The organism is Catelliglobosispora koreensis DSM 44566 (genome assembly GCF_000379685.1).
GTDB classification, from domain to species: Bacteria; Actinomycetota; Actinomycetes; order Mycobacteriales; family Micromonosporaceae; genus Catelliglobosispora; species Catelliglobosispora koreensis.
This window is the reverse complement of record NZ_KB903250.1, coordinates 111,601-226,943: the sequence shown is the minus strand read 5'-3', so window position 1 is coordinate 226,943 and position 115,343 is coordinate 111,601. Positions and strand designations below refer to the sequence as shown.

Below are 115,343 nucleotides of genomic sequence, written 5' to 3'. Positions count from 1 at the left end.
GCGCTGACCGCGGGGCTGAAGTTCAGGCTCGACGTTCCGGTGAAGGTGCCGGAGTAGGCAGCCAGCCAGCCGTCGGCCTGGTGACCCGTCACGGTGATGTTCGCCTGGACCGCGACGAAGCCCGAGGTGGGCACGTTCAGGAACGGTGCGAAGTTGACCGTGAGGTCGGCCTGCCCGGCGTTGTAGCGGGGGAGCACCACGCCGTTGGCGCCAAAGCGGTCGTTGCCCTCAAGCACATAGGACCGGCCATAACCGGTCGAGCCGTTGTAGGTCCCGTTGGTGTGCGTGCCCCGGCTGTCCGCGATGCGGAACGGCGCTACGGGGATGACCATCGTGCCCCACGCCGGGCTGTAGCTCAGGGTCCGGAACTTGGTGCTGGACTGGTTCACCTGTCCGACGACGTTCACGTTGCCGTAGTCGTCGACGAACGTCGTGCCAGCCGGCAGCGAGCTCGCGTCAACGGCGGTGGTGCGGTCAACAGGAGCGAGCTCAAGAGACGGCGCGTTGTCCACATTGTTCGCCAGCCGCAACGCGGGGGCGGTCGCGGAACCACCGGTCAGCGTCGTCTTGCTGTTGCCCTGGTTGGCTGCGGATCCAATCACGACATTGGCACCGTCAGCGGCGCTTGCCGGGGTTCCGATAGCGGCGGTAGCGGCACCGGCCACGCCTACTCCTGCCGCCACTGTCGTGGCACGGCGAAGCAGGCCCCGGCGGCTAACCGAAGGCTTGGTCTCTTCCTGCATTAAGGGGTCCTCCCGTGAAGATTCTTGCGCTGCCTACAGCAGACCGCACGAGCCTTCCCGAGAGCGCGAGCCGTTGCCCATCGTCCTTTTGGGCATTTCAGCCTGTGAAAGCCTCAAACGACAGCACGGTGACCTTGATCTCCGCACCGGTCGGGGCGGTGTAGGTCACGGTCTGTCCGGTGCGAGCGCCCATAATCGCCTGGCCGAGCGCGGATTCCGGCGAGTAGACAGTCAGGTCTGTCGTGGCCGAGATCTCCCGCGATCCGAGCAGGAAGGTCTCCGTGTCGTCGGTGTCGTCGTCGAAGTGAATCGTCACGACAGTGCCCACGGAAACGACATCGCCACTGGGCGCCTCGCCGACCTTGGCTACCCGCAACAGCTCCTGGAGATAGCGAATGCGGGCTTCAGCTTTGCCCTGCTCCTCGCGGGCGGCGTGGTAACCGCCGTTCTCCTTCAGATCGCCTTCTTCGCGCCGGGCATTGATCTCAGCCGCCATGGCTGGCCGCTGCGCGATGTGCTCGTTGAGCTCGTTCTGAAGGCGGTCATACGCGTCCTGGGACAGCCAGGTGGCATCGTTCGTGGACACGGTTTTTCTCCTGAGGCTCTCGGGGACGAAGGTACTAATTTACCAGCGGATCAGATGGGACGGCAGCCCATAACTTCTCCGGTGACCGGGCGTGCCCGCGTGGGCAAGCGGTGGCTGGCGATAGTTCTGGCCGGGTCTGGCCCGGGACGCACGACGATCTCTTCGCGCCCGGTCTCGGCCCCGCTGATGTCGCGAGCGCGCAGAACACACCGCGCGGCTTCACCTTCCGGGAGACGAACCAAGATAGTGATCACGACATGGTCGTCGGCGACGGAAAATTCAGTTACCGCGGTGGAGTAGTCACCTTCACCATAGGCGCGGTAGAGGCTGACACCGACGAAACCCGCGGCGACGGCCATGGCGGCCGCGGCGAGAAACACGATCCAGCGTGGCGTCTGGCGTGCCTCGCGGCGGCGGCCGTAACGGCCGGGCGGGAAGACCGGGGCCGCGATCTGCGTTGTGGCGGGAGTCTCAGGCACCCATCGCGCCCTTCTGTCGGAGGTGTCGGGAAGACTGGGGTTGTCTTTAGTTTAGGGGAGTGGGTTTATGCAGCTTCGGCTGATGGCGGTGCACGCACATCCGGATGATGAGTCGTCCAAGGGCGCGGCGACGATGGCCCGTTATGTGCGCGAGGGCGTGTCGGTGCTGGTGGCGACGTGCACGGGTGGTGAGCGCGGCGACGTGCTGAACCCGAAGATGGACCGTCCCGAGGTCAAGGAAAACATCACCGAAATCCGGCGCGCTGAGATGAACGCCGCGCGGGAGATCCTCGGTGTGGACCAGGCTTGGCTAGGGTTCGTCGACTCCGGCTGGGTGGAAAACTACGACCCGGCCGATCCGGGCAGCCTGCCTGAGGACGCGTTCGCGCGGGTCCCGCTGGAGCAGGCCACCGAGCCGCTGGTGAAACTCATTCGCGAGTTCAAGCCGCACGTGATCATTACGTATGACGAAGAGGGCGGCTACCCGCACCCAGACCACATCATGACGCATTTGATCAGCATGGATGCGTGGGACGCCGCCGGTGATCCAGAGCGTTACCCCGACGCGGGTGAGCCCTGGCAGCCGCTCAAGCTCTACTACCACATGGGCTTCACGAAGGAGCGCGTGATCGCGCTGCATGAGGAGCTCCTGGCGATGGGCGAGGAGTCGCCCTACGGCGAGTGGCTGGAAAACTGGACCCGGCCTGACAAGACTTCGCGGGTTACCACGCGGGTCCCCTGCGGCGACTACTTCGAGCTGCGAGATGATGCCTTGCGGGCACACGCCACACAGATCGATCCCGATGGCTGGTGGTTCCGGGTGCCGCTCGATGTGCAGCGCAAGCGCTGGCCCACCGAGGACTATGAGCTGGTCAAGTCGATGGTTGGCGCCCAGCCGGGCGAAGACGACCTGTTTGCCGGTGTTCGCGAGCCGGCCGATGCTGAAGGATAAGGCCCATGTTGGAGTTTCTCGCCGATAACAATTTCGGCGATACGCGGTCGGGAGACGGCTTGGCCGGCCCGACCGCGCTGGTGCTGATTTTGTTGCTGGCAGCTGGAACTGTGTTGCTCATCCGTAACATGAGCGCCCGGCTCAAGCGTTTGCCTGACAAGTTTGAGGAGGAGTAGGGAGTTCCCTCTCCTGCGCTGAGTGTGTAGCGTTCCGGCCAGTTGGTGTCGTCCCCGCACGGGGTGAGTCACACGCCAGCCGCCGGGGCTGGGCATTTGACCGTGGCTGACAGACGTTCACCGATGTCAGAGAGGCTCAGTGTGGGCAGGCTGCTGCAGCGCTTAGCGGGACTGACCGGCGTCGCCGGCATGCCGCTGCGTGCGCTGCGCCTGGTTTGCCTGATGGCCTTTCTCGCCAGCGGCATCGCCCTGGCGGGCCCGGTCCTGAGTGGACCCGACGTCGCGATTCCCGGTGCCTTCTTCCCCGTGGCCGGCCTTTTCGTCATCGCGCACCTGCTCGGCACGAAGATGGTGCTCGGCTCGTCGACCATTCATGTCGCCTGGGGCGAAGCCGCGGTGATCATTGGCTTCACCGTGCTGCCCGTCGCCTGGATGCCGGCCGCGGTCGGCGTGGGTGTCTTCGCGGGCACCTCGCTGCTGAGTTACTGGAGCACCAAACGCCCGCCGATCGAGTGGGTGCGCGCGAGCGCGTCGCTGATCATCTCGGCGGGCATCGCGTCGGCCATCGTGGCTGGCAGCGGCATTGGCACCGGGTCGCTGACCGGGCCAGCCGTGGTTCTGACGCCCTATTCCGCCCTTGTGCTGGCCACGGCCGCCGTGGCCTATCTGCTCTCGACAGCGGTGTTAATGGGTGCGCACCTCGCCCTGCGGGATGGGCAGCCCTGGTTGCACACCGTCTGGAGTGCTCTGCGGGGCACGCCGGTGATGATCGTCGGAAACCTGGCGCTCGGTCTGCTGGCGGCATTGCTGTGGCAAAGCGGCGAAGATCCGGCGTTCGTGCTGGTTCTGCCACCGTTGCTGTGGTTGCTGCGCCAGCTTTACGCCCACCGCTTCCGCGAGGATGAAGACCGCAGCACGTGGCAGGCTTTCGCGTCGGCGAGCCGCGCACTGCACCGGCTCGACGAGGTGGCGGTCGCTCAGGAGGGTGTGCGCGCGGCACGCACCTTGTTCCTGGCACAGGGCGCCGAGTTGATCGTCTTCGGTTCTCGCACGATCTATAGGCTCGCGCCCGGATCGTCCACTGTGGAGATTTCACCGTGGAATGGCGATCTTCCCAACGATGACGGCCGCAGCGGCATGCGCCTGCTCGAGGTCGCGGGAGGACTCGTGGGCGCGCTGACGCTCACTCCGGCCAAGGGCATCCCGGGCCGCCCCGGCAACGACCAGCACCGCATGGCCGCCTTCGGCGACGCGCTCGCGGCGGCTCTTCATGACGCGGCTACGCACAGCGCGTTGCGTGATCTGCACGAGCGCACGACGTTTGAGTCATCACACGATCCGCTGACCCGCCTGATGAACCGGGATTCCTTGCTAGAGCAAGGTCACGTGCGGTTGCGCGAATGCGCCCGTGAACAGCCCGTCGCGCTGATCCTGCTGGATCTAGACAACTTCAAGGCTGTCAATGACACCCTCGGCCACTTGGCTGGCGATGAGTTGCTGCAGCTGACCGCCGCGCGGCTGGCCGCCGATGTGGACGGTGGCGAGCTGGTCGCCCGTCTCGGTGGCGACGAGTTCGCGATGCTGGTCGTGCACGGTTTGCCTGCCGATGACACGGAGACGCTGGAAGGCGCGACCGCGGTCGCTCTGCGCCGCGCACGTGCCTTGACGGCCAAACTCGCCGCCCCGGCTGACGTGTCGGGCGTGACGATCTCGGCCGAGGTGTCGGCCGGTGTCGTGGTCGCCACGGCTGGCCCGTTCGGGCTGATTGAGTTGCTGCGCCGGGCAGATATCGCGCTATATCAAGCCAAAGAGGCCGGCGTGCGCACGATGGCCTACCAAACGGGCCGCGATGACACGAGCACGGACCGTCTCGCGTTGGCCGCTGAGCTGCAGGGAGCGCTGGCTTCTGAGGATCAGCTCACGCTGGTGCTGCAGCCGACGGTTGATCTGCCCACCGGGCTGCCGATCGGCGTCGAAGCCTTGGTGCGCTGGCATCATCCGCGGCGTGGCCTGCTCACTCCGGTGCACTTCGTACGCGCGGTCGAGGCCAGTGATCTTTTAGGACAGTTCACGCGAGTCGTGCTCGACCGGGCGTTGCGGGTGGCGGCCAGGCTTGCCAAGGCCGGTCAAGAGCTGCCCGTCTCGGTGAATCTGTCGCCCCGGAGCCTCCTCGATCCGCAGCTGCCCGAAGATCTCGGTGAGATGCTGCGTGAGCACGGTGTGCCCGCGGAGCATCTGATCCTCGAGATCACGGAGACCGTGGTGATGAGCAAGCTGCCGGTCACCGATCACGTGCTGCGTTCCTTGCGGGCGCTCGGCGTGCGGTTCGCCGTCGATGACTTTGGCACCGGCTATTCCTCGCTGACCTTCCTCACCCGCATCGACGTCGACGAACTGAAAGTCGACCGCACGTTCGTGGCCAAGATGGCCAAGCAGCGGGAAATGGCTGCCATCGTGCGAGCCGTGGTGGACCTGGGCCGGCAACTCGGCATGCGTGTCGTGGCCGAAGGCGTGGAGACGGCCGAGCAACGGTCCGCCCTCATCAAGCTCGGATGCCATGCGGGCCAAGGGTTCCTGTTTGGTAAGTCCGTCCCTGAAGAAGAGATCGTTGACGAGATCGTCCGGCTGCGGTCGGTGGCACGCCCGCTGCGGGCGGTGCGCAATGAACAAGCCGGATAGCGGAGCATGACGATTCACAAGCCGAAGCGGCGCACCACGTTCGCCGTGATCCTCATAGCGCTTCTCATCGCGCCCTTCGCGACCTACGGACGGGAGCGGGACATCCCACGCGGGCTGGGCGCCCTGTTCGCCGCCGAGTTCGAGGGCAAAGCCGTGGCGGCCGCGCCCATCAGCTCGTTTCCCGTGCCACAGCACCCTTTTCTGGCCGCTGACGGCACCAACAGCATGCACAACGACGCCTATGCCACCGATGCCTACAAAGGCCCGGGACCCCTCGGCCGCGATCCGGTGGTGACGTCTTCCAGTGTGGGGCTGGAGGAATGCGCGACACTCGCGTTTGACCGATCCGGGCGCATGATAGGGCTCTGCGGCGACGCGCTCGGGCCGGAGCTCAAACAGATCGACCCTAAGACGCTGGAAATCCTTGCCACACATGAACTTCCAGGGCGCAAGCTGCGTTCGGACGCGGCTCCGTGGGAAGACCTCTGTGGCGGCGCCTACTTTTATATGGACCACGACGGCCGCGCGGTCGTCGCGACAACCGACCGCCAGATCCGAGTCATCGCGGTGTCGAAGGAAGAGTTGCGCCAAGAGCGGGTTTACGACTTAACTTCGGTGGTACCAAGTGAGGACTGCCTGATAGCCCTGATGCCCGACTGGATTGGCCGCGTCTGGTTCGTCACCTCCAACGGCAGAGTCGGCGCGGTCGACCCGGAAACCGGTGTGCCACAAGTGGTTACGCTGCCCGGCGAACGGATCGCCAACTCCGTGGCTACTGACGAAAGCGGTGGCCTGTTCGTCGTGTCAGACCACGCTCTGTATCGCTTCAGCGCGGAATCCGGTGCCCCGAAAGCGACGTGGCGCGTGGCCTATGACCGCGGCACGCGGCACAAGCCGGGGCAATTGTCGTGGGGTTCGGGCACGACACCGACGCTATTTGGCAACGGGATGGTCGCCATCACCGACAATGCCGAGCCCCGGATGAATGTCGTTGTCTACAACCGGCATAGTGGCTCTTTCGTTTGCCAGGAGCCGGTTTTCAAAAGCGGCGAAAGCGCGACGGACAATTCCCTGATCGCCATCGGCAACTCGCTGTTCGTCGAGAACAACTACGGCTATCGCAGTCCGTTCACGACACTGTTTGCTGGCACGACGACGCCCGGCGTGACCAGGGTCGAGGTGACGAAGGACGGCTGTGAGACGGTCTGGGAAAGCGAAGAGATAGCGCCCACGTGTGTGCCTAAGGCGTCGCTGGCGACCGGCTTGATTTACGTCTATGCCAAGTCGCCGGATTCCTTGCTGGGCGCCTGGTATTTCACGGCCATCGACGCGCGCACCGGAAAGACGATGTTCCGGGTGCTGACCGGCACCGGAATCGGCTGGAATAACCACTACGCCGCGATAACGTTAGGGCCTGATGGGACGGCATATATAGCAACGTTATTCGGCATTGTCAGGATTCAGGGATGAACGGGCTGGGCGGGCGGATCCGCGAGCTGCGCACCGAACGTGGCATCACGCAGCGTGAGCTGGCCGAGCCACGGTATAGCCGCGGGTTCCTTGCCGCCGTGGAGTCGGGTCACCGAGTACCAACTGATGAAGCTTTGTCCTATCTGGCCGGACGGCTGGGTGTGGACCCGGAGGATCTGCGGCATGGCCGTCCCGCCGGTGCGGCGGAAGCCTTGCGCGAGGAGCTGGCCGAAGCACGGCGCAAGCTCTCGCACGGCAACACTTCGGCGGCGGCCGAAATGATTGAGAGCGCACGGGCGCGGGCCGAGGCCTATGGACTGACGGAGGTCACGGGCCAGGCGCTGCTTGGGCTCGGCGACGTGCGGCTTCAGGAGGACGGGCCGGAGACAGCGGTTTCGCTCTACGAAACGGCGATGGCCCTTGAGCCGCAAGGCTCCTTGCGGGCCCGGCTGATCGCGCGCATCGGGCAGTGTGCCTACTTACACGGCGATAGCGCCAAGGCGATCGAGATTAGCGAGAAGGCGCTCTACGCCGAGCGTTTCAGCCCACCGGTTGAGCCAGAAGTCGAGCTGGTCCTGCTCGGTTCCCTGATCTACCCCTGCCTTGAGGTGGGTGCGGTCGAGCGGGCGAGGCGCGCCGTTGACGAGGGCTTGGCATTGCTGCCCCGAGTGGAGAACAAAGCCGCGATCGCGGACTTCTATGTGGTGGCGGCACAGTCCTGGCATGCCGACGGCAGACTGTCCGAAGTGGACGTCGCTTTGAACACAGCCCGCGAAATCTTTACCCGCCTCGATTGGGAGCGCGAGATCGGTCGCTGCCACTGGACGCGTGGTTACGTGCTGGTGCGCATGGACCGGCTGGCTGAGGCGAGCGACGAGCTCGAACTGGCGCGCGACATCCTGAGTCGCGTTGGCGCCAAGCACTTTCACGGTGGGGCGACAGCGGAGCTAGCCGAGGTGCGCCGCCGGCAGAGCCGCTTCGATGAGGCTGAAGCGCTCGCGCAGGAGGCGATGACCTACCTCGTCGCTTCCGGTTATGACGAGGGCATCGCTGAGATCGACCGTTTGCTCGGGCGAATCGCGATGGAACGCGGCGACCTCACACTGGCAGAAGAGCTTCTGAACCGTGCCGCGCAGCGTTATGCCGGCGCCGGGCTGAACAACGAGTTAATGCGCACCTGCCGGGAACTGGGCGGCCTGTTGATCGCGCAAGACCGTCTCGATGAGGCGCTCGCCGTCCTGCAACGCGGCGTGACCTGCGTCTAACCAAGGTCCACAAAGGAACCCTTGACACGGGGGCAGTGACGCACTTTAATCCGGTGTTACAAGAGGCATAACGAAAGTTAATGCCAAAGAAACACCTTCCGCTCCAATGTTCTAGCAGCTCACCCCGCTGGCTAGAGCATCTAAGTATTTGCACCTAGCAAAGGGAGGAGTGTGTGCGTGTGAAACCCAGAGCCTTGTTTGCTGCGGTCCCAGGGATAGCCATGATCGTGGCGATGGCAGTGGTTTCTCCCGTTGTGGCCGCCGAACCCGGCAACCAGGCAGCCCCCATGCGGGACCCCTTGTCGCTCGCTGTGTCGGCTGCTGACCGTGCCATAAGCAACGGGCTCGACGTGCTGCGCAAGGGAACCGAGGAAAAGTACGACCGTCGAGAGGCCGTTAGCGGTCCGGGCGGCATGTTCTACGTCTCCTACGAGCGCACCTACCGCGGCCTTCGGGTCGTCGGCGGCGACGCGGTCGTGGTGGCGGATGGCGCCGGCAACATTCGCAGCACCTACGCGGCGTCCGGGCCGACCCGGGGAGTGTCGGCAAGTCCTCGCCTAAGTGCTGACTCAGCCGCGGCCATCGCCAAGACCGCACTGTCGCGTGTGGACGATGCACGCGCACCGCAGCTCGTGGTGCTGGCGTGGGGCGCTTCGCCCCGGCTCGCCTGGGAAGCAACGGTTTCCGGCCTCGCCAACGGCAAGCCCAGCATCCAGAACGTCTACGTGGATGCGCTGACGGGTGCCATCGCCGACTCCGTCGAACTCGTCAGGGCCGGCTCCGGCAACGGGTTCTACAACGGCCAGGTCACCATCAGCACCAGCGGTTCCGGCTCGTCCTACTCCATGACGGACGGGACGCGCAGTGGGCTGCGCTGTGGCGGTCAAAACGGTTCGGCTTACACCGGAACCGATGACAGCTGGGGCAACGGCCAGGGCACCAACCTGGAAACGGCTTGTGTCGACGTGCTTTACGCGGCCCAGAAAGAGTGGGACATGCTGAGCGCGTGGCTCGGCCGCAACGGCATCAACGGCCAAGGGGGAGGGTTCCCGGCTCGTGTTGGACTCAACGAAGTCAACGCCTACTGGAACGGCAGCTACACCAACTTCGGGCACAACCAAGCCAACACCCAGCAGGCCACAGCGATCGATGTCGTGGCGCACGAATATGGACACGCCATCTTCCAGACCACCCCAGGAGGGGCGGGGTCAGGAAACGAGAACGGCGGCATCAACGAGAGCACGGGCGATATTTTTGGTGCCCTAACCGAGCACTACGCCAACAACTCCAACGATCCGCCGGACTATCTCGTCGGCGAGGAAATCAACCTCGTGGGCAGCGGCGAAATCCGCAACATGTACAACCCCTCGGCCGAGGGCGACCCGAACTGCTGGTCGACCTCGATTCCCAACACCGAAGTGCACGCGGCCGCAGGACCGTTGAACCACTGGTTCTATCTGCTGGCTGAGGGATCAAACCCGGGTGGCGGCAAGCCATCCAGCCCGATCTGTTCGGGCGGGCCGTCCTCGGTGGCCGGTATCGGCATCGAGAAGGCCGGCAAGATCTTCATGGGTGCCTTGATGCGCAAGACCTCCTCGTGGCGTTACGCCAACGTGCGGTCGGCGTCTCTGGCAGCGACGGTTGAGCTCTACGGTGCGGCGTCAGTCGAATGCGCCACTACCAAGGCAGCGTGGAACGCCGTTAGCGTGCCGGTGCAATCCGGGGAACCCACGTGCACGAATCCGGGCAACGACTTCTCCATGTCGCTGAACCCGGCGTCCGGATCTGTCCAAGCTGGACAGTCCGCGACCACGACCGTTGGCACGCAAACGACAAGCGGGAGCGCGCAAACGGTCAACTTGAGTGCCAGCGGGTTGCCGAGCGGCGCGACCGCATCGTTCAACCCCACGTCCGTGACGTCGGGCAACTCTTCCACCCTGACCATCGCCACGTCCTCCTCAACACCCAATGGGACGTACCAGGTGAGTGTCACCGGGACCGGAAGTGCGACCCACAGCGTCACCTACACGCTGACCGTCGGTGGCGGTGGCCCCGGACCGGGAACTCCGCCAGACATCAGTGTGGACAACGTAAAGGCGCACTTGCAGCAGTTCCAGACGATCGCCTCCAACAACGGTGGCAACCGCCGGTCAACGGGAGCGGGCTACACCGCCTCGGTGTCCTATGTGGAGCAAAAGCTGCAAGCCGCTGGGTACACCGTGGTGAGGCAGAACTGCACCTCCGGCTGCACGTCGGGATCGGGTCCCAACCTGATCGCTGACTGGCCGGGCGGGGACGCCAGCCAGGTTTACATGTTCGGCGCGCACCTTGACGGCGTGTCCTCCGGTCCCGGCATCAACGACAACGGCTCCGGATCGGCTGTGCTGCTTGAGGTCGCACTGAAGCTCGCTGAACTCAACCCGGCAGTGGCCAAGCACGTCCGCTTCGGGTGGTGGACCGACGAGGAGCAAGGGCTCAACGGCTCGGAGTTCTACGTCAACAACCTGACGACAGCGCAGCGCACCGCGATCAAGGGATATTTCAACTTCGACATGGTGGCCAGCACCAACGCCGGCTACTTCATCGACAGCATCGCCGGCTCACTGGCCGCGAACCTCAAGGGCTACTTCGATTCGATTGGCCTTGCGACCGAAGAGATGACGGAATGCTGCAGTGACGACGGGCCGTTCCGCAACGCGGGGATCGCGACGACGTTCCTGTCGACCGGTGCCGGCGCCACGAAGTCCTCGGCACAGGCCCAAAAATGGGGAGGAACAGCTGGCCAGGCGTTCGACCCGTGTTACCACGCGTCGTGCGACAGCTACCCCAGCAACATCAGCACCACAGCGCTCGACCGCAACGCCGACGCGACCGCGTGGGCACTGTGGAAGGTGGCGGTAGGCGATACTCCGCCGCCGACACGGGACTTCTCGATCTCGGCAAGCCCGGCATCGGGAACCGTCCAGGCAGGACAGTCCGTTAACAGCACGATCTCGACGGCGACAACGGCGGGAACGGCCCAGACGGTGAACTTGTCCGCCTCCGGTCTGCCTAGCGGCGCCACGGCTTCCTTTAGCCCGGCTTCCGTTACCTCAGGCAACTCTTCGGCGCTGACGATCGCGACAAGCGCGTCAACGCCGGCGGGCACCTACAGCGTGACCGTCACCGGAACGGGAGAGACGGTAACTCGAACCACGTCTTACTCCCTGACGGTGCAGTCCACGGGCGGCAACCGGACGTTTACCAACGGAACCAACTACAACATCCTTGACGGCGGCGTCGTCCAGAGCCCGATCGCTTCGACAGCTACGGGACCTGCCGTCTCACCGGTCACGGTGAACTTCACGATCGTGCACAGCTGCGCGCAAGACCTCGAGATCTGGCTCCGCGGCCCCAACGGGCAGTGGTACCTGATCAAGAACAGCAGCTATGGCGCGTGCACTCCCTGGTCCGGGGCAAGGTCCTACTCGGTGCCGGTAAGCCAGCAGGCCAGTGGCCAGTGGGTGCTCTACATCCGGGACAACTACGCCAACGACACGGGTTACCTGGATACGTGGAGCATCACCGTTTAGAGAACAGTCAGTCTTTACCCTCTCCGGTGAAAAAGGCCCCCGCCGACGCTTCGGCTTCGGCGGGGGCCTCACGCTCTAACCGCCGCTACAGTTACCCGGTGGACCTTGGGCAGCGCATCTACCGGCTACGGCTGGCGCGCGGCCTTACCCAGCGGGACCTGGCGGGAGACAGGTACACAGCGGCCTATGTCTCCTCTGTCGAGAGTGGACGGCGTTCCCCGTCGGGCGACGCCTTGCGCTTCTTCGCCGGCCGGCTGGGTGTCACCGAAGACGAGCTCGTCACCGGGCGTTCGGCCGATGTGGCGACAGCGCTCGAACTAGCCTTCACCACGGCACTGGCCGAAGGCACGGGCTTCGCCGAGGTCGCCGCGGAGGCGGCCGAGCTGGGCGAGGGACGCTGGCGGGCGTGGGCGCTGCTGGAACTCGATCCGGTGGATCACCTTGAGGAAGCGGGCAAGCTGCTCGAAGGTGAGCCGCCCCTGAATCGGATGCCGTTGGTGCTGGCCCAAGCGGCTGCAGCTGAGCCCAGGTATGCCGTCTATCTGCTGGAGCAAGCGCGCGACACTCTGCTCAGTCAGGGCTATCCCGATCCTGATGCCTGCTATGCGTTGCAAGCTCTATTGGCGGCAAGGTATTTGGAGCTCGGCGACGAGAGCCGGGCCGCCGTCGCCGCGACCGAGGCGCTGCGGCTAACGGGGCTCAGCGACGGCACCGGCTATCTGCAGACAGCCCGCAGCCTGCTGGCCAATCGCAGGCCCGGCGAAGCGACAGTCGCCATGGGCCAAGCCCGGGCCGCGTTCCGGCGGGCGGCGCTCATACCTGCGCTGGCGGCCTGTTACCGGGCTCGCGCTTGGCAGCGCCGCGACGCGGGAGACCTCGAAGCCGCCGCCGCCGATCTGAGCCGGGCGAGGGAACTTTACGGCGACTCCAGCACGGGGCTCGACACAGCCGTGGAGCTCGCCGAGGTCCAGCGCCGGCTTGGTTCGGCCTCCGCCGCGGCCGCGCTTCTTGATCTGGTACTCGGTGAGAGCTCCACTTTGGACCCATTGCCCCTGCGCGTCGCCCATGCCAAGCGTGAAAGTGGGCTGCTTGCCATCGAGTCCGGTGACGAGGAAGAAGCGGAACGGCACCTGCGCGCGGCCATCGCCCTTTACTGGCCGTTGGGCCCCCGTCGCGAACTCGCCCGAACCCTTGCCGTGCTGGGAAATCTGCTCAACAGCCAGGGCCGCGACGCCGAAGCGGCAGCGGTCTTGCACGATGGTCTGCTCCGGCTCGAAGATCTCATTCGCGGTTAACTATCCGGATGATGAGACGCGTGGGAGCGCTTCCGCGCCGATCGTGCTTACACTCCGGGCATGCGTCCCCTGCGCCCCCTCCTGCTGGCAACCGCCCTGCTTCTGGCCACCGCCGCGTCCTGTGACAGCACGCCGGAGACCAAAGTGGATGGACCGTTCCGGGATTCCAAACGTCCCGTGGCCGAACGCGTCGCGGATCTCCTGGCACGGATGAGTCTCGATGAGAAGATCGGGCAGATGACTCAGGCCGAGCGGGGCTCGATCTCGCCTGAGGAAGTGACCGAGTTCCGCGTCGGGTCCATCTTGTCCGGTGGAGGCTCGGTGCCCACGCCCAACAACCGTGGCGGCTGGGTGGCGATGGTTGACGCCTATCAGAAGGCCGCCCTGGCTACCCCACTCGGCATTCCGTTCATCTACGGCTCCGATGCCGTGCACGGACACAACAACGTCACCGGCGCGACGATCTTCCCGCACAACATCGGGCTCGGTGCGACACGTGATCCGCAACTGGCTGAAGCGATCGGGGCGGCGACCGCGACCGAGGTCGCCGAGACCGGTGTGCACTGGACTTTCGCGCCGTGCGTGTGTGTCGCCCGAGACGACCGCTGGGGCCGCACCTATGAGTCCTTCAGTGAAGACCCGGCCATCGTCGCGTCCATGTCCAGTGTCATCAAGGGTTTGCAGAGCCAGCAGGTCATGGCGACCGCGAAGCACTACCTTGGCGACGGCGGCACGACCGGAGGCAAGGATCAGGGCAACACCGAGCTGAGCATTGAAGAACTGCGCCGCCTCCACCTTCCGCCCTATGAAGCGGCGATCAAGCACAACGTCGCCTCCGTGATGGTGTCGTTTTCCAGCTGGAACGGCACGAAGGTGCACGGCAGCGAGTTCTTGATTACCAAGCTTTTGAAAGAGGAACTCAAGTTCGGGGGGTTCGTCGTGTCGGACTGGAACGGTGTGGACCAAATCGATGGCGCCCCGGGACTGTCCGCATCGGACGTTCGCACAGCCATCAACGCGGGCGTGGACATGGTTATGGCACCGGCGGTGTGGCGTGAGTTCATTCAGGTGCTCAAGGCAGAAGTGGAAGCCGGGCGGGTGCCCATGTCACGCATCGACGACGCGAACCGCCGCATCCTGGCGAAGAAATTCGAGTTCGGTCTCTTCGAGCGCACCAAGACCAACCGCAACACCGCCGCGTTTGGCAGCGCTCCACATCGGGCTCTGGCGCGGCAAGCTGTCGCCAAGTCCCAGGTGCTGCTCAAAAACTCAGGCGTGCTGCCACTAAAGGCCGGGACGGGACGGATCTTCGTGGCTGGCAAGAACGCCGACAACGTGGGCAACCAGAGCGGCGGCTGGACCCTGACCTGGCAGGGCAGCCCAGGAGAGGTTCCCGGCGGCACGAGCATCCTCAAGGGCATCCGTGAGGTCGCGGGCAGCGGGGCGACGATTACTTACGCGCAGGACGGGTCTGGCCTTGATAAGTCCTATGACGTCGCCGTTGTCGTGATCGGCGAAAAGCCCTACGCCGAATTTGAAGGCGACCGGATGGAGGGAACCGGGCTCGACGGGGAGGACAAGGCGGTTCTGGAGAAGGTGCGGGCTCTCGGAGTACCCACTGTGGTTGTGGTGGTTTCGGGAAGGCCGCTGGAAATCGGCTCGCACCTGGATGGCTGGAACGCGGCGCTCGCGGCTTGGCTGCCTGGAACGGAAGGTGCGGGTGTGGCTGATGTCCTCTTTGGACGGCAGGTGCCGTCGGGCAAGCTGCCGATGACTTGGCCTGCCGACGGCGGGCACCCAGCCAACGCGGGTGACGGAAAAGCCGCATTATTCCCGTTGGGTTTCGGGCTCACTTACTAGCGGTAAACTGGGCAAAAGTGGCCGAAGGAGGAAAGATGCTATCCAGACTGACGCCTGTTGCCACCCTTCCCGCTTCCGACCTGGCCCGGGCTCGCAAATTCTACGAGGGAACCCTTGGCCTGCAGCCTGAAGGCCCGGAACTGCGTGAGGGAGGGGGACTGTTCTACAAATGTGGCGAGGGCCAGCTATTCGTCTATCAGAGCGGGTTCGCCGGGACGAATAAAGCCACCGCCGTCACCTTCACGACCGACGATGCCCATTTCGACGAAGAGGTAAAGGCTCTGCGCGATAAGGGTGTTTCGTTCCTAACCTTCGAATACGAAGGCATGGAATGGGATGGCGACGTGATGGTCACCGAGGAGATGAAGGCCGTCTGGTTTACCGACACGGAGGGCAACATCCTGAACCTGGGCACGATGCCAAGAAAGTAGCGTGCAACCTTACGATCCTCCCCAGCGTGTGTAGCTCAGACACGCGCATGGGGAGGAACAATGAGGCGATTACTGCTGGCCACCGCGGGGATAGCGGTGCTGGTGAGCTTGGCTGCTTGCAATCCGAAGATGCAGGAGCCGATAGCGGCGGGCTCGGCGAGCCCGTCAGCTGAACCCATGCCAACGGCAGATCCGGAGCCGACAGCGTCACCAACACCGGAGCCCAGCGTCGTCGTCACGACGCCCCCGGCCGCCCCCAAGCCTGTCTGCAAGCAAGGCCCGCACCAGCTTGAAGTCGAGCAGGCGCTAAGCAAGCTGGGCGGATTTGGCAACATATCAGCCGATGGGACACAGTCCGATGACGACTGTGCCGCGATCAAGAAATTCCAGAAGCGGTTTGGCCTCAAGCCTGACGATGGTGTCGCTGGCCCGGCCACGCGGGGTGTCGCCAACCGGTTGCTCGCGAGCGACCCGGCCAAGTGTGGTGCCGGCCCGGAACTGACCGCCTGCATTGACTTGACCAACCAGACGACTTATCTCATGCGCGACGGCAAAGTCATCTACGGGCCGACCGTGACGCGCACCGGCTATGACCACCCCGACGGTCTCGGCGCGCCAACGCCGACGGGCAGTTACAAAATCACCCAGCGTCTGCAGAAGAACTGGACCGAGTCGTTCAAGACGTACCTCTACTACTGGCAACGGATCATGGGCAACAACGGATTCCATGCCACGACGTCTTACATTCACGACATGGCCGCTGGTTCGCACGGTTGTGTCAATTTGCTGCAAGCCGATGCCATCGCCTACTGGGAAAAGCTCAGTATCGGCACGACCGTGAAGGTATTCGGCCGCCGTCCTGGAACGTGACGCAACTTAACGCATGCCTGCGGCGTCTTGTAACTGTTTGGTCCACTAGGCAAAGGGGAACCTGTGCGCCGACGGCAACTGCTGACTTTGTGCCTGGGCACCGTCGTAACCTCCGTGGCCGGGGCGTGCAGCGCTTCTGAGCCATCGCCAGAGACCCCTGGTCTGCTGGCACGCGGGACGACGCTGACCACGGTCAAGCCCACACGGCAGAACATTGAAAACCGGTTGAGCCTCAACGGAAAGGTGACGCTGAACCCGGTCTTCGGCCTGGAAGCCCCGGCCGACGGTCAGGTGCGTTACGCCAACGTGCAGCCGCCAACGAGCACGCCGACGAAACCGACGCGGGTCGCCACGATCTATGCCGGAAGCCAACGGCACAACGTTGATGTCCCAGCGGGTTCGGGGTTCGCGGGCCGCTTAGTTGACGATCGTGCCACGGTGAAGGCCGGCATGCCGATCGTGTCGGCGAAGTACGCCGGTTATGGAATCGTGGCCGACATCGATGGAGCGCAGGCCTACAAGATCGCGGGAGCGCTCAGCTCGGTGAAGGCCCAAATCGCCGGCGGGCCAGGGCCTTTCGCCTGCACGGTGCTCGGCACGATCGCCGCTTTGCCCGAGGGGACTGTCCCCGAAGCGCCAGCTCCACCGACTCAGCCTGATCCCAACGGGTCTGTGCCCTCTGGGGGGTGGCGTCCAGATCCACAGCCCCAGGATCCGGGTTCGACCTCGACCGGGATGCGGCTGGTGTGCATCGCCCCAGGTGACATCAAGATGATTAACGGGGCGAGTGCGACGGTGGAGCTGGTCACCGCCAGCGCCGCCAACGCTTTGGTGCTTCCGGTCGAAGCCGTCGCCGGAGCTCAGGGCAAAGGCAAGGTCGACATCGTCAAACCCGATGGCAGCAAGGAAACCAGAGACGTCGTGCTCGGGCTGACCGACGGCAAGATGGTGGAAATCAAATCGGGGCTGACTGGCGAGGAGACCATCGCCGTGCCAGGGCCCAACTTGCCCCTCGCGCCCCCGGAAGGTGGCCGCGACCGGGGCATGCCGGTGATGAAATGACCCCGCTCATTCAGCTGACCGGGGTCACCAAAATCCTCAAGGGACAAAAGACTCCGCGAACCATCCTCGACGGCGTGGACCTGACTGTCCACAGTGGAGAAGGTGTCGCCGTGCTGGGCCGGTCCGGTTCTGGGAAAAGCACGCTGCTGAGTCTTGTCGGGCTGTTCGACCGGGCTGACGATGGCCAATACCTGCTGGGAGAACGGGATATCACCCGGCTCCCCGAGCGCAAAGCAGCCGCGTTGCGCAGTGCCGAGTTCGGCTTCGTGTTCCAGCGCTTCTTCCTGCTCAAGCATCTGACCGCCGCGCAGAACGTCGCGATGGCTCTGGTGAATGGGCAAGGCTGGCTGCCGCGCCGCAAACGCCGGGCCAAGGTGCTGTCCGCATTGGACCGCGTCGGGGTCGCCCACTTAGCCAAACACAAGCCGCCCAAGCTTTCTGGCGGCGAGCAACAACGGGTCGCCATCGCGCGTGCCCTCGTCCGCGAGCCCAAGATGCTGCTGGCCGACGAGCCCACGGGCGCCCTGGACACCGAAACGGGGAACCTCGTCATCGACGTGCTGCATTCGGCCACCAAAGACGGGTGCGGTCTCGTGCTCGTCACGCACGACTGGGAACACGCGAGCCGGATGGAACGCGTGCTACGCCTGGAAGACGGGCAGTTGCGGGAGGTCGCCGTATGATCCGGCTGTCCGGTCGACTGCGGTCGGCTCTCATCATTGGCGGGCAAGGGATGCGGGCCCGCAAACTGCGCACGTTTCTTTCCATCCTTAGCCTTTTCCTCGGCGTACTGGCCGTGGTCGTGGTGCAGGCGGGGGCGGAAACGGCACGCGCGGCCGCACTGTCCAATGTGGAACTCAGCATGGGCAAAGACGGAACGCTAGAGACCTTTCTGCCGGGCGGCTCCAAAACGATCGAGATCGCCCTGGATACCGTTAAGGACAGGCCCAATGTGGTGCTGTCCCTTGATATGCAGGCAACGGTCGGCGAGCCTGGAGTGACCACGCTCAATCCTGGCGGTGCGCCATTTGAGCACGCCGGCCGGGGTGGCGGTCCGCCCGCCGGCATCATTTGCGATTTCCAGGGCTGCTGGGAGGACCCCAACGCGGCGGCACGCCCGAAGCCGCAAGGCAAAGCTGTTGAGATGCGGGTCATGGCGATGTCTGCCGACGTGCGCCAGTTCCGGGAATTCCGGCTCATTAGCGGGGAGTGGCTCAACTTTTCCGGCAGCCCTGGTCTGTCACCCCGCATCGTGTTGAACAAGGATGCCGCCAAGTTTTTCAGTACGTACCAGATTCCTGCCGAAATGCAGATCAGCGGTGCCACCGCCAACCTCACACCCCGTATCGTCGGCGTCGTCGATGACGGCATGATGGAGCCGCGGGCCTACCTGCGTATGGACGAGCTTTTCAACTGGCTGCAGCCGGGCGCGCTGGCCAACGCTAGCGCCCAGATGCTGCTCGCTCCCGAGGCTGCCGACGTCATGCAGATCCTGAAGACGCGGCTTGTCGCGGCAGGCGACAAGCACGCCGAAGGGCTCAACGCCCATCCGGTGCAGTCGGCTGAGATGGTGGAGGACCAGCTTTCCTTGCTGCGCTGGGTGTTTCTGGGCATGGCCGGGCTCGTGCTGCTGATCGGCGTGGCCGGCATTTTGAACGTGGGCCTGGCTACGGTCGGCGAACGCATTGAGGAGTTCGCGTTGCGGCGTGCGGTCGGCACGCCTCGCACGTTGCTGGCCGGAATCGTGCTCGCCGAAACCCTGCTCACCGGCTTATTAACCGCAGCCGCCGCCATTGGCTGCGCCGCTTTGGGCCTGCGTTTCGCCCGTGGTTTCCTCGCCGGGCAATCCGCGTCTTTGGCCGACATTTCGTTCCCTTGGCAAGCAGGGGTCGCGGGAATCATCGCGGGCCTGATCGCCGGGCTGCTCGGTGGCCTCATCCCGGCGATCCGCGCGGCACGCATACCGATCGCCACGGTGATGCGCGCTTAGGGTGTACATAACAGGTTAAGCCGACATGAACCTGGGTAGTCCCCAACTATGACTGACCGGGCAAACAGCAAACACGGACCACGCTTGGACGAGCAATTGGCGCAGGAAGTCCGGGGCTACCTGCAAGGAAGCCCCGGCACCACGCGCTCTGAGTCATGGCGTGAGGCCGAACCACCGGCAGACGGCGAACCAGAGCCCACCCTGACTCCGCTAGGGCATCACGGTGTCGACACCGGCGATGACCGCGACCCTGATTACCGTGACGAACGTGCCCTGATCGGCAGCTACCTGCCTCGTTCGGCATTTCCCGCCGACCGCGAGGGCCTGCTCAACGCCGCTCGGTCGGGCAACGCCCCGGACACGGTGCTCACCATGCTCGGACGGCTGGGAAACGGCCAAACGTTCGAAAACGCGCACGAGTTGTGGGACGCGCTCGACCTTGCCTCAAGCCCGCGCTTCTAGCGCGCGGCGGCGAAGGAGGAACTCAACGAGGGCGAGGTTGACGATCCAGCTCAACGCTTGCCCGACCGGAATCATGTCCGCGGCCAGCTGATCTGGCGTGACGCCAGAGCGAAACGGCAGCTGCGCGAGCATGAACAAGGGCACCAGGATGCGCGCGGTCACGGCGAGAAACGTCAAGGCGTAGTTGCGCATCATCCACGCTCGGTGAGCGGCGAAGTCCCGCTGACGGGCCGCCCGGTAGGCGAGCCATCCGGTCACGAGCCACAACACGGCCGGAATGGCTAGTCCTATCTGGGTTAGCAACCGTCCAGATAGGAGGGCGACCGGAATGCCGGTTAGCCCCGCGGGCACCACACCGGCCAGCAGATAGGTGCGGCCGATGACGCGGTGAACCTTGCGGCGAGCGCGAACCGTTGGCATGAACTGCAACGGCCCCAACGCCAGCGCTATGAACGCCGTGAGCACGTGCGTCACTAGCAATCCGTAGTGCATGTCGCTCGATGTCTCGATGCGGCTGGTCTCCACGTCGAACAGCAGGTAGGGCAGGACGAGAACCGAGCCAACGATCACAGCGACGGTGGAAAGGAGCCAGATGCGGCGGGGTGTCTTGACCATGGCGCCTATCCTCACCGGCCCGGCGAGAGGACACATCCGTCTGCGGACGGCTCTGTTCCTACGCCTGGGAGCGTAGGGAGTTGAGGTAGGCCAGGACGGCGAGCACACGGCGGTTGTCGTCATCGGACACGGACAGATTGAGCTTGGTGAAGATACTGGCCGTGTGCTTGCCAACGGCTCCTTCGCTGACGAACAGGCGCTGAGATATAGCGGCGTTGGAGCGGCCTTCGGCCATCAGTGCCAAGACTTCACGTTCCCGCGCGGTCAGCTGATCGATCCGGCCTGCCGCAGGACGGTTCGCGAGGAGCTTCGCGATGACGTCAGGGTCCATGACAGTTCCGCCCGAGGCGACCCTGTTGACCGCATCGATGAACTGATCGGCGTTGAGCACGCGGTCCTTGAGCAGGTAACCCACGCCGCCGGAGCCGTCGGCCAGCAGTTCGCGGGCGTAGAGCTGCTCAACATGTTGCGACAGGACTAGGACGGGTAGTCCAGGCACCTGGCGCCGTGCCTCGATGGCGGCCCGCAAACCCTCGTCGGTGTAGGACGGCGGCAGCCGGACGTCCACGACAGCCACGTCTGGGCGGTGCTCAGCGAGCGCGGCGGACAGTTCCGGCCCCGACTCCACCGCCGCCGCGATCTCGAATCCGTGCGCGCGCAAGAGCTGCGACAGACCCTCCCTCAGGAGGTAGAGGTCCTCGGCAAGGACGACGCGCATGGGATCTCCATGGTCAGCTCGGTCGGGCCGCCAGGTGGGCTGGAAATGGCGACAGTCCCGTCGAAGATACCCAGGCGCCGGGCGAGGCCGCGCAACCCACTGCCCCGGCCGGGATCGGCGCCACCGTGGCCGTCGTCGCGTACCACGATGCGCAGCAGGTCATCGGTCTCGTCCAAGCTGATGTCCACGTTGGCCGCCTCAGCGTGCCGGGCCGCGTTGCCAAGCGCCTCCGCCACGGCGAAATAGGCCGCCGCCTCAATGGGATCCGGGAAGCGCCGGGTGACCGTCGTGCTCACGCGGGCCGTCACCGGGCTATCGAGCGCCAGCGCCCGGACCGCGTCGACGAGCCCGCGTTCGGCGAGCACAGGTGGATGAACGCCCCGCACGACTTCACGCAGTTCCCTAAGCGCTGTCGCCGCCGCCTCCCTCGTCTTGCCGATGAGTTCCTTGGCCGCGGGCGGATCGGTGTCCATCAAACGCTCTATCGCGGCGAGGCTCAGTCCCAGCGCGACCAGTCTGGCTTGCGTGCCATCGTGCAGATCGCGCTCAATGCGGCGCAGCTCGGCGGCGGAGGCGTTGGAGGCCTCCGCGCGGCTGACGGTCAGTTGCTCAACCCGTTGCGCCAGAACGGCATCCGTGTTCGCGCCGAGGAGCAGTTTGCTCCACTGCCCGTGCAGCTTCAAAGCCTTTGGTGCCAGGGCTATCCCCACCCAAGCCAGCAGCAACCCGACCGGGACCGCTGGCCAGGCTTGGCCAGCCACGTGGCCATACCAGGCTCCGCTGTGGCCGTCGAACAGCAGCTGGACCACGCGCGGCAGCGCGAATCCCCAGATGCCATATCCCACAAGGAGAACCGGTACGCCAGCGATCAGGCCGCCAATGATCGGGTCAGTGCCACGCCACAGCACCTCACGCCATGTCGCGGGATCTTTCGTTAGCCACAGGGCGCGCTGGGCGAACATCGCCCAGCGATGCGTCTTGTAGAGGTTCTTGCCCACCCGGTAGAGGCCGTCGTCGGAACGTGGCACTTCAGGGAAAGGCCTATACGGGCGGGGGATCGAGACTCCCGTCCACGGGGCCAGGCTGCTGCGCCGCCAGTCAGCGAGCCAGCGCAAGTCTTCAAGCACCATCGGCACCAGGAAGAACAAGCCCAAGCCGTAGCCAAGGACCAGTCCGGCGACCGTGGCGGCGAAGACGAGTACCCCCAAAATGCTTGTCAGAAACAGAACGGCGAGCTTCAACACGGGCACGAGAGCGCGGCCAAACCATTCCCGCATGGGATGCGCCACGGCCCGGGGATCGTCCACATCAGACCGCAGTAACGGGCCGCCCAGCATGCGCTTGTTGAAACGCGCGGTCACCCGCACGGCGTATGGAGCCGTGAAAAGTCCAATGAGGACAGTGAGGGCACCGGCCAGCAGGCCCGCCCACCGTTGGTCAAGCCAGAACGGCATGCTGATCCCGGCACCAATCAAGGCGGCCGGCAGCACGGCGATCAGACCGCCCGTAAACGGGGAAAGCAGCATCCAGGCCAAGTCACGCCACGTGGCGTTGTCGCCGAGCAGCCAGTCGAGGTTGGCCATCATCGAAGGCAGCCAGGGCTTGCGGTAAAGCTGACGATCCCGGCGGTACCAGCCGTCGGGCTGTCGCACCGGGGGCGGTGGCGCCGGGGTATAGGGAGTGGCGATCGACACGCCGGTCCAGGCGAGCGTGTAGCGCCGCGCGAGCCCGGCCGCTTTGCGGGCGAAAAGAATCGGCGCAGGCAGTAAAAACACCATGCCGAGCCCGAATCCAGGCGCGAACGAGGCGATGACGAGGACAGATCCGAGGAATCCGATCACGGCGAGCCCGAAGAGCCCGGCGCCCTTGGCGAGTGCTTTCACCCGACCAGTGTCGCCGGGACGGGCTGGAGTGCACAGTGCGCCTACGTCTAATCCGGGGGTGGGGCTAGGTCTACCCCAAGCGGAGAGGTAGACGGATACCGCGTCAGGGCAGGGATTTTTAGCGTTATCGGCATGACAGTCATCGAAGTCGCGAAGCTACAGAAGCGATATGGCGGGCACCAGGCGGTGCGGGAAGTCACGTTTGAGGTGCAGGCCGGCGAGATCTTCGGCATCATCGGCCGCAACGGCGCGGGCAAGACCACGACGGTCGAATGCATCAGCGGCCTGCGGACTCCCGACGCCGGAAGCATCCGCGTGCTGGGCCTCGACCCGCAGCGTGACCACGCCAAGGTGCGCCAGCACGTGGGGGTGCAGCTGCAGGAGTCCATGTTGCAGGACCGCATCACCGTCACCGAAGCCCTGAACCTGTTCGCCTCGTTCTACCCCAACCCGGCCAACGCGGCTCAGCTGCTCGACGACCTGGGGCTGGCCTCCTCGGCACGCAAGCCCTACGCGAAGCTTTCCGGTGGGCAGAAGCAGCGTTTGTCGATCGCGCTCGCCCTCATCGGCAATCCCAAGGTGGCCATCCTCGACGAGCTAACCACCGGGCTTGACCCGCAGGCCCGCCGCGAAACGTGGCAGCTCATCTCCGACGTGCGCGACCGCGGCGTGACCATCCTGCTGGTGACGCACTTCATGGATGAGGCGGAACGGTTGTGTGACCGCATCGCCGTCATCCACCAAGGGGAAGTCGCCGCGATCGACAGCCCGTCGGGGCTGACCGCACGCGTGGCGACCGGTCAGGTCCTGCGGTTTAGCACGGCCGCGCTGGCGGACACTGTGTCACTGCGAGCTTTGGCCTCAGTGTCCACAGTGGAGCAAACCGAAGGCGAACTTGTGATCACCGGAGACTCGAACACCCTCACCGAAGTCGTGACCGAACTGAGCCGGCAACAGCTCGGCCCCGTCAACCTGCGTGTCGCGCAGCCCAGCCTCGACGACGCCTTCATCATGCTCACCGGCGAATCGCTGACAGGAGAAGACAAATGAACGCGACCCTGATCCGCACCGAGTTCAAGCTCTACTTGCGTGACATCTCCAGCGTGTTCCTCGGCATCGTGATGAGCCCCATGATCCTGGCGATTCTGGGCAGCATTCCCTCGTTTCGTGCTCCCGATCCAGCGCTCGGCGGACGGTCCGTCATCGCGCTCTATGTGCCGATCCTGCTAGGTGTGACCATCACCATGGTGGGCCTCACGACGATGCCCATCCCGATCGCGACCTACCGGGAACGGGGCATCCTGAAGCGGTTCGCCACGACGCCAGCACGGCCTGGCGATGTGCTGATGTCGCAAGCACTTGTGCAGTTGGCGATCCTGTTCACCGGTTCACTACTGGTGCTGGGTATCGGACGGGCGGCCTTCGGGGTTTCGGTGCCACGCAACCTTGGTGCCTTCGTGGTCGCGTTCATCCTGTGCTGCGCGGCGTCCTTCGGCATCGGGCTGGTGCTCGCCAGCTTGCGCAGCAGCAAGGTGGCGCAAGGGATCGGGACGGTGCTGTTCTTCCCGCTGATGTTCTTCGGCGGGTTGTGGGTGCCACGCGAAGTGATGCCCGAGACCATCCGCGGCATCAGCGACTTCACCCCGCTGGGCGCTGGGGTGCAAGCGATGCAGGACGCTAGCGCTGGTTCGTGGCCGCAGTGGCTGCACCTCGGTGTGCTGGCCGGCTACGGCATCATCGCGTGGCTGGTGGCTAAGAAGCTGTTCCGCTGGACGTGATGCCACGCGGATAGCCGGCCTGAGCATCCTTGACCCGCAAGGCTTCTAGCTCATCGCGAGACAACTCCATAACCACGATGGCCGGTTCGGTTGCCGCTTGGCGCAACCGCCGGCCATCTGGGTGCCAGAAACCGCTGCCGCCACACGACACCCAGCCGGGGCCGGTTCCCGCGAAGTTGGCCACCGCCGCGTACATGCGGTGGTCCATGGCGCGGGAGGCGAAATGAAGGTCGATCCGGCGCGCTTCTTCCACGGAGTAGAGAGCCGATCCGGCATAGAGCTCGGCACCCATCGCGGCAACGGTTTGCGCGTGAACCGGAACGCCCGCGTCGTAGCAAATGGCGAGCGCGATCCGCCAGCCATCGATGGTTAGCAGACGGCTCGGGCCGCCAGGCTGGAAGAGTGCCCGCTCCCGGCCGTGCAAGTTTTGCTTGCCATGCACGTCGAGCGAGCCATCAGGACCGAGCACGAGTGCCGCGAGGAGCGGCTTGCCGTCCTCGTCGCGATAGGCGGCCCCGATGACAGCGGTCACGCCTGCGTCAATGGCGGCTTGCCGCAACGGGTCCAGCCGGGGATCGTTGGCACTGACCCAACTGTCTGGATCGGACAGACAATCCAAGTCATAACCAACTAGCGACATTTCTGGAAACACGACGAGTGGAGCTCCGGCAGCGCCGATGGCGGTCACTCCAGAGTGGACATTGGCTAAGACATCGCCAAAGCGGGGCGCCGTCTGCACCACGGCGACCGTGAGGGTTGGTGCGGCCATGAGGGCCATCCTAAGCGGCGATCGCCTTTCGCAGGCTCCGCAGGCACAGGCTAAGCGCCTGGTGCTTAGGGACGTTGTTCTCCCGGGTGTGCTGCCAGGCAGCGAAGAGCATCGCCCACATGACCTGCTGCACCCACAGGGGAGTGGCTTCCGGATCGATTGACTTGTCGCTGTGACCGCGTTCGACCAGCTTCAGCAGGGCGTGATCAGAGGGCGTCGGTTCTTTCCACTCCGGCCCGCCCATCACGTCAGGGTCGGCGAACATGAACATCATGATGTCGCCGAGCTCGAAGTATTCCTGGCACAGGCGCTCAAGTGCTTGCGGCACCGGACCTTCCGCCAGCACCGCGCGCACGGTCGCCGTTTCGATCCGTTCCAGCACATGCTTGCTGAGCGCCTTGGTCAACTCGGAGCGGTCGGCGAAGTAGCGATGCAGCGTGGTGCGCCCGACACCAGCGCACGAGGCGATGTCGCCCAGGGAAGCGCCGTGATTTTGCGACAACGTGAGCACGGCGGCGTCCAGGATCGCCCTGCGTGTGCGGGCTCGGACCATCGTCTCGTCGCTCATGGGCCATACCTTAAGACATCATCAGTGCGGTTAATCACTTGACCATAGTGGAACACCTCTGTTCCACTATGGGACATGAGTGTGGACTCCACAAGTGCCCGGTTCGGCCTCCTCTGGACATATGCCCGGCCCCACGTGCGGGTGCTCAGCCTGGGACTCGTGCTGGCGCTGCTCGGCTCAGCCATGGGACTAGCCACGCCGCTCGTGACCAAGTGGGTGCTCGACTCACTCGGCGGCTCAGGCTCGATCGCCGAGCCCGTCGCGGCTCTTGGCTTCCTCCTGATCATGGGGAGCGTTATCTGGTACGCCCAATGGAACTTGCTTGGCTCTTTGGGTGAACGGGTCGTCTTGGCGGCACGGGAATCGCTGCTGCGCCGCCTGTTTGGCGCGACGGTGCCGGAGGTGACGAAGAAGCCCCCGGGAGAACTGGTCGCACGGGTCACGTCGGACACCGTGCTCCTGCGCGAAGCCGCCTCTTCAAGCGTCGTTGGCCTGATCAACGGAACGGTCATGCTCGCCGGAACGCTTATCCTGATGGGCTTTCTGGATATGGTGCTGCTCGGCGCGACGATCGGGTCGGTGATTGTCGTCGGCATTCTGTTCGCCCTGTTGATGCCGGCGATCGCCAAAGCAAAGGAGAGCGCGCAGGATCATCTGGGCCTGCTCGGAGGGATGCTTGAGGGATCACTGCGAGCGATCCGCACCGTGAAGGTGAGCCTGGCCGAACGGCGGCAGGCCGACCGGATTATCAATGACGCCAAGGAATCCGCCCGCTACAGCATCCAGGCCGTACGCAAAGAGGCGCTCGCGTGGACGATTTCGTGGACCGGCATTCAGTTCGCCATCATCCTCATCCTCGGCATCGGTGCCTTTCGCGTGAGCGAAGGCCTGCTGGAGGTGTCGAGCCTGATCGCGTTTCTGCTCTACGCCTTTGGCTTGATGGGGCCGATTACGGAGATCAGCCAGAACGTCACGGCGATGCAGTCTGGAATCGCCGCGGCAGGACGCATCAGGGAGCTGGACTCACTGGAGCAGGAGATCCAGCCACTGTCCACAGTGGAGGCAGTAGTGCCGAACCCCAGCGCACCGGTGCTGGAGCTGCGTGGCGTCACGGCCGCCTATGGGCCGGGGATGGCACCCGCGGTTCATGACATCGACTTGACGATTCCCCGCCGCGGCCACGTGGCCATCGTGGGACCAACGGGCGCTGGAAAGACGACGCTCTTCTCGCTGATGCTGCGCTTCCTGGAGCCGGCACAAGGGGAGATGCGCCTGGAGGGCCAGCCCTACCGCGAACAGACGCACGCGGGCATCCGGCAACGACTGGCCTATGTGGAGCAAGAGACGCCGGTTGTGCCCGGAACCATCAGGGAGAACCTGCTTTACAGCTATCCCGGGGCCAGTGACGCTGAAGTCAGGCGAGTGCTGGAGGAGGTTCAGCTCACGGGACTGGCGGACCGGCTGGACAGTCCGCTATCGGCCACGTCAGTCTCCGGTGGAGAACGCCAGCGCATCGCTTTGGCCCGAGCCATCCTTCGCACCCCTGACGTGCTGCTCCTCGACGAGGCCACCGCGCAGGTCGACGCGCTCACGGAAGCGGCCATTCACGACTGCGTACGCCGGCGGGCAGCTCAAGGCGCCGTCGTGACGATCGCTCACCGGCTATCGACGGTCATTGACGCCGACACCATCATCGTGATGCAGGACGGCCGGATCAGAGCGCGCGGAACGCACGAAGAACTACTCATAGCGGACAGCCTGTACAGAGAGTTTATCGAGACATTACGGATAGCCTCCGACGCATACAACGCGGCGTGACGGGGTACCGTTTCGCAGGTGACAGAGCTTCTGGTCCCAGGGCCGTTCGTCAGTGGTGATCTCGACCACGTGCGATCCCAGGTGTCCAGCCACGCCACCACGTGGAAATTGCCTGATCATGCGTGCTTCGTGCTGGCTTTGATCGCCGACGAACTGATCACCAACGTGATCGTGCACGGAGGTGGCGCTGGGCGCCTGCGCCTGCTGCGCCGCGGCCGGCGGGTCTACTGCCAGGTGAGCGACTTCGGGCCGGGCCTCGTGCACCCTCATCGCGCGGGCTGGCAGCCACCGTCCGTGTCCGACCCGTGGGGCGGGCGTGGGCTGTGGACCGTGCGCATGTTCTGTGAACGGTTAACTATCGACTCCAGCCAGATCGGCACCACCATCACGGCGAGCCTCATCATTGACGGCTGATCTCGGCCCAGCTGCGCGCGTCGGCCCACACGGACGCCGGGTTGACGAACGCGCTGAGTAACCGGGTCAGGCTCGGATCACCGTGGCCGTTCAGTTCGTCAGTGGCGACCTTTCGCACCGCTCCGCCGATGACGTCGGTGATCTGAACGCGGATGTCCATTCCGGAATCGGCGAACGTCAGGCTGCCGAGGCGGCCGTTTAGCAGCTGTCTGATGAGTTCAATGCGCTCAGGCGTCAGGGTTTTCTGCCGGTCGTGCACGACGGTGACCGGCTGGGTGCCATCGTCCCAATACTGAACCGCGGCCACGATCGCTGGAATCAGCGGGTCAAGGGCCGCCTCAGGATCCGTGGGACGAACGCGTGCTAGCGCGCGCAATTCTTCGTTGGCGGCAATCAATGCGGCTTTGTCATGCGGCAGCGCTTCGGGGAATCGGCGGCGGATAAAGAACTCTTTGTCGATCAGATAGACACTCGCCTTGCCCTGCAACGGGCTCTGCGGCCCGAGCAGCCAGCGCAAGACTTCCCGGTGTTTTTCCCGCAGGATGTGGTTGGACTTGTATTGCGTTGCGGGAGAACGAATTCGGTCTCGCAGCTCCTGCATGCAGCTGGCCGCCTCAGCGTCCGTTATGCGGATGCTGCTGTGGGCGAAGACATCCGTGGTGGTGTCGATGAGCTTATCGCCCTCGTAGCCCGATTCGTCACAGATGATTTCCACGTTCCGACTCTAATGGGGCGGCTCGCGAGGAGCCGCCCCATTTTCTGCTCAGGTGCTTTACAGGATGACCAGGTTCACCGTCACGTTCACCGAGTCGGTGCCGACTAGGCCAGCCGAGTCGAACACCTCCAGGACCACGGTCCAGGTCGTGGTGGCCAAGTCGCCGTTGGCGAGGGTGAGCTGGCCGGTGAAGTTAGCGCAGTTCTTCGGGAACACGATGCCACCGTTGCCTGAGCCCGGGACATTGCTTCCCTCGCACAGGACCCGCGATTCACTGCCGCTGTGTGCGGTCCAGCGGTAGCGCGTGCCGGCGATCGCGCCGTCCTGCACGTCCGTGCCGCTGCCGGTGAACTGGACGCTCACGGGGTCGCCGTGCAGCGATTGCACCGTGATGTTCGTCGCGGGCTTGGTAATCGTCGCGGTGGGCGCGTTCTGGCCCGCCGGGACCGCCTTGATGGTGAAGGAGCGCTGAGCCGAAACCCCTGCCGCGGTGAACTTCGCCGTGTAGGAACCGGCAAGTGCCTTGCTCGCCGGAAGGTCAGCGTTGTGCCCGATGGCGGTGTGCACGATGACACCGTTGCGGCGAATCTCCCATGCGGTCTGGACGTTCGGGACGGGCGCGTTGGTGTCCGGGTCGAGCGTCTGTGCCGTCAGCGGGACAAGGGTTCCGGCGTAGGTGTTGAGACCCACCTGTGGTGAGATCAGCTGCACCTGAGCCGGGGTGTCAATCACCTTGATGGTAACGGTATCGGTGCCGACGCGCCCGGTGCTGTCCGTGGCGGTCGCGGTGATGAGGTGCGTGCCAGCCTCAAGACTGTCCGTGCCGGTCCACGTTCCGGTGCCGATGTTGCCGTCGAGGTTGCTCGTCCACTTGATGTCGACGTCACGGCCCATGAAGTCCTTAGCCGTGCCCTTGAGGTCGACCCAGTGTCCAAGTTGGACCTCCTTGTTCGCCGTCGGCTGCTCGATGTTCACGATCGGGTTGGTGATCTGAACGCCTAGTGCCTTCGCCACCGCGCCAAGGGCGTTGACGCGACGCTGGCTTCCCGTGACCTCCGCGCCGAGACCGCCAACGTGCGCGGTGTCGTTGAGGATGTCGCGAACCTGAGCTGAGGTGAGGGCCGGGTTGGCGGCCATCACGAGAGCGGCCACGCCACCGACGAACGGCGAGGAGAAGCTGGTGCCACAAGCGGTACGGGTCGCGAGGTTGTTGTACGGGTCAGCCGGGTCAGCGATGCTCTTCAAGCAGTACTTGGCGTAGATCTCCACCGACGTCGTGCTGTCGCCCTGGCCGTAGTTGGAGTTCGGGTGCCGGGCTGTCGTGTCGCCGTAACCGCCGACGCACATCACGTGGGTGCTTTCGCAAGGGATGACAAGGGTGTCGCTGTCGACACTCACGCCACTGTTGCCAGCCGACGCGACGATCAGGGCACCGGTGTCACGCACGTGCTTCATCCGGCGGTCGGTCCACGTGCGAGCGTGCCAGACACCAACGTTCACGGAGCGGCCGAAGCTCATGTTGACGACGTCCGGGTCCTCTTCCTCGGCCATCTTCTCGGTGCGGCGCATGATGGACCAGTAGTCCAGGCTGTTGCCGACCGCGATCACGGTGTCGGTCACCGGACCGCCCGGCCCAGCCGTGCCATAGTTGTTGCCCACGCGGCCAATGCCCGAGAGGATGACATCCGTTCCGTGCCAAGGGCAGGGGTTGCCGCCACACTTCATCGCGTTCGTGTCGCCCCATGACGTCTTGCGGATCGTCGCGTTCGACGGGAAGTCAGGGTTGCCCTTGAAACCGCCGTCCACCACCATGTAGCGGATCTGCGGAGTCAGCTTTCCCTTGGTCTGCAACAATTGCCAAGCTGCCGCGACACCGGTGTCGTGTGTGCCGCCAGCGCGCATGAACGACCAGTCGAAGACGTTGGCCGGAAGGTCGGCCGCTTCAGAAACGTTGCCAGATTCGATGCTGTGCGGCTCGGTCAGCCAGTCGATGACGACCTCGGTGCCAAGCTTCCACTCGGCGGCGGCGATGGACAGCAACCGCAAGGTGGCGTCATCGCTGACTCGGTAGGCGCCGGACTGGCGTGGCTCGCTAACGAGGAGGTCTTCGGCGACCGTGGCCGGGTTGGCCAGGCTCGGGTCCACCTTGATCAGGTGATCCTGACCGTCGGCGTCGGCCGGGAACGAGTCAATGATCTGGCCGTTCCAGCGCTGCAAGAATCCGTCCAGTTCGGCCTGGTCGCGGGTGTGGACAATGAGTTCCCCGGTCACCAGTTCCACAGTGGACCCATTGGGCAGCATCATCGCGCCGACCGGGCGCGGGTCGCGGTTTCCTTCAGCCGGCTCAACCAGCGCGACAGCGGGCTGTACCCGCTCGTCGACACCGAAGGATAGAGGCGTAGTGGCGACGGCGGCCGAACTCGGGCTGATCGTGACGACCTGCCCGGCCACGGCCACCGCCGCGGCGACGATCAGTCTGGCGAGATGTTTCATGGCTTCCTCCTCAGGTTTTTGCTTTTGACACCTGTAGGAGAAGCGGGCCGGGCCAGTACCAACCAAAACTTGTTGTCGTGGAAGCGACAGCTAACCGCGCAGGTATTTCTCCCACCACGTGAACGGCATGCGATAGGCGGTCGGGGTGTCATCGGCGGCGTGGTTGGCCAGGCCGTTCTTGCCGAAGTAGTAGTCGTGGATCTGGTTGCGCGCGGCCGAGGCGAGATCAGGGTCAGACACCGCAGCGGCGTGGATGTGATAGGGCCAGTCGCCTTGCGACGGGTTGCGCAGCCAGGCCGCGAAACCGACCGTGCGCAGGGCTTTGATGGTCTGCCAGCGCTGTGTCGTGGTCAGGTTGGTCACGGAGATGTCGACCACGCCACCGCCATCGTGAGTACCAGCTGAGGAGGGGTTTGAAGAGGTGTAAGAACCCTGCGTGATGACGAGACTCCAGGAGAGCATCCCGTCTGCCGCGGCCAGCATATTGCGGGTACGAGTATTGACGCGCTTCCCACCGTAAGAGTCTGTGCGCGACCCCGTGGACACGGTGCGGGTGACCGTGTAGCGCCCGCTTCCCAGTGATGTCAGCGAACTCGGGCCGGGGATGCCGTTGGCGTCGATGCCGGTGTAACCCAGCGACCGCTGCCACGCGGCATAAGCCGACACCGTGGATGTCCCGTAGTGCCCGTCGACAGCACCCGAGGAGAGCAGTCCTTTGGCACTCAGAGCCCGCTCGACTTCAATGACACTGGCACTGGCCCCTGGGGTGAGGCCGGTGTTCGGCTTGGGCGGGTCAACCTGCGCCGCCAGCAGCACCATTTCCATGTCCACGACAGGAAGCGCCGCGAGCGCTGGCGTTGCTAAGAAAGTGGCCGCGGCTGCCGCTGCGCCTCCGGTGAGCAGTGAGCGTCTCGTTGGATTCATGGGGACCAGTGTTGCCAGGGCGCTACAACTGGCCCACAATTCCGCATCAGGCCGGCTAGGTTCGCCGGATGCGTTCTTGGATGCTTGGCGACCGCGTGGTGAATCGCATGGGGTTCGGCTCGATGCGGCTGACTGTCAACCCGGATCACAGCGTGGCGCTAGCGGTGCTGCGCCGCGCTCGCGAACTCGGCGTGAATCATGTTGATACAGCGGCGTTCTACCGGACGCCCGGTGGAGTCCTCGAGGTGGGCAGTGGAGAGGTCAGGTTCGCCACCGAGCTGATTCGCCAGGCGCTGGCGCCCTATCCCGACGACCTCGTCATCGCCACCAAGGTGATCCCCGGGCATGAGCCACTGCGGGCGCAAGTGGAGGAGAACCTGCGACGGCTCGGCACTGATTGCCTCGGCATAGTCAATTTGCGGATTATCAAGCGGCCGGGTCAGGACTCCATCGCGGAAAGCTTCGGTGAACTGGCCCGGATGCGGGACGAGGGTCTGATCAAACACCTTGGCCTGTCTAATATCCGGATCGATCATCTCGATGAGGCGAAGGCCATCGCGCCGGTCGTGTGCGTGCAGAACTCTTATGCCCTAGACATTCGCCGCGACGACGATTTGCTAAAGGACTGTGGCGACCGGGGGATCGCGTTCGTTCCGTTCTTCGCCCTCGCGGGAAATCAGCGCGAAGCTGGGTCGCTCAACGACCATAGCGAGACGGTCCGTCAGATCGCCGCAGCGCATGAGGTGACACCGCACCAGATTCGGCTCGCGTGGACCCTCCACCAAGGCGAGCATGTGCTTGCCATCCCGGGAACAGGCGACCTGCGGCACCTGGAGCAAAACATCGCCGCGGGCTCGATCCGCCTGTCCCCGGAAGAGCTGACCCTCCTAAGCGTCCCGCCGGGCCAGGAGCAAGCCCCCGCTCACTAAACCCGCCACGGCCCACAACGCGAGGACGCCTAAGCCGTGCCAGGGCTTGATAGGTAACTCGCTCAGGTTGGTGCTGGCCTGAATCGCCAGGCCAGCACTCGTCGGCCCGATCTGCTCCAGCTTGCGTTGCCAATCAGGGTCTGACACCGCGAGTGAAACCACCGGGAACACGAACAGCAGCGCCAGCACCGTGCCAATGGCGCCTGCCGAACTGCGCACAGCGGTCGCTATGCCAAGACCGAGCAGACCGATGAGCGTCAGGTAAAGCGCTGATCCTACGAGAGCACGCATGACCGTACCGTCGCTTATGGACAGTCGCGCGAATCCGTTGTCAGCCAGGATCGCCCGGCCGGCCAGAAACGCGCCGAGCACGGCGGCGGCCGAGGTCACGAGCAGCACCGCGGTTAGTACTAACGCTTTGGCGGTCAACACTCTTGTCCGGCGGGGGATCGCGGTGAGCGTCAAGCGTGCCAGGCCATTGCTGTATTCCGTGCCCATCATCAGCACCCCCGCGATCGCCGCGATGGCTTGCCCGAGCTGCACACCGGTGAGGCTCGTCTTCAGGACATCGCCACCGCACGCGACACACGTCATCGCAGCGGTGGTTAGGGCCGACACCCCAACGGTCGACACGATGACCGCCAGCAACAGCCATATCGTGCCAGGCGAGGTGCGCAGCTTCGTCCACTCCGCATGGATGGCCGTTCTCATGCGTCCCGCCTGCTTATCACGACAGCGGCCAGTCCAACGGCGACAGCGGTCCAGGCAGCCAGCACGGCGAACCCCAGCCAAGGCGAAAGGGGAAAGAAGCCCTCAGTCGGAATGTAGTTGTTGGCGACGTGGGCATATTCCACAGCGCTCTGCTGAATGGCGAAGGCCGCCGCTGGACTGATGCTCAACAGCCACCGCCCAGCACCATCCGGCAGAACCGACATCGCCAGGATGTACGGCAGCACAATGCCCGTAACCCCTATCGTCACCGCCAGCGCACTTCGCCTCAGGAGGACGCCAATGGCCACGCCGAAAACCGTGCACAGGGCAAGCAGGGCAGCCGTTCCCACGATGACCCGCACTTCGGTGGCTGTCGTGACCGGGTGCACGAACACGCCATTGTCACGCAGCATCTTCTGTCCAAACACGACAGCCACGGTCGCCGCGACCAGCCCGGTCACGAAAGTCGCGCCGCCGGCGACGATGGCCTTCGCCGCGAGCACCCGGCCCCGTCGCGGAGTGGCGCTGAAGGTCGTGCGCATGAGCCCACGGCGGTATTCACTGGTGACATAAGTGGTTCCAATGACGATGGCGAACACGAGCCCCAGGAACGTGCCGGCGAGCGCCTGCGTGACGCTGACACCCAGACCGGATGATCCGGATACAAGCGGGCCGATGTCACCGGAACCCGTTAGCTCCGTTTCCTCCAACTGCCCGCTCCAGGAACCCTGCTGGCTCACTTGACGGAAAGTCGCGGTCACGCTGGAGGGCCCGCTCGAGGAAAGCAAGGCCGATGCTTCACTGTGCTGAGGTGACGTCGCGAAGAGCCCTGCTTGCACCTTGGTGGGCAAGCCTTTGAGCACCACAGTGCCGACCTTTGTCCAATGTGTACCATCGGCCGACTGTTCGCCCGTAATGGCGTCGCCTGCACGCGTGAGCCGCAGCCATGACGCGGCACCGGCGCCCGCCTGATCGTAAAGATAGTTGTGCTGCAAGCGAACGCCGTGCGATCCCGTGAGCATGATGGCCGCATACGGCGATCCAGCTTTGGTGCCGTCCTTGATGATCAGCCCAGCTTTGGCCCACGGGGTCAAGCCTTGCCGAGGCTGCTCAGCGTTTGGCCCGGGCGGCAGCTCACCGGTCATCGACGTGACGTTGACGGTGAGGGACCCGTCCCCGTCTAGAGTTTGGCCGGCGAACTCGAAACGGTCCGTGACGAGATGCCCTTGCGGGCCGGTCGGCAGCTTGCATTTGTTGTCTGTGCAGGTGCCTTGCATGCCCGGAAACAGGCCGAAGGCGATGATGAAGCCACCCGCCAGCGCCATCCCGGTGACCCATCCCCGGACCGTGCGGAACTTCGTCCACTCGGCACGCAACTGCCGCATCATGAGCTCACCCCACGGTATTCAACGGCCTCACGGGTCAGGTCCATGTAGGCGTCTTCGAGCGACGCCCTGTGCGCGGACACTTCCGAGAACGGCACACCGTGTCCGTTGAGTCGCGCGACCACGGCTTCGGCCGTCATGCCGGTGACTGTCAACGTTGACGGCCCGGTTGGCTCTCCTTCCGGTAAAGCGGCCAGCGCAGCGGCGACGTCCTGTGAGCGCACGTTGACCCGCCCACCGGAAGCCGACGTGAGCAGATCCTTGACGCTCGTGTCCGCGATCACCTTCCCCCGTCCGACGATGATCACGTGATCGGCGACATCCTCTAGCTCGCTCATGAGATGGCTGGACACGAGCACCGCCCGGCCATCAGCGGCAAGCGAGCGCAACAGACCGCGCACCCAGACGATGCCTTCGGGATCCATGCCGTTGAACGGTTCGTCGAGCATGACCGCTCGTGGGTCACCCAGCAGCGCTGAGGCGATGCCCAGCCGCTGGCGCATCCCGAGCGAGAAGCCGCCCGCCCGGCGCTTGGCGACTCCCGTTAAGCCCGTCTGTCCCAGCACGGCGTCCACCCGCTTGCCGGTCAGCCCTTGGGAGTGCGCCATCCAAAGGAGATGGTCACGCGCGGTGCGGCTGGGCTGCAGCGCGCTCGCGTCCAGCAGCGAGCCCAGGACGCACAGCGGCTGCCGCAGCTGGCGGTAACGCTGCCCATCGACAAGAGTCGTTCCCTCGTCAGCCGCGTCGAGCCCCAGAACCACGCGCATGGTGGTTGATTTGCCCGCCCCGTTGGGCCCGACGAAACCGGTCACCTTACCCGGCTCGACCTTGAAGGTCATGCCGTCGAGGGCGAGCTGCGGGCCAAAACGCTTTCGTAAGCCATTTACCTCGATCATGCGCTCAGTTCTACGAGGGCGATGGTGACAGCACGGTGTCACCTGTTTGCCACCTGCGGCCTGGCATCGTGGACTCATGCGCGTTTTAGTCGTCGAAGATTTCGAGATCCTGGCCCGGACGATCGGGACCGGTCTGCGCCGCGAGGGCATGGCCGTAGATGTGGTGCTCGACGGAGCTGACGCGCTCGAACACCTGGCCGTGACGCCTTACGACGTGGTGGTGCTCGACCGCGACCTGCCCGGCGTTCACGGCGACGAGGTGTGCCGCCGGATCGTCGCTGAGCACTCAGGCAGCAAGGTGCTGATGCTGACCGCCGCGAGCACGGTGCGTGAACGCGTGGACGGGCTGGGATTAGGGGCCGACGACTACCTGCCCAAGCCCTTCGACTTCGCCGAACTGGTCGCCCGCGTGCGCGCCCTCGGACGGCGGCCGGCGCAATCCCTGCCGCCCGTGCTGGAATACGGCGACCTCACCCTGGACCCCAGTCGCCGAGTGGCTTCGCGCGCGGGACAGCGCCTTGACTTGAGCCCCAAGGAGTTCTCGTTGCTCGAACACCTCATGGCGGCGGCGGGACGCCCTGTCTCGGCCGAAGAACTCCTCGACCGCGTCTGGGACGAGGCGGCGGATCCGTTCACGACCACGGTGAAAACCACGATCCGGCGGCTGCGCGCCAAACTGGGGGGCCCACCGGTCATCCACACGGTCCGCGAGGCTGGCTACCGGCTGGGAGCAGAGTAATGCGGCGGCTCTCCCTGCGTACCCAATTGATGCTTTTATATGCTGTGCCCTTCTTCTTTTCGGGTGCGGCGCTGCTGAGCATTCCGATTCTGTCGACGTCACAGACGGAACCCGCTGGGGGGCAAGGTGTTCCAGGTGGAGGTCCGGCACCGGAACCCAATCAGGCCTTGCTCACGTCCTCCGCGGTCGGGCTCGCCCTCATGGTCGTCGTGTCGTTCATCCTCGGCTGGATTATCGCCGGGCGATTCCTTCGTCCACTTCGGACAGTGACGGCGACGGCCAATGACATCTCTGCCAACAATCTGCACCAGCGCTTGCCGGTGCAGGGCAACAACGAGTTCGCTGAACTGTCCGGCACCCTGAACGACTTGTTCGAACGCCTCGAACGCTCCTTCGAGTCGCAGCGCCGGTTCGTCGCGAACGCGTCGCATGAGTTGCGCACCCCGCTGACGGCCGAACGAGCCCTGCTGCAAGTGGCGCTCGCCGATCCCAACGCCAGCGCGGCGTCGTTGCGCGAGGTGTGCCACGAACTCATCGGGCTCAGCGAGGCTCAAGAGCGGCTGATCGACTCGCTGCTGACTCTCGCCAGCGGTGAACAAGGGATCGAGCAGCGTGAGCCCATCGATCTCGGCGACATCGCGACGGCTGTGGTGGCGGCGCGCGACGGCGCGGCGAAGCGGCGCGGCGTCACCATCGAGACGTCGCTGCGGCCGGCGCCGACCTCGGGTGATCCGCGACTGGCCGAAAGCCTGATCGCCAACCTTGTGGACAACGCCATCCGGCACAACGTCGCAGGTGGAACGGTGTCGGTCAGCACGACGGGCATGCCGGGCATCAGAGTGGTCAACAGCGGCAAGGTCATCGCACCCGATCAGGTGGAACAACTTTTTCAGCCGTTTCAGCGGCTCGGTGCCCAGCGCGTCCATCACCACGATGGTCATGGGCTTGGCCTGGCGATTGTCCAGGCGATCGCGACCGCGCACGGTGCCGTGATCACCGCGAACGCCCGCCCCGAAGGTGGCCTCGACATAGAAGTCAGCTTTCCGCGCCGATAGGCTGGGCGAGTGCCGGTGCCCCCCGCTCCGCTGCTGCTCGCGTTAGACGGAAATAGCCTGCTCCATCGTGCCTATCACGCTGCCTCGATGGAGGCCCTCACCGACGCCAGCGGCCGTCCGGTTTGGGCACTCAAAGGGCTGGTCAACTACCTGGCGCGGGCTGCGGCACACCTGCGTCCTGACGCGATCGTCGTGGGGTTCGACTGCCCGCAAGATTCCGCTCGCAAGATTGACTACCCGGGTTATAAGGCGCAGCGGCCAGAAAAGCCGGCCGATCTCGCGACCCAAATCCTTATGGCGCCGGAATTGCTGCGCGCCGCTGGGATCTGCACCGTTGTGCCGCGCGCTTTCGAAGCCGATGATGTGCTGGCTAGCTCGGCGCGTCACGCGCGAGAGCGCGGATGGCGCTCGGTTCTCATGACGAGTGACCGCGACGCCTTCGCGCTCATTGACGATTTAACTTCAGTTTTGAGGGTACGCAACGGAGGCTTCGACGAGGCGGTCATCGTCGACGCGGCTAGCCTCAAGGCGGTCTGTGGCGTCGACCCGTGGCAATACCGCGACTACGCCGCTCTTCGCGGTGACCCGTCGGACAACCTCCATGGCGTGCGCCAATTCGGCGCGTCCCGGGCGGCCCGTCTGCTAAACGCCTTCGGCACTGTGGACGCGGCGTGGGAAGCAACTTCGCAAGACGTTAGCGAAGCGGTCGGAGAGCTTGCGGCACAACAGCTGCACCGGCCCGAGATGCGCCAGGTCGTTGACCGCAACCGGCGGTTGATGACGATGCGATGCGACCTGGAGCTACCGTCGATTGACGACATGCGGCTGCCGTTGAGCTATCCGGTGATGCGGCGCGCCCTGCAGGCTCACGGCATCAATTACGGCCCGTCGCTGTGGGCACTCGTCGGCGGGGGCACTCCCGTTGCCGCGCAACGCCATCCACTCGAACTCAAGCCGTGGGTCTATCGCAAAGGCCTGCGCTCGCGCGTCGACCCTATCCCCGGTCAGCTGACTTTGTTTTAGGGCGAGCTCTGAGATGAGCTCTTTCGCCTTGCCTGCCGAACAGGCTGAGAATCTCGACGGGCTCGGCGTTTGCTGAGCCGAACCAATGCGGCACACGGGTATCGAACTCAGCCGCTTCACCGGGCGACATGACAAAGTCGTGCTCCCCGAGGACGACACGCAACTGTCCATTGAGGACATAGAGCCACTCGTAGCCTTCGTGCGTCTTTAGATCGGGTTCGCGGCGCTTGCTGTTGGCCTGGAACACGAGTTTGTAGGCTTGAATCCCGCCGGGACGGCGTGTCAACGGCAGCATCGTCATCCCGTTGCGGACGACGGGCCGTAGGTGAACGCGGGGATCGCCGGTCGGTGGCGCGTCGACGAGTTCGTCAAGGGTGACACCGTGGGCGCGGGCTAGCGGAAGGAGCTGTTCGAGAGTGGGCCGGCGGCCGCCTGACTCCAGCCGGGACAGCGTGCTCACGGAGATGCCGGTCGCGGCCGACAGCTCCGCCAGCGTCGTCTCACGTTCTTTGCGTAACGCCTTGAGCCGTGGCCCGACCGCGTCAAGCGCGTCACCGATCTCACTGTCCATGTCCATAGTCTTGCCGATGCGCTCACAGATCGCCCAGCTTCGCCCGCACTTGCGCGGCGTCGGCGTGCTCAAGCTCGGTCAGGATGCGGAGCGCTTGCTCCCAGCTGACCGCCGCCTGAGCCCGCTTAGCCGCCGCGAGCTGCGTGTCACCGAGGTGGCTCAGGACATTGGCTTCGTAGTATCGGTTCCCGAGATCGCGATGCAGCTCGACAGCCTGCGTGTAGCAGCTGACCGCTAAGTCGTGCTGGCCCAGATGGTGATGGATGTAGCCGAGGCTGTCCCACGCGGCTGCCTGGCCAGAACGGTTCGCCAGCTCCGTCTGCAGCGCTAGCGCCTCCTCGCAATGCCGCAGCGCTTCGTCGCATTGGCCGAGCTGGGCCAGGCTCCAGCCCACCGCGTTGAGCCCATCGGCTCTGCCGGGCATGGAGCCGGAAATCTCGAACAACCGCAAGGCTTGCTGGGCATGATGAAGTGTATTGTCTAGCAGCCCCAGACGTTCGTAAACGAACGCCAAATGATTGTGGGTGTGGGCCTGCCCGCGAGCATCATCGGCCTCGGCCGTCAGTTCCAGCGCTTGCTGCAGATAGCTGAGCGCCTCCTCCAGACTGCCAAGTTGCGTGAAATCCAGCGCTAGCAAGCGAAGCGCGCGAGCCTGAGCGCCAACGTCGCCGAGGCGCCGGGCCGCGGTGAGCGCCGCCCGCTGGGTGCTGATGTCGGCCTGCCAGTCGCCGCGGCGATTAAGAAAGTCGGTGAAGATCCAGGCCAGTTGCCACGCATGGTTGTTCCACTGAGCCGCCGCTGCGTAATCGATGACCGCCAATAACACCGAGCGTTCCGCTGTGAACCAGGCGAGAGCGTCATCGTGGTCCTCCGGTTGCTCTGGCGTGGTGCCGGGCTGAAGCTGATCGAGCGTTATCCGTTCGCCCGCTGGGATGAGGAGGCAGTTGGCGGCGAAGGCCGAGTGCAGATAGTGGTCGAGCATGCGACGACGCGCGTCGGGCTCGGCTTCCAGTTCGCAGGCATAGGCACGAATCAGATCGTGCATCCCGAAGCGCCCTGGCTGGTGTTCCAGAATCAGATTGGCTTCCGTCAGCTCTTTCAACGGCAAGCGTTGCTCGCGAACGGATCCGCCCGCCAGACTCGCCGCGGCCTTGATCGAGATGTCTGGCCCCGGATGTGCGCCGAGCAGTCGGAATAGCCGTGCCGCCGGCGCCGAAAGTGCCTGGTACGAAACGGCGAACGTGGTTCGGGCACTTGCCGTGGGATCGTTGCCGTCTAGGGCATCCAGACCTTCACCTTCGCTGAGTTCCGTGGCCAAATCCGCGAGAGTGAAATGGGGATGCGCCGCCGCACGCGCAGCGACAATGGATAGGGCTAAGGGCAACCGTCCACACCGGACGACGATCTCGCGCGCTGACTCCAGATCGGCAGCGACGCGCTCCGCGCTGAGCCGTGCGGCTAGCAGGTCAAGAGCCTCGTGTTCGGACAACAGATCTAGGGTTAGCAGCTGGGCCCCATCGGTCGTCGCCAGGCTGGTGAGCTGATTGCGGCTGGTGACGAGTGTGAGACAGCCGGTGTCGCCTGGCAGCAGAGGCCGAACCTGTTCGGCATCACGGGCGTTGTCCAGCACGATCAGAATCCGTTTACTCGCCAGCACACTGCGGTAGAGACCGGCCTGTGCTTCGGCACTGCCCGGAATCCGGCGCGCCGGGATGTCGAGCGCCTCCAAGAACGCGTGCACGACACTGGCTGGGCTGACCGGAGGCCGAGACGGGTCGAATCCATGCAGGTTCGCGTAGAGCTGGCCGTCGGGATACAGCTCCTTCAACTGATGAGCGCAGTGCAGGGCGAAGGCCGTCTTGCCGATCCCAGCCATGCCGGAGATAGCCGAGATGACCACGGTGCTGGACTGACCGGCGACTTCGGCCATGGCTTTGGCGGGCGCCGCACGGCCGGCGAAGTGCGCGATGACCGCAGGCAATTGCCGTGGTGCTGAAGGAGACGGCGTCTCAGGCCGGGGCACCGAGGGTCTGGCCGCCGCGGCCTGGAACGCGCGACGTTCCTGTTCAGACAGCCCCAGTGCGTCGGCGAGGCGGGCGACGGTGTCGCCGTAGGGAAACCGGCGATCGCCTCGTTCCAGAGCCCCGACCGCCTGTCCGCTAAGCCTTGCCAGCTCAGCAAGCGCTTCTTGGGTCAGGCCGTTGGCTCTTCGATGTGCTCGCAACAACGCGGCGAAAGACGTGTCCATCTGACCTCCCCGGAGCCGAATTGTATAGGTGGACTGTGAAGGTTGTCGCTGGCTTCACCTCTGTCCGATCAGCACACTCAGGCTCGCCATTGGACCCTCGAGGAGGACGCTGTGCTGACAAAACGCACGTGGACAGCCGTGTTGACGGCAGCCATCGCGTTGACGATGATCACTTATATTCCGGCCGCTTCGGCGGCTCCGGTAACCCCGGACTTTGGCAGGGCGATCGACGCCTATGCCGGCAATGATCCCCAGGACACCTGTGACAACGACCCCAAGCCGGGCACCGTCGGGTTCCGCGATCTGATGAACCGCACCTACGGCTCGCACAGCAGTTCCATCAGCCGATCCTGCAGCCTGGGTGGGACGAGCGAGCACAAGGAGGGTCGCGCGCTCGACTACATGCTCAACATCAACGACAGCTCCGAGCGGGCCATCGCAAATGACATCCTCGGATGGCTGCTCGCGACTGACCGTCATGGGAACCGGCACGCGATGGCCAGACGGCTCGGCGTGATGTACCTGATCTGGAATCGCCAGATCTGGTCGGCCTACCGGGCGTCCGAGGGCTGGCGTGACTACAACGGCACCAACCCGCACACCGACCACATTCACTTCAGCTTCAGCTGGGCCGGTGCCCGCAAACAGACCACGTGGTGGACAGCCGGTGGAATCCGCGACACGGCAGGCGATTATGACGGTGACAGCTATACCGAGCTAGCGCTCTTCCGGCCGGACTGTTCCGAAGGGTCAACGTGGTGGATCCGCAGCACCAGGACCGGCACAAACCTCAACGCCGGCACCAAGTTCGGCGGTTGTACGGACATCCCCGTGCCCGGAGACTATGACGGCGACGGCGAGAACGATCTGGCTCTCTACCGTCGTGATTGCACCAACGGTTCGTCGTGGTGGGTAACGAGTTCCCGGACAGGCAACCTGCTTTACGGCGGCACGAAGTTTGGCGGCTGCACCGACATTCCGGCTCCAGGCGACTATGACAACGATGGCTTCAGCGATCTGGCGCTGTTCCGGCAGAACTGTTCGACCGGCTCCACGTGGTGGATTCGCAGCTCCCGTACGGGAAACAACATTTACGCGGGCAACGAGTTTGGTGGCTGCACCGACCTTCCGGCAGCCGGAGACTATGACGGTGACGGTTACACCGATCTGGCCCTCTACCGTCGTGATTGCACCAACGGTTCGTCGTGGTGGGTCCGCAGCACCCGCACTGGTTCGGCCCTGTATGCGGGCAACAAGTTTGGTGGCTGCACCGACATCGCGGCGCCGGGTGACTACGACGCCGACAATCGCACCGACCTCGCTTTGTTCCGCCGTGACTGTTCCACCGGTTCCACGTGGTGGGTGCGCAGCTCCCGCACGGGAAACAACATCTACGCGGGCAACGAGTTTGGTGGCTGCACCGACATTCCCGCGCCAGGTGACTACGACGGTGACGGCTATACCGACCTCGCCCTCTACCGTCGTGATTGCACCAACGGCTCATCCTGGTGGGTCCGCAGCACGCGAACCGGCACCACGCTCTACGGCGGCAACAAGTTCGGCGGTTGCCATGACGTGCCGGCGACCGGTGCCTGATGAACTACAAACTTCTCGCCTCGCTGGCTGGCCTCGCGACGGCGGCAACCGTCGCCTTGGTCCCAGCCGCCGCTCATGCCGCGGTAATCCCTGACTGCACGAGCGCCGCGCCAACGGCCGCTGACGCGGCCTTCGCCGGCCAGGTCGGGCCGACCCTCACCGGCGCACTCGACGGCCACTACACGGCCAGCCGGGCGGCGTGCACCCGCGTCATCGTGCAGGTCGTCAAGTCACGCGGACTGCCCCTGCGTGCCGCCGCGATCGCGATCACCACGACGATCGTGGAGAGCCGGATTCAGAACCTCAACTATGGCGACCGGGACAGCCTCGGTTTGTTCCAGCAACGCCCGAGCCAAGGATGGGGGAGTGAAAGCCAGATTCTCAATCCCGTCTACGCCACCAACGCGTTCCTCAACGCGATGGTGCGGGAATACCCGAACAACACCTGGCTGACAGCCCCGATCGGTGAAGTCTGCCAAGCCGTGCAGCGATCGGGTTTCCCGTCGCGTTACTACGACGAGACCGCAGACGGGGTGCGGATCGCCACCGCGGCCTGGGGTGCCAATGCTCCCGGCGACTATGATGGGGACAAGTTCACCGATCTGGCGCTCTACCGGCCGAACAGCGCCACCGGCTCGACCTGGTGGGCTCGCAGCAGCCGTACGGGCCAGCAGATCTTTGGCGGCACGCTTTTCGGTGGCGCGATGGACGTCCCGGCTCCCGGCGACTACGACGGTGACGGCAAGAACGACTTGGCGCTCTACCGTCGTGATTGCACCAACGGCTCGTCGTGGTGGGTGCACAGCTCACGTACCGGTGGACTGCTCTACGGCGGCACGAAGTTCGGTGGCTGCACCGACATTCCTGCTCCAGGTGACTATGACGGCGACGGCTACACAGACTTGGCTTTGTACCGCCAGGACTGCTCGACCGGCTCGACGTGGTGGATTCGCAGTTCCCGCACCGGCGCTAACCTGTATGCGGGCAACGAGTTCGGTGGCTGCACTGACATTCCGGCGGCCGGAGACTACGACGGCGACTCGCGGACAGACTTGGCCTTGTTCCGCCGGAATTGCTCAACAGGCTCGTCCTGGTGGGTCCGAAGCTCGCGTACGGGGTCGAACATCTACGCGGGCAATGAGTTTGGTGGCTGCACCGACATTCCCGCGGCCGGAGACTATGACGGTGACGGATACACCGACCTGGCCCTCTACCGTCGTGACTGTAGTGAGGGCTCGACCTGGTGGGTGCGCAGCACCCGCACTGGCTCGGTGTTGTACGCGGGCAACAAGTTTGGCGGGTGCACCGACATTCCCGCACCCGGGGACTACGACGCCGACACCTACACCGAGCTAGCTCTCTACCGGCGCGACTGTGCGGAAGGCTCCACCTGGTGGGTCAGAAGCACACGGTCGGGATCGATGCTCCACAGTGGCACAAAGTTTGGCGGCTGCACCGATATCCCGGCAACCGCTAGCTGACCAGTGGCCCTGGCAGGCACCGGGCCTGCCAGGGCTGCTATCCCGGCAGGACCCACTCGTCATCCTTAATGATGTCGACGATTCCGTTAGGGCCAGTGCCGGTCACGGTCATGCCGGCTCCGCCGATGACGACATCGGTGTGCACGGCAGACCGGTTGAGCCCCAAGTCAAACCGCTCCTCGGCGGACATGGCCGGCCCGTTGGCCACCGCGAAGGGGAAGCTCTGCCCCCAGGCCACGTGACACGCGGCGTTCTCGTCGAACAAGGTGTTGTGGAAAACCAAGCCAGCCTTGGCGATTCTGGAGTCACGGTCCACAAGCGACACTTCGCCGAGGCTGCGGGCTCCGTCATCGGTTTCGAGCTGACCTCGCACCAGATCGGCACCGCTGGTGGCGGAAAAGTCCACGATCCGGCCCCCGGCGAAGGTCACGCGCAGACCCTCCACGACACCGCCACCGCGCATGACCAGTGGCCGGGTCAGCTGGATGACACCGTCAGCCAAGCGGCGGTCCGGACTGGTGAAGACCTCTTCCGTTGGCAGATTCGGGATGTAGCCGCACCCGGTTTCCGTGGTGACGCCGCCGCCCGTCCACACCGTGCCCGGCAACAGCCCGACAGTCAGGTCGGTGCCCTCGCTGTGATAGCGCACGGCGGTCAGTTCCAGGGCGTTGAGCGCCCGTGCACGGGTCGCGAGGGTGTCCGATCGCTCGCGCCAGGCCTGCACCGGATCAGGCTCGTCAAGCCGCATCGCGACGGACACAGCCTCCCAGAGCCGGTCAACATCGGGCTCACCAAACACTTGCTCGGCCCAGCCTGCGCTCGGGATAGCCGCGATCGTCCACGTGACCCGGCCACCGAGGAAGATCTTGCGCCGGGCGCTCTCTTCGCCTGCTGGGATCGCGGCCACCTTCTGCGGATCCAGGCCCGCCATGAGACCCGGCTGGTCGCCTGCCAGAAGGATGATCGCGGCACCTTCGCGGTGCAGCGCCTCGTAACGGTCGAGCACCCAGGATCGGTTGGCTGTCAAGGACTCCAGGCTCGCGTGCCGCACGCCTGACCGCCGCACTAGCCCGTCTTCCCAATCCACGTCAACGATGGAAGCGCCGGCCGCGTAAGCCCTTTCCACCACCGCCCGGGCCATCGGCGCATGCGCCAGATCTGTCATCACGAAGACGCGCCGGCCCGGCCGGACATTAGCCCCAGCCCGCACGACAAGGTCGGCGAAACGCTCAATCAAACCGTCGGGGTGCATGCGAGGCAGCCTAGTGTAAGTTGCTACTTCAGCAAGTTGCGTTGGCGTAGCGCGGGGGTTTGCGGCATCGTCGTGGTTATGAGCGACATGTTTGGTGCTGAGTTCTGGGACGAGCGATACCGCTCATCGGAGAAGGTCTGGAGCGGCAACCCGAATCCCCGTCTCGTCGCGGTGGCCAGCGAGTTGAAACCAGGGACCGCGCTCGATGTGGGCTGCGGCGAAGGGGCCGACGCGATCTGGCTGGCTCAGCAAGGCTGGAGCGTTACGGGCGTTGACATCTCGCAGGTGGCGCTGCAACGGGCCGCAAAGGCCGCGGGATCGCACGCGATCATCTGGAAGCAGGCGAACATTCTGGAGTGGGCCCCGGCTCAGGAAGCCTACGACCTAGTGTCCGCGCAGTTCATGCATCTGCCGTGGCCGGACCTTCAGGCGCTGCACAAGCGTCTGGCCGCGGCGGTGAAGCCTGGCGGCACGCTTCTCATCGTCGGGCATCATCCGTCAGATGCGGAAGTCATTGCCCGTCCGCCGCATCTTGTCGCGCTTATGCATCCTGCCGCGCAGATGGCGGAAACGCTTGACCCAGCAGAGTGGGAGATCGACGCACGCGATCTGCCGCGCCCGTTCACCGATGCCGAGGGCAATGCCGTTACCCTGCACGACGCCGTGCTCAAGGCAACGCGTCGCTAAGCGCTGCCGTCACGATGAGCGATTCGATGCCACGCAAGCAGGTCTCAATCATGTCCGGGGAAACGAAAGCCGTGTCGACCCGCCAGGTGAGGGCGACCGCGTCCCCGGCGCTGTCAACGTTGAGGAAACACGTGGCGTCGGGTTCGTTCGATCGCGGGCCCCAGCGCAGGGTGCTCTCGGACACGGAAGCTACGGGCACGTTGGTGGCGGTCTGTGCGGAGAATCCGCGGCGGTCATTGAAGTAGCACCGCGTATCGAGGTCGACGCCGCGTTCGCCGCTGATCCGGTCGATGAGCGGCCACAGGTCGCGAGGATGGTAATACGCGTGCCGCCCAGCGGTGAGTTCACTCTTCCACGTGCGGGCTACCGCTTCCCCAAACGTGCAGTCAGCGGTATCGATGACGGCCAGCCCAGCTTGCGCCAGATTGCTAACGGAATCGGCGAAACCGGGCCGGAAGCGGTTGCTGACCACAATCCTGAACATGCCAACAGGCTGACCAGACAGCTGGCCGAGCATGACGGCGTAGGCCGCCAGGAGCATCACTCCACTGTGTACATTCATCCGGCTGTTGACGACCGCGAGGGCATGATGCGTCGCGGGTGTGGTGAACGTGGCCTCCCACCATCTTTCGGCTTGCGGGGTCAGCCGCTGGGCGAAACGCTGCGGCTCGATCACCCGCAGGTGCTTCTCCCAGTAACGCAAGGAAGCGGCGTGCTGCCGAAGCGCGGACGGCTCACGCTGGGCCCGCGCTAGCTCCAGCGGCTGAACGCCGGCGACGGGAGCGAGGTGAGCACCCGTGATGGGGTCGAGATTGGCGAGGTCTCGGCGAAGCGCGTCGAACCCGTACCCATCAATGACGATATGGCAGTAGAGAGCGACGAAATAGATGGCGTGGTCGCCATCGGCGACCACCGCCATGCGCAATGGCCAGTCGGCCACCGGATCCCAAGGAGCGGCCTCATACTCCGCCCGGATCGTGTCAGCCAGCTGCGCGGGGTTTCCGTTGTCGGCGTAGACCTCAAGGGTGATCTCGCCAGACTCGAAGAGCACCTGCCTGGCCTGCCCGTCATTGTCGACGAGCAGGCGAGTGCGCAACGACTGGTGTCTGCTTAGGACGAATCCGAGCAGAGTAACGATGTTTTGGACGGTCATCCCTGCTTTGAGGGGCATCGTCCCGCCGGTCCACTCGGTTTCGCCGAACTTTTGCATCGACCGCCATGCGGCGAACTGAGCCCAGGTCAACTCCTCGACGCCGCTGCCCTCACCCTTGAAAGGCACCGAGATGCTTACCGGCACAGGAGTTCTCCTAGGTATAAAACGGAATCCTGCGCCGGCTTGGTATCAAAACCAAACCGACGCAGCATTGACAGTCATCTAATGCCTAGAGCTCGCGAACAACCATGGTGACACCCCCTTCCGCACTTGACCGAAGCCTAACGTTGTAGATATCTCGATGGAAGAGCCCGCAAGAGACACATGGTAAATGTAGTCAAAGTCTTAAATGGAGGGCTTGCCCTTTTGTGAACGAAAAGCGTTCCGGGCCATCGGGTCTCGCGACACCTACACCACCATCATGGGCTATGCCTGGACGCGGCGGTCCGCTGTTGGCGCCGAACTTGCCGGGTTGTACGTGCATCCACGCGTACAAGGAAAAGGTGTTGGAAAGGCTCTGATTTCTGATGCGCTTGAGTGTCTTCTATGAACGGCAAGGTTTTTGTGCTCGATGCGCAGGCGGAAGTCCAGCTATGGCGGGGGATGCCAGAGGTCCGCTATGTGTTTGAGGTCAGTCCCGCGCAGCGATAACCCATGTGTTATCGCTGGGTATCGAAGTAGTCGTTGATCAAGATCCGGTGCTTCGGCAGAGTGAAAGCCGATGACGATCCGAAGCAGATCCTTGTCACGCGCCAGCCGTGTCAGCGGCCGTGTCAGCGCGAAGGCAGTCCCGTGACAGGACGGCGGGCGATCGTTCTCACAACGAACCACCCGACCTTCCAAGGAGCACACAACAATGTCTGTCACCCTCACCGACCAGGACAAGCGCACCCTCCGGACCGCCGCTTACGGCGCTGTGACCCTGATGTCGTTCGCCGGTGTCGCCAGCTCGGCGCATAAGGTCGCCACCGACGGCACTCTCGCCCTGTCGTCGGCGACCGGCCCAATCGGGCACGTGCTCGCCGCGAAGACCAATGACCTGAAGCTAACCAGCAAGTCCGCGGCCGCACTGGCCGACCAGGTGCTGCCGGCCCTCACCGAGTCGATGGATCTGCTCAGCAAGCAGGATGTGGAAGAGGCCAGCAACTTCCGCAGCACCGTGATCACCGCCATCGAGGCCGCTGCCCGGGCTGGTCAGGGCGCGCCGAGCCCCACCCTGGCTGACATGGCCCGCAAGATCGTCAGCGCCCTCGACGCCGCCGGGAAAGGTGAATAACAATGGGTACGTCTCAGACCGCGCGTCGCGTCGCCGGCACCGCTCTGGCGGCCACGTTGCTAACCGGAGCCATCACACCCGAAGTGGCAACGGCGAAAGGCAACAACCGTCCCGAGCTACAGCAAGCCATCCAAGAGATCGTCGAGTCCGGTTTCACCGGCGTGCAACTGCGCGTGAGCGACCAGCAGAGCGAATGGACCGGTAGCGCCGGGGTCCGCAAGCTTGACGCGGCGGCGAAGCCACAAACCAACGGACGGTTCCGGGTTGGCAGTGTTACCAAGACATTTACCGCTGCCCTGATGCTGGACCTGGTGGCTGACGGCAAAGTCGGGCTGGACACGTCAGCGGCGAGCTACCTGCCCGAGTTCAACCTGGATCCGCGGATCACGGTGCGGATGCTGTTGCAGCACACGAGCGGAGTGTTCAACCACACCGGGCAGTACAACCCCGACGGCACGATCAATCCGGGGATCCCTTGGTCTGGCAAGGAATGGGTGGACAACCGGTTCCACACCTACCAGCCGGAGGAACTCGTTCGGTTGTCGTTGTCCAAGCCCCTGAATTTTGAACCGGGGACAAACTGGGCCTACGCCAACACCAACTACGTGCTAGCCCGGCTGGTAATCGAGAAAGCCACCGGCAACTCCTATGCCGAGGAGATGCGGCGGCGAATTCTGCGGCCCCTAGGGCTGAAGGGCACCATCGTGCCGGGCACCTCGCCGGAGATCCCGGGGCCGCACGCCCACGCCTACTACGAATACGAGGAAGCCAGTGAGCTGAAGACGGTCGACATCACCCGCCAGAACCCGTCTTGGGTATCCAGCGGTGGTGACATGATCTCCACCACCAAGGATCTGCAGACGTTCATCTCCGCCTTGATGAGCGGGAAACTCCTTCCCGCCTCGCAAATGGCCAAGATGCTTACGCCACACCCGATGTACGGCTACGGTTTGGGACTGTTCGTGCAGGACGGCTCCACGCCGTCTCCCTTCCCGCTGCCAAGCTGCGGTGCGGCTCTCGTCACACATAACGGTGGCGTCCAAGGGTTTGCGACGCTGATGTACAGCACGCCCGATGGCAGCAAGACGCTGACCGCCTCACTGACCTATGTGGACGATCCCGCGATGTCCAAGCAAGCAGCGGGATACCAGGCCATGCAGACACTCATCAACAAGGTCTTCTGTGCCTGACAAGCGATCCGGGCCTCGTAGCGAAACGCTACGAGGCCCGCTTCACGTTAAAGGAAAGCAGGATCGACGAAGGACGGATCCCGCGTCGCGCCTTCGTTCTCGCCAAGACGCTCTAGCAGGTCATAGAACAACTGCTCAGCGGGATGCAGACCGGCGACTGTCGCGGTCAAGTCGGCCTCGGCGACAAACCTCGCGTGCTGTCCCTCCACCGACATGACGGCTAGCCAGCCATCATCATCTGGCTTGAACAGATTGCCGCCGGTCTCCGCCCAGAACAGCACGTGATCCTGCGACGGCGCCTTAAACGGCGCGGTGGCGGCCAGCATCATCAGCGCTGTGTGCACATCCCAGCGCTGGTATCCAAAGTGGAGCAGATAGACCTCGAGGACACCATCACGGTGTACCGCCCACTGTCACCTGACCCGGCTCAGCATCCTCGGCGACCCGGGTCGCGAAATACTGGCGCGGCGTCATGTTTTTCGCGACGTGACTCCACTCGTCGGTGACCTCCTTGTCAGCCCAGTACCAGCCGTTGAACATCTCAGCGGGGTTTGAGATAGCTCGTGGATCCGAGGGGGTATCAAGCCACTGCTCAAAACCGGTCCGGCTCATAGGAATGCAGGCGGCGACCAAGAAGCTGTCCGACACGCGGCAAGGCTAGCTGGATCGCTGCGTGCCTGTCAGGAGCACCTTGAACTTCTCGAAGGTGAGCCGCCACGCGTTGACATCGCAGATATCCGCCACGCCTGGCACCTTCGCCCTTGCGCTGTACTGCCAGCCCTCGGGGACGCGGTTGCCATAGGTGGCCCAGCCTCGGCCGTCGTTGCCGCCGATCTTTTGGTACAGCTGCCTGAAGTCCTCGTGGGCCTGACGCGGGTAGTTCGACGCGATCAGCGGCCCCCGGAATTCGCGCAGGTCGGGCTGTCCAAGATGCTGCGTCCAGTTCCACGGCGGGATGTAGGCCACGAGCACCCGGGAGTCGACTTCAGCCCAGCGGTCGTCGAAGCGGCGCACATCGTCCCAGGTTGGCACCATGTCGGCCTTGATCAGCTCGGCGTAACGTTCGACGTCGAGCATCGCCCAGTTCGCGCTGTGCCGGTCCAGTTCGCGGCGCAGCCAGTCAACCTGCCGGTTGATCGAAGCCTGGTCGCCCTTCACGAGGTTGTGATAGCCACCGCGCAGGCCCATGCCAGCCTTCCTCGCCGCGCGGGAGAAGTCCCCGAAGTAGTGGGTTGGCCAGCGGTAGCCCGACGGATCGCCATAGGTCGCGCGGGCGCACATGCCAGCGATTCCGGCCTGGCAGATCTTCGCCCAGTCCAGGTTTCCGCCGTGCCGCTTCCAGTCATGCTGGCTCACGTCGATCGTGAACACCGGGGTGGTCTGCGCTGGGAGTTCCAGCACCTTCGGCACGAGGTCCTCGGTGTGGGCACCTTCTGCCCTGGGAGTGGCATAGACGAAGGGCGTGGCGACGAGAGCGGCCAAGATCCCACGACGGGTCAGGGTGCCGGCCAGCGCCTTGTGTTTGCCGCTCACTTTGAGCGCCGCCGCCGTGTCCGACTCGAGTTCGGCCGTGGTCACGGGCTTGCTCGCGAGTACAGGCTCGATGGCGGCCTTCTTGAGCTTGACCTTGGTCCCAGGCTTGGCCGCGGGTGCCTCGGGCTCGGGCTTGACGGCGGCTGGCTTGGGCTCGGCGGTCGGCGGGGTGGGTTTGACCTCGGCCGTGGGAGCCTTGATCGCGGCCTTCGGCTCAGCGTGCGGCTTGAGCTTGGCCTCCGGCTCGACGGTCGCAGGCTTCGGCTCGGGAGCGACAGCGGCTGGCCTGGGCTCAGCGGCCGGCGGCGTCGACTTCTCCCGCGGCTCGGTGGCCGACTTGAGCGTGGGCTCGGTGGGCTTTTTCGCCGCCGGGCTTTGCAGAGGCGTGATGAGGTCGTGGCGGCCCTGACGGCGGGCTGTCTCGCGGGCCTGGAGCGCCAGGGCGTAGAGCAGCAGGAAACGCTGCAGGTCGGCGACCAACTCCGACTCGACGGGCAGCCGGTCGAGGCTGTACGTGCGCGACACGATGTTGGCCTGCTCGTAGTCGACCGCTATCGCCGCTGAGGTGCGCAGGTCGAAGCTGAGGTCCAGGCCAGCGATTTCCGCGGGGCTCATAGCCGCCCGGATCGTGGCGGCTTGCAGCGCGAGCACTGTCCGTGCCCGAGACCGCCCGAGGTGCTCAGCCATCTCACCGACGCCCTGGTTGAGGGTGAGCGTCACGGTGCTTTTGTCGGCCGAGAACAGGTAGGCCACATACATGCCACGCTGGGCAGTCGTGGTCTCGGCTGGGTTGAAGATGGCGATCGCTGGCTCGCTGTTGCCCCCATAGCCTTCAGCCTGGTAGCCAGACGGAATCCACTGCCGGAACTCGACTTCGGCCCGGCCCAGCAAAACATGTGCCGGGCTCGACATCGGCAGCAGCCGGTCGAACTTGGCACCAATCTCGCCGATCAGCTTGCGTAGCCGCACGCCGGATTCCTCCTATACCGATCGCAGGGTGAACGGGATCAGAAAGTCTGTTATTTAGTGGGGGTATTTGCGCCGTTGTCGGCGAGGGTATCCGGGGCTGTCCAGCACCTGGCTTGACTCGATACGAACCCGGGCCACAATAGCCGCCCCCTGCCGTGACCTGCCAAGATTCTTATGTATGGATCATGGAAGACGTGAGACTCAGGCTCTTTCGACGGCTGTGTGAACGTCTGTCCATTGTGGAGCGACGCCAGTCTTTCCGCTTCGCTGGCAAGCGATACGGGCCGATGGAGCTGTTTTGCCAGACCGCGCTGGCCGGTGGATCCATTGTCGGCAATATTGCAGCGGGCGCAGCATCCGTACCGGTCGGAACCACCCTTTAAGGTTCGCGCGGGAGGCCGAACGGCTGAACCGGGCAGGAACGATCCGGCGAGGCCGTGGCCGAAACGTCACTAAGTCCATATTGGACAGACAAAGACGGCGCGGGTCGTAAAGACCCGCGCCGCTAATCCTTTTCCCAGCTGGGCGACACGCACGCTGCCGCCCAGGACGACGAGTCTGCCGTCAAGGCGTGGCACGCAGCGCTCGAGATCCTCGACGACATCAACCACCCAGACGCCAATGACCTGCGCGCAAAGCTTGCCGAGGTTCGCTGACGGGCACCCTCTTCGGTTCAGTCCTCGTTTTCCATCTCCAGGTGGGTGATCTGCTCCTCGCCCATCAGCCAGCGGAGTGTGTTCTTGAGTTTGGTCTGCTGGATGAACAAGTCGTGTTCGGGATAGGAGTCCGGGGCGTGTTGTGGGCTCTTGAAGTAGAGCGACAGCCATTCCTGTGTGCCCGTAAGACCAGCTCGCTGGGCTAGGTCGGTGAACAACACCAGGTCGAGTACCAACGGTGCGGCCAAAATCGAATCGCGGCAAAGGAAATTGACCTTAATCTGCATCGGATAGCCAAGCCATCCGAAGATGTCGATGTTGTCCCAGCCCTCCTTGTTGTCACCGCGAGGTGGGTAGTAATTGATGCGCACCTTGTGGTGGAAGTCGCCATAGAGTTCGGGGTAAAGGCTTGGCTGCAGGATGTGTTCGAGCACGCCGAGTTTGGCCTTCTCCTTGGTGCGGAAGCTGTCGGGGTCGTCAAGCACCTCGCCATCGCGGTTGCCGAGGATGTTGGTCGAGTACCAGCCCGCCAACCCCAGCATCCGGGCCTTCAACATCGGCGCCAGCACGGTCTTCACGAGGGTCTGCCCTGTCTTGAAGTCCTTGCCGCTCAGGGGAACTCCTGCGGTGTGGGCGAGTTCGGTCATGGCCGGCACGTCGGTGGTGAGGCTCGGCGCCCCGTTGATGAAGGCCACGCCTTCCTTGAGCGCGGCGTAGGCGTAGAGCATCGATGGCGGGACGGCTTCGTCGTTGGCATCCAATGCGGCTTCGAACGCCTCCAGGCTCTGGTGGGCCGGGCCGGGCTCGATAAAGACTTCGGTGGAGGCACACAAGATGACCACCATCCGATCGCAGTCGTTTGCCGCCTTGAAGTTGCGGATGTCGTCGCGGAGTGCCTCGGCTAGCTCCCGCTTGCCTGCGCCCGGCTTAACGTTGGTGCCCGAGAGCCGCCGTACGTATTGCTGATCGAAGACCGCCGGCATGGGCTCGATCTCTTTCAGCGCGGCCGCGATCGGTTCGATATGGGTGTACCGGTCGAGCACGCCGCACCTGATCGCGGCCTCGTATGCCGTGTCAGAGATCGGGTCCCAGGCGCCGAAGACCAGCTGGTCGAGATCGGCCAGCGGCACGAAGTCAGGAATGAGTGGCGCCCGGTCCTCGGTCCGTTTACCGAGGCGGATGGTGCCCATCTGGGCGAGCGATCCGACGGGTTCGGCCAGGCCGCGCTTGATCAGCTCGACGCCGGCGATGACGGTCGACGCCACGGCGCCGAGCCCCACGAAGAGCACGCCTAGACGGCCGGTGGCCGGTGCGATGGGGTGTTGTGATGTCTCCACGAGACCTCTTTTCTCCAGGGTGATGCCGCACTGGGGCATAGGCGCCAGCGCTAGCTAGTGGTGAAGGGCTATGTCGGGCTAGGACCGGCCTGGGCCTTGACGTGCTGATCCGAGCATGGAGCGGATCTCACCGCCGAGTGCGGCGATCCGCTGCAGGGTGTAGTGGGCGGCATCGAAGGCTGTGCAACCGTGGGAGATTCGCCCCCGGTCATCGAAGAGGTGGCCGGTGAACTCGTCCTCCCCGACCTCGGCAGCGGTCCAACGGTCCCAGAGCACGCGCTGCATAACCTGTATCGCGTCGGTGGCCGGTTCTTGAAAGACGATTTCGCAGCCCTGGTCGCGCAAGGCGCCGATCAAATGTTCGGCGGCCTTGGCCTGCATGCCGTCCGCGAGTCGCCCGTCCTCGTATTCAATGCCAGGGAAGTCGATCGGCGCCGAGATGAGGTCGTCGGGGCGCAGAAACTGGAAGATGAACGTGCGTCGCACCGTCTCCTGAACGTGATCAGCCAGCAGTGCGCGGCGGCCCCGCCCGGGACGGCGGCTCTCCCAGGCCCGCAGCTCTTCGCGGCGCCCCGGATCCCAGCCCGCCAAGCCGCCCACGGTGACATCGGGCTCAGGGAAATCCGCGTACCGCAGCCGCCACATGCTCACCGTCTTCGGCTCGACGTTGAACAACACCGCGATGTCGGCCACGCCGAGCATTTCCTTAACCATGTGGCCCCCGGGTCGCAGGTTCGTAGACTCCCATCTACAAAGTAACGAAGTCCCGAAGTTTGTCAACCGCCGTCTACAAACTCGCCTAACCTTCGTGACGGGCGGTGTGGGAGAGTGATCTGGTGAACCGACTCGGTAGCGCGACCTCGCCCTATCTGCTCCAGCACAAGGACAATCCGGTTGACTGGTGGGAGTGGACGGAGGCGGCCTTCGCCGAAGCGCGGCGCAGAGATGTGCCGGTCCTGATCAGCGTCGGCTACAGCGCCTGTCACTGGTGTCATGTGATGGCGCACGAGTCGTTTGAAGACGAATCCATTGGCGCGCTTATCAACGAGCACTTCGTCGCCATCAAGGTGGACCGTGAAGAGCGGCCCGATGTGGATGCGATCTACATGCAGGCCACGCAAGCGATGACCGGTCAGGGTGGCTGGCCGATGACCGTGTTCGCGACGCCCGACGGTGAGCCGTTCTATTGCGGGACGTATTTTCCGAAGGAACATTTCCGTACCCTCCTCGGGTCTGTGGATGAGGCCTGGCGCACGCAGCGTGAGGCGATCGAGGAGCAGGGCAAACACGTCGTTGAGGCCATCGCGGGCACGCCGCTGAAGGGCGAAACGGAGATCACCGCCGCTCTGCTCGACCATGCGGGGCAACAGGTTTTGAAAAGCTATGACCAGGTCCATGGTGGTTTCGGTGGCGCGCCTAAGTTTCCGCCGCACATGCTCATGCTCTTCATGCTCCGGGGGTACCAGCGAAGCCATGCCCCCCAATGGTTAGAAGCTGTGCGGCACACCGCCGAGGCGATGGCCCGTGGTGGTCTCTACGACCAGCTGGCGGGCGGTTTCCACCGCTACACCGTCGATGCGACGTGGACGGTGCCGCACTTCGAGAAGATGCTCTACGACAACGCTCTGCTGATGCGGGCCTACACCGAGATCTACCGTCTGACGAAAGACTCGATGGCGCAACGGGTCGCGCTCGAGACAGCTGAATTCCTGCTGCAGGATCTCAGAACCGCCGAAGGCGGTTTCGCGAGCGCTCTGGACGCTGACACCGATGGTGTCGAAGGGCTCACCTATGCCTGGAACCGCGAGCAGCTAAGGGAAGTCACCGGCGACGACTGGGCGGCGGATCTCTTTGGCGTTACGGAGCAAGGAAACTTCGAGCATGGGCTGTCCGTCCTGCGACTCATGCGTGACGTGGACGAGGCGTCTGACGAGGTCAAAACCCAGTGGCGGCAAACGAAAGCGACGTTGCTCAACAAGCGTGCGCGACGGCCGCAACCGCAGCGTGACGACAAGATAGTCGCCAGCTGGAACGGGCTCGCCATCACAGCGCTGGTGGAACTGGCGCGTCTGTCCAAACGCGGCGATCTCCGGCGAGCGGCTGTCGAGGCGGGGGAGTTGCTGGCCAACGTCCACCTCAGCGATGGCCGGATCAAGCGGGTCTCCCGTGACGGCAAAGCCGGCGAACCCGATGGCGTACTAGAAGACTACGGCTGTGTGGCGGAAGCGTTCTGTGCGCTGCACCAGGTGACCAACGACGGTGTCTGGCTGACCAGAGCCAAGGCGTTGCTGGATACCGCGATCGCACAGTTTGGCGACGGCGAGGGCGGCTTCTTCGACACCGCGGCCGACGCGGAACGGCTCGTCACCCGTCCGGCTGACCCGACAGACAACGCGACACCGAGCGGGCTGTCCAGTTTGGTCAGCGCTCTCCTGACGTACACAGCCCTTACGAGTGAACCTGAGTACCACCAAGTCGCCCAGCGGGCACTGGAAAGCACGGGCGCTCTGCTCGCGAAGTTCCCCCGCTTCGCGGGCTACGCCGCTGCCGCGGCTGAAGCCCTGCTCAGCGGGCCGGTGGAAGTCGCTGTCACGAATGATGAATCCCTTTACGAAACAGCGCTCATGAACGCTCCAGGCGGTGCCGTGATCGTGAATGGACAGCCTGACGAAGCGGGTGTGCCACTGCTCGCGGGGCGCACTCAACAGCATGCGGCCTACGTCTGCCGCGGATTCGTGTGCGACAGGCCGGTCACTTCAAGTGTCGAACTGACGACAATGCTCCGCCCGCCGGTCTGACTTAACCGGCTATTCGGACAATGGTGGCTAGGCTCATTGTTCATGGCTGGCCTTGCCGCGTTGCTCAGTTTCGGATCCGACCGCACCACTACCCAGACTCTCCAGGGGCTATCCGCCGCGCTCGCGCCGCGCGGTGCCGAGGAAACCATCGCTGAATACGGCGCCGCACGGCTTCTCATGCGCTCGGCGCTGCCGAGAATCCATGAGATCGAAGAGACGGCGATCATCGTCGATGGCATCGCGGAGGTGTCGAGCCTCGTAGGACGGTATCTGCGGCACGGGCCTGCGGCGCTCCTGCACGGCGAAGACCCGTACGCGCTGATCCTCGCCGATATCGGCGGTCTCGTGCTCTGCCGTCATCTCGACGGTCCGCCGCTTTACTACACGCGCAGCCGGGGAGCGGTCATCGTCGCCAGTGAGCCATCGGCGTTGCTCGCTGCCGGGGTTCAGGCGGCCGTGGATGAAACGACGGTCACGCGTTTCCTGGCCACAGGTAGCTGCGATGAGGTTCCGGCCACATTCTTCCAGGGCATCAGGCGCGTGCTGCCGGGCCAGGTCGTCGAGGTCACCGCGCACACCGACGCCGGTGGCCGCTCCGAGGGCTGGGCCATCCGCGCCCATCCGCCCGTCTCGCAACGCCAGGTGCCCGCGAGAATGGCGTTGCTGCGCGGTAAATCCGGCACCGAACGCACGGGGGTGCTCATGGCAGGAGCGGGCCATCCGGACATCGCCATTCCCACGGCCGCTCTCCTCGGCGCCACCATTTCCTCAGCTGGTACGCCGAGAGCCGTCCCCGTCTACTCAGCGACGTTTCCAGGACTGACCGCGGGCAGCTTCCCCCAGGCCGTGCTAGGCCCGTTGGCGGACAGTTCGGTCCGGCACCGCGCGATCCCTTTGTACGCCGACGAATTCGACGTCGACGGTTATCTGGCCGACCTGGGCGAGCCGATACCGGGGCTCTGGGGCTATCTCCTGTGGGCGATAGCCAAAGCCACCGCGGGCGAGGCTGACGTCCTGCTGTCCGCCGCCGGATGGAATGCGCCGCATGGCCACCTGTCCCGCCTGTCCGACCGCATCGGCTCGCGCTATGGCGTGATGGTGCGTTTTCCTTACTGTGACGTGGAAAGGGGCGATCCGGCGGTCCGTCACGAGATCCAGATGCTCGCCGAACGGACCCTCCCACCCGCCTCGGTGCGCGCCGCGACTTCACACGGCTCCCACATCGAGTCTCCGGTTTCGGAAGTGCTGCAACGATTGCGGTCCGAGATCGCGGGTGTGCTGCTGTATCCACGAGACGCGCGGCCAGATCACCACGCGCTGGCCACACTGTCCAATCTAGACAAAGCTTCCAGTGCCAGCATCGACAGGTTATGGCGGCGTTACGTTTTGGAACGCTGGCTGGCGACCGTCATCGCACCGAAGCAGGCGACGGTGCCCACCGCGCGACCAGCCAGCGCGGCCAAACCCGTTGAGGTGTCGGCCAGTGGACGGTCGTGGCAACGGCGCATGCTGGTCACCGAGTCGTTCGCGGCCGGTGACCGGCTGGCCGAGAAGCTCGCTTGGTATGTCACGGAGTTCGCCACCAGTGCGGACAAACAGGCCCGGCAAGCGCTGCGGCAACCATGGTATCTGCTCGTCGCGGCCAAACCCGTTGCCGTAACGCAAGGCCGGGCCCGGGCGATCTGGGAGATCGAGCCGGGACGGCTCGCGCGGGGACTGGTTCGCCTTGCGGGACAAAAGATCCGGCACACCGATCCGTGGAGCATGCAGGCCGCGATCGAAGAGGGCGGAACGATCCGGGTCGCCTCTGGTGCCTTGTGCGCGGCGATCGGCAGCCTGTCCTGGTACGAAAAGTTCAGCGGCGCCAAGGCGCGGTCGGTGAGCCCGCCCCGGGAACACGCGTGCCCGCCGGCGCACCTCGCGGTCGTCAGCGCACCGAAGCACGCCAACGGCGTGGCCTCGGAACTGCTGTCCGCCTTACGGCGGGCGCTGCCCGAGGAGATCTTCGCCTCCCTGCAGGGCTGCGCGATCGTGAGCGCTGATGCCGAAGGCGTCCGTCAGCTCGGCTGGGCTGGAGCCAAAGCTCCGGCAGCCCAGCTCATCAGACGGCTATGTGAAGGTAATCCGTTCGGCCAGGGTGATGAACGCACTCCTGTCCTTATCGCCCTTGGTTCCCCGGCTGGAAAGCCTGCCGCGCAGGGCAAGAAGTCGGGCAAACGCCAGCCCTCACGGCGCCGCTAACCGTCCTCGTTAGGATGGGGCGCGATGACTGAGGAACAGAAGCGCACCCGTTCTGGCATGCCTGTCGTAGGCATGATCGGCGGCGGGCAGCTTGCCCGGATGACGCATCAGGCCGCGATTGCTCTCGGCCAGACCTTGCGTGTGCTCGTGACTGACCCCGGCGATTCCGCCGCGGTGGTGACTCCCGACATCGAGATCGGCAGTCACTTGGATCTGGCCGCCTTGCGGGCGTTCGCGAAATCCTGTGACGTGGTCACGTTTGACCATGAACACGTTCCGGGCGAACACATCCGCGCCCTCGCCGCCGAAGGCGTGAAGATCTTCCCGGGCGCCGATGCCCTGCTTTACGCCCAGGACAAGGCCGCCATGCGCGAGCGCCTCAGCGAGCTTGGCGCCCCGGTGCCCCGCTGGGCCCGGCTCAGCGGCCCGGCCGGTCTGGCCGACTTCGGCCTGCCCGCGATCGTCAAGACCACGCGCGGCGGCTATGACGGCAAGGGCGTCTTCGTGGTGAGTGACTTAAGCAATGCACTGCCCGACGTGGCGTTGATCGCCGAAGAGCTGGTGCCGCTGCGGCGCGAACTGGCCGTGCAGGTGGCCCGGTCGCCCTATGGGCAGGTGGCCGCCTATCCCGTGGTGGAAACGGTGCAGCGCGACGGGATCTGTGTCGAAGTGCTCGCCCCGGCGCCAAATCTTGACCCCGCGACAGCCGTGGAGGCACAGCAGCTAGCGATCCGGCTCGCCAAAGAGCTGAATGTCGTTGGCCTGCTTGCCGTTGAGCTGTTCGACACCGGCAGTGGCCTGATCGTCAACGAATTGGCGATGCGGCCACACAACTCCGGTCACTGGAGCATCGAGGGTTCGCGCACTTCGCAATTCGAGCAACATCTGCGGGCCGTCCTGGACTATCCACTCGGCGACACGCGCCTGACGGCCCCGGCTGTCGTGATGGCCAACGTCCTCGGCGGACCCGAAGGCGGCATGAGCATGGACGAACGCCTGCATCACTTGATGGCCAACGAGCCCGCGGTCAAAGTGCACCTCTATGGCAAACAGACCCGCCCCGGCCGCAAGATCGGTCATGTGACAGCATTGGGCACCGATATGGCGGACTGCCGGGCACGGGCCGCGCGAGCGGCGCACTGGCTCCAATTTGGAGAGTCATCATGACCGACGTTGGCATCATCATGGGTTCCGATTCCGACTGGCCCACCATGAAACCCGCGGCAGAAGTGCTGGAGGAGTTCGGCATCAGCTTCGAGGCGCACGTGGTTTCCGCACACCGCACTCCGCAAGGGATGATCGACTACGGAACATCGGCCGCTTCCCGTGGCCTGAAAGTCATCATCGCCGGAGCCGGTGGCGCCGCACACCTTCCCGGCATGGTCGCCTCGGTGACGCCGTTGCCGGTCATCGGCGTACCAGTGCCATTGAAGTATCTAGACGGCATGGATTCGCTGATGTCCATCGTGCAGATGCCAGCCGGAATCCCCGTGGCGACAGTGTCCATCGCCGGTGGCAAGAACGCGGGCCTGCTCGCTGCCCGCATCCTTGGCGCCGCCGACGCCGGGTTGCAAACTAAACTCGTTGCCTACCAAGCATCCTTGGCCGAAATGGTCGCCGAAAAGGACGCCGGGCTTCAGCGGAACTTGTTGTAGCGGTCCATCGCGCGGCGCCGGCGTTCTGAGCTGGCGCCCAGGATGACGAGGACGACACCGGCGATGCCGACCGCGAGCCATGTGGTGCCCACCAGGGTGAGCGCATGGAAGGCCGTGATCGTGGTGACGATGGCGCCGATGGTCACCGGAGCGCGCTGCTGCCGCTTCGAGCCCCAGATCAGCACGAGCACGCCCGCGATGAGCAGCCCGATCACCCGCTCCGGCGGCGGTTCGGTCGCGAGCGACACCACGATGGTCGGTCCGAAGCCGGAGATGAGAGCCGGCCCATATGCCGCCCAGCTGCCCAGTTGGGGCCGCTGTTTGAGCTCGATGAGCCCAACGCCCAGTGCTAGCAAGGCAAACGGCACGGTGTATAGCTCGATGTAGTTCAGGTCGATCGCGGCCTGCCGCAGCAGCAGCCACCACGCGGCGATCATGCTGCCGCCCGCGGCCCAGAACAACATTCGCCGCTGCTGAGCGGACCGTCCGGGGCGGGTGGCCGACATGCCGAGCACGGCGGCGAAGCCCGCCAGAAGGGCGGCGACATGCCCCGGTGAGCGGACCGCCAGCGTCAGCGCGATAACGCCGGATAGGTAACCGGCCCACTCCATCGCGCTGGCCTCACGCACCGATTCCGGGCGGGTGAAGCGGGGGAGCAGCGCGGCTGCCGCGATCAGGGCGGTGCCGACGATCAGCACAGCGAAGGCCGCCCACTCGGGTGCGGCCCCCACATGCAGGCTGACACTCAGCACGAGCAGCTCGGCTGACACCGCGCCAAAGAGCCAGCCCATGATGCGCGACCGCTCCACCCGGCCGAGCATCGCGGCGGTCAGCCCGACCCCGACCGCTCCGGCGAACGTGAAGATGGTCAGTTCAGGTGTGGCCAAAGCACCGGCGAGACCGGCGCCGCCACCGATGAGTCCAATGAGGAACACCACGACCCGTGCCGCTCGCACGCCGCCGTCGGCATCGTCCTGACTCGGCGGCAGCGTCAGCGCGATGCTGAGCATGCAAACCGTGAAGACGGTAAGCCCGGCCATAACCGATGCGGGCCAGCCGAAGCCGAGGCTGACCGGGGTGATCAGAATCGTCAGGGCGATGCCTGGCACGACAACGGAAACGGCGCGAGTCGTTCCGCCGCCGAAACCGATCGCGGCCAGGGCGGCGGCGATGGTCAGAAGCAGTGCCGTGATCACTTCACTGGGGTCGCCCACGTAAGGCAGAGCCGTTGGCGGGCCCTGCCACACGGCATTCAGGGTGTCGTGTGGCGTGACGAGGGCCGCGTTCAGCGCTGGGCCAAGCGAACCAATCGCGATCAGGCCTGCGGCTGCCGCGCAAGCCGCGGTCAGTGAACCGGGGTGCGATTGCCACCGGCTGCGCTCCACACCGTCGATCGTGCGCCAGCGCCTGGGCGCGATCGGGAAGCGGTCGCGCGCACGTCTTTCGCTGGCGAGGTGCCGCACCCCACCGCGTACGAGTTCGGCCGTCACCACCAACAGTGCGGTCGCCGCGGCGTACACTCCTGCGGGCCGTCCATATAGGAGCGCCGCGACGGCGACAAGCGTTCCGCTGATGGCGACGCCGACAGTCGCCCAGCTGAGGTAGCCCGCGAGTTGCTGGCGCCAAAGGGAAACGACGGCTATTCCAGCGCCAATGGCGACGATCGTGATGGTGTAGACGGTGTCGGGCTCCGTGCCGTTGTTCCAGGTGTAGACGGCGACGGCGGCCGGGCCGGCCAGCAGCGCACCGAGCACCCCGGTGCCACCCGTCACGTCGAGATGCGCTGGGGGCAGCCCGCCTTCGGCCAGCGTCGTGCGCACGACGGTCGCCGAGATCACGGCGACGGCGATGCTGATGACGGCGATCATCGCGAGCGCCCCGGCCACGGCGGGCCAGAGCGTCAGGCTGGCGACGAGAGCGTGGAGGCCGACGACGATGGCGACGGTTAGCCGGGCATACCCAGCACGGGCGTCGACCGCGATGGTGGACAGGACGGCATAGATCGCTGAGACGGCGAGCCCGAGGACGATGGAACTCCAGGACGGCCAGCCCAAGGCGGCCGGAGTGCCCATCGTGGCAAGCACAATCGCGGCCGCCGCGGCGTCATAGTTGCGTGGGCGGGGCAGCGCGAGCATCGCCGCGATCGCCAGCAGGACGAGCGCTGCCGGAGCCTGCCAGCCAAACAGCGTGCCCGCCGGTGGGGCGCCAGGGTTGGTGATGGCTTGGATGCCCGCGCCTAGGGCCGGATAGCCAGCGATGATGCCCACTGCCGCGCCGGCGACCCCGGCACCGACGCCGGGGCCGCGGCGCCATTCAAGCGGGAGGGTGTGAATCGCCGCGGCGACACCCAGCACCGCGACCGCGGCGAGCACGAGCCACAGGTGCGGTGCGGCTAGCTCGGCTCCGCGGGCAAGCGAGGCGATGAGAGCCGTGGTGACCGCCGCTGAGGCGACGTCGGCGCCATCGAGCAGGCGGTCAGCCCGGCGTCCCTCGTCAATGGACGGTGCTAGCGCGAGCAGGATCGCGGCGACCAAAAGCAGTGCGCCGACTCCAGCGTCAAGCGCCTCAGCTTCCTGAACCCCAAACGCCGCACCGGTAATCACGAGGGCACCGAGCCCGGTGCCGACCGCGAGCGGGGTGCCGATGCGGCGGTGTGCCACGAGACGGACCGCGACGAGGGCCAAAGTGGTGCTGGCGGCAAGGAATCCGGCGGTCAGCGCGGCGGGCGCCGAGATCCCGGGCACGATGGTCATCAGTCCCGTGCACACCGCTCCCGGTGCGGCGAAGGCAGCCGCGCCAACGGCCGTGTCCCGCAACCTGACCGTCGCTTCTGGGCCCTGCTGCGGCAGTCGTGCCAAGGCGATGCCCGCGACCGTAAACGCGGCAAGCACTCCAGCGGTTGACCACGAAGTCGCCAGCGCGACGCCCAGCGCGGCGGTGCCGGCCAGCACGGTCGCGATCAGATGTGCCGTTGCGCTGCTGTTGGTGCCGGCCGCCCAGTTGAACGGCCCCGCGCCCACGCCCAGGCCCGAGGCCAGCATGGCGATCGCGAGCAACGTAAGCACGATTAGCGTGACCTGCCAGCTCAACCCCAGCGAGACCGGGGCGACGAGACCGGCGAGCACCGCACCCGCCACGGCACATTCCCGGCGGAAGGCAGGCGGCAAGGCGAGCGCGGCGGCAGCGGCTAGCAGAGCGACCGTCGCGACCAGTTGCCAGTCTGAGCCTTGGGCGGCCAGGCGAGCGTCCCAAGTGGACAGATCGGCCCGCCACATCGGCAGCGCTATCGAGATCGGCGTCAGCGCCGCCCGGATGGCTTCGGCCACCACGAAGGCGGTCAGGATCGCGAGCGCCGCCGCGGAGGCCAATTGCGGCCCGCGCCTGGAAACCGTTGGCAGCGAACGCACCGCGAGACCGGTGGCGAACACGACGACCGCGATGATGAGCAGTGCCTGATGCGGAATGGCCTGGAACGCGACACGCGCGGCCGACCCGATGACGGCGATAGTCAGCACGCCAGCGGCGAAGTCGCCCAAGGGCCGCCGTCGCAGCATGAGCGCGCCAAACAAGCCGACCACGGCCACCAGCAAGACGATGAGTGCGGCACGCGCAGATGAGGCGACATCGCCCGATCGCAACAGTGCCGCCAGGGCGTAAACAGCGGCCGAGCCGATCGCGAGCCCGTGCAGGATCCACGTCAGCTCCCACAGCCAGTGCTGCGTGCGGTCCGTCGTGGGTGGACGGTAGAGCTCCAAAGCCCGTGCGATGGCAGCGTTTTGGGCCGCGACAAGCGTCAGGACCATGGCCCAGCCGCCGTTAGTCGTGACATGGCCCCAGAAAAGCAGCGGCAGCACCGGCTGAATCGCGATGACCATCGCGAACCGTGCGGTCGCGAGCGCAGTCCCATGGTGGAACAGGAACGCGATAACCGCTGTCGCCGCGAAAATCAGGCCCGCGATGGTGGTGTCAGCCGTGCGGCTAGCCTCGAAAACATCAAACTTCGTTAAGACAAAACCCGTTATGGGTACTAGGGCCAGCCCGACGATGCCGAGAGCCTCAGCCGTGGAAGACAGTCCGCGGCGCAGCACCAGGGGCGCCGCGATGAGCAGCCCCGCGGTGACCAGGCCGAGCACGAGCAGCCGGGCGCCGATGGAGATGCCCTCGACGAACAGCGCGAAGATGACCGCCGTGATCGCGAGGAGCAGCGGGCCCAGGAAGAGCTGAACGTTTTGCACCAGACGTGGAGACGCCTCGGGTTCGGCCTCGGGCAACGGTGCCACGCGCGGCCGGGTTTGCGTGCCACGGTTTTGCGGGGGAACCCTTGGCGTCTCGGGCGGGCTCTCCTGAGTACTCCATGTTGGTTTTCTGGCCCATGGGCGTTGCTTTGGCGGCGCCGCGGCCTTCTTCTGGCGTTCCCGCTCTTCGGCGGTGAGTAAATACTTCTGGTGTAACGCGGCTTGCAGCTTCTGGCTGTTCTTCTTCATCTCGCTCGCCAGACGGACGTCTTCCTGTTTCATGTCCGTGATGGAGCGATTGACGCGGATGATTTCGGCGGCCAGGTCGGCCGGAGTGTTACCACATTTGGGACAGCGCTCAGATGGATCGCGCTGCGTGCCACATTGGGAGCACGCCACCGTTACGCCACCGCTCATGAATCGACTCTGCCGGTCGGTGGCCACCGTGCGCAAGTCCCATTTGTACAGATCAGCCCGCCCCAGCTAGCGGCCAGGACGGGCTGATACGTGAATAGTCTTCTTTAGACGGTCGGGCGCCCCAGAGCGCGGACAGTCCAGCCGGCCGACTTCCACACGCTGACATCCAGGCAGTTGCGTCCGTCAATGACGTTCTTGGCGGAGGCGACCTCGCCCAGCGCGATCGGGTCGGCGTTGCGGAACTCGGCCCACTCGGTCAGCACGCAAACCAGCTCGGTGCCGGTCACGGCCTCGGTCATGGTCTTGGCGTAAGTCACCCCGGGAAGGGCCTTAGCCGCGTTCTCCATGCCCTGTGGGTCGTAAACGCGAACGTCGGCACCGGCGCGAGCCAGCATGCCGGCGACGGCCAGCGAAGGCGCATCGCGTACGTCATCGGTGTTGGGCTTGAAGGTCGCCCCGAGCACCGTCACCTTGGCGCCGGACAGGTCCGGGCCGGCCGGGCCGATGCGGCGGCTCAGCAGATCGGCGGCGAGGTTCAGCACGCGCTGGCGGCGGCGGAGGTTGATGAGATCCACCTCGTGCAGGAAGCGCAGGGCCTCACCGGCACCCAGCTCCTGGGCCCGCGCTTGGAACGCGCGAATGTCCTTGGGCAGGCAGCCGCCACCGAAGCCGACACCGGACTGCAGGAAGCGGTTGCCGATGCGCGGGTCGTGCCCGAGCGCACGGGAAAGCGCGGTCACGTCGCCACCCGAGGCCTCACAGACCTCGGCCATCGCGTTCATGAAGGAGATCTTCGTCGCGAGGAAGGCGTTGGCAGCGTGCTTGACCAGCTCGGCGGTGGCGAAGTCGGTCGCGACCACCGGGACCTCGCGGTCCTCAACGGCGGCCAGATCGAAAACACCCTTGTGCGCGGCGTGCAGCAGCGAGTTGGCCCAGTCGGTCTTGGTGGCCACGACGATGCGGTTCGGGCGCATGACGTCGTCGACGGCGAAGCCTTCCTGAAGGAACTCCGGGCTCCACGCGACCTCGATGCCCAATTCCTGGCGGGTGTGCTTGGCGACCAGTTGCTCGACCCACTCGGCGGTGCCAACCGGGACGGTCGACTTCCCGACGATGAGCGCTTTGCGGCTCAGCAGCGGGGCGAGATTGGTCACACACGTCTCGAGGTAGCTCAGGTCCGCACCCATGCCGTTGGCGCGCTGTGGGCTGCCGACGCAGACGAAGTGCACGTCACCGAAGTCAGCCGTCTCCTGATAGGAGGTGGAGAACCGCAAGCGGCCAGCCGCGAGGTTCTTGCGCAGCAGCTCGTCTAGACCGGGCTCGTGGAAGGGAACTTCCCCGCGGCTCAGCTTCTCGATCTTGTCGGCGTCTGGGTCGAAGCCGAGGACGTCGTAGCCAAGCTCGGCGTAGCAGATGGCGTAGGTCGCGCCCAGGTAACCGGTGCCCAGGAAGGTCAGCTGGGGACGGTTCGCGCCAGACGGCGGGGTAACCGGGGCTGGCTGGGCAACGTACGGGACCGTCACGCTGAGTCTCCATTCGTCAGCTCTGTGTCGCGGGGGTGCGAATCGCAAATGCCGAGCTTACGCGCCCCTTGGACGGGTTAGAAAGGCCGGCTCAAGGCGGGGTATGTAACTTTACTGAAGGGGCGTTAAGCTACTCGTCGGTAGGAACTGGGTGAGTGGGAGCTGAAATGTTCGATGTCTATGCCCTCCCGGAGGAGCACCTCGCGATCCGTGAAGCGGTTCGTGAAGTGTGTGAGGCCAAGGTAACGCCGAACGCCGCTGAGGCTGACGAAACCGGCGAATTTCCGCAGGCCAGCTATGACGCCTTGCGCGCTTCCGACTTTCACGCTCCGCACATCCCCACTGAATACGGTGGTGCTGGGGCCGACGCTCTGGCCACCGCCATCGTGATCGAAGAGGTGGCGCGGGCGTGCGCTTCGTCGTCTCTCATACCCGCGGTGAACAAGCTCGGCACCTTGCCGATCATCCTTTCGGGTTCCGAGGACTTGAAGAAGCGCTTTCTCGCCCCGGTCGCCTCGGGCGAGGCGATGTTCTCCTATTGCTTGTCTGAGCCAGAGGCGGGCAGCGACGCCGCCGCGATGACCACCAAGGCGGTCCGTGACGGGGACCACTGGGTGCTCAATGGCGTTAAGCGGTGGATCACCAACGCTGGCGTCAGCCAGTACTACACCGTCTTCGCCGTGACCGAACCCGGCGTTGGCGCGCGTGGCATCTCCGCCTTCGTGGTCGACAAAGCCGACGCTGGCGTGAGCTTCGGCGCCCCGGAACGCAAACTCGGCATCAAGGGCTCACCCACGCGTGAGGTCTACCTCGACAACGCGCGTATCCCGGCCGACCGCATCATCGGCGAGCCCGGCACCGGATTCGCCACCGCTATGAAGACGCTTGATCACACGCGAGTGACCATCGCGGCGCAAGCCCTCGGCATCGCACAGGGCGCACTCGATGCCGCACTGGCATATGTCAAGGAGCGCAAGCAATTCGGCAAGCCGATCGCGGATTTCCAGGGTGTGCAGTTCATGCTCGCCGACATGGGCATGAAGCTGACCGCCGCCCGGGAACTCACCTACTCCGCCGCGGCCCGTTCCGAGCGCGGCGCCGCTGACCTGACCTACTTCGGTGCCGCCGCGAAGTGTTTCGCCTCAGACGTCGCCATGGAAGTGACCACCGACGCGGTGCAGTTGCTCGGCGGTTATGGGTACACAAAGGACTTCCCGCTCGAGCGCATGATGCGGGACGCCAAAATTACCCAGATCTATGAGGGAACGAACCAGGTGCAGCGGATCGTCATGGCACGCCAGCTCCTCAAGGGCATCATCTAGCATCGGTTTGAGCGAGGTTGAGTGCCGAGCCTGGCGACGGCCGGCTGCGGCGTATGAGCAGAATGCCGATAGCCGCCGTCCACAAGGTAATGACGGTGGGCCCAATGATGGTGAGTATTCGTGACGCTGCGGTGGGCACTCCCGTGGCGCCCTGAATCATCGCGGCAACGATTGATCCGGTGCCTGCGGCCACGGCGATCCAGCCCATCCACTTTGGATAGACGTCGCTAAGCGCGACAGCGAGTCCAAATAGGATGTAGGTGAGCCCAGCGAAGGTGAAGTTAACAGGCTGACGAGGGCGAAGTTTACGGTCTCGTTGGCGAGCATCACCTGCAGTGCGACTGGCTTTTGGTCTGCGGGGGCGACAGCCCATTGCTCCGCGAGTTGTCGTGCCGCGACCCCGTCGAGGGTGACCAGGATCAGGCCGACGGTGACCCCGACGGTGGCGGCGAAGAGCCCAAGGTGGCTCAGTGCTCCCGCTGGACCGTCTGAAATGGACCTGCTGAGCGCGACGAGCCCGCCGAGCATGAGGCTGATCCCGATCACGATCCCGAAGTGGATGCCGAACCAGCTGTCGCTGTGCGCGATGACGTGTGCGACACCTTCTGGATCATTCATGGGTGTGACCGGGTGGATGAGGTTACCGATCATTCCGGCCACAGATCCCACGACTGCGGCTATGCCGCCGTACAGGTACAACGCTTTGCTGGCATTCATGGCGTACCCCAAAATAGAAACAATGTTTTTATCCTAAAACCACGTTATCATCGATCCATGTCGCCGAGAAGACCTGTTGCTGGAAGCCGTTACGCGATCGCCCAGGCGTCCGGCAGAGATGCTTTGCGACAGGCCGTCCTCGATGCCGCGAGTGTGCTGCTGGAGAGCGAAGGGCCGGAAGCGCTGACAATGCGGCGGATAGCCGCAGCGTTTGGTTGTTCAACCACGGTGCTCTACACGATGTTCGGCGGGAAATCAGGCATCGCAGATGGTTTATGGATTGAAGGTTTCCGCCGGCTGACGGCCGCTTTGAGTGCGGCCGCGGTCCGTCCAGCTGCGCCTTTGGATCGGTTGGAAGCGATCGCGCATGCTTACCGCGAAAGCGCTTTGGCCAACCGTTCCTACTATTCGGTGATGTTCCAGCGCCCTATTCCCGGGTTTCAGCCGTCCGAGGAGGCCAGGGCTGAAGCCGATTCAGCCCTTTCGGTGCTCGGCTCGGCGGTGGGCGAATGTGTCGCCGCTGGTGAACTGCACGGCGATCCCGCGCACATCACTTGGGTGTTGTGGGCCGCGGCGCATGGAGCCGTGAGCCTGGAAATCGCCCGGCCCGGCCCAGAACCATTGGCACATAAACGTTTCAGCGACGCGACCCATGCCGCGGCTGCATGGTTTCGGGACGTGCCTGGCCGGGTGGCATGAACTGCGACAGGCCGCCCGCGTCACGGCAGGATCCCTACGCAGGGCACTTGACGAGTATGGTGGGTGGCATATGGCTACTTATCGAAGTCCCGCAGTGTTGCTGTCCGCAGACGGCACCAGAACAACCGGCACCGTAGCGCTTTTCACCGAGCCGGCCCGTAAGGGCGGCATAGCGCCGTGGGCGGGGGATTTCCGGCCCGGGGCCGGTTCCGCTCACATCAAGAACCCGGTCGGCAAGACCCTGACGCTCGAGATGCCGGACGGCCGGTCTGGCACCGTGGTCGTGCAGAGTCTCAAAGGCGGGCAGAAGAACACCGTCCTTGCCCTCATGGGCGAGGATCTTGCTCCTTTCTGAGTTAGCGCTGAATCTCGACGAGCAGCACCCAGGCGTTCCCGATGCCGCCGATGAAGGCGGCCAGGATCGCGGGCACTGTCCATAAGAGACCCCCGTCGGCTCCGGCGATCAGGCTGATTCCAGCCGTCACCGTGAAGCCGGCGGTTAGTGCGCTTGGCAACAGGCGCGAGAAATAGAAGCTAGCCTTTGTTTCCTCGGCCGGGCGCTGGTGGCTCAGGGCGAGCAGGAGCGCGCCGACGGCGAGCCCGAGGATCACTAGTTCCACGCCCAGCACGCCCGTGTCCTGTCCCGGGATCAGGATGAGCAGCGACAGGAACAGCGGCCCCAGAAACAAGACGAGTGTCTGTGCTGTCCGCTTCGGAAGATCCCGGAACTCAAGGATGCGGGCGAGATTGATCGACACCGCGACGAACACGAGCCCGGTCAAGGCGGCAGAGGCGCCAGCGGTCGCCACCGCGAAGTCAGCCCACGCCCCGACCTCCATGCCGTGATCGTAACTGCCGGTGGAACCGTTCACGGGCGAGTTGATAAGCGGCGACGAGAAGCTCTTCAACCGTTTTGGAGGTCCTGGGGCCAGGGTTGACCACAGCGAGCCACTTTTGGCTGCTGTAGACCGGATGCGCGATGACGACGTCATCGGAGTCGCCGCCGGACAACGAATCCGCGGTCCAGGTTTGGAACAGTGCCGACCCGGCGGCGATGTTGACACGGAAGGCATCCGGCCGGTCGAGTCGTGAGGTGTCGTCGTCTGGGTAGTTCTTCGTCACGATGGTGGCGAACGGCTGCGACTTCGGGACCACGCCGTCGGGAGCGTAATAGAAGAACAGGTCGCCCCAGGCGATCTCGGGGGTCCCATCGCCCGGCTGAGGCTTGAGCACGAGGATCCCGTCCATGGCGCTGAGGTAATCGGTGATGTCTTGGATCTTCATAGGTTCTAGCATCACATTGAACTGCATATAGAGACTTTTAGACGAGGTACAACGGGGATTAGCGTGAAAAGTCGAAAGCCGGGCCTGCGGACCGTCGATGTGGCGAGGCAAGCTGGCTACTCGGTGCAACAGATCCGCAACCTAGAGCACGACGGCGTGCTGCCTTCCTCGGTCCGCTCGGCGGCAGGCTACCGGTCTTACACAGCCCAGCACGTCCAGGCCGCTCTGGCTTACCGTGCGCTTGCCGCGGCCGTCGGTCCTGTGCAGGCCAAGGCAATCATGCGGTCCGCCGACTCCGCGTGGCCGGAATTGATCGACGAAGCGCATGCCCGGCTGCATACGGAACGTCAAGAGCTGCGGCTGGCACGGCAAGCGGCAGCGGCGATCGCGCTCGAACCCGTGCGCGATCCGCGCCCGTCCGACGCGATGAACATCACTGAACTCGCTGGTGCGCTTGGACTTCGGCCATCGACGTTGCGCCACTGGGAAAGCGAAGGGCTCATCAGCGCAACTAGGATCATGGGCCAGCGCACTTATTCGCCCAGTGAAGTGCGCGACGTTCGGATCGTCCATCAGCTACGGCTAGCGGGATACCGCATCCCACAGCTTCAGGCTCTGATGCCGCAACTACGTCAGGCGGGCAGGTGGGCTGAGGTCAGCAGCGCCCTCGCCGCACGGGAAGCGAGCCTTAACTCCCGCTCACGGCACCTTATTGACGGGGCCGCTCTGCTGATCGCGTTGAGCTCTCGCGCACCTTGAGTTGCGTGTGGAGGGTCACGGTGGACGGAGCGCGGGTGGGTTCGGCCAACCGCTCGGCGAGCAGCATCGCGGCGGTCCGTCCTAGTTCGTAGGTGGGCTGGGCGACGGTCGTCAGCGACGGGCGCACCAAGTGGGCCCAGGGGATGTCGTCGAAGCCGACCACACCGGTCTCGGCGGGGATGGCGATGCCCCGGTCGACCAGGCACTCCACCGCTCCGACGGTCATCAGGTTGTTGGCCACGAATACAGCGTCTGGCGGGTCAGCCTCGCCGAGCAGGGAGGCCATCGCCTCGTACCCGCCTTCTTCGCGGTAGTCGGAGTAGCGCACGAGGGCGTCGCGTGCCGCGATGCCGCGCGCACGCAAGGCACGCTGATAGCCCTTAAGACGTTGTGCCGCAGTGGAAACCTTGCGCGGTCCGGTGATGCACGCGACACGTTGGTAGCCGCTGTCGAGCAGGTGCGTGGTCGCGAGCTCGGCTCCGTGCGCGTTATCCACCAACACGGTGTCGACCTGGACACCGGCGATCTCGCGGTCGATGGCGACGACCGGCGTTCCGGCTTCGATCAGCCTGGTGACGTTGGCTGACCGTCCCGCGACGGAGATGATGACGCCCGCCATCTGCTCCTCCAGAGCAGCGCTGACATAACGCCCCTCTTTCGCGATGTCTTCGTCGGTGTTGCACAGCACGACCGAATAGCCGGCGCGCTGGGCGACATCTTCCACACCGCGCACGAGCGAGGTGAAGAACGGGTTGCCCACATCGGAAATGATGACCGCCCACAACGTCGTGCGACTACGCCGCAGATTGCGGGCGACCGCGTTAGGCCGGTATTCCAGTTCCTGAACGGCTTTCTGCACTCGCGCGACGAGTTCACCGTCCACTGTGGACCGTCCGTTGAGGACGCGGGACACCGTCGCGGGCGACACTCCCGCGCGCTCGGCGACGTCATAGATGGTGGCCATCGCGACCATGATTCCACATTCACGGGTGGACAGGCATCGTCACCGTCTCTTCGGCGCCGCTGGACCGGTCGCGCACTCGCAGCGTGAGCACGTTTCCGCTGACGTTTTGCGACTCGGGGAGGATCTCGGTGGTGCCAGGGCTGGCATAGAGCACTTTCGTCTCGAACGCGTCCGGGCCTTGGGTCAGCAGGAAGACGGATTCGCTTCCGTTGCAAGCGATTTGGGTGATGCCTTCGTGATTGCCGTCGCCGTCGAGGTCGGCCCAGTGGGTCCAGCCGGGCTGCGGGCCGTCTTCAACGCTGAAGCGGACCGTCCGGGCCGGGCAGTCGCTGGTTGCCGCTAGGTGGACGGCTGACCCAGTACCAACTTTGGCTGGAAGGAGCACCAACGGCGTGGTCCTGCCGGAGGTTTGGGCAAAGATCGAACCATTCCACTGGTACGTCCGCACGTGCGCCGGTGCGTCGATGGTCCGCGTGTGCTCGGACTCGTACTGCACCTGCGCCACGATCTTCCCATCGATGATCGCGTACGACCGGTAGAGCGCACCGGGCGGCCCGACGTAGGCCAGGCCCTTGAGCGAACGGTCCGGCTGGAGCTGCACCACGAGCAGCACACCGCCAAAGCGGCTCTCCGTGTCTGGCTGATCTCCCGACACCGAGCACCAGACCTGGAGCACGGCCTCCGGCTGACCGTCGCCGGTCAGGTCCCCGAAGCGCACCTCGGACCGTTGCAGGTAAAGCGGTTCCGTCTTGCCGTCGCGAGGTCCCGGGATGAGCCCCATCTCGCCACGCTCTGGTTCCACAGACTGTTTCCCAGCCGGACAGGACCCACCGTTACCCGGCAGATCCAGTGCCGCGCGCGTCCAGTCAACTTCCGTTAGGTGGTCGACGACCGGCGGCGGCACGAGCATCGCGGGCAGAAACGATGCGGCCGCGGTGGCGGTCGCGAGCAGCCCGACGATGAGGGCGAGTGCCTTTGTTCTGCGGCGCTTGACGAGCCGTTTACGCATTCCGTCGATCGGTGGCGCCGGCGGCCAGGTGTCCGACTCATTGAGCAAAGTGGACAGTTGCTCACGGCCGCGATGGAGCCAGGACAAGACCGTGCCGCGGGGAGCGCCGAGTTCGGTGGCGATCTCGTCGACAGGCATGTCAGCTATGTAGTGCAACACGATCGCCCGGCGCTGCTTGTCAGGCAGCTGGCGTAATGCGGTGACGACGGCGACGTGATCGGGCTGCGGCTCGACGGTGGCTTGGGGCCCGGGCACGCGGCCGAGGTAGCGCGCGGCGACGGACAGCCGGCGCCATCTGCTCGTGGCCAGATTCCAGGCGATGCGCCGCAGATAGGCCAGCGGATCGTCATATCGCGCGATTTTGTCCCATTGACGCCACGTCCGCAGATAGGCCTCTTGCACCACGTCCTCCGCCTCCGCTGGATCTCCGAGGTACGAGGAGATCTGTGCGGACAACCTTGGATAGGAGACGTGGTAAAGATCGGCGAAGGCGGACTCTGGCATCGGTGCTCCCTAGAAAATTGCAGGTCGACACCATATCCACGTTTTTGCCAGGGCGCTGATTGCACTTGTTAGGGTCTGTTGGCAGAAGTTAGAACACGTTATAGTTTCGCGCATGACGCAGGCCGACTATGTGGTCGTTGGCGCAGGAAGCGCCGGATGTGCTGTGGCGAGACGTTTGGCGGAAAGTGGCGCCAGCGTGATCCTGCTTGAAGCGGGCCGTCCCGATGACAAGGGCTTGGCGAAGATGCTTTTCCAGACCCCTGGCTCCATCAACATCATGCACTCGACGCCACAGCTGAAGAAGCTGTTCGACTGGGGCTACAAGTCGGTTCCGCAGCCAAACGCCCTGGATCGCGAGATCCCGCAGTTCCGCGGCCGGGTGCTCGGCGGTTCTAGCTCAGTGAACGGCATGATCTTCGTGCGCGGCAACCGGAAGAACTTCGATGACTGGGCGGCCGAGGGTTGCACCGGCTGGGACTACGAAGGCGTCCTGCCCTACTTCAAGCGGCTCGAAGACTTCGACGGCGGGGCCAGCGACGTGCGTGGTGCGGGCGGGCCAATCAAAGTCACCGTCAAGCGAGACCTGACTCCGGCCAGCGAGTCCTTTTTGGAGGCTTGCTCCAAGAAGGCGGGCATCACGCTCAACGACGACTACAACGGCGTTGACCAAGAAGGCATCGGGCCCATTCAGCAGAGCGCGGCCCGGGGGTTGCGCTACTCGTGCGCCCAGGGCTACGTCCACACCAATCCACTGCCAAACCTCGCCGTGGTACTCAACACGCAGGTCGCCAAGGTCGTCATCGAAGGTTCCCGCGCCGTTGGTGTGCAGACCCTGACCGGCGATGTCATCAAGGCCAGCCGTGAGGTCATCCTGTCCAGCGGCGTGATCGGCTCACCGCAAATCCTTATGCTGTCCGGGATCGGGCACGCCGATCACCTCAAGAGCCACGGCATCAACGTCGTGTCGGATCTGCCCGTGGGCGACAACCTGCATGATCACCTCTTCCTGCCGATGTCGTTTCGCATGGACTCCGCGCTGCACCGTCCAAAGCCGATCTATTTCATGCGCGGGCTCGCCCGTGAACGGCGCCGCAAAGACGGCAGCACGTGGGCGGGCAGCTCGTCCTTTGAGACCACCGGTTTCGTGCGCACATCGCACGCGGATGCCATCCCCAACTTGCAGCTGATGAGTCTCTACTGGGTTTACCCGGTGCCCAACCAAGACGACTCCAACAAACGCGTCACCCCGCCGATTTCCAAGCCGGGGCTATCCGTCTTCCCGACGCTGATCTATCCGGAAAGCCGTGGCACCATTCGGCTCCGCTCCGGCGACCCGACCGCGACGCCCTTATTTGACCCGTGCTATCTGAAGGAAGCCAAGGACACCGAGGTGCTCATCGAGGGCGCCGCGATGGTCCGCGAAATCATGGCCGGCACTGGAGACAACCAAGGCGAGATCGGCCCGGGCAAGGAAACCTTCAGCGATGCGGGCCTGCGCAAGGCTCTGCCCAACTTCATCCACACCGTTTACCACCCCGTGGGCACGTGCCGGATGGGCACCGACGAGCGCGCCGTGGTCGACCCGCAGCTGAAAGTGCTTGGCGTAGAAGGACTCCGCGTCGCCGACGCCTCCATCATGCCTTCCGTCACCGGCGGCAACACCAACGCGCCCTCCATCATGATCGGCGAAAAAGCCGCCGACCTCATCCTCGGTAAGAAGTAGCGCTTCTACTCGCATCCGATCCCGTCATTGTCGCCGTCTAGGCCGTAGATATCCGAGCCGACGACTCTGACGGGACCACGGACGTAAGCTGGCCCGTTGCCCCGCCCGCCTTGGCAATCAACGTCACTCGCGATGGGAACACAGCCGCTGTAGTTCGGATCGCAGGTGGGGCGCGACTGCCGGGTGCCGATGACGGTGACCTCTGCCGTTGGTTCGGTGGCGAATTCCGCGACGAGCCGCCTTTCGATGAGGGTTCCATCGCGCGTCACGACCTCATAGACACGTGTGCGCGAACCGGGGATTCCTTCGCGCGCCACGTATTTCGTACCCTCATCGACGGAGCTGTCCTGGCGGGTTTCTTGCCGGAACGGTATCTCTGCCGTGGAAGATTCGATCGTGTGCCGCATTACCGGCGCGAGCAACACGGGCGTGGGCGTTGGGGAGGGGCTGTTACTGGTGGGGACGGAGGACGGCACAGGTTTTGACGGAGCGCCGACATCACCCACTGCACACCCGGCAGCGACGGCCAGGAACGCCGCGATCCACATTCCCTTGTGCGGAATGTGCATAGCGCATCACCCGCTTCAAGCTCTATGAAGCAGCCTACGCCTGTGGAGCGTTAGGCGTCGATGACGGCGTAGGCGCGCACCGGGAAGGTCGTGAAGTGGCGCACGAGCGGGGGAGCGGCGTGCAGGCGTGCGCCGGTGACCGGGAGCTGGTCTAGGCCCGTGAGGTGTTCCAGGATCGGGATGCCCGCCCGCAGCAGGATCGAGTGGGCGGGCCGTTGGCCGTCGGGAGTCATGTTGTCGATGTTCACGCTGTCGATGCCCACGAGCGCGGCACCGTGATCGGCGAGGTATTGGGCCGCGTCGCCAGGCAGATAAGGGGCGTCAACGGCGTAGGACGGTGTGCGCCAGTGCTTGTCCCAGCCTGTGTGCAGCAAAACGGCCTTGCCCGCCACGTCAAAGGGGGCGAATGAAAGTGGCGAAAAGCTCTGTGCCCGAACGACAATCGCGGGCAGATCGGCTAGCGATGACAGCGGGAGGGCGGACAGGTCGGCGCCGTCAGCCCAGCGGTGGTAAGGGCTGTCCAGGTAGGTGCCCGTGTTGCCGACCATGGTGATGCTGCCGATCTCAAACTCCGTGCCGGGGGCGTAACGTTCACGGGACGCTTCGCGGCTCAGGTGAGCGGACAGCACCGGGCCGGGCAGCCCAGGGAACGTAGTCATGCCCTCTTCGATGACATGACTCAATTCCACGAGACGCTTGCCGTTTCCCGAGGACGTTTCGGACGGTCCGCCGCGGGAGCCTTTGTGCGCCTCGGCGAGGATTTCGACGTTGCGGAACGTGACCGCGCCGACCATGAGCAGACCGAGGTGGCGGACGAACAGGGCGGCCAGATCAGCTTCGCTGATGTCCTCGCCGGGAATGTCCAGGCGAAACTCCTGAACTTGTAGCCCTCCGCCGTTGGAGAACGTCACGTCCGCGTCAAACTGAACCCGGTGTTCGATCATGCGGTTCAGCCTAAGGCACCCGGCTCGTAGCGAATCCACCGCCGCACGAGCCTGATCGTCGTACCAACGGAAATGTCCCTTGGCTGGAAGGGTTGTAGCGACACGACTTCGGTGCCGCCTGGGAGTTCGAGCTGAGTCCCGTTGGCTGACCCCAGATCGGTGACCTTAACCGTCTGCCCAAGCAAGGAGATGCGCACGTGCCGGCGGGAGATGCCACCCGTGTGGTGAAACAGCCGGATCGTGCGAGCGGAGTGGCCCAGCTCGCCTGGATCGCGTCCGATGACATAGTCGGAGTCGAGACGATACGTCGTGGTGTCATCCAGCAGCAGGAAGCCAAGCGAAGGCCGCACCGGGACCGGCCAGCTCATGCTATCCGTCCACAATGGACAGTAAAGCTGAGCCCAGTGTGCCGCTGGAGATCTTCGGTGAGCACGCCGGCATCACGCTTGGCCCGGTCGTGCGGTTGCAGCAGACTGGAGGGCAATGTAGGTTTCCCCGTGTGAAAGCGCTTTCCGTGCCTGTTTACCTGCAAGAGATCCCGCTGGGAACCGGTGGGCTGCCGCCCCGGCCGCACCTGACGACGAGTGCGCCACGACTGTCACTTAACGGGTCATGGAAGTTTCAGCAGCACGAAACCGCTGACGCGCCATCGGATTTCGCCGCCCCCGAGTTCGACGACAGTGGGTGGAGCGCGATCGGGATCCCAGCCCATTTCGGCATCCCCGCTTACACCAACATCATCTACCCGATTCCGGTTGATCCCCCTTTTGTCCCGGATGAGAACCCGACCGGTGACCACCGGCTGGTGTTCGACTTGCCGCCAGAGTGGCCGGTGAGCGAGGCCGTGCTGCGCTTCGAGGGCGTCGACTCCTGTGGCCTGATCTGGCTCAACGGCACCGAACTGGGCGTCACGTTCGGCAGCCGGCTGCCGAGCGAGTTCGCGGTCGGGCATCTGCTGCGCCCAACGGGCAACGTGCTCGCGGTGCGGGTGCACCAGTGGTCGCCAGGCACCTACCTTGAGGACCAGGACATGTGGTGGTGGCCGGGCATCTTCCGGGACGTCACGCTCATCTCCCGTCCCGAGGGCGGTCTTAGCGATGTCAGAGTGCACGCGGGCTACGACCATGTGACCGGGCTGGGCACGCTGGCCATCGATGGCGTTGACGGGTGGCGGCTCGACGCCGACCTCGATCAGCCGATCAAACCCTGGACCGCCGAAACCCCGCACCTTTACGACGTGACCGTGTGGCGCGGCAACGAGTCAGCCACACTGAAAGTCGGCTTCCGCACGGTGTCCATTGAGGACGGTGTGTTGAAGGTCAACGGAAAGCGCATTCTTTTCCGCGGCGTCAACCGGCACGAGTTTCACCCAGAGCACGGCCGGGTGATGACCGAAGACATCATGCGTGCCGATCTGTCACTGATGAAAGAACACAACATCAACGCGGTACGCACCTCGCACTACCCGCCGCACCCACGGTTCCTTGAGCTGTGCGACGAACTCGGGTTCTGGGTCATCGACGAGTGCGACTTCGAAACGCACGGCTTCGAACACCTTGGCTGGCAAGCAAACCCGACCGATGACCCGCGCTGGCGGCCGGCCTTGGAAGACCGGGCCCGCCGCATGGTGTGGCGCGATATCAACCGTCCCAGTGTCATCATGTGGTCGCTAGGCAACGAGTCAGGTTCGGGCGAGAACCTCGGTCACATGATCGAGGTGATCCGTGAGCTGGACCCATCGCGGCCCATTCACTACGAAGGCGACCGCGCCTATTCCGACGTCTACAGCCGCATGTATGCCTCCACTCAAGAGGTCGATGAGATCGGCGCGACGACGGAAAAGCCTTTCGTGCTATGCGAATACGGGCACGCGATGGGCAACGGGCCGGGCGGGCTCACTGAGTACCAGCGGCTGTTCGAAAAACACGAGCGCTGCCAAGGCGGGTTCATCTGGGAATGGATCGATCACGGCATCGCCTCGCCGCGTGGTTACCTTTACGGCGGCGACTTCGGTGAAGAACTGCACGACAGCAACTTCATCTGCGACGGGCTGATCTTCCCGGACCGGACGCCGTCGCCAGGGCTCACTGAGTACAAGAAAGTCATCGAGCCGGTGCGCATCACCGCTGATGGCATCGAAAACCGCTATGACTTCAAGGACTTGAGCGGCCTGACCCTGCGCTACACGTTCGAGACCGAGGGCATCGTCGGGCACGAGAGCACCGAGGAGTGCCCGGCTCTGAAGCCGGGGGAGAAGGCTGAACTCAAGCTTCCGCCAGTTGAGGCCTTGGGCGAATCGTGGTGGACGGTGTCCGTTCACGACGGTGAGCACGAGGTCGCCTGGGGCCAGTGGCAAGCCGTCCCCGGGCACTTCAAAGCCGCCGAGGGGACGCCGCTTCTGGAGCCTCCCGTGGACGTGAAGCTGGACGTCTGGCGTGCGCCCATCGACAACGAGATCTGGGGCAAGCGTCTGGCCGACACCTGGCGTCAGCATGGTTTGCACCGGATGAAGCACCGGGTCCTCTCGTCGGAAAACGGTGTCACCAAGACTCGGGTCGGCGCCGCGGGCGTCGCGTTTGGACTGTTCGCCACCTACACGTGGACCGCGCTCGCCGACGGAACGTCCCGGCTGGACGTCAGCGTCGAGCCCGACGGCACGTGGCCGGTTCCCTTGCCACGTTTGGGTTTGCGGTTCGCGCTCGAAGGCGGCATCAGCGAAGCCGAATGGTTCGGTGGCGGCCCAGGCGAGGCCTATCCCGACTCGTGCCAAGCTTCACGCATCGGCCGGTACCAGATGAGCATCGACGCGATGCAAACGCCCTATGTGCTGCCGCAAGAAAACGGTGCCCGCAAAGACGTTCGCTGGGCCGTGCTGCGCGACGATGACGGCAACGGGATCCGGATCGAGAGCCCTGAGCCGTTCTACTTCACGGCCCGCCGCTGGACGTCAGAAGACCTCGACGCCGCCAAGCACACCAGTGACCTGAAGGCCGGTGAGCACGTTTGGGTCAACATCGACGTCGCGCATCACGGCCTGGGCAGTGCGTCGTGTGGGCCAGGCGTGCTCCCGCAATACGAATTGCACGCCGCACCAGCCACTTTCACCGTCTTCTTTAGACCGCAACGGTCAGCGTAGCCACATAGCCACTCGACACGCTTCCGCTGACGGCGGCCATCTGCTCGGTGACCCCGTCGCGGAAGACGTTGTCGTTTTGCAGTGTCGTACGCGACATGTTGCTGATGCTGCGCTGATAGCCAGACGTGGCATAGACGGTGTTGCAGACGTCTTCGGGGAAGGCGAGTTGCGACGTTGAGATTTTGTTCGAGGCACTCGTGGCGCTGGAAAGGCTCGGGTAGACCTCGAAGTGGATGTGCGGCCAGCGCCCGGTATAGGCGGCCGGGAAGATGCTGGTGAAGGTGACGTTGCCGCTGGCATCGGCCTCCTGCACCCCGCGCAGGTAGTTCTCGTTGACGGTCGCTTGGGAGTACATCGAATAGTTGCCGTCGCGGTCGCAGTGCCAAAGGTAGACCGCCGCGCCTGAGTAGGCGCTGCAGCCTTTGGTCAGGTCGAGGATCTTCAGCGCTACCGTGAGCGGAACCCCGGCAGCGACCGCCGTCGCCGTGCCGAAGCTCGGCCGGATGTCGCGGCGCACAATGCCGCTCTGGGTCAGCACGTTTGGCCCGTTGGAGCCGTCGCCCGGGTACGGCCCGGCGGTCTCTTGTGGGATCTCGGTCGTGGCGCATTCGGCCGTGGCAGCAGGGGTTCCCGAGGCAGAAGTGGTGGCGCCAGCGCTGCTCGGCGCAGAGGAGGGGGATTCACCGCTGCCGCATGCCGCCAGCGCCACCAGTCCAGCTGCGCCTGCCGCACCAAGCAGGCTCCGGCGGCCCAGCGTCGAGAGGTCAAACTCCAGGCCGCGGTCGTGATCGTGCAGGTCGAGGCTCATGGATTCAGCATGGACCCGGAGTCTATGAATGCCCTGTCAGGCGCCTGTGACCTCATACTGATGCCATGAATACCGTGACGCAGATCTTCGCCGTGCTCGCTGGCGTGATTCACCTCGGCATCTTCGCCATGGAGAGTCTCCTGTTCAGCAATCCCAAGGTGTCGCGCGGCTTCGTGGGCAACGCCCCGGTCACGCCCGAGGTGAAGACGTTCGCCTTCAATCAGGGCTTCTACAACCTGTTCCTCGCTTTAGGAGCGATTGGCGGCGTGATCGCGGGCGGCGCCACGGGCAAAGCCATCGCCCTGTTCAGCTGTGCCTGCATCGTGGGCGCGGGTTTGGTGCTGCTCATCTCGCAACCGAGGTTGTGGCGTGGGGCAGCGCTGCAGATCGTTCCGGCCGGAATCGCCTTGGGGGCCGCCCTCTTCTAACGTGAGCCTGCTTCTGATTAGCTGTCAGCCATGACACCCCTGTGGCTGGCGGAAATCGAGCTGATTGTCCTCATTCAGCGGTTGCCGGCGTGGCTTGAGCCGGTGATGGAGTTCTTGTCGTTCTTCGCGCGGGAAGAGTTCTTCCTCCTATTGCTGCCGATCCTTTACTGGTGTGTGAACCCCCGGCTTGGCGTCCGCGTCGGCATCGCGCTCATGCTGAGCGGGGGCATCAACGCGATCGCGAAACTGGTGGTGCACGCGCCTCGTCCATATTGGATCGGCTCTGAGGTCAAAGTCCTTTCCACGGAAGCAAGTTTCGGCATGCCCTCTGGACACGCGCAGGTTTCCGTCGGCGTGTGGGGCGTCTTGGTGTCGGGCCTGCGCAGCAAAGCCGCGTGGTGGGCGGCCGGGATCTTCGCGATTTTGGTGTCGTTCTCCCGGCTTTACCTCGGCGTGCACTTCATCTCCGACGTCGTGGCCGGTCTGCTCATCGGGCTCGTGTTCCTCTTGCTGTTCCTGCGGTTCGAAGACAGGCTGACCGCGTGGTGGCAGCGTCAGCGCTTGAGCTCGCAGCTCTTGCTCGCGGCCGTGATCAGTGCCGGAATGCTTGGTATCACGGTGTTTCTGGAGATGGTGTACTCCGGCTGGACCGCACCGCAGGCGTGGGCGCACCTCAGCGAGGTCAAGCCAGACAGCATTGACTCGCTCGTGGGCATTTCTGGCTCACTGTTCGGTCTGCTCGCCGGCGGCTCGGTGATGTGGCGGCTCGGCTGGTTCGACATCGCCGGCCCACTTTGGATGAAGGTAGTGCGCTGGCTCGTCGGCGGCATTGGCATCGGCATCATCTACTACGGCTTGAAGCAGGTGTTCCCGGAAGGCGAAACGCTGATCCCCAGCATCTTGCGTTACGTGCGCTACGCCCTGCTGACGCTGTGGGTTCAGCTCGGAGCGCCGCTGCTTTTCCTCAGGATTGGCCTGCTAAAGCCGACGCGTTAGAACGTGTGTACGATAGAATGACGCGAGTGAGTAGGCATGAGGCATTGACCGTGCTTACCAGCCTTGGCGCAGCTTTCGTGTGTTTGCTGGTCGGAGTGCTGGTCAGGCGCGTAGGTAAGTGAGCACAGCACGCACGCGACGGTGCTGGTCGCTGTCTTCGGCGTGGAGACCAAGCTTGGCAAAGATGCTGCGAATGTGTTTCTCCACGGCGCCATCGCTGATGACGAGGTCACGGCCGATGGCGGTGTTCGATTTTCCCGAAGCCATGAGCGCCAGCACTTCGCGTTCGCGTGGAGTGAGGGAGGCGAGTGGATCGTCACGCCGTCTGCGGATCATCAGTTGTGACACCACCTGAGGGTCGAAGACGGTGCCGCCACCGGCCACGGAACGCAGGGCGGCGAAGAACTCGTCCACGTCGATGACACGGTCCTTGAGCAGATAGCCGACGGCGCCGCGAGCGTCAGCGAGCAAGTCGTCGGCGTAGGACACCTCGACGTACTGGGACAGGATCAGCACGGGCGATCCCGGGACCTGTGCCCGGGCGGCCACCGCGGCACGCAGTCCTTCATCGGTGAAGCTGGGCGGCATCCGGACGTCCACAATGGAGACGTCGGGACGGTGCTTGACGACGGCCCTGATCAGGCTGTCACCATCGCCCACGGCCTCCACGACCGTGCAGCCGAACTCTTCGAGCAGCCGGATCAAGCCTTCCCGGATGAGGACGGCATCGTCGGCGACGACTACTCGCATGGCACTTCCGCTCCGATCACCGTTGGCCCACCGGCCGGGGAGTGCACGGCTAGTTCGCCGTTGACGGCCCGCAGACGGTCCGCCAGGCCAGCCAGACCGTGTCCCTTGGCGACGTGTGCGCCACCAACGCCATCATCACCTATCGTCAGGATCAGCCGGTCGTCAACCCGGTGCAAAACCAGTGTGGCGACCGTGGCCTGGCTGTGCTTGGCGATGTTGGCCAGGGTTTCGGCCGCCGTGAAGTAGATGGCGTTCTCGACGGCGGGTGAAAAGCGCCCTTCCGCTTGGACGTCGAGCTCTACGCGTACCCACGAACGCTCGGCGAGGGCGGCCAAAGCCGGCGCCAGGCCGCGGTCGGTGAGCACCGGCGGCGCGATTCCCCGCGAAAGGGTCCGGAGTTCGTTTAGTGTCTCGCGGGTTTGCATGATGGCCTGGTCCAAAGTGGACGCTGCCGCCTCGGGATCCTTTGCCAGCTGGCGTTTCGCGCGGCCCAGTTCCATCGCCAGCCGGACGAGCCGTTGCTGCGGGCCGTCGTGGATGTCGCGCTCGATTTTGCGCAGTGCTGTCGCTTCCGCTGACACCGCCGCGTCAAGGCGCCCTTGCATCTCAGGCAAGCTCGCGAGGAGCACGCTGGAGATGCCAGCCCGGATCAGCGCGGCGCCCCGGACGATGGCCGGCAGGGTCAAGGCGAACACGACCCCGATCACGGTGTAGAACACCACCTGAACCAGCAACGTGTTCGAGAAGCCAAGCAGCTCAGGAAGACCGTCGTTGTCCGGGATCCGGTAGAGGATCCAGCCATAGAGGGGGTAGAGGACACCAGCGATCGCCACACACCACCAGGTCACCACAACGACGAAAGTCGCGATGGCGAACGGGAAAATGACGATCGCGTGCAGCAGATCAAGCCACGACTGCCCGCTGCCCAGGGGATTGATGAGCTTGCGGTAGCCCTTGGCGGTAACGGGTGCGGTTTTGTAGTGCGCTCGTGGCACCGGGCGGTCCAGCACTTCAGGCAGCTGCCGGCGCTCCAGCTCGGCGAAACCCCGGGCGACCAGCACCGTGCCCGCCATGATGATCAGCCCCAGGCCGGTAATGAGAAGCCCGGCGCTCAGGGCGATACCTGGAATGACCAGGCAAAACCCGATCACCGCCGCTGGGAAGCCCGCCAGCACGTAACGAGTGTCGGCGCCCAGGCGGTGCAGGATTGGTTTCATGACCATGAAACTACGCAACGGGGCGGCTGGATTCGATCCAGCCGCCCCGTCAATGTGGGGTAGGGACAGCCCTACCTAAAACTTGATGACGGCCGCACGCGATGATGAGCTTGGCCCCGGAGTGGTAGCCCAGGTCGGGCAAGTGACGCCGCCCACCCTCAATCTCGCCTTCCGGCATAGCGATCTCGTGTGCCTTGCCGTCGCCGCTCCACTAACGTGGGCCAGACCAACCGTCCTTTGTGGACGAACCGGCGATCAGAATGCCAAGTCATCAACCGCCAACACGGGTCAGACGGGAACCGGCTCCCGCCGCATCTCCACGGGCGGCAACGGCGCTTGTGTGTCCTTATGCCACGGGGCAGCCGCGTACCGGTAAGCAAGGTAGAGCATGGTGATGACGCCAGCGGTGAGCAGCACGATGGGCACGACGGGACCGAACATCGGGAACCAGTCTCCGCGGAACGGGTTGATGCCACCAACGGGGCCACGCTGGAACCGGGACATCACCATGGCTAGCGAAAACAGCTGGCACACGAAGACGATCGAACCAGCCATAAGGACGAGTCTCTTGTTGGCGGCCGCACCGAACCCGCGGTGCACGAAGGTGCTGTAAATCATGAGGCCGGCCCCGAGGGCCAGGAAGTAGCGTCCCGTTTGGCTCCAGCCAATCACCGTGTAGTAACGGAAATCGAGTGCCGCAAGCAGGCCCGCGGTCGCCGCGAAGATAGCGGCCATGACAGCGATCTCACGCCTCGCCGCCGACAGAAGAGAAGGAAGCATGATGGCCGAGATGGCTATGCCCCAGGCGATGATGAGGGCAGGCGGAGCGAAAGTCTCGCTATAGCCGAACATCCCGACCGTGGTGGTCAGCCAGCTGTCCAGCCGGTACTTGATGAGCCCTAGCACCATGTTGCTCGGTTCGGTCGGCGTCATCGGCGTCATGCCACTCATCGTGTAGGCGTGGGCGGTGATGACCCAGGCGACAGCGATGAGTGACACCGCCGCGACGATCCCGCCCGCGACGCGAATCCCCCGGTCGCGAATGAGCTTCGTGCGCATCTCGCGAGGAGCGGCCAACGCCAAGATGACCACGATCGCGCCAAAGATAACGGGCCCGGTTTGCCGGACGGACACCATGACACAGGCGGCCATGGCGAATATCCAGACCAGCCTGCGCCACTCGGCTGCCGTTAAGTCGTCGCTGGCTTGTGTGATTGCCAAGCCTGCTGTCCAAAGTAGAATCCCGGCCGCGATTTCGAGCCCATTCGGATTGACCGCGCCCATGATGCTGATGGCGACTGGCGTCACGCCAAGGAGAATGCCAGTGAGCAGAAGAGGCCGGCGCAAACGGATCGCCAACGACGCGGCTAGTGCGAGCAGGACGGCGGAAAACAGGGCTGACAGCAGGCGCGAGGCGATGATGCCCGCATACGTCGGCTTCAGCAGCAGTGGCCAGCCAACGGCGGCGTAGTAAGCCGGGTGATAGCGCCCCACCCAGGAACCGGCGAGTTCCGGGCTGGTGTCACGAGTCAGTGTGAAGCACGACGCGCCACGTCGTTGCTCTTTGAGAGAACCCGGCTCGGTGTGATACATGCAGTCCGTCGCCTGAGTTAGCGCAAGGCTTCTGGGCACGATGAAATCAGCCCCTTGCCGCATGTACCAGGTCTCGTTGACCTCACCGTAGATCTGTCCGCTCACGACACCGTAGGCACGCACGATGTGCTGTGCCTCGTCTGTCGTGCCTGCGACGGGCATAGCGACCGCCCAGGCGGCGCACATGCCGAAGAACCCGGCGAACAGAATCCAGAACATCCTCTTCGCCGCCCGGCGGGGATCGCTGAATGACACTCGTCTTCCTTTCAAACCCTGACGCTAACTACGACAGCCACTTCAACAGGCGAATCGCTGGGCCCATGTGCGTGGCCTGACGGTGCGCGGAAACGTCGGTCCGGGAACGGATCTCGTCCAAGTTGGACACGTAGTGCATGTAGGCGCGCCAAAGCATCTCGCCGTTGGTGAGACTTGGCTTCCACGAAAGCTCAGCTTTGATCTTCGTGGTATCGAAGACGAAGTCCTCCGCGATCATGCGGTAGTGATAGGGCCCGAGGGGAGAGACCTTTAGCGCACTAGCCAGTTTCATCATGGTGATCGCGGGACCTTTGGGCAGCGACTTCACCTTGCTGCGGCTGCCAGCCGCGGCGATGACGTAACGGTAGGCGTCTCCGAGCGTTGGCACGTCGTCAGAGCCCACGTTGAAGATGCCGATGCTGTCAGACCGAAGGCTCAGGAGGCACGCCTCAGCAAGGTCTTGGGCATAGACAAACTGATAGCGATTGGCGCCACCGCCGACTGTCCACACGGTATTGCCGTCATTGATGAAGTCGAACAAGATGGCGAGCAGACCGAGCCGACCCTCATCGATGATGGTGGGTGTGCGGATCATTGTGACGTCGAGGCTTGAGCCAAACTCCTGAACGAGCAGCTTTTCCCCTTCGTGCTTCGACTTTCCGTATAACTCGATCGGACTGGGCTCGTCGAGCTCGGAGACAGGCCGCCCAAAGTTGTGCGCCCACAAGCAGTTTGAGGAGATGAAGACGAACCGCCGGACGCCATGGGCCGCGGCCGACGCGGCGACCCGGCGAGTGCCCTCAACGTTGCTTGACCAAAGGTCGGGGTCGCGTTTGCCATGCGCGAGAACCGCGGCGGCGTGAACGACCCCGGTGATGTCGCCCGCAGCGAAGATCTGCTCGACTGTCGCCGAGTCGCGAATGTCACCCTGCACCGTCGTGAGCGCCGGATGCTCGAACCAGTGGGGCTGCCGGTCAATGCTCACGACACGCGCGCCAGTGGCTAAAAGGTGCGGGATGAGGATGCCGCCAAAAAAGCCGGCGCCGCCCGTGACTAGGTACTTCATTTCGGATTTCCAATCAGGTAAAGAGCGGGAAGCATCGAGGCGCCGAGGCAGGCCAACAGAAGTGGCGTGATAGGACCTAATGTGGGAAGCCAGTCACCTTCTAGTGGGCTGATAACCCAAGTGGGACCACGCTGGAAACGCGTCATCACCTGGGCCAGAGACCAGACGAGCGTGATGCCCAGGAGACTGAGGAGCACCACAGCGTAGCCGCGTTTGAGCGGTGCGCGGCGTGCCGCGAATCCCGCCACCAGCAGCGCTCCCGCCCACACCGGCAGGAAGTAGCGGCCGTTTTGGCCAAAACCGATAGCGGACATGAAGGCCAGCTCGAGTGCGGCAAGCCCCACCGGGATGCCGGCGAAGAGCAAGACGATCAGCAACCTGACCGGTGTCGTGGATTGCTGATAACCACGTGCGGCGAAGACGGCTGAGATGCTGAGCCACAGGACTATGAGGATCGCCGACGGATACGTTTCGGTGTAACCAAACACGCCCACGATCTGCGAGGCCCACTCGGTCAGCCGCCGGTCAGCGATTGTCTGCAAAGCGAAGGCGAGTGATCCCTGGAAGGTCTCCCTCGCTTGTTGGGACGCGGCACCGGATAGCCAGTTCCAGGCAAGGGCGCCGCTGAGGGCACAGGCCCAGGCGGCCAGCATGGTCCGTGACGCGGCGAGTTTCGGGGCTAGGGTCTCGCGCGAAGCCCGCGCCAGGGCGACGGCGGAAATGATGGCGATCGCGAACCACAACGGCCCCAGCGTCCTGGTCGTCAGGAGAACCGCTCCCGCGGCGGCGCCAAGGACCATGGGCCAGCGAGAAACCCGTTCTTGCGACAGCACGAGCAGGCACACCCACAGCAACACCGCGGCCGCAGCTTCCAGGGCGTTGGGATTAACCGCGCCAGATAGGCCAACAACAGTCGGCGTGGCCCCTAGCGCGACGGCCAAAACGACGGCGTGCCAGCGGCGAGTGTAGGCAAGTGTTAGGGCGGTGGCGAGGAGGGCGGCGCTCATGAGCGCGGTCACGAGACGCGCGCCTGTCAGGCCGGTTTCGCCTGGCATCAACCGAAGTGGCAGGCCGGCCACCGCGTAGTAAACGGGGCTGTAGCGACCGGTCCAGGTGGACGCCAGAACGGGTGTCGCGTCATCGCCGCGTGGCTGAAGACACGCCGCGGATTGGCGTTGCGGGACGTATAGGCATTCGTCGTTGGGCGGGAGCAGATTGCCTGGTACCCAAAATTCTGATCCTGAAAAGCCGTTCCACGAAGTGGTTTGTGGACCGAGCACCTGTCCGTCGGCAACCGCGTAGGCGCGAATGATGTGCGCACGTTCGTCGGTGTGGCCGTTGACAGGTATGGCGAACGCCCAGGCGGCGCCGAGCAGGAAGTAGGCCGTGAAAGCCAGGAACCATACGAGCACCGGACGGCAAGATCTCATGCGACCTCCGGTTCTTCAGTAACTTTCGCACTATAAGTCCGGTTTAGATTCATGGCAAATCAGTCTATTTTTCCGGGCTTCGGCTCGCGGGGGTTTTCAAGTGGATCAGAACCAAGATCGAATTGTCGTGATCGGTGCCGGGCCGGCCGGACTAACCGCGGCTTATGAACTAGCCCGCAGGGGAGTGCCCGTTGAGGTTTTCGAGGCCGACGACATGGTGGGCGGCATTAGCCGGACCGCTCAGCGAGACGGCTGGCGCTTCGATATTGGCGGGCACCGGTTCTTCACCAAAGTGAAGGCCGTCGACGAATTCTGGCATGAGATTCTCTCCGAAGAGGACTTTCTGCTGCGTCCACGCATGAGCCGGATCTATTACCGGGGACAGCTTTTCGACTATCCGCTCAAGGCGATGAACGCGCTCAAAGGCCTTGGGGTGCTTGAAGCGGTTAAGTGCGTTGGGTCGTATACGTGGGCACAGATCAGCCCGCCCAAGGACCAGACGAATTTCGAAGGCTGGGTGTCGGCCAGGTTTGGCAAGCGGCTATATTCCATCTTCTTCAAGACTTACACCGAGAAGGTGTGGGGTATTCCGGCCACGTCGATCCAGGCTGACTGGGCGGCGCAGCGCATCAAGAATCTCTCGCTGTGGAAGGCGATCGTCAACGCCATTAAGCCGAAGCACAACAGCAAAGACATCACCAGCCTGATCGAAGAGTTCAAGTATCCAAAATTTGGCCCGGGCATGATGTGGGAACGCTGTGCCGAACTGGTGACGGAATTTGGCGGCGAAGTCACCATGAAGACATGGATCGAAACGGTGCACCGTGACGAAACCGGTGTTACGGCGGTGACTCTCGACGGCGTCGGCGGGCGTCGTGAACTCGAAGCGGACCACGTCATCTCCAGCATGCCGATCTCGGCACTGGTGAAGGCGATGGACCCACCGGCGCCGCAAAACGTGCAGGCGGCCGCGGATGGCCTGCGGTACCGAGACTTTCTCACGGTCGCACTCGTGGTTCCCGAGAAGTTCAGTTTCCCGGACAACTGGATTTACATCCACACACCAGACGTGAAGGTGGGCCGGATTCAGAACTTCGGCTCCTGGTCGCCATATCTGGTCAAGGATGGCCGCACCTGCCTCGGCCTGGAGTATTTCGTCAGCGAAGGCGACGAGATGTGGGAGAGCACCGACGAAGACCTCATCACGCTCGCCAAGCGGGAGCTGGAGCAGCTGGGTCTGGTCACGCCGGGGGCCATTGAGGATGGTTACGTGGTGCGTCAGCCCAAGGCATATCCGGTCTACGACGAGGACTACCAGGGTCACGTCGAGACCATCCGGCACTGGCTCGCGGAAGCGGTTCCCAACGTCCACCCGGTGGGGCGTAACGGTATGCACCGCTACAACAACGCTGACCACTCGATGTACACCGCGATGCTGACCGTTGAGAACATCCTTGACCGTGCCACGCACGATGTCTGGGCGGTCAACGTCGAAGAGGAATATCACGAGGAGACGACTCGCTCCAAGGGCGACCTCGGGACGGGCCGCGCGGCACCGATCGTGCCACGCAAGCCGGTGGAGACAGCAGCGGAGTCGATGGCGGGACGGTGAAACGAACTTTCGGGATTCTCCTTGCCGGGTTCCTGGCCGGACGCGCCTACGTGCTCGCGCACGCGACGCCGTTCACGGCGTATGACACCAGTTCATACACGGCAAAGGTCTCGCTGATCGGGCACGCTCCGCGAACGTGGGGCGTGCCCGCCCTTTATGCCTTGGCAGGCAGCGACTGGGCGAGGGTTTGTGCTCAGTGGACGTTGGGCACGCTCGCGTGGGGTGTGCTGGCAACCGTTCTGTGGCACGCCTTCCGGCACGACATCGCCAAAATCTCAGCCGCACTAGCGGTTCTCCTCCTGGGCCTGGTCAGCCCAGTGACCAGCTGGGATTTCGCGCTGCTCTCCGAATCCCTCTCGCTGAGTCTCGGCGTGCTTGCCGTGGCTCTTGTCATTCACGCCTTGACAGCAAAGAGTTCCCTCGCTCTCTGGCTCGCTGCGGGCATCACCGTCTGCTGGGTTTCCACCCGGCTGGACATCGCTGTGTTCGCGCTAGGTCTCGCTGCCGTCTGCGCCGTGATGGGACGCCGCGGCTGGCTGCCCGCGGCACTGATAGTGGCGGGCGTTTGCTGGAGCCTGGCGATCGCGCCTGCGGTCAGCGACACCTACCGGGCTTGGGCGGCAACAGGACTCCCGCAAACCGAAGAGACGTTTCTTTACCGGCTACGTCTGGAAATCCTGCCGTACCGGGAGATGAAAGAAGCTTACGAAAAGCAGCTTGGTATGCCCGTGTGCCCTGGGGCGGAGCGAGTCGCGAGCGGGCCAGACTGGGCGATTGAGCGCTTTAGCCAGGAGTATCAAGCCTGTCCCGAGCTTCAGGCCTGGGCCCGTGAGAACATGACCACCGCTGGCTATCGCATAGCCCTAACCCACCCCGGCCTGTTCGTGAAGGCGTTCGCCCGTTCCGCCGCGGAGATGATGTCGGGGCCGGGCTACGGCGCCACGTATGCCAAGCCGGTGCATGTCATACCGGAGGCCTTGGAACGGCTCATCTTCCAGCCCCGCAAAGCCGTGTTGCCCGTCCTCTTGGCGGCGATGGCCATAGCCGTAGCGGCGGCTTGGCGCCTGCGGATGCGCAGGAGCGAGATCATCGTGGCTGGTGCCGTGGCCGCCGCCAGTATGGGTAGTGCGGCAGTGACCGTCATGCATACGGCGGGGGAGTACAGCAGGCTCGGTATTCAGGAGGCGGTCCTCCTGCGCCTCGCCATCATATTGATGGCGGTCGCGGCCGTAGATGTCTTCTTGGGCCGGCGTGCCCACTACCAGCCGATGATCAAGCAGTCGAGGAGGGCTGTGACCAGGGGCGTCAAAATTATTGACGCGATTCGTTGACATTGGCGGCCCGCAGTCGTAATTTTCTTCATCACTAGGAAGTGGTGAAAGGAATTCTCGTGCAGCAGGGTGTGATCGGCCGGATCCGCATGGAGTTCTCGACGCTGCCCGACGCCCTTCAGCGGGTCGCGGAGCAGATTCTCGATGACCCGGGTGAGGCGGCGCAGGCGTCCATTGTGGACCTGGCGGAGCGGGCCGGGACCTCGACGGCGACCGTGACGCGGTTCTGCCGGGTGCTGGGGTTCCGTGGTTACGCGGCGCTGCGCGTGGCGATCGCGACGGAAAGTGGACGGGCGGCGCAGGCGCGCTGGGAGACCGATATCGACCGTGAGATTGAGCCGGGCGATCCACTGGACACAGTCTTGGGTGTCATCGCGAGCGCTGACGTTCGTGCGATCCAGGAAACGGCCGCCCGTCTCGATGTCGAAAACGTCAAGCGGGTCGCGGAGGCGATAGCCGTCGCGAAACGCGTGGAACTGTTCGGCCTGGGCAGCAGTGGGACGGCGGCTCGCGAGATGGCTTTCCGCTTGGAGCGCATCCGGGTGCCCTGCTGGCATCGCGAAGACGCGCACAAGGCACTCACCAACGCCGCACTTCTCGGCCCGGGTGATGTCGCGATTGGACTGTCGCACAGTGGGCGCACGCGCGAGGTCATTGAAGTGCTTGCCGAAGCGGCCGATCAGGGTGCGCTGACGGTGGCGGTGACTTCGTTTGAGAAGTCACCATTGGCCGAGGCCGCTGATGTGGTGCTCACGACGGCTGTGCACGAGACGACCTTCCGGCTCGCGGCACTGTCCGCATTGCACAGTCAGCTCGTGGCGCTGGACCTGATTTACGTCGCTGTAGCCCAGCTGACCTACGAACGCACCACAGAAGCCTTTGAAGTCACGGCACGGGCTGTTCAAGCCCATCGCTTGCATGATGAACCCACTTCGCACCGGGCCAAGAGGAAGTCACGATGACCTATCTGGAGCAGATCACCGAACTCGTCCGGAAGGTTGGCGAAAGCCAGGCCGGCAACATCGACCGGGCAGCCACGCTGATCACCGAGTGCCTCACCAACGGCGGTGTCGTGCAAGCGTTCGGCTCAGGGCACTCCGAGGCGCTCGCGATGGAGATCGCCGGGCGGGCCGGCGGGCTGATCGCCACGAACCGGATCGCCTTGCGGGACCTCGTTTTCTACGGCGGCGAATCGTTTTCCACCTTGGAGGATCCGCTCCTGGAACGCCGCGAAGGCGTGGCGGCCAAGCTTTACGAGTTGGCACCCATCAGCAAAGACGACGTTTTCGTCATCGCCTCCAACTCGGGCATCAACGGTGTGATCGTTGAGTTGGCTTTGCACGTCAAGGAACGCGGCCACGGGCTCATCGCCGTCACTTCGCTCGAACACTCGCAGCAGTCTGTTCCCCGGCACGCCAGCGGAAAGCGCCTATCCGAGATCGCCGATGTGGTGCTGGACAACGGGGCGCCCTTTGGCGACGTCATCCTGCCGAACCGCACGGGTGCGGTTTCCTCCGTCACGGCGGCAGTGCTGGCGCAACTTGTCGTCACCGAGGTCGCGACCAAGCTCGAAGCAGCGGGCCAGACGCCGCCCATTTACTTGTCCGCCAACATCCCCGGCGGGCATGAGCACAACCTGGAACTAGAAGCGCGGTACGCCGGTCGCATCCGGCGTACCGCATGAGCTGACTCCCTCACCTCTTAAAGTTCGAAAGGCAGCCCCTCATGAACCCTACTCGAAGGGTCTTGTTAGCCGGCGCCGCCGCTGCGACTCTCGCTGGTTGCGCAACGAGCGGCACTGACAATGACAACGCCAGCAAAGGCAATAAAACCCCTGAAAACCCGTTGGGGGTACCAGCTGAGTCCGCCCTAGAAGTCGTGATCTTCAAAGGCGGCTACGGCGATGATTACGCCCTCAAGGCCGGAAGCCTCTACAAGCAGAAGTTCCCGAAAGCCGCCGTTGACCACAAAGGCATTCAGCGCGTCGGCGAGGTGCTGCAGCCCCGGTTCGTGGCGGACAGCCCACCTGACGTGGTCGACAACAGCGGCGCGGGCCGCCTCGACCTCGCGACCCTGGTCGCCTCTGGCAAGCTCACTGATCTGAAGGAACTGCTCGACGCCCCGAGTTACGACGACCCGGCCAAGAAGGTGCGCGACACCTTGATGCCGGGCGTCATCGAGGAGGGCACGTTCGATGGCAAAGCCCTGATCCTGAACTATTCCTCCGTCCTGTGGGGCATCTGGTATTCCAAGTCCCTGTTCGCTAAGAACGGCTGGACCTACCCGAAGACCTGGGCCGACATGCTCGCCCTGTGCGAACAGATCAAGGGCAAAGGCATCGCCCCGTGGACGTGGCAGGGCAAGTACCCGGAATACATCAACGACCCGCTGATCTCGATGGCCGCCAAGGCCGGTGGTTTCGAGCTCGTCAAGGCGATCGACAACCTTGAGGCCAACGCGTGGAAGAGCCCGGCGATGATCGCCGCTGCCGAGGCTATCTACCAACTGGCCGTCAAGGGTTACATCATGCCGGGCTCGGAAGCGCTGTCGCACACCGAGGCGCAGAACGCTTGGTGCAAAGGCCAAGCCGCGTTCATCCCGTGTGGATCGTGGCTCGAAGGTGAGCAGCAGGCGGTCACGCCAGCCGGGTTCGACATGGTCATGGGAACTGTTCCAGCACTGACTGCCAGTGACAAACTGCCCAACGGGGCGGTCATGGCGGCTAGCTCGGAGTCTTTCCTCGTGCCAGCGAAGGCGAAGAATCCCCAAGGCGGCCTTGAGTTTCTCCGCATGCTGTTTTCGAAGCAGGTCTCCAAGAGCTTCGTGGAAAGCGCGAAGGCGCTGCCGGTGGTCAACGGGGCGACCGAGGGGCTAACGCTCACGTCAGGTCTCGGCTCAGTGGGCGAGGCTCAGAAAGCGGCCGGTGCCAACATCTTCGGCTTCCGGTTCCGCACGTGGTACGCACCGCTGTCCAAGGCGCTCGACGACGCCAGTGGCGAACTGCTCACCAAGCGGATCAACCCCGCGCAGTGGGCCGAGCGCGTGCAGAAGGCCGCCGACGACGTGGCCAAGGACAGCTCCGTGAAGAAGCACAGGCGCTAGAGGACATTGGCCATGCGGCACGGCAAGTACCGTTTTCTCGCAGGGGCGATGGCTCTGCCACTCTTGCTCTATGGCGTCTTCGTTCTGTGGCCATATGTTCAGGCGTTCTATCTGGCCTTCACGGATTGGAACGGGCTTAGCAGCGGAGCGAAATTCACCGGCACGGAGAACTTCACCAAGCTCTTCAGCGATCCGCTGTTCCTAGCCGCTTTGCGCCACAACGGGTTGATGCTGGTTGCCGTGCCGCTGGGCACTATCGCGATCGCGCTGTTCCTATCCGCGGCGACACAGCGCACGAAGGTGTACCGCGTCGTCTACTTCTTCCCGCAGTTGCTCAGTGTCGCCATCATCGCGGTGCTGTGGCAATTCATCTACACCCCCAACAGTGGTCTCCTGAACGGACTGTTGCGCGGCATCGGCCTGGGATCGTGGGCGAAGTCGTGGCTCGCCGAGCCCAACTTCGCCCTCATCGCGGTGATGGTGGTGATGGTGTGGTCGGCGGTCGGTTTCTACGTGGTCTTGTTCACCGCCGCGATGGAGTCGATTCCCGGCGACATCATGGAAGCCGCGCTCATCGACGGCGCTTCACCTGCGCGCATCTTCTGGCGGATAACCGTTCCACTGATCTGGGACAGCGTGCAAGTGGCGTTTGTCTACTTAGGAATCGCCGCGCTGGATGGCTTCGCTCTCGTGCAAATCATGACGGTGGGTCCTGGCGGACCTGACGGCAGCACAGAAGTCATGGGACTTGGCTTGTGGCGCAACGCCTTCACCTACGGGAAGTTTGGGTACGCCTGTGCGATGGGTGTGACGATCTTCTTCCTCACGTTGTCAATCGCGGCCCTGTTCCTCAAGGCGACCAAACGGGATCAGGTGGAACTGGCATGAAGATGAAGCACCTGGTGCTGACGCTCTGGGCGTTCGTCGTGACGACGCCGCTCCTGTGGGCGTTCATGTCCTCGTTCAAGACGGATTCGGAGATCTTCGACAGCCCGTGGGCGCTGCCGTCGGCGGTCCGCGTGGAAAACTGGGGCAGAGCTTGGGAACAAGCCTCCATGGGCAAGTATCTGCTCAACACGGTGATAATCGTCGGCGGAGCGCTTGTCCTGACAATGCTCCTGGGTGCGCTCGTGGCCTACTGCCTTGCCCGGTATACCTTTCCGGGAAACAGGGCGATCTACTACACGCTCGTGGCGGGCATGCTCTTTCCCGTCTTCCTCGCTTTGGTTCCGTTGTTCTTCGTCGTGAACCAGCTCGGCATGCTCGGCACCTATCACGGGCTGATCCTCGTTTACGCCGCCTATGCCTTGCCGTTCACGGTGTTCTTCCTGCACGGCTTCTTCAGATCGCTGCCGTCAGCGGTCGCCGAAGCAGCCTTCATCGATGGTGCCTCGCACACGGGGGTGTTCTTCCGGGTCATGCTGCCCATGGCACGCCCGGGAATGGTCAGCGTGGCCATCTTCAACTTCGTCGGGCTCTGGAATCAGTACCTGCTACCGCTCGTGCTCAACCCGGACCCCGACGGCTACGTGCTCACCCAAGGGCTTGCGGCCCTTGCCATCTCCCAGGGATACAAGAGTGACTGGAGCGGCCTGTTCGCCGGGCTGTCCATCGCGATCCTTCCCGTCCTGGTGGCCTACCTCCTCTTCCAGCGGCAAATCCGCGCCGGCCTCACCGCGGGCGCAGTCAAATAACGCAAGCGAACGGGGCAGCATCGGCCATGACCAAGATGGCTGGCGCTGAAGGCAAAAGCACCTCCTCTCACCGCAATGAAAGGAGAACCATCATGCACTTCAGAAACTCAGGAAGGCGTAGAGCCATTTTCGCGGCCTCCGCGGCGATGGCGATGACGGCTACGGCAGCCGCGATCATCACCACGACGACGACGGCAGCCACGGGCGCACCTCCCGTGTGCCAGCAACTGTTCGACGACTTCAGCTACAGCGGGCCGAGTGACTCGCTCATCAACCAGCGCGGCTGGTCGGTGCGCACGAATTCAGGTGGCCCAGGCATTCCCGGGGCTTCCTGGCCGGCGAGCAACATCTCGTTCCCCACCGTGGACGGCGCGAAGTCGTTGCAACTGCAGGCTTCCACCGACGGCACCGCCGGCGGAACGAGCCAGGCTGAGTTCCTCTCTTCCCAACTTCGGTTCTTTGAGGGTACTTACGCCGCACGCGTCAAGTTCACCGACGCCCCTGTCACAGGAAATGACGGGGACCACTTGGTAGAAACGTTCTTCACCATCACTCCGCTGAACGCCCCGATGGACCCGAACTACGGCGAAATCGACTTCGAATACCTGCCCAACGGCGGGTGGGGTGAACCGTCGAACATCTTCTACCAGACCACGTGGGAGACCTACCGTCCCGATCCCTGGGAGGCGGTCAACACGCACACCGAGCAGCGGCAGTCGTTCGCGGGCTGGCATGACCTGCTTTTCACGGTGAGCGCGGGGCACGTTAAGTACTATGTGGACGGTCAGCTCGTCGCCGACCACAGCGGTATCTACTATCCCGAGACACCGATGTCGGTGAACTTCAATCTGTGGTTTATCGACAGTGCCGCGCACTCCGGCGGCACCTCGACTTACCGTCAGCAGGTTGACTACTTCTACCACTCGGTCAACGAGGTGCTGACCCCCGCTGCCGCGAGTTCGCGGGTCAACGGGTTCCGGGCTTCCGGCGTCACGCACACCGACACCATGTCCGGTGGCGGCGCGTGCCCGACCGGTTCGCCCACAGCGTCTCCAACCGTTTCCCCGACGACATCGCCAACCTCATCCCCGACCGCGTCACCGACGCCGTCGAACACGGGTGGCCCCGGTTGCGCTGGCGTCGCATCGTGGAACGTCAACACGGTCTACCTCGGCGGGTCGATCGTGAAGCACCAGCGCAGCGCCAACGGCGTGCCCGGCGGCCCTCCGTCAGGTGATGGCGTGCACAAGTGGCGTGCCCGCTGGTGGACCCAAGGTTCCGAGCCCGGCTGGACCGCCCAGTGGGAAGACCTCGGCCGCTGCTAGATCCCGCTCAACCGCCGCCGCATCTGGGCCCCCAACCTAGGTGCGGCGGCGCCTCCCTCGTTGCTCTCCGGGCCGGCTGGTGGTAGTCGTTTTGTTCCTACGTTTCTGCCCGCACACAGGGGTGCGTTCGTCCGATCTGTTGCCTTAGTCGTCGCCGCAGGCCACAGAGCTGCACCAGTGAATAGGGGCAAAGGCGGTCCTGCCGCCTTTTGCCGCACCCCAGTTCAGTGAGAGCCGGGGCGTTGCGGCTCTGCCCGCGCGCACTGATGCAGCTGTTTCAGGTCGGGGTCTACCAGCATTGATAGATAGGTATCGCCATCCGATGTAAGCCCGCGTGCATGCGGGCAGAAGGCATACGCACTTTTCACACACATAACCCACGAACACCGGCAGGGGGAAGCACTAGTGCGTGAACGGATGCACTGCGTCAGAAGCGATTCGGGGCCGACTCGATGAACGGGAGCGACGGTGCCAGATGCGGCACGCGGGAGGCGGCTCCGGCATCGGCCACGAGGTCAAGCGAGCCGGTGGGCGAAGGCGAACGCGCCGCGTGGCACGCGTGGGTCGCATGCGGCACGCGGGAAGCTGCCGGGCCGGGGCAAGGCGCGGGGCGGCAGGGCACGACAGTGCTTGCGGGGCAGCGCATTGGGCAAAGGCAAGGCGGAATAGGCGAAGCGGTGACGCGTGAGACCGAAGGGCGTAAGGCGGAAAGGGCGCGAGGCGGGCGAGGTGGTAGCCGGGCATGGTGCGAGACGGGCATGGCGCGAGACGGGCATGGCGCGGGACGGGAAGGGCGTGACGCGTGAGGCCGAAGGGCGTGAGGCGGGAAGCGCAAGGCGGAAAGCGCAAGGCGGGCAGGGCATGACAGTGCTTGCGGGGCAGCGCATTGGGCAACGGCAAGGCGGAATAGGCGCGAAGCGGTGACGCGTGAGGCCGAAGGGCGTGAGGCGGGAAGCGCAAGGTGGGAAGGGCGCGAAGCGGGCGGGGAAGGTGCGAAGTGGAAGGAAGACTGAGAAAGGATTGCACGCGAAAGGATTGCGGGGGATTGCGGGCGTTGAGAAGGTGTGGGGGCAGGGATGGGCGGTCGGGTGAACGGGAGGTGCGATGACTGACGCGCTGGTGCTGGGGCTCGACGTGGGCGGCACGTCGTCGCGGGCGGTCGTGACGACGGTTGATGGGCAGCGGCGGGGTTTTGGGCAGGGCGGCGGAGCCAATCCGGTGATGGTGCCGGTTGGTGAAGCGGTCGCTCAGGTGACGAAGGCGGTCATCGCGGCGGTGTCCAATGTGGACGTTGAGAAAATTCGCTGTGCGGTCATGGGGATCGCCGGGACGAGCCGGTTCACTAGCAATGAAGTCAGCACGGCGTTCGCGAACGCGTTCATGGGACTCGGGATCACGTGCCCGGTCCATCCAGTTGGAGACGTCAATGTGGCTTTCGCCGCGGGGACGGATGAGCCGACTGGCTCGGTGCTCATCGCGGGAACTGGGGCGGTGGCTGCCCGCATCAGCGACGGCGCCATGACTAACGTCTCCGACGGGCTCGGCTGGCTTCTAGGCGACCTGGGTTCGGGGTTCTGGCTCGGCCGCAGTGCCGCGATCGCGACCGCGCGGGCGATCGCCCGGGGCACCCGCTCCCGCCTTATCGAGCTGGTCATCGAGGCGGTCGGTCACGATGACCGTGATGGATTCGTCGTCGCGCTGCACGAGGCTCCGCCGCGGGAGCTCGCTTCGCTCGCCCCGCTCGTTACCCAAGCCGCGCTTGAGGGCGACGCCGCCGCGTTGTCCATTGTGGAGCAGGCGGCATCGCACTTGACCGATACCGTGTTGGAAGTGCACACCGACGGGCCGGTCGTGCTGGCCGGCAGTGTGCTGAAGCACTCCGCGCCGGTCCGTGACGCTGTTCGGCATCGCCTGGGGGAGCGCTTACCGAGTACCCCCTTGGTGTTGGCGGGAGACGGCGAAGCTGGAGCTGCCCGGCTTGCCGCGCGGTGGCTCGTCTAAGTGGGGTAAGTCACGGCAATTATGGGATGCCGCACCCCTGATTGTGGCCGCGCCGTACGCTGGGGCTCGACGACTGTATGAAGATCGGCGGAGAGAGAAGCATGTCCGAGTTCCTGCTGAAGCACCCCAAAGGCGAGCTACCGCTGGCCGTCAGGGAAGGAACCGAGCAGCCGGCCGGGGTTGACATCGGCGGCCTGCTCAAAGAGACCGGTCACGTCGCGTTGGACCCGGGGTTCATGAACACGGCGGCCTGCGAGTCGAAGATCACGTTCATCGATGGCGACGCCGGGATTCTGCGCTACCGCGGCTACCCGATCGAGGATCTGGCGGCGCACTCGTCCTTCCTTGAGGTGTCCTACCTCCTTATCTATGGCGAGCTGCCCACCAGTGACCAGCTGGCCGAGTTCACCGGGCGCCTGCGCATGCACACCCTCCTGCACGAGGAGATGCGGCGTTTCTTCGATGGATTCCCCCGCGACGCGCACCCGATGGCAGTGCTGTCCTCTGCGGTTAGCGCCCTGTCGACGTTCTACCAGGACAGCCTCGACCCGTTCGACCGTGATCACGTGGAGATGTCCACGATCCGGCTGATGGCCAAGGTCCCGACGATCGCGTCCTACGCCTACAAGAAGTCGATTGGCCAGCCCCTGATGTACCCGGCTAACAAGCTCGGCTACGTCGAGGACTTCCTGCGCATGACTTTTGGTGTCCCGGCTGAGGAATACGAAGTCGACCCGGTCCACGCCAAGGCTCTTGACCTGCTGTTCATCCTGCACGCCGACCACGAGCAGAACTGCTCGACCTCGACGGTCCGGCTCGTGGGCTCCAGCCAGGCCAACCTGTTCGCCTCCGTATCGGCTGGCGTAAATGCCCTGTTTGGCCCGCTGCACGGCGGTGCCAACCAGAGCGTGCAGGAGATGCTCACCGAGATCTATCAGACCGGTGGCGACGTCGAAGGCTTCGTGCGCAAGGTCAAGAACAAGGAAGATGGTGTCCGCCTCATGGGCTTTGGGCACCGCGTTTACAAGAACTACGACCCGCGCGCTTCGATCATCAAGAAGGCCGCGCAGGACGTGCTCAACAAGCTGGCCAAGCCGGACCCACTGCTCGACATCGCGGTGCGCCTGGAAGAGATCGCCCTGGCCGACGACTACTTCGTGTCGCGCAAGCTCTACCCGAACGTCGACTTCTACACCGGCGTCATCTACAAGGCGATGGGCTTCCCGACCAAGATGTTCACCGTGCTGTTCGCTCTCGGCCGCCTGCCGGGGTGGATCGCCCAGTGGCGCGAGATGATGACTGACCCACAGACCAAGCTCGGCCGCCCGCGTCAGATCTACACAGGCGCCCCGCAGCGCGCCTACGTTGCGGCCGATCAGCGCTGATGGTGCTCCGCCATGGCGCGGATCGCCGCTTCATCGTCTTTGGATAGTTGCCGCCGGTGCAGCACCACAGGTGGCTGCCCGGCGGCAGCGAAAATCCAGTCATCGTCGGTGAGGGTGACTTTTGAGACGGCTTGCCAGCTCAGCTGGCGGCCGTGCTGAGGCGTCATGACAAACACGCCACTGTCGTCAAGGCTGAAAGATACTGGGGCATAAGCCCATTCAGGCACGCCACGTAAGTGCAGCCATAGGCGCACTGACGGGGTGATGAAGTTCGACAACATCACCAGGGCGCACAGTCCGAGCACAATCCACTGCTCGGCAAAGAACGCCAGGAAAACGCCTCCTGCCCAGGCAAGCCCTTTGACATGCGCCAAGGAGCGCTGCTTGCCGCTCAGGAAGTAGGCCGTTTTCTTTAGGTCTTGCCGATTTGCGGTGATCGTGAGCTCGATGGGGGATGGCACCAGGCCATCGTTATGACGTTCGGCAACTTGGTCAAGAGGCAGCACCCCACCATGGTCACGGATCATGGCATTATCCCGGGATGAGCCGGCACGACGAGATCCTTGAAAAGGGCCGGGCAGCGTTGCTCGCCGGAGACCTAGAGCTCGAAGAACCACCCCATGCCAAGCGGGGACGCTGGGGCATATCCATGGTGATGCGGCCCGATGGACCCATGCTCTCCCGCCTCTCAGGGCTCGCTCAGCAAATCAACATCGCGGCCGGCCGGGGTCACTGGGCACACGGCCCTTCGCTGCTGCACGCTTCGCTCAAGGCCCTTGAGGTGTACCGGGGCGGTCCGCTGCCCAACGATCCCGCCGTCGCCGCCTACTCCGCCGCGCTAGACGTTGCGGCACAAGGAATCCCGCCCATCCGGGCAACGGTCAGCATGGTCAGCCCGCATTCGCGCGGTGTCGCGGCCTTCGTGCATCCGCATGGCGACGCGCTTGCCCGGCTTTACAGTCAGCTTGGTGCCGCTTTGTCCACAGTAGATATTTTCGAGCAGTGGGTCAGGGACGAGTGGTACATCAACGTCCTGCACTTCGCCGCACCCGTTGAGGTGCCGGGTCTGATCGCCTATTGCGACGAGCACCGCGATGACGTTCACGGAGAGACGGTGTTCTCCGCGGCTGAACTCGTGTCCTACTGCTTCGACGGCACCGCCATGCACGCCCTTCCACTGCACACGGTGCGCTTCAAAAATTAAGTGCAACCCGGCGCGCGGGCGCCGCGTGTTGCGGGCATGACAACCGATGTGGTGCTGCCAATGAGCGCCTTCGTGGTGCGTGGCGAGCAAGGGTTCGAAGAGTTCTATACCGCGAATGTGCGTGGGCTGGTGGTTCAGCTTTACGCTTATCTGGGAGACCTTGACGCGGCAGAAACTGTTGCGCAGGAAGCACTTACGCGCGCGGCGATGCGCTGGCGCAAGCTGAGCAAGCGAGACGAGCCCACGGCGTGGGTGCGCCGCGAAGGCTGGCGCCTGGCGGCGGACCGCTTGAGGAAGCTGCCGGATCGGCCGAGCGAATCGTCTCTCGCCAACGCTCTCAAGGCTTTGCCGCCCAGGCAACGACAGTTCGTCATCCTGCATTACCTGGCCCGGCTTTCCCCGGCGCAGATTGCTCAAGAGCAAGACGTTGACCTGACAACGGTTCAGGACGCGCTCACTGCCGCACGGGCAGCCATCACCAGCCAGCTCACGCTCAACCAGAAAGGAAACTGACATGAACTACGAAGAGAACCCGATCAGCACGGCCTTTGGCGAGTTTGAGCAGGCGGTCGCGGTCAAGGTCGCGAGTGCCAAGACGGTCAAGGTTACGGCGGCGCACCGGGTGCGCAGACACACCATCATGCTGAGCATCGTGGGCGCGCTAGTGGCCGCTATGCCCGTCGGCGCTTATGCGGCTCTAAGCCTCGGCAACCAGGGCCCTCCCGCGGCGACAGCGGCCCCGTCAACGGTTGTGCCGTCAGCTCCAGCATCGGCTTTGCCCTCCGAAACACCGGCGCCGACCGTCAATAGGGAGCCGATCACCAAGGACATGTTCCTTCGCCAGCCCGTGCCGGTGCCGTCGTGGGGCAAGTGGAACGAGTCCTGTCCTTCCGGTGTCGTTGAGCTATCCGGCACCCTGCAAGAGGTTGTCGCCGTGGACCTCGACGGCGACGGCGAGCAGGAAGCGGTCGTTTTGCTGTGGTGCCAAAGCAACACGCAATCTGGTGTGACGCGGGTGCTCGGCTATGACGTCGACGAGACAGGCCGGCCGACCTTGCTCGGCCCGGCGATCACCGTCTCGGACAAGATTGGCGAGATCCAGTACATCCACGGCATCAGGGCGGGCAAGGACGGAAAGTCGTTCATAGCCAAGGTGGCCAACGACGTGACGACAGACGGAACTCCCACTATCAAACAGGATCGTGAGTACGCCTGGGACGGCACGGAGTTCGCCCAGATTGGCGGGCCGGCGAAGTTCTAGTTATTTGAGCTCATAGGTCTTGGAAACCAAGACCAGATCGCTAGCGTGCGATCCAGCCGCGTCCACGTCCGGTGGGCGCGGCTTGAATCCTGGCAAGGACTCCAGGCCATCGCTGCCGTCAGCGACCCGGATCTTGACGGCGGCGGTGGTCGAGAGCGTCAACTCGAGACCACTAGCCGGTGGGGCGTGGAAAAGCAGCGAGGTGGCGTTAACGGACTGTCCGCCAGCGGATTCGATGGTGCCGCCCTCGACCGTGATGTGGATCAGCCGCACCTGGCGCTGCGGGATGATGGTGACGGTCTTTCCGGCCCGGGTCACCTGAGCCGGAGGCAACGTGGCCACAGCGGCCGGGCCGGTCCACTTCGCGTGCAAAGCGGGGAAGGCGGCGGCGCTGTCTTCTTTGGACACGAACTGCTTGGTGTACGCCCCTGGGCTCGCTTCGGTCGTGGCCCAGACCGCGCTGTTGCTGTCGGTGTCCACGGCATACATGAGCTGACTCGGCATCGGGCGCCGTGCGTCAAACGGATTGAGCACCAAACCAGCCGTGGTCAGCACCACGACAGCCAGCACCAGTGAACGCAGGGCCCACGGCACCGGTGGCAGTTCTTCCAGCATCGGCAACAGGGCGAGCCCGAGCAGGATCGCGAACAAGGCGGGCGCGGCAGCCGTCGCGAGCCCGAGGGCGGGGAAGAACAACGTCACGGTGGGCGCCAGGATCACGACGGCGATCACCCCGGCCGCGAACCGGGCGGCGATGTGACCGGCCAGTCCAGCAAGGCCTCCGGCCAGCGCGGGCAACGCGGTCAGATAGGAGCCACCCGGCACGGTGGCCGCCATGAGCATGCCGAACAGGGCTAGCCAGACGAGACCGCCGATGCTCGCACTTACCTTTCCGAACCTTCGGCTTATCACGGCGTACCCGCTGATCAGGATTATCAAAACCAGCGCGACCACCGACCACCGGAACCAAACCGGCCACCAGGGGTCGATCATGTTGGTAAATCCGGGTCTTAGCCAGGTGAGGATGGTCCAGTAAAGCTGGGCCGCGGCGACGGTCACGATGATGGGCAAGGCGGTGAGCGCACTGCTGATCACGATGTTCTTGACGGTGCTCTGTCCACCGCGGACAGACCACCAGGCGAACGCGGCGACAGCCAGCACGGCGAGAATAGCCAACGGCCACACCAAAATATCGGGGTACGTGATGAGCACTCCCAGCGCCGGGAAGTAAGTGGCGTCGGGACCGCTCGGGGCGCGCAGATCAGTGAGATCCCCGGAACCAAAGGATCGGGTCAGGGCGAGCAAGTTGTCGCCGTGGTGCTGCAGGCTCCGCTGATCCATGCGGTCAGCGGTGTCCTGTGCCTTGTGATAGGCCGCCTGCCCGTCGATATAGGCGGTGTTGAGCCCCGTGAACCGTGAGCTGTCGCGGAACGGGCTGAAGTCGGTGTCGTTGGGCAGGATGCGATAGACCTCGACGGCGAAGCTCGTGCCGACCGGGTGGGGTGCGTGCTTTCCATACACGCCAACGACTCCTGCGTTTCCGGCCGACGTCTCGAACATGATGGCCGGGCCGCTGCTGCCCCGGGCTTCGACGTTGAGCACGACGCCACCGTCGCGGGCGAGCGGATGCTGCGCCACGAAAGCCTCGGCGCCGCAAAGGCAGGCTTCTTCAGCGTCCGTGAGCACGAGCACGACGTCGTTGCGGGGAGCGGGCCCAAGCTTTAGCGCCCGGACTGTTTCGAGAATCGTGGACACCCCGGCGCCATCGTCGTTGGCACCCGGTCCGGTTTGGACAGAGTCGTAGTGCGCGACGAGGAAAACGCGGCCGGTTGAGTCCTGCCCCGGGATCACCGCGACGACATTGCGCACGCGGGCGGCGGCGACCTCGTCATCGGAGCGCGAAACCCCAACGGTGTCTTGGATTTGCGGATCGAGCCCGAGCCCGCGCAGAGTCGTGACCAGGTATTCGCGAACGGTATCGTTCGCTGGGCTGCCAGCCACGTGCGTCGCTTGGCTGACCTGCCGCACGTGGGTGAAAGCCCGTGCCGCGCTGAACTCCTGCGCAGGGGTGTCCGCGCCTCGCGCCGACGGCGGAAGCACCGACAGCACCACCCATGCACCGATCAAGGCCAGCCCAACGAGCGCGGCCACCGACATCATCGTCCTCTTCGACACCCCGTCATCGTGCCAGATCCCGGAGCCTATGGCGCGTTGCTGACAGAAATTCTAATATGGCCCATGCGCCTAGTCATGGAAGATGGGGTGGAGCTGGCCATCCGGGAAAGTGGGCGGTCAGATAGCCCGGTTGTCCTTTGCGTGCATGGGTTTCCAGACAATTCCCGGCTCTGGGATGCCATCGCCACGGATCTGAGCGAGGACTTCCGTGTCGTGGTCTATGACGTTCGCGGGGCGGGGGAATCAGACCGTCCTAACCAGACGGCCGCCTACCGGCTGGAGCGGCTCGGCAAAGACCTGATCGCGGTCGCTAAGGCGGTCTCGGCTCAGCCGGTGCATCTGCTCGCCCACGACTGGGGCTCGATCCAGGCTTGGTATGCCTTGCGGCTGGGGCTCCGGGTCGCTTCGTTTACCACCATTTCCGGGCCAGACCTCGACCACGCGGGGGACTGGGTGCGCTCGCTCGCCCGCCAGCCCAGGCAGTGGGGGCTATTGCTCGGTCAGGTGCTTTCCTCGGCGTACCTGCTGATGTTTCAGGTTCGGGGTGCGGCCGAGCTGTTGTCGCGGACGGGCCTGTTGCACCGGATGATCGGGCACCGCGTTGATCATCAGGATGTGCGCTACGGGCTCAAGCTCTACCGGGCTGGCATGTTGGCTCGTCTCGCGCGCCCGCGACCGTCCACCGTGGACGCGCGGGTGCAGGTGCTCATTCCGACCCGTGATCGCTTCGTGAAAGAGCAAGTCCAGCACGTACGCGGGGCGAGCGTGCACCGGATCGCCGAGGGTCACTGGCTGCCCCTGACGCAGCCCGCCTACGTCGCACAGAAGGTCAGGGAGTTCGCGCATGGCTAGACGAATGGCCCCGGAGTTACGTAAGCGCCACCTCATCGAGGTGGCGTTGACCCTGTTCGCCCAGAAGCCACCTGAGCAGGTGTCGATCGATGACATCGCTGAGCACGCCAACGTGTCCCGACCGTTGGTGTACCGGTACTTTCCGAGCACGGCAGCCATTCACGTCGCGGCACTGGAACGGGCGACCGAGGAGTTGCGCGGTCGCTGGACCGGGGACCTTAAGGCGGCGGTGACCGCGTTCGTGGACTTCGCCAGCGACTACGCCCCGGCCTACTGCGCGTTGTTGCGCAGTGGTTCCGTGGTCAGCACGTCAGACACGGCAGCCCTGATCGACGGCGTGCGGGAACGCGCTTTGGCGATGATCACGAATGACGCGCCAGACCCATGGCTGACGCTCACGGTACGGTGCTGGATCGCGGTCGTGGAGGGGGCGACGCTGGCGTGGCTACAGCATCCGCACTGCGAACGCGACGAACTGGTCACCTGGCTGCTCGACCAGTTCGCCGCGATGACCTCGGTCAGTAGGATCTAGGCAGCCCAAGCGTTTGCTGTGCCACGAAGTTCAGGATCATCTCCCGGCTCACGGGCGCGATCCGGCTGACACGAGCGACGTTGATGAGGCTGCCCAGTCCATATTCGACGGTTAGGCCGTTGCCGCCGAGGCTGTGCACGGACTGGTCCACGGCTTTGACGGAAGCTTCCGCGGCGGCGTACTTGGCCATGTTCGCGGCTTCTCCCGCTGCGCGGTCGTCGCCGCTGTCGACGAGCCAAGCGGCCTTCTGCATCATCAGCCGCGCGAGCTCAATCTCGATCGCGGCGGCCGCCAAGGGATGCGCCAGTCCTTGGTGCGCGCCAATCGGCGTGCCCCAAACGGTGCGCTCCTTCATGTAGGACGTCGCGCGGGCGAGCGCATAACGGCCGATCCCGATCGACAGCGCCGCGACCATGATGCGTTCCGGGTTGAGCCCGGCGAAAAGCTGGGCCAGGTTGGCGTCTTCGCCGCCGACGATGGCGTCCGCGGGCAGTTTCACGTCATCAAGGAACACCATGAACTGCCGTTCGGTGGCGTTGAGTTCCATCTCGATCGGCTGCCACTGCAAGCCGGGCGCGTCCGTGGGCACGATGAACAACGCCGGGCGCAGGTAGCCCTCGGCAGAGGAGGTCCGCCCGACGACCATGATGGCGTCAGCGTTGTCGACGCCGGAGATGAAAACCTTGCGGCCGTTGAGAATGTAGCCGCCTTCGGGATCGGCTTGTCCTGTGGTCGTGATTTGGTGCGAGTTGGACCCGGCGTCCGGCTCGGTGATGGCGAACGCCATGATCTTCGAGCCGTCGGCGATGCTTGGCAGCCACTGCTCCTGCTGCTCACGTGTGCCATAGCGGGCGATGATGGTGCCACAGATAGCGGGCGAGACCACCATCATCAGCAACGGGCAGCCCGCCGCGCTGAGCTCTTCAAGCACCAGCGACAGTTCGTAGATCCCGGCCCCACCGCCGCCGAACTCCTCCGGGAGGTTCACGCCGAGGAAACCGAGCCGCCCCGCTTCGCGCCACAAGGCGTCAGCGTGCTTGCCCGCCTTAGCTTCCGCGCGCATGTAGTCGCGGCCGTAACTTTCGGCCAGCGCCTTGACGGCTTTGCGTAACTCTTTCTGCTCATCGGTTTCGGCGAAATTCACGGTTGCTCCTCCTCGGTGATGACGATCAGCGGGGTTCCTGCGTCGATCTGCTGTCCAGCTTGGACGGTCAGCTGGGTGACGGTCCCCGCTGCCGGGGCGGTCACGCTGTGCTGCATCTTCATGGCCTCAAGGCGCAGCAACGGTTGTCCCGCTTGGACTTTGTCGCCTTCGCTGACCAGAACTTCCGTCACGGTTCCGGGCATGGGCGCGCTAAGCGTTCCGGGTGCTTGTGTCTCGGTAGGCTCGGTGAACTTGGGCACCTTGCGCAGCGTCACCGAACCTTGAGCGCTGTCAACGAAAACTACATCGCCATAAGTGCTTATGCGGTACCGGTGCTGGACGTGGTTCACAGCGAGAATGACTTCGTCGCGGTCCGCACTGATCAACTCGATGCCGTCCGTGTCCAGGACGCCCCGGTTGAGCTGGAAGACGACGTCTATCTGTGCGCCATCCGGGCCGAGATAGGCGTGAGTGATCGGCTGCGACACCACGTTGCGGAACCCGGCCGGCCTGGACAGGGCAGCGGCGAGGGCCGCGTGCTTCACGTTTGCCGTTGCCGGGAACTGTTGCTGCTCAAGGAAAGACGTGTGTGCTCGCCCGTCGAGGAACACGGGATCGCGCAGGACGCTCACGAGCAGGCCGCGGTTGGTGGACGGGCCGTGCAGGATCGCTCGCTCTAGCGCACCGGCCAGCTTGGCCGCAGCGGCTGTACGCGTTGGGGCATGGCTGATTACCTTGGCCAGCATCGCGTCGTAGTGAGTCGAGACGACGTCGCCGCTGTCGTAACCACTGTCGACGCGCACGGGACCGATGACCTCAAAGCGATGCAACGGACCGGCTTGCGGGGTGAACGAGGCGTCCTCGGCATACAGGCGGGCCTCAATCGCATGGCCCTGGGGCGCCGGAGGTTCAGACGGCAGGGCGAGCCCATTAGCGATATCGAACTGCAGAGCCACCAAGTCGAGACCGGTCGCCGCTTCGGTGACGGGATGCTCCACCTGCAACCGCGTGTTCATTTCCAGAAAATAAAACCCAGACCCATCAGCTGGTACGAGGAACTCGACCGTCCCCGTACTGACATATCCCACCGCGCGAGCCGCCTCGCGGGCCGCCTCGAACAGCTTGTCCCGCAACCCGGGAAAGCGCTGCAGCAACGGCGATGGCGACTCCTCGATGACTTTCTGGTGCCGCCGCTGAATGGAGCATTCCCGCTCGCCCAGCGCCCACACCGTCCCGTGAGCGTCAGCCAGGACCTGCACTTCGATGTGGTGCGCGTCTTCGATATACGGCTCACAGAAGACAGTCGCGTCGCCAAAGGCGTTTAGTGCTTCGGCCTTGGCAAGGGTCAGCGCTTCGCCGAGTTCTTCGGGCGAGCGCACGATCCGCATGCCCCGGCCGCCACCGCCAGCGGAAGCCTTGACCAGCAACGGATAGCGGTCCGTTCCTTCGAGCACTGGAATCCCTAGACGAACCGCCAGTTCGCGCGCCTGCACCTTTGACGCCATCGCCTCGATGGCTTGCGGCGGCGGGCCGATCCAGATCAGGCCGGCGTCTTGCACCGCCTTGGCGAAGTCGGCGTTCTCGGACAGGAATCCGTAACCGGGGTGGATGGCATTGGCGCCAGCCGACTTGGCGGCCTCAATGACACGTTCCTGGTTGAGGTAAGTCTCGGCCGGGGACGTGCCCTTGAGGTGAACGGCCAGATCGGCATATCGCTGATGGGTGTCCACATCAGAATGAACCGCGACGGTCCGCAAACCCGCGTCATGTGCCGTGCGGAAGATCCGGCGCGCGATCTCGCCCCGGTTGGCGACCAGAACGGAGGTGATCATAGCCGGAACACTCCATATCCCTGTGCGCCACGGAATTCCGTGCCGTGGATGACGTCGAGGCAGATCCCGAGCACGGTCCGCGTGTCGCGTGGATCGATGATGCCGTCGTCATAGAGCCGTCCCGACAGGAACATCGGCAGCGACTCGGACTCGATCTGTTGTTCCACCATCATGCGCATCGCGATCGCGCTGTCTTCGTCGAACTCGCGTCCCGCTGACGCAGCCGCCTGCCGGGCAACGATTTCGAGCACACCGGCGAGCTGTGCCGGCCCCATGACGGCGGACTTGGCGCTCGGCCAGGCGAACAAGAACCGTGGATCGTAGGCCCGCCCGCACATGCCGTAGTGCCCGGCGCCGTAGGACGCTCCGATGAGGACGGACAGGTGCGGCACGGTGCTGTTCGAAACGGCGTTAATCATCGCCGAGCCGTGTTTGATGATGCCGCCCTGCTCATACTGTGCTCCCACCATGTACCCGGTGGTGTTATGCAGGAACAGCAACGGAATGTTGGTCTGGTTGGCCAGCTGAATGAACTGCGCCGCCTTCTGCGACTCCTCGCTGAACAGCACGCCCCTGGCGTTGGCGAGCACCCCGATCGGATAGCCGTGCAGGCTCGCCCAGCCGGTGACCAAGCTGTCTCCGTAGAGCGGCTTGAATTCGTCGAACTCGGAGCCGTCGACGATCCGCTTGATGACCTCGCGCGGGTCGAACGGGATTCGCAAGTCGCTGGGAACGATATCCAGCAAGTCTTCTTCATTGAGCTTCGGCGGCGCGCTCGCGCGCGGACGGTGCTGGCGCCAGTTGAGCCGCTTAACGACTCGCCGCCCGATGCGGATGGCATCGTGCTCGTCAACGGCGAAGTAGTCGGCCAGACCGGACGTGCGAGCGTGCATTTCAGCTCCGCCAAGGGATTCCTCGTCGGACTCCTCGCCGGTCGCCATCTTCACCAGCGGTGGCCCACCAAGGAACACTTTGGACTGTTCCTTGATCATCACGACGTGGTCGGACATGCCGGGGATGTAGGCCCCGCCAGCGGTGGAGTTCCCAAACACCAGCGCGATCGTGGGAATGCCAGCCTTCGAAAGCCGCGTCAGATCCCGGAAGACCCGGCCGCCAGGAATGAAGATCTCCTTCTGCGACGGCAGATCCGCACCGCCCGACTCCACGAGACTGATAACCGGAAGCCGGTTCTCCAGCGCGATATCGTTGGCCCGGAAGATCTTCTTCAGCGTCCACGGGTTGCTGGCACCACCGCGCACGGTCGGGTCGTTGGCCACGATAAGGCACTCGACCCCCTCGACATGGCCGATGCCCGTAACCACACTCGCGCCGACGGGATAGTCCGTGCCCCAGGCCGCCAGTGGTGACAGCTCAAGGAACGGTGAACCCTCGTCGAGGAGCAGTTCGATGCGTTCGCGGGCCAGAAGTTTGCCCCGTTTGCGGTGCCGGTCCGTGTACTTCGGCCCACCGCCCGCGACCGCCTTCGCGTGCTCCTGTTCGAGCTCGGTCAGCTTCGCCAGCATGACTGCCCGGTCACTCATGTCAGCTCCTCCGGGATGTCGATCTCACACGCTCGCAGCTGTTCGCCGAGCGCCTTGGCCTGCGGGTCGAAGCGGGTGCTAGACGACACGCCTTCGCCGAGAAGCCCCCGGCATACAAAGTTGATGGCGCGCAGGTTAGGCAGGAGGTACCTGTCCACTTCGGACACTTCCGGGAGCAGCTCGCGGAGCTTGTCTTCCGTGAGCGTCTCCGCCAGCCAGGCGTAGGCCTCATCCGTCTGTACCCACACGCCAACATTGGCGTCGCCGCCCTTGTCACCCGAGCGCGCGCCGACGATGCTTCCCAGCGCCACTCGCCTCGTCGCACCGCTTCTGCTTCCCGTCGGGCCTTCGGCTCCCGCGCCGGCTTCGCTACCGGTGTCCGCTGCGTAAGGCGTGGCGGGGGAAGGGTGCGCGGGGGAAAGTGCGGCGGGAAGCGCCGACGCGTCGGTGGGGGTAGGTGGGACGGTCAGGCGAGTGCCGGTGTGCAAGACAGCGGTGTGCTCCACGGTCGACGCCTCGACGAAAGCCGCTGTGTAGACACCGTAGGGAGAGGCGTCGCCGGGCGGGGCGGTGACATGGAAGCCGGGATAGGACGCGAGCGCGAGCTCGATGGCGGCGCTGCTGAAGGCGCGGCCCGCGGCGGTCGGATCAGGGGACTTGAAGACGCAGCGCAACAGGTGGCCGTTGCGGACCCACTCGTAGGGACCGGGCAGTTGCGACTTCAGCCAGGCGATCTTCGCGTCGATGTCGAGCCCCGTGAGCACAAACTCGACGTGGTTGCGGAAACCGCCGATCCGGTTCAGGCAGACCTTCAGTGTCGACGGCGGAGCTGAACCGCGCACGCCACTAATACGAACCCGGTCCGGTCCGTCGTCGGAAAGCACGATGGTGTCGAAGTGCGAGACCACGTCGGGGCCAAGGTAACGCGGTGAGTCGATCTCGTAGAGCAGTTGCGCCGTAACGGTTCCCACGGTCACGGCACCACCGGTCCCGGGGTGCTTGGTGATGACCGAGGAACCGTCGGCGTGCACTTCGGCGATCGGGAAGCCAAGGGGCTTGGACAGATCAAGCGACTGGAAGAACGAGTAATTGCCACCAGTCGCTTGCGTGCCGCACTCCAGCACGTGCCCGGCGACGGTCGCGCCGGCGAGGGCGTCAAAGGAGTCTCTGTCCCAGCCGTGATGCGCGGCAGCGGGGCCGAGCGTCAGCGAGGCATCCGTGACGCGCCCGGTGACGACCACGTCGGCGCCCGCCTTGAGACAGTCCGCGATTCCCCAGCCGCCCAGATAAGCGTTGGCCGTGAGGTGGTTAGGGAACCGTTCGGTGAGGTCGTCACCTTCCACATAGGACACTTTGGCGCCGGTGCCCAGCTCGTCGAGGGCCTGAGCGAGGGCGGCCGGCTTCAGGCCACCGGCGTTGCTGACGATTTTGACACCGCGTTCGAGGGCGAGCCCCAGGTTCTGCTGCATCTGCTTCAGGAAGCTTTTCGCGTACCCACTGGAGGATCTTCCGAGAATGAGCATCGTGAGCTCGGCTAGATAGTCGCCGGTGAGCACATCGATCTGCCCACCGGTGAGCATCTCGCGAACGGCGCTAAAGCGGTCCCCGTAAAAGCCGGACGCGTTGCCAATGCGGATCATTGTGCCGCCCGGCCCTGTCCCGGCGGTCCGGCGAACGCCTGGGCGATGTCGAGCCACTGGTCGGCTTCGGCCCCTGTGGCGATGAGGGAGAGGTTGGCCCGGTTACGCCGTTGTGTTGCCAGCAAACAGAAGTCGAGTGCCGGTCCGGCCACCCGGTTAGTGGCGTCGGGGGGTCCCCACGTCCACACCGTGCCGTCTGGTGCCCCGAGTTCGATGAGGAATTCGCTGTCGGGCACGGGCATGCCGTGGACTCCAAAGGCAAAGTCCCGCGTGCGCACCGCGAGAAACGCGATGTGCTTGAGGCGCCGCGTCGGTGTGCGCTCGACGTGCAGCGCGTCGGCTACATCTTGGCCATGTGCCCACGTCTCCATCAGACGTGCCGTCGCCATCGAGGTG

The 115,343-nt window shown here is 64.5% G+C and carries 102 protein-coding genes (2 of these 102 only partly in view); 55 read left to right on the top strand and 47 right to left on the bottom strand.

The annotated features are described in order from the left end of the window. The 3 genes from A3E1_RS0108120 to A3E1_RS0108110 form a co-directional block, all read right to left on the bottom strand. On the bottom strand, positions 1-743 hold the 5' portion of the coding sequence (locus A3E1_RS0108120; RefSeq protein ID WP_040390630.1) for a hypothetical protein. It extends 247 nt beyond the left edge of the window; the window shows 743 of its 990 coding nt (coding positions 1-743); its start codon is at positions 741-743; its stop codon lies beyond the left edge, outside the window. Between the two features lie 97 nt (positions 744-840). Then, positions 841-1,329: a transcription elongation factor GreA gene (gene greA, locus A3E1_RS0108115; protein WP_020520257.1), complete on the bottom strand. Its 489-nt coding sequence runs from the start codon at positions 1,327-1,329 to the stop codon at positions 841-843. A 50-nt stretch (positions 1,330-1,379) separates the two neighbouring features. After that, a complete protein-coding gene (locus tag A3E1_RS0108110) occupies positions 1,380-1,808 on the bottom strand; it encodes a DUF4307 domain-containing protein (RefSeq protein ID WP_020520256.1) in 429 nt (142 codons plus the stop codon). 67 nt (positions 1,809-1,875) lie between these two features. Here A3E1_RS0108110 and mca point away from each other — a divergent pair, with 67 nt between their 5' ends. The 14 genes from mca (at position 1,876) to A3E1_RS0108040 (ending at position 19,892) form a co-directional block, all read left to right on the top strand. Next, complete coding sequence (gene mca / locus A3E1_RS0108105) at positions 1,876-2,760, top strand: mycothiol conjugate amidase Mca (RefSeq protein WP_020520255.1); 885 nt, start codon at positions 1,876-1,878, stop codon at positions 2,758-2,760. 5 nt (positions 2,761-2,765) lie between these two features. Further along, positions 2,766-2,936, top strand: coding sequence for a hypothetical protein (locus A3E1_RS47005; RefSeq protein WP_020520254.1), 171 nt, complete (start codon positions 2,766-2,768; stop codon positions 2,934-2,936). 123 nt (positions 2,937-3,059) lie between these two features. Next, on the top strand, positions 3,060-5,615 hold the full coding sequence (locus A3E1_RS39470) for a putative bifunctional diguanylate cyclase/phosphodiesterase (RefSeq protein WP_063825116.1): 2,556 nt from the start codon (positions 3,060-3,062) through the stop codon (positions 5,613-5,615). Positions 5,616-5,621: 6 nt separating this feature from the next. Next, positions 5,622-7,085 (top strand): NHL repeat-containing protein, encoded by a 1,464-nt coding sequence (locus tag A3E1_RS0108090; RefSeq protein ID WP_020520252.1) that lies wholly within the window; start codon positions 5,622-5,624, stop codon positions 7,083-7,085. Next, the gene (locus A3E1_RS0108085) at positions 7,082-8,350 is read left to right on the top strand and encodes a helix-turn-helix domain-containing protein (RefSeq protein WP_020520251.1); all 1,269 of its coding nucleotides are present in this window, start codon (positions 7,082-7,084) and stop codon (positions 8,348-8,350) included. Before A3E1_RS0108090 ends, A3E1_RS0108085 begins: the two co-directional genes overlap by 4 nt. Positions 8,351-8,583: 233 nt before the next feature. Then, the gene (locus A3E1_RS48805) at positions 8,584-11,922 is read left to right on the top strand and encodes a M28 family peptidase (protein ID WP_157631394.1); all 3,339 of its coding nucleotides are present in this window, start codon (positions 8,584-8,586) and stop codon (positions 11,920-11,922) included. Positions 11,923-12,020: 98 nt separating this feature from the next. Continuing rightward, positions 12,021-13,217, top strand: coding sequence for a helix-turn-helix domain-containing protein (locus tag A3E1_RS39465; protein WP_157631393.1), 1,197 nt, complete (start codon positions 12,021-12,023; stop codon positions 13,215-13,217). 60 nt (positions 13,218-13,277) lie between these two features. Continuing rightward, the gene (locus A3E1_RS0108070) at positions 13,278-15,077 is read left to right on the top strand and encodes a glycoside hydrolase family 3 protein (RefSeq protein ID WP_020520248.1); all 1,800 of its coding nucleotides are present in this window, start codon (positions 13,278-13,280) and stop codon (positions 15,075-15,077) included. 35 nt (positions 15,078-15,112) lie between these two features. Further along, positions 15,113-15,508 (top strand): VOC family protein, encoded by a 396-nt coding sequence (locus tag A3E1_RS0108065; protein ID WP_020520247.1) that lies wholly within the window; start codon positions 15,113-15,115, stop codon positions 15,506-15,508. 60 nt (positions 15,509-15,568) lie between these two features. Further along, positions 15,569-16,378: a L,D-transpeptidase family protein gene (locus A3E1_RS0108060; protein WP_020520246.1), complete on the top strand. Its 810-nt coding sequence runs from the start codon at positions 15,569-15,571 to the stop codon at positions 16,376-16,378. Between the two features lie 63 nt (positions 16,379-16,441). After that, on the top strand, positions 16,442-17,440 hold the full coding sequence (locus A3E1_RS0108055) for an efflux RND transporter periplasmic adaptor subunit (RefSeq protein WP_020520245.1): 999 nt from the start codon (positions 16,442-16,444) through the stop codon (positions 17,438-17,440). After that, positions 17,437-18,123, top strand: a complete 687-nt coding sequence (locus A3E1_RS0108050) for an ABC transporter ATP-binding protein (RefSeq protein WP_020520244.1) — start codon at positions 17,437-17,439, stop codon at positions 18,121-18,123. The genes A3E1_RS0108055 and A3E1_RS0108050 overlap by 4 nt, the downstream gene beginning before the upstream one ends. Further along, positions 18,120-19,430 carry an ABC transporter permease gene (locus A3E1_RS0108045; RefSeq protein WP_020520243.1) on the top strand — a complete coding sequence of 437 codons (1,311 nt, stop codon included), beginning with the start codon at positions 18,120-18,122 and terminating at the stop codon, positions 19,428-19,430. Before A3E1_RS0108050 ends, A3E1_RS0108045 begins: the two co-directional genes overlap by 4 nt. A gap of 48 nt (positions 19,431-19,478) precedes the next feature. Continuing rightward, positions 19,479-19,892 (top strand): DUF2795 domain-containing protein, encoded by a 414-nt coding sequence (locus A3E1_RS0108040; protein ID WP_020520242.1) that lies wholly within the window; start codon positions 19,479-19,481, stop codon positions 19,890-19,892. On the opposite strand, the gene A3E1_RS0108035 is transcribed toward A3E1_RS0108040, so the two are convergent. The 3 genes from A3E1_RS0108035 to A3E1_RS39460 are packed head-to-tail and all read right to left on the bottom strand — an operon-like array spanning position 19,875 to position 23,108. Continuing rightward, positions 19,875-20,507 (bottom strand): DUF2306 domain-containing protein, encoded by a 633-nt coding sequence (locus tag A3E1_RS0108035; RefSeq protein WP_020520241.1) that lies wholly within the window; start codon positions 20,505-20,507, stop codon positions 19,875-19,877. The genes A3E1_RS0108040 and A3E1_RS0108035 overlap by 18 nt on opposite strands. A gap of 58 nt (positions 20,508-20,565) precedes the next feature. After that, entirely contained in the window at positions 20,566-21,225 is a 660-nt protein-coding gene (locus tag A3E1_RS0108030) for a response regulator transcription factor (RefSeq protein WP_020520240.1), read from the bottom strand. Then, positions 21,189-23,108 (bottom strand): sensor histidine kinase, encoded by a 1,920-nt coding sequence (locus A3E1_RS39460; RefSeq protein ID WP_020520239.1) that lies wholly within the window; start codon positions 23,106-23,108, stop codon positions 21,189-21,191. Before A3E1_RS39460 ends, A3E1_RS0108030 begins: the two co-directional genes overlap by 37 nt. 132 nt (positions 23,109-23,240) lie before the next feature. On the opposite strand from A3E1_RS39460, the gene A3E1_RS0108020 reads away from it, so the two are divergent. Next, complete coding sequence (locus A3E1_RS0108020) at positions 23,241-24,158, top strand: ABC transporter ATP-binding protein (RefSeq protein WP_020520238.1); 918 nt, start codon at positions 23,241-23,243, stop codon at positions 24,156-24,158. Beyond that, positions 24,155-24,886 carry an ABC transporter permease gene (locus A3E1_RS0108015; RefSeq protein WP_020520237.1) on the top strand — a complete coding sequence of 244 codons (732 nt, stop codon included), beginning with the start codon at positions 24,155-24,157 and terminating at the stop codon, positions 24,884-24,886. Before A3E1_RS0108020 ends, A3E1_RS0108015 begins: the two co-directional genes overlap by 4 nt. Here A3E1_RS0108015 and A3E1_RS39455 read toward each other — a convergent pair. Then, positions 24,861-25,655, bottom strand: coding sequence for a carbon-nitrogen hydrolase family protein (locus tag A3E1_RS39455; protein WP_020520236.1), 795 nt, complete (start codon positions 25,653-25,655; stop codon positions 24,861-24,863). The genes A3E1_RS0108015 and A3E1_RS39455 overlap by 26 nt on opposite strands. A 10-nt stretch (positions 25,656-25,665) precedes the next feature. Further along, positions 25,666-26,223 carry a TetR/AcrR family transcriptional regulator gene (locus A3E1_RS0108005; protein WP_020520235.1) on the bottom strand — a complete coding sequence of 186 codons (558 nt, stop codon included), beginning with the start codon at positions 26,221-26,223 and terminating at the stop codon, positions 25,666-25,668. A 75-nt stretch (positions 26,224-26,298) separates the two neighbouring features. On the opposite strand from A3E1_RS0108005, the gene A3E1_RS0108000 reads away from it, so the two are divergent. Continuing rightward, positions 26,299-28,041 (top strand): ABC transporter ATP-binding protein, encoded by a 1,743-nt coding sequence (locus A3E1_RS0108000; protein ID WP_020520234.1) that lies wholly within the window; start codon positions 26,299-26,301, stop codon positions 28,039-28,041. Between the two features lie 18 nt (positions 28,042-28,059). Beyond that, positions 28,060-28,455: an ATP-binding protein gene (locus A3E1_RS39450; RefSeq protein WP_020520233.1), complete on the top strand. Its 396-nt coding sequence runs from the start codon at positions 28,060-28,062 to the stop codon at positions 28,453-28,455. On the opposite strand, the gene A3E1_RS39445 is transcribed toward A3E1_RS39450, so the two are convergent. The 3 genes from A3E1_RS39445 to A3E1_RS0107980 all read right to left on the bottom strand — a co-directional run bounded on the left by A3E1_RS39445 (position 28,442) and on the right by A3E1_RS0107980 (position 32,587). Continuing rightward, positions 28,442-29,170: a hypothetical protein gene (locus A3E1_RS39445; RefSeq protein WP_020520232.1), complete on the bottom strand. Its 729-nt coding sequence runs from the start codon at positions 29,168-29,170 to the stop codon at positions 28,442-28,444. The two genes, A3E1_RS39450 and A3E1_RS39445, sit on opposite strands and share 14 nt — an antisense overlap. Before the next feature lie 57 nt (positions 29,171-29,227). Beyond that, entirely contained in the window at positions 29,228-31,663 is a 2,436-nt protein-coding gene (locus A3E1_RS0107985) for a S8 family peptidase (RefSeq protein ID WP_020520231.1), read from the bottom strand. A gap of 90 nt (positions 31,664-31,753) precedes the next feature. Continuing rightward, the gene (locus A3E1_RS0107980; protein WP_020520230.1) at positions 31,754-32,587 is read right to left on the bottom strand and encodes a peptidoglycan-binding protein; all 834 of its coding nucleotides are present in this window, start codon (positions 32,585-32,587) and stop codon (positions 31,754-31,756) included. A 68-nt stretch (positions 32,588-32,655) separates the two neighbouring features. On the opposite strand from A3E1_RS0107980, the gene A3E1_RS0107975 reads away from it, so the two are divergent. Beyond that, positions 32,656-33,516: an aldo/keto reductase gene (locus A3E1_RS0107975; protein WP_026208214.1), complete on the top strand. Its 861-nt coding sequence runs from the start codon at positions 32,656-32,658 to the stop codon at positions 33,514-33,516. Here the strand turns inward: A3E1_RS0107975 and A3E1_RS0107970 are convergent. From A3E1_RS0107970 to A3E1_RS0107960, 3 genes are read right to left on the bottom strand one after another with little or no spacing between them, the layout of a single operon-like run. Further along, positions 33,475-34,227 (bottom strand): ABC transporter permease subunit, encoded by a 753-nt coding sequence (locus tag A3E1_RS0107970; RefSeq protein ID WP_020520228.1) that lies wholly within the window; start codon positions 34,225-34,227, stop codon positions 33,475-33,477. The genes A3E1_RS0107975 and A3E1_RS0107970 overlap by 42 nt on opposite strands. Beyond that, positions 34,224-35,615, bottom strand: a complete 1,392-nt coding sequence (locus tag A3E1_RS0107965; protein WP_245571114.1) for an ABC transporter permease subunit — start codon at positions 35,613-35,615, stop codon at positions 34,224-34,226. Before A3E1_RS0107965 ends, A3E1_RS0107970 begins: the two co-directional genes overlap by 4 nt. Further along, on the bottom strand, positions 35,612-36,508 hold the full coding sequence (locus tag A3E1_RS0107960) for an ABC transporter ATP-binding protein (RefSeq protein ID WP_020520226.1): 897 nt from the start codon (positions 36,506-36,508) through the stop codon (positions 35,612-35,614). The genes A3E1_RS0107965 and A3E1_RS0107960 overlap by 4 nt, the downstream gene beginning before the upstream one ends. A 76-nt stretch (positions 36,509-36,584) precedes the next feature. Here A3E1_RS0107960 and A3E1_RS0107955 point away from each other — a divergent pair, with 76 nt between their 5' ends. From A3E1_RS0107955 to A3E1_RS0107945, 3 genes are read left to right on the top strand one after another with little or no spacing between them, the layout of a single operon-like run. Beyond that, positions 36,585-37,247 (top strand): response regulator transcription factor, encoded by a 663-nt coding sequence (locus A3E1_RS0107955; protein ID WP_020520225.1) that lies wholly within the window; start codon positions 36,585-36,587, stop codon positions 37,245-37,247. Beyond that, complete coding sequence (locus tag A3E1_RS0107950; protein ID WP_020520224.1) at positions 37,247-38,302, top strand: sensor histidine kinase; 1,056 nt, start codon at positions 37,247-37,249, stop codon at positions 38,300-38,302. The genes A3E1_RS0107955 and A3E1_RS0107950 overlap by 1 nt, the downstream gene beginning before the upstream one ends. A 9-nt stretch (positions 38,303-38,311) precedes the next feature. Next, entirely contained in the window at positions 38,312-39,325 is a 1,014-nt protein-coding gene (locus tag A3E1_RS0107945) for a 5'-3' exonuclease (RefSeq protein ID WP_020520223.1), read from the top strand. On the opposite strand, the gene A3E1_RS0107940 is transcribed toward A3E1_RS0107945, so the two are convergent. Then, positions 39,297-39,896 (bottom strand): helix-turn-helix domain-containing protein, encoded by a 600-nt coding sequence (locus A3E1_RS0107940; protein ID WP_020520222.1) that lies wholly within the window; start codon positions 39,894-39,896, stop codon positions 39,297-39,299. The two genes, A3E1_RS0107945 and A3E1_RS0107940, sit on opposite strands and share 29 nt — an antisense overlap. Positions 39,897-39,918: 22 nt before the next feature. After that, a complete protein-coding gene (locus tag A3E1_RS39440; protein WP_020520221.1) occupies positions 39,919-42,144 on the bottom strand; it encodes an ATP-binding protein in 2,226 nt (741 codons plus the stop codon). Positions 42,145-42,255: 111 nt separating this feature from the next. Here A3E1_RS39440 and A3E1_RS44560 point away from each other — a divergent pair, with 111 nt between their 5' ends. Together A3E1_RS44560 and A3E1_RS44555 are read left to right on the top strand one after the other, a co-directional pair. Next, positions 42,256-43,740: an FG-GAP repeat domain-containing protein gene (locus A3E1_RS44560; RefSeq protein WP_020520220.1), complete on the top strand. Its 1,485-nt coding sequence runs from the start codon at positions 42,256-42,258 to the stop codon at positions 43,738-43,740. Next, on the top strand, positions 43,740-45,221 hold the full coding sequence (locus A3E1_RS44555) for an FG-GAP repeat domain-containing protein (RefSeq protein WP_020520219.1): 1,482 nt from the start codon (positions 43,740-43,742) through the stop codon (positions 45,219-45,221). The genes A3E1_RS44560 and A3E1_RS44555 overlap by 1 nt, the downstream gene beginning before the upstream one ends. Before the next feature lie 37 nt (positions 45,222-45,258). On the opposite strand, the gene A3E1_RS0107920 is transcribed toward A3E1_RS44555, so the two are convergent. After that, positions 45,259-46,473 carry an aminopeptidase gene (locus tag A3E1_RS0107920; RefSeq protein WP_020520218.1) on the bottom strand — a complete coding sequence of 405 codons (1,215 nt, stop codon included), beginning with the start codon at positions 46,471-46,473 and terminating at the stop codon, positions 45,259-45,261. Between the two features lie 78 nt (positions 46,474-46,551). Between A3E1_RS0107920 and A3E1_RS0107915 the strand changes: the two genes are divergently transcribed. Further along, complete coding sequence (locus A3E1_RS0107915; RefSeq protein ID WP_020520217.1) at positions 46,552-47,160, top strand: class I SAM-dependent methyltransferase; 609 nt, start codon at positions 46,552-46,554, stop codon at positions 47,158-47,160. Here A3E1_RS0107915 and A3E1_RS0107910 read toward each other — a convergent pair. Further along, positions 47,141-48,457 (bottom strand): condensation domain-containing protein, encoded by a 1,317-nt coding sequence (locus A3E1_RS0107910; protein WP_020520216.1) that lies wholly within the window; start codon positions 48,455-48,457, stop codon positions 47,141-47,143. The genes A3E1_RS0107915 and A3E1_RS0107910 overlap by 20 nt on opposite strands. Positions 48,458-48,662: 205 nt before the next feature. Here A3E1_RS0107910 and A3E1_RS49100 point away from each other — a divergent pair, with 205 nt between their 5' ends. The 3 genes from A3E1_RS49100 to A3E1_RS0107895 all read left to right on the top strand — a co-directional run bounded on the left by A3E1_RS49100 (position 48,663) and on the right by A3E1_RS0107895 (position 50,779). After that, a complete protein-coding gene (locus A3E1_RS49100; RefSeq protein WP_083929407.1) occupies positions 48,663-48,863 on the top strand; it encodes a GNAT family N-acetyltransferase in 201 nt (66 codons plus the stop codon). Positions 48,864-49,169: 306 nt separating this feature from the next. After that, positions 49,170-49,589 (top strand): hypothetical protein, encoded by a 420-nt coding sequence (locus A3E1_RS0107900; protein WP_020520214.1) that lies wholly within the window; start codon positions 49,170-49,172, stop codon positions 49,587-49,589. Between the two features lie 2 nt (positions 49,590-49,591). Then, positions 49,592-50,779 carry a serine hydrolase domain-containing protein gene (locus A3E1_RS0107895; RefSeq protein WP_020520213.1) on the top strand — a complete coding sequence of 396 codons (1,188 nt, stop codon included), beginning with the start codon at positions 49,592-49,594 and terminating at the stop codon, positions 50,777-50,779. 47 nt (positions 50,780-50,826) lie between these two features. On the opposite strand, the gene A3E1_RS0107890 is transcribed toward A3E1_RS0107895, so the two are convergent. The 5 genes from A3E1_RS0107890 to A3E1_RS44550 form a co-directional block, all read right to left on the bottom strand. Further along, on the bottom strand, positions 50,827-51,123 hold the full coding sequence (locus tag A3E1_RS0107890; protein WP_020520212.1) for a hypothetical protein: 297 nt from the start codon (positions 51,121-51,123) through the stop codon (positions 50,827-50,829). 49 nt (positions 51,124-51,172) lie between these two features. Further along, complete coding sequence (locus A3E1_RS0107885) at positions 51,173-51,427, bottom strand: hypothetical protein (RefSeq protein WP_020520211.1); 255 nt, start codon at positions 51,425-51,427, stop codon at positions 51,173-51,175. Positions 51,428-51,436: 9 nt separating this feature from the next. Then, entirely contained in the window at positions 51,437-53,281 is a 1,845-nt protein-coding gene (locus tag A3E1_RS0107880) for an MrcB family domain-containing protein (RefSeq protein WP_020520210.1), read from the bottom strand. Between the two features lie 673 nt (positions 53,282-53,954). After that, the gene (locus A3E1_RS0107875) at positions 53,955-55,274 is read right to left on the bottom strand and encodes an inositol-3-phosphate synthase (protein ID WP_020520209.1); all 1,320 of its coding nucleotides are present in this window, start codon (positions 55,272-55,274) and stop codon (positions 53,955-53,957) included. A 78-nt stretch (positions 55,275-55,352) separates the two neighbouring features. Next, positions 55,353-55,988 (bottom strand): hypothetical protein, encoded by a 636-nt coding sequence (locus A3E1_RS44550; protein ID WP_051104886.1) that lies wholly within the window; start codon positions 55,986-55,988, stop codon positions 55,353-55,355. Between the two features lie 122 nt (positions 55,989-56,110). On the opposite strand from A3E1_RS44550, the gene A3E1_RS0107865 reads away from it, so the two are divergent. Genes A3E1_RS0107865 through purE form a run of 4 tightly spaced genes read left to right on the top strand, consistent with a single transcriptional unit; the run spans position 56,111 to position 61,968 of the window. Next, positions 56,111-58,072, top strand: coding sequence for a thioredoxin domain-containing protein (locus A3E1_RS0107865; protein ID WP_026208212.1), 1,962 nt, complete (start codon positions 56,111-56,113; stop codon positions 58,070-58,072). 42 nt (positions 58,073-58,114) lie between these two features. Beyond that, complete coding sequence (locus A3E1_RS0107860; protein ID WP_020520206.1) at positions 58,115-60,313, top strand: class II glutamine amidotransferase domain-containing protein; 2,199 nt, start codon at positions 58,115-58,117, stop codon at positions 60,311-60,313. A 24-nt stretch (positions 60,314-60,337) separates the two neighbouring features. Continuing rightward, a complete protein-coding gene (locus A3E1_RS0107855) occupies positions 60,338-61,480 on the top strand; it encodes a 5-(carboxyamino)imidazole ribonucleotide synthase (protein WP_020520205.1) in 1,143 nt (380 codons plus the stop codon). Next, complete coding sequence (gene purE, locus A3E1_RS0107850; RefSeq protein ID WP_020520204.1) at positions 61,477-61,968, top strand: 5-(carboxyamino)imidazole ribonucleotide mutase; 492 nt, start codon at positions 61,477-61,479, stop codon at positions 61,966-61,968. The genes A3E1_RS0107855 and purE overlap by 4 nt, the downstream gene beginning before the upstream one ends. Here purE and A3E1_RS0107845 read toward each other — a convergent pair. Beyond that, positions 61,950-66,620, bottom strand: a complete 4,671-nt coding sequence (locus A3E1_RS0107845; RefSeq protein ID WP_020520203.1) for an SCO7613 C-terminal domain-containing membrane protein — start codon at positions 66,618-66,620, stop codon at positions 61,950-61,952. The two genes, purE and A3E1_RS0107845, sit on opposite strands and share 19 nt — an antisense overlap. A 104-nt stretch (positions 66,621-66,724) precedes the next feature. Next, the gene (locus A3E1_RS0107840; RefSeq protein WP_020520202.1) at positions 66,725-68,143 is read right to left on the bottom strand and encodes a UDP-glucose dehydrogenase family protein; all 1,419 of its coding nucleotides are present in this window, start codon (positions 68,141-68,143) and stop codon (positions 66,725-66,727) included. 155 nt (positions 68,144-68,298) lie between these two features. Here A3E1_RS0107840 and A3E1_RS0107835 point away from each other — a divergent pair, with 155 nt between their 5' ends. Then, a complete protein-coding gene (locus A3E1_RS0107835; RefSeq protein WP_026208211.1) occupies positions 68,299-69,465 on the top strand; it encodes an acyl-CoA dehydrogenase family protein in 1,167 nt (388 codons plus the stop codon). Positions 69,466-69,621: 156 nt separating this feature from the next. On the opposite strand, the gene A3E1_RS0107830 is transcribed toward A3E1_RS0107835, so the two are convergent. Beyond that, positions 69,622-70,083, bottom strand: a complete 462-nt coding sequence (locus tag A3E1_RS0107830) for a hypothetical protein (protein WP_157631392.1) — start codon at positions 70,081-70,083, stop codon at positions 69,622-69,624. Positions 70,084-70,095: 12 nt separating this feature from the next. Here A3E1_RS0107830 and A3E1_RS39415 point away from each other — a divergent pair, with 12 nt between their 5' ends. Together A3E1_RS39415 and A3E1_RS0107820 are read left to right on the top strand one after the other, a co-directional pair. Then, positions 70,096-70,881 (top strand): TetR/AcrR family transcriptional regulator, encoded by a 786-nt coding sequence (locus A3E1_RS39415; protein ID WP_211215889.1) that lies wholly within the window; start codon positions 70,096-70,098, stop codon positions 70,879-70,881. A gap of 70 nt (positions 70,882-70,951) precedes the next feature. Continuing rightward, positions 70,952-71,236, top strand: coding sequence for a hypothetical protein (locus A3E1_RS0107820; RefSeq protein WP_245571113.1), 285 nt, complete (start codon positions 70,952-70,954; stop codon positions 71,234-71,236). A 1-nt stretch (position 71,237) separates the two neighbouring features. On the opposite strand, the gene A3E1_RS0107815 is transcribed toward A3E1_RS0107820, so the two are convergent. Together A3E1_RS0107815 and A3E1_RS39410 are read right to left on the bottom strand one after the other, a co-directional pair. Beyond that, positions 71,238-71,720: a hypothetical protein gene (locus A3E1_RS0107815; RefSeq protein WP_020520197.1), complete on the bottom strand. Its 483-nt coding sequence runs from the start codon at positions 71,718-71,720 to the stop codon at positions 71,238-71,240. Beyond that, entirely contained in the window at positions 71,698-72,165 is a 468-nt protein-coding gene (locus A3E1_RS39410) for a DUF6194 family protein (RefSeq protein ID WP_020520196.1), read from the bottom strand. The genes A3E1_RS0107815 and A3E1_RS39410 overlap by 23 nt, the downstream gene beginning before the upstream one ends. A 63-nt stretch (positions 72,166-72,228) precedes the next feature. Between A3E1_RS39410 and A3E1_RS0107805 the strand changes: the two genes are divergently transcribed. Further along, the gene (locus A3E1_RS0107805; RefSeq protein ID WP_211215888.1) at positions 72,229-72,924 is read left to right on the top strand and encodes a MerR family transcriptional regulator; all 696 of its coding nucleotides are present in this window, start codon (positions 72,229-72,231) and stop codon (positions 72,922-72,924) included. Here the strand turns inward: A3E1_RS0107805 and A3E1_RS0107800 are convergent. After that, the gene (locus A3E1_RS0107800) at positions 72,875-73,897 is read right to left on the bottom strand and encodes a LacI family DNA-binding transcriptional regulator (protein WP_020520194.1); all 1,023 of its coding nucleotides are present in this window, start codon (positions 73,895-73,897) and stop codon (positions 72,875-72,877) included. The genes A3E1_RS0107805 and A3E1_RS0107800 overlap by 50 nt on opposite strands. Before the next feature lie 10 nt (positions 73,898-73,907). Further along, a complete protein-coding gene (locus A3E1_RS45595) occupies positions 73,908-75,401 on the bottom strand; it encodes an RNA polymerase sigma factor (protein ID WP_020520193.1) in 1,494 nt (497 codons plus the stop codon). 112 nt (positions 75,402-75,513) lie between these two features. On the opposite strand from A3E1_RS45595, the gene A3E1_RS0107790 reads away from it, so the two are divergent. Further along, entirely contained in the window at positions 75,514-77,124 is a 1,611-nt protein-coding gene (locus tag A3E1_RS0107790) for a GMC family oxidoreductase (protein WP_020520192.1), read from the top strand. Positions 77,125-77,129: 5 nt separating this feature from the next. Here the strand turns inward: A3E1_RS0107790 and A3E1_RS45955 are convergent, their stop codons facing one another. From A3E1_RS45955 to A3E1_RS0107775, 3 genes are read right to left on the bottom strand one after another with little or no spacing between them, the layout of a single operon-like run. Then, positions 77,130-77,693, bottom strand: coding sequence for a G5 domain-containing protein (locus A3E1_RS45955; RefSeq protein ID WP_020520191.1), 564 nt, complete (start codon positions 77,691-77,693; stop codon positions 77,130-77,132). Positions 77,694-77,743: 50 nt separating this feature from the next. Next, positions 77,744-78,637 carry a cyclase family protein gene (locus A3E1_RS0107780; RefSeq protein ID WP_020520190.1) on the bottom strand — a complete coding sequence of 298 codons (894 nt, stop codon included), beginning with the start codon at positions 78,635-78,637 and terminating at the stop codon, positions 77,744-77,746. 5 nt (positions 78,638-78,642) lie between these two features. Next, positions 78,643-79,005 (bottom strand): FHA domain-containing protein, encoded by a 363-nt coding sequence (locus tag A3E1_RS0107775; protein WP_020520189.1) that lies wholly within the window; start codon positions 79,003-79,005, stop codon positions 78,643-78,645. A gap of 14 nt (positions 79,006-79,019) precedes the next feature. On the opposite strand from A3E1_RS0107775, the gene A3E1_RS0107770 reads away from it, so the two are divergent. Further along, the gene (locus A3E1_RS0107770) at positions 79,020-81,773 is read left to right on the top strand and encodes a glycoside hydrolase family 2 TIM barrel-domain containing protein (protein WP_083929405.1); all 2,754 of its coding nucleotides are present in this window, start codon (positions 79,020-79,022) and stop codon (positions 81,771-81,773) included. Here A3E1_RS0107770 and A3E1_RS0107765 read toward each other — a convergent pair. Further along, positions 81,751-82,581, bottom strand: coding sequence for an intradiol ring-cleavage dioxygenase (locus tag A3E1_RS0107765; RefSeq protein ID WP_020520187.1), 831 nt, complete (start codon positions 82,579-82,581; stop codon positions 81,751-81,753). The genes A3E1_RS0107770 and A3E1_RS0107765 overlap by 23 nt on opposite strands. 65 nt (positions 82,582-82,646) lie before the next feature. Between A3E1_RS0107765 and A3E1_RS0107760 the strand changes: the two genes are divergently transcribed. Next, positions 82,647-83,009, top strand: a complete 363-nt coding sequence (locus tag A3E1_RS0107760; protein ID WP_020520186.1) for a DUF1304 domain-containing protein — start codon at positions 82,647-82,649, stop codon at positions 83,007-83,009. Positions 83,010-83,039: 30 nt separating this feature from the next. Continuing rightward, the gene (locus A3E1_RS0107755) at positions 83,040-84,005 is read left to right on the top strand and encodes a phosphatase PAP2 family protein (protein WP_020520185.1); all 966 of its coding nucleotides are present in this window, start codon (positions 83,040-83,042) and stop codon (positions 84,003-84,005) included. Between the two features lie 102 nt (positions 84,006-84,107). Here the strand turns inward: A3E1_RS0107755 and A3E1_RS0107750 are convergent, their stop codons facing one another. From A3E1_RS0107750 to A3E1_RS0107730, 5 genes are all read right to left on the bottom strand, one after another. Continuing rightward, entirely contained in the window at positions 84,108-84,755 is a 648-nt protein-coding gene (locus tag A3E1_RS0107750; RefSeq protein ID WP_020520184.1) for a response regulator, read from the bottom strand. Further along, entirely contained in the window at positions 84,746-85,978 is a 1,233-nt protein-coding gene (locus A3E1_RS0107745; RefSeq protein ID WP_020520183.1) for a sensor histidine kinase, read from the bottom strand. Before A3E1_RS0107745 ends, A3E1_RS0107750 begins: the two co-directional genes overlap by 10 nt. Before the next feature lie 282 nt (positions 85,979-86,260). Then, positions 86,261-87,820, bottom strand: coding sequence for a DUF2142 domain-containing protein (locus A3E1_RS0107740; RefSeq protein ID WP_020520182.1), 1,560 nt, complete (start codon positions 87,818-87,820; stop codon positions 86,261-86,263). Positions 87,821-87,848: 28 nt separating this feature from the next. Beyond that, positions 87,849-88,886 carry an NAD-dependent epimerase/dehydratase family protein gene (locus A3E1_RS0107735; protein WP_020520181.1) on the bottom strand — a complete coding sequence of 346 codons (1,038 nt, stop codon included), beginning with the start codon at positions 88,884-88,886 and terminating at the stop codon, positions 87,849-87,851. Continuing rightward, entirely contained in the window at positions 88,883-90,316 is a 1,434-nt protein-coding gene (locus A3E1_RS0107730) for a DUF2142 domain-containing protein (RefSeq protein ID WP_083929404.1), read from the bottom strand. The genes A3E1_RS0107735 and A3E1_RS0107730 overlap by 4 nt, the downstream gene beginning before the upstream one ends. A gap of 100 nt (positions 90,317-90,416) precedes the next feature. Here A3E1_RS0107730 and A3E1_RS0107725 point away from each other — a divergent pair, with 100 nt between their 5' ends. The 8 genes from A3E1_RS0107725 (at position 90,417) to A3E1_RS0107690 (ending at position 99,380) form a co-directional block, all read left to right on the top strand. Beyond that, positions 90,417-91,928, top strand: coding sequence for an NAD(P)/FAD-dependent oxidoreductase (locus A3E1_RS0107725; protein ID WP_040390628.1), 1,512 nt, complete (start codon positions 90,417-90,419; stop codon positions 91,926-91,928). Then, positions 91,925-93,259: a hypothetical protein gene (locus A3E1_RS0107720; protein WP_020520178.1), complete on the top strand. Its 1,335-nt coding sequence runs from the start codon at positions 91,925-91,927 to the stop codon at positions 93,257-93,259. Before A3E1_RS0107725 ends, A3E1_RS0107720 begins: the two co-directional genes overlap by 4 nt. 59 nt (positions 93,260-93,318) lie before the next feature. Next, the gene (locus tag A3E1_RS0107715; RefSeq protein WP_020520177.1) at positions 93,319-94,221 is read left to right on the top strand and encodes a MurR/RpiR family transcriptional regulator; all 903 of its coding nucleotides are present in this window, start codon (positions 93,319-93,321) and stop codon (positions 94,219-94,221) included. Further along, positions 94,218-94,943, top strand: coding sequence for a sugar isomerase domain-containing protein (locus tag A3E1_RS0107710; protein ID WP_020520176.1), 726 nt, complete (start codon positions 94,218-94,220; stop codon positions 94,941-94,943). The genes A3E1_RS0107715 and A3E1_RS0107710 overlap by 4 nt, the downstream gene beginning before the upstream one ends. A gap of 41 nt (positions 94,944-94,984) precedes the next feature. Then, positions 94,985-96,361 carry an N-acetylglucosamine/diacetylchitobiose ABC transporter substrate-binding protein gene (gene ngcE / locus A3E1_RS0107705; RefSeq protein ID WP_026208207.1) on the top strand — a complete coding sequence of 459 codons (1,377 nt, stop codon included), beginning with the start codon at positions 94,985-94,987 and terminating at the stop codon, positions 96,359-96,361. A gap of 12 nt (positions 96,362-96,373) precedes the next feature. Then, a complete protein-coding gene (locus A3E1_RS0107700) occupies positions 96,374-97,249 on the top strand; it encodes a carbohydrate ABC transporter permease (RefSeq protein ID WP_020520174.1) in 876 nt (291 codons plus the stop codon). Continuing rightward, positions 97,246-98,055, top strand: a complete 810-nt coding sequence (locus A3E1_RS0107695; protein WP_020520173.1) for a carbohydrate ABC transporter permease — start codon at positions 97,246-97,248, stop codon at positions 98,053-98,055. Before A3E1_RS0107700 ends, A3E1_RS0107695 begins: the two co-directional genes overlap by 4 nt. A gap of 92 nt (positions 98,056-98,147) precedes the next feature. Next, a complete protein-coding gene (locus A3E1_RS0107690) occupies positions 98,148-99,380 on the top strand; it encodes a family 16 glycosylhydrolase (protein ID WP_051104944.1) in 1,233 nt (410 codons plus the stop codon). 427 nt (positions 99,381-99,807) lie between these two features. Here the strand turns inward: A3E1_RS0107690 and A3E1_RS47000 are convergent, their stop codons facing one another. Continuing rightward, entirely contained in the window at positions 99,808-99,957 is a 150-nt protein-coding gene (locus tag A3E1_RS47000) for a hypothetical protein (RefSeq protein ID WP_157631390.1), read from the bottom strand. Between the two features lie 527 nt (positions 99,958-100,484). On the opposite strand from A3E1_RS47000, the gene A3E1_RS39395 reads away from it, so the two are divergent. Together A3E1_RS39395 and A3E1_RS0107680 are read left to right on the top strand one after the other, a co-directional pair. Next, positions 100,485-101,381, top strand: a complete 897-nt coding sequence (locus tag A3E1_RS39395; protein ID WP_020520171.1) for an N-acetylglucosamine kinase — start codon at positions 100,485-100,487, stop codon at positions 101,379-101,381. A 101-nt stretch (positions 101,382-101,482) separates the two neighbouring features. Beyond that, on the top strand, positions 101,483-102,766 hold the full coding sequence (locus tag A3E1_RS0107680) for a citrate synthase (protein ID WP_026208205.1): 1,284 nt from the start codon (positions 101,483-101,485) through the stop codon (positions 102,764-102,766). Here A3E1_RS0107680 and A3E1_RS0107675 read toward each other — a convergent pair. Then, complete coding sequence (locus A3E1_RS0107675) at positions 102,757-103,293, bottom strand: YcxB family protein (protein ID WP_020520169.1); 537 nt, start codon at positions 103,291-103,293, stop codon at positions 102,757-102,759. The genes A3E1_RS0107680 and A3E1_RS0107675 overlap by 10 nt on opposite strands. 14 nt (positions 103,294-103,307) lie before the next feature. Between A3E1_RS0107675 and A3E1_RS0107670 the strand changes: the two genes are divergently transcribed. From A3E1_RS0107670 to A3E1_RS0107660, 3 genes are read left to right on the top strand one after another with little or no spacing between them, the layout of a single operon-like run. After that, a complete protein-coding gene (locus A3E1_RS0107670) occupies positions 103,308-103,970 on the top strand; it encodes a hypothetical protein (protein ID WP_020520168.1) in 663 nt (220 codons plus the stop codon). 36 nt (positions 103,971-104,006) lie between these two features. Continuing rightward, positions 104,007-104,483, top strand: a complete 477-nt coding sequence (locus A3E1_RS39390) for a sigma factor-like helix-turn-helix DNA-binding protein (RefSeq protein ID WP_051104884.1) — start codon at positions 104,007-104,009, stop codon at positions 104,481-104,483. A gap of 1 nt (position 104,484) precedes the next feature. Then, entirely contained in the window at positions 104,485-105,231 is a 747-nt protein-coding gene (locus A3E1_RS0107660) for a hypothetical protein (RefSeq protein ID WP_020520166.1), read from the top strand. Here the strand turns inward: A3E1_RS0107660 and A3E1_RS0107655 are convergent, their stop codons facing one another. Beyond that, positions 105,232-107,406, bottom strand: a complete 2,175-nt coding sequence (locus A3E1_RS0107655; protein WP_322786253.1) for a M28 family peptidase — start codon at positions 107,404-107,406, stop codon at positions 105,232-105,234. Between the two features lie 63 nt (positions 107,407-107,469). Between A3E1_RS0107655 and A3E1_RS39385 the strand changes: the two genes are divergently transcribed. Continuing rightward, positions 107,470-108,258, top strand: coding sequence for an alpha/beta fold hydrolase (locus A3E1_RS39385; protein ID WP_040390627.1), 789 nt, complete (start codon positions 107,470-107,472; stop codon positions 108,256-108,258). Next, positions 108,251-108,790: a TetR/AcrR family transcriptional regulator gene (locus tag A3E1_RS0107645; protein WP_211215886.1), complete on the top strand. Its 540-nt coding sequence runs from the start codon at positions 108,251-108,253 to the stop codon at positions 108,788-108,790. The genes A3E1_RS39385 and A3E1_RS0107645 overlap by 8 nt, the downstream gene beginning before the upstream one ends. Here the strand turns inward: A3E1_RS0107645 and A3E1_RS0107640 are convergent. The 5 genes in view from A3E1_RS0107640 to A3E1_RS0107620 are tightly spaced (each overlapping or abutting the next) and all read right to left on the bottom strand, a layout consistent with a single transcriptional unit that may run on beyond the window. Beyond that, the gene (locus A3E1_RS0107640) at positions 108,777-109,934 is read right to left on the bottom strand and encodes an acyl-CoA dehydrogenase family protein (RefSeq protein WP_020520162.1); all 1,158 of its coding nucleotides are present in this window, start codon (positions 109,932-109,934) and stop codon (positions 108,777-108,779) included. The two genes, A3E1_RS0107645 and A3E1_RS0107640, sit on opposite strands and share 14 nt — an antisense overlap. After that, positions 109,931-111,766 (bottom strand): acetyl/propionyl/methylcrotonyl-CoA carboxylase subunit alpha, encoded by a 1,836-nt coding sequence (locus A3E1_RS0107635; protein ID WP_020520161.1) that lies wholly within the window; start codon positions 111,764-111,766, stop codon positions 109,931-109,933. Before A3E1_RS0107635 ends, A3E1_RS0107640 begins: the two co-directional genes overlap by 4 nt. Further along, positions 111,763-113,307 carry an acyl-CoA carboxylase subunit beta gene (locus A3E1_RS0107630; RefSeq protein ID WP_020520160.1) on the bottom strand — a complete coding sequence of 515 codons (1,545 nt, stop codon included), beginning with the start codon at positions 113,305-113,307 and terminating at the stop codon, positions 111,763-111,765. The genes A3E1_RS0107635 and A3E1_RS0107630 overlap by 4 nt, the downstream gene beginning before the upstream one ends. Next, complete coding sequence (locus tag A3E1_RS0107625) at positions 113,304-114,947, bottom strand: acyclic terpene utilization AtuA family protein (protein WP_020520159.1); 1,644 nt, start codon at positions 114,945-114,947, stop codon at positions 113,304-113,306. Before A3E1_RS0107625 ends, A3E1_RS0107630 begins: the two co-directional genes overlap by 4 nt. Then, a protein-coding gene (locus A3E1_RS0107620) for a TIGR03084 family metal-binding protein (protein WP_020520158.1) crosses the window boundary here: on the bottom strand, positions 114,944-115,343 show its 3' portion. 386 nt of this gene lie beyond the right edge of the window; the window shows 400 of its 786 coding nt (coding positions 387-786); its start codon lies off the right edge, out of view; its stop codon occupies positions 114,944-114,946. The genes A3E1_RS0107625 and A3E1_RS0107620 overlap by 4 nt, the downstream gene beginning before the upstream one ends.

Bases quoted from the DNA above. Each gene is read 5' to 3' on its own strand.
- A3E1_RS0107645 (WP_211215886.1), top strand. From the start codon at position 108,251: ATGGCTAGACGAATGGCCCCGGAGTTACGTAAGCGCCACCTCATCGAG.
- A3E1_RS0108005 (WP_020520235.1), bottom strand. From the start codon at position 26,223: ATGAGCGACGAGACGATGGTCCGAGCCCGCACACGCAGGGCGATCCTG.
- A3E1_RS0107985 (WP_020520231.1), bottom strand. From the start codon at position 31,663: ATGAAACATCTCGCCAGACTGATCGTCGCCGCGGCGGTGGCCGTGGCC.
- A3E1_RS39390 (WP_051104884.1), top strand. From the start codon at position 104,007: ATGACAACCGATGTGGTGCTGCCAATGAGCGCCTTCGTGGTGCGTGGC.
- A3E1_RS0107965 (WP_245571114.1), bottom strand. From the start codon at position 35,615: ATGATGCGGCAGTTGCGTGCCGAGTGGACGAAGTTCCGCACGGTCCGG.
- A3E1_RS0107690 (WP_051104944.1), top strand. From the start codon at position 98,148: ATGCACTTCAGAAACTCAGGAAGGCGTAGAGCCATTTTCGCGGCCTCC.
- A3E1_RS0107800 (WP_020520194.1), bottom strand. From the start codon at position 73,897: ATGGTCGCGATGGCCACCATCTATGACGTCGCCGAGCGCGCGGGAGTG.
- A3E1_RS0107955 (WP_020520225.1), top strand. From the start codon at position 36,585: ATGCGCGTTTTAGTCGTCGAAGATTTCGAGATCCTGGCCCGGACGATC.
- A3E1_RS0107970 (WP_020520228.1), bottom strand. From the start codon at position 34,227: ATGAGAACGGCCATCCATGCGGAGTGGACGAAGCTGCGCACCTCGCCT.
- A3E1_RS0107980 (WP_020520230.1), bottom strand. From the start codon at position 32,587: ATGAATCCAACGAGACGCTCACTGCTCACCGGAGGCGCAGCGGCAGCC.
- A3E1_RS0107755 (WP_020520185.1), top strand. From the start codon at position 83,040: ATGACACCCCTGTGGCTGGCGGAAATCGAGCTGATTGTCCTCATTCAG.
- A3E1_RS0107920 (WP_020520218.1), bottom strand. From the start codon at position 46,473: ATGCACCCCGACGGTTTGATTGAGCGTTTCGCCGACCTTGTCGTGCGG.
- A3E1_RS47005 (WP_020520254.1), top strand. From the start codon at position 2,766: ATGTTGGAGTTTCTCGCCGATAACAATTTCGGCGATACGCGGTCGGGA.
- A3E1_RS0108065 (WP_020520247.1), top strand. From the start codon at position 15,113: ATGCTATCCAGACTGACGCCTGTTGCCACCCTTCCCGCTTCCGACCTG.
- A3E1_RS0107695 (WP_020520173.1), top strand. From the start codon at position 97,246: ATGAAGATGAAGCACCTGGTGCTGACGCTCTGGGCGTTCGTCGTGACG.
- A3E1_RS44555 (WP_020520219.1), top strand. From the start codon at position 43,740: ATGAACTACAAACTTCTCGCCTCGCTGGCTGGCCTCGCGACGGCGGCA.
- A3E1_RS0107775 (WP_020520189.1), bottom strand. From the start codon at position 79,005: ATGAGCTGGCCGGTCCCGGTGCGGCCTTCGCTTGGCTTCCTGCTGCTG.
- A3E1_RS39410 (WP_020520196.1), bottom strand. From the start codon at position 72,165: ATGAAGATCCAAGACATCACCGATTACCTCAGCGCCATGGACGGGATC.
- A3E1_RS0107625 (WP_020520159.1), bottom strand. From the start codon at position 114,947: ATGATCCGCATTGGCAACGCGTCCGGCTTTTACGGGGACCGCTTTAGC.
- A3E1_RS0107975 (WP_026208214.1), top strand. From the start codon at position 32,656: ATGCGTTCTTGGATGCTTGGCGACCGCGTGGTGAATCGCATGGGGTTC.
- A3E1_RS39455 (WP_020520236.1), bottom strand. From the start codon at position 25,655: ATGGCCGCACCAACCCTCACGGTCGCCGTGGTGCAGACGGCGCCCCGC.
- A3E1_RS0107900 (WP_020520214.1), top strand. From the start codon at position 49,170: ATGTCTGTCACCCTCACCGACCAGGACAAGCGCACCCTCCGGACCGCC.
- A3E1_RS0108015 (WP_020520237.1), top strand. From the start codon at position 24,155: ATGAACGCGACCCTGATCCGCACCGAGTTCAAGCTCTACTTGCGTGAC.
- A3E1_RS0107730 (WP_083929404.1), bottom strand. From the start codon at position 90,316: ATGAGATCTTGCCGTCCGGTGCTCGTATGGTTCCTGGCTTTCACGGCC.
- A3E1_RS0107670 (WP_020520168.1), top strand. From the start codon at position 103,308: ATGAGCCGGCACGACGAGATCCTTGAAAAGGGCCGGGCAGCGTTGCTC.
- A3E1_RS0107630 (WP_020520160.1), bottom strand. From the start codon at position 113,307: ATGAGTGACCGGGCAGTCATGCTGGCGAAGCTGACCGAGCTCGAACAG.
- A3E1_RS0107680 (WP_026208205.1), top strand. From the start codon at position 101,483: ATGTCCGAGTTCCTGCTGAAGCACCCCAAAGGCGAGCTACCGCTGGCC.
- A3E1_RS48805 (WP_157631394.1), top strand. From the start codon at position 8,584: ATGGCAGTGGTTTCTCCCGTTGTGGCCGCCGAACCCGGCAACCAGGCA.
- A3E1_RS0107960 (WP_020520226.1), bottom strand. From the start codon at position 36,508: ATGATCGAGGTAAATGGCTTACGAAAGCGTTTTGGCCCGCAGCTCGCC.
- A3E1_RS0108050 (WP_020520244.1), top strand. From the start codon at position 17,437: ATGACCCCGCTCATTCAGCTGACCGGGGTCACCAAAATCCTCAAGGGA.
- A3E1_RS0107635 (WP_020520161.1), bottom strand. From the start codon at position 111,766: ATGATCACCTCCGTTCTGGTCGCCAACCGGGGCGAGATCGCGCGCCGG.
- A3E1_RS0107660 (WP_020520166.1), top strand. From the start codon at position 104,485: ATGAACTACGAAGAGAACCCGATCAGCACGGCCTTTGGCGAGTTTGAG.
- A3E1_RS39440 (WP_020520221.1), bottom strand. From the start codon at position 42,144: ATGGACACGTCTTTCGCCGCGTTGTTGCGAGCACATCGAAGAGCCAAC.
- A3E1_RS0108040 (WP_020520242.1), top strand. From the start codon at position 19,479: ATGACTGACCGGGCAAACAGCAAACACGGACCACGCTTGGACGAGCAA.
- mca (WP_020520255.1), top strand. From the start codon at position 1,876: ATGCAGCTTCGGCTGATGGCGGTGCACGCACATCCGGATGATGAGTCG.
- A3E1_RS0108060 (WP_020520246.1), top strand. From the start codon at position 15,569: ATGAGGCGATTACTGCTGGCCACCGCGGGGATAGCGGTGCTGGTGAGC.
- A3E1_RS0107780 (WP_020520190.1), bottom strand. From the start codon at position 78,637: ATGATCGAACACCGGGTTCAGTTTGACGCGGACGTGACGTTCTCCAAC.
- A3E1_RS0108030 (WP_020520240.1), bottom strand. From the start codon at position 21,225: ATGCGCGTCGTCCTTGCCGAGGACCTCTACCTCCTGAGGGAGGGTCTG.
- purE (WP_020520204.1), top strand. From the start codon at position 61,477: ATGACCGACGTTGGCATCATCATGGGTTCCGATTCCGACTGGCCCACC.
- A3E1_RS45955 (WP_020520191.1), bottom strand. From the start codon at position 77,693: ATGCACATTCCGCACAAGGGAATGTGGATCGCGGCGTTCCTGGCCGTC.
- A3E1_RS39395 (WP_020520171.1), top strand. From the start codon at position 100,485: ATGACTGACGCGCTGGTGCTGGGGCTCGACGTGGGCGGCACGTCGTCG.
- A3E1_RS0107830 (WP_157631392.1), bottom strand. From the start codon at position 70,083: ATGAATGATCCAGAAGGTGTCGCACACGTCATCGCGCACAGCGACAGC.
- A3E1_RS0107940 (WP_020520222.1), bottom strand. From the start codon at position 39,896: ATGGACAGTGAGATCGGTGACGCGCTTGACGCGGTCGGGCCACGGCTC.
- A3E1_RS39470 (WP_063825116.1), top strand. From the start codon at position 3,060: ATGTCAGAGAGGCTCAGTGTGGGCAGGCTGCTGCAGCGCTTAGCGGGA.
- A3E1_RS0107750 (WP_020520184.1), bottom strand. From the start codon at position 84,755: ATGCGAGTAGTCGTCGCCGACGATGCCGTCCTCATCCGGGAAGGCTTG.
- A3E1_RS0107745 (WP_020520183.1), bottom strand. From the start codon at position 85,978: ATGGTCATGAAACCAATCCTGCACCGCCTGGGCGCCGACACTCGTTAC.
- A3E1_RS0108070 (WP_020520248.1), top strand. From the start codon at position 13,278: ATGCGTCCCCTGCGCCCCCTCCTGCTGGCAACCGCCCTGCTTCTGGCC.
- A3E1_RS0107845 (WP_020520203.1), bottom strand. From the start codon at position 66,620: ATGAGCGGTGGCGTAACGGTGGCGTGCTCCCAATGTGGCACGCAGCGC.
- A3E1_RS44550 (WP_051104886.1), bottom strand. From the start codon at position 55,988: ATGGTTAAGGAAATGCTCGGCGTGGCCGACATCGCGGTGTTGTTCAAC.
- A3E1_RS0107790 (WP_020520192.1), top strand. From the start codon at position 75,514: ATGACGCAGGCCGACTATGTGGTCGTTGGCGCAGGAAGCGCCGGATGT.
- A3E1_RS49100 (WP_083929407.1), top strand. From the start codon at position 48,663: ATGGAGGGCTTGCCCTTTTGTGAACGAAAAGCGTTCCGGGCCATCGGG.
- A3E1_RS0108000 (WP_020520234.1), top strand. From the start codon at position 26,299: ATGAGTGTGGACTCCACAAGTGCCCGGTTCGGCCTCCTCTGGACATAT.
- A3E1_RS0107760 (WP_020520186.1), top strand. From the start codon at position 82,647: ATGAATACCGTGACGCAGATCTTCGCCGTGCTCGCTGGCGTGATTCAC.
- A3E1_RS0107950 (WP_020520224.1), top strand. From the start codon at position 37,247: ATGCGGCGGCTCTCCCTGCGTACCCAATTGATGCTTTTATATGCTGTG.
- A3E1_RS39385 (WP_040390627.1), top strand. From the start codon at position 107,470: ATGCGCCTAGTCATGGAAGATGGGGTGGAGCTGGCCATCCGGGAAAGT.
- A3E1_RS0107915 (WP_020520217.1), top strand. From the start codon at position 46,552: ATGAGCGACATGTTTGGTGCTGAGTTCTGGGACGAGCGATACCGCTCA.
- A3E1_RS0108035 (WP_020520241.1), bottom strand. From the start codon at position 20,507: ATGGTCAAGACACCCCGCCGCATCTGGCTCCTTTCCACCGTCGCTGTG.
- A3E1_RS0107710 (WP_020520176.1), top strand. From the start codon at position 94,218: ATGACCTATCTGGAGCAGATCACCGAACTCGTCCGGAAGGTTGGCGAA.
- A3E1_RS0107770 (WP_083929405.1), top strand. From the start codon at position 79,020: ATGGACAGTAAAGCTGAGCCCAGTGTGCCGCTGGAGATCTTCGGTGAG.
- A3E1_RS0107700 (WP_020520174.1), top strand. From the start codon at position 96,374: ATGCGGCACGGCAAGTACCGTTTTCTCGCAGGGGCGATGGCTCTGCCA.
- ngcE (WP_026208207.1), top strand. From the start codon at position 94,985: ATGAACCCTACTCGAAGGGTCTTGTTAGCCGGCGCCGCCGCTGCGACT.
- A3E1_RS0107855 (WP_020520205.1), top strand. From the start codon at position 60,338: ATGACTGAGGAACAGAAGCGCACCCGTTCTGGCATGCCTGTCGTAGGC.
- A3E1_RS0107820 (WP_245571113.1), top strand. From the start codon at position 70,952: ATGGCTACTTATCGAAGTCCCGCAGTGTTGCTGTCCGCAGACGGCACC.
- A3E1_RS0107815 (WP_020520197.1), bottom strand. From the start codon at position 71,720: ATGGAGGTCGGGGCGTGGGCTGACTTCGCGGTGGCGACCGCTGGCGCC.
- A3E1_RS0107765 (WP_020520187.1), bottom strand. From the start codon at position 82,581: ATGAGCCTCGACCTGCACGATCACGACCGCGGCCTGGAGTTTGACCTC.
- A3E1_RS0108085 (WP_020520251.1), top strand. From the start codon at position 7,082: ATGAACGGGCTGGGCGGGCGGATCCGCGAGCTGCGCACCGAACGTGGC.
- A3E1_RS0107675 (WP_020520169.1), bottom strand. From the start codon at position 103,293: ATGATCCGTGACCATGGTGGGGTGCTGCCTCTTGACCAAGTTGCCGAA.
- A3E1_RS0108020 (WP_020520238.1), top strand. From the start codon at position 23,241: ATGACAGTCATCGAAGTCGCGAAGCTACAGAAGCGATATGGCGGGCAC.
- A3E1_RS0108045 (WP_020520243.1), top strand. From the start codon at position 18,120: ATGATCCGGCTGTCCGGTCGACTGCGGTCGGCTCTCATCATTGGCGGG.
- A3E1_RS0107860 (WP_020520206.1), top strand. From the start codon at position 58,115: ATGGCTGGCCTTGCCGCGTTGCTCAGTTTCGGATCCGACCGCACCACT.
- A3E1_RS0107735 (WP_020520181.1), bottom strand. From the start codon at position 88,886: ATGAAGTACCTAGTCACGGGCGGCGCCGGCTTTTTTGGCGGCATCCTC.
- A3E1_RS0108090 (WP_020520252.1), top strand. From the start codon at position 5,622: ATGACGATTCACAAGCCGAAGCGGCGCACCACGTTCGCCGTGATCCTC.
- A3E1_RS45595 (WP_020520193.1), bottom strand. From the start codon at position 75,401: ATGCCAGAGTCCGCCTTCGCCGATCTTTACCACGTCTCCTATCCAAGG.
- A3E1_RS0107895 (WP_020520213.1), top strand. From the start codon at position 49,592: ATGGGTACGTCTCAGACCGCGCGTCGCGTCGCCGGCACCGCTCTGGCG.